This window comes from Mycetohabitans sp. B3 (assembly GCF_021498065.1).
In the GTDB taxonomy this organism is placed as follows: Bacteria; Pseudomonadota; Gammaproteobacteria; order Burkholderiales; family Burkholderiaceae; genus Mycetohabitans.
Genome location: NZ_JAHLKN010000039.1, coordinates 1 through 112837, shown reverse-complemented (window position 1 = coordinate 112837; position 112837 = coordinate 1). Strand labels below are relative to the sequence as shown.

Genomic DNA, 112837 nt, shown 5'->3' with positions numbered 1-112837 from the left:
CCCGGACGCGCAGATCTGGGCGAAAGTGGCGAAGGTGGCGGCGAAGAACGGCTTGAAGATTAAAGTCATCGAATTCAATGACTACGTGCAGCCGAATGCCGCGCTTGATGCCGGCGACCTGGACGCGAACGGCTTCCAGCACCAGCCGTTCTTGGACAGCCAGATCAAGCAGCGCGGCTACAAGATTGTGAATGTGGGCCTAACCTATGTGTCGCCGATGGGCTTCTACTCGAAAAAGTTCAAGTCGTTGAAAGACCTGCCGGAAGGCGCCAAAGTCGGTATCCAGAACGATCCGTCCAACGGCAACCGCGCGCTGTTGCTGCTGCAGAAATACGGGATCATCAAGCTGAAGGCCGGTGCGGGCGTGGGCGGCGTGAACGCGACGCCGCTGGATGTGATTGAGAATCCAAAGAAGATCAAGCTGGTCGAGTTAGATGCCGCGCAGATGCCGCGCTCGCTCGATGATCTGGCTGCCGCAGCAATCAATAACAACTACGCGGTGGGCGCTGGCTTCTCGCCGATCAAGGATGCAATCGCGATCGAAGACCTGAAGGGGCCGTATGCGAACCTGATTGCCGTGCGCGTGCAGGACAAGAACAAGCCGTGGGTGAAGAAGCTGGTGGCCGCGTACGAGTCCGACGATATTCGCAAGTTCCTTGAGACGCAATTTAAGGGTGCGATCTTGCCCGCCTTCTAAGGCGTGACGCCCGTGGCCGGCTGCCGGGCAGGGGGGTCCGGCTACAGGGCCTACCTCCACACGGGGTCGCTCGCCGTATGGGTGGCTTACCGCGCCCGGCCATGTCGGCCGCGCATGAAGGCGCTGAGCCCGCATAAGCGCCGCGCCGACGAGCTCGCCCTTGGGGCGCGCGATAAGCGCATGTTCACGGCCGTGTCCTGCGACGACGCGCTCGCTATCACGGTGCATACGTTATCCACTAACCATAGATCCCGGTTTTTGCCTTTCCCTCCTTTCTCGCACGTACAGAACGCGTGCGGCTGGCCGACGGCACACTGGCGGGCAGCACCCTGACGATGGACCAAGCGCTGCGCAATCTCGCCTCGATTGGTTTGCCGATCGCCGACGTGGTAGTGAGCGATCGTGAACTGACGCTCGTTACCACGTACGTCGAAGGAGAAGCCGTTGTCGACGATGCTTAACGAGGCGTTGGCCTTGTCCGAAGTCGTGGCCGCGCAACTAGCCCCGGCAGTGTGACTTGCGCAGCGCTGCAGGCGCTGGCCGGCTAACTCGCGGGTTGCCGATACGTTCCACATCGTGTGCGGCCATGCCGGCCGAGCGCTACGCGAAGACGATGGTGACGCGGCTGCTAGTCGCCGGGCGTTCGACCGTGCTTGTGTCGATGGTCCCGTTAGGGGGCGGCATTCGAAACTGACCGCCCTCCTAAGGCGCGAGTTAGCGCCGCGCGTACGGCCGAAGTACGCTGCCCGGAATGGGGCGTCGCGCGGCCTTTCTCCCGCTAATGCCCGGCCGACAGTCCGCATGCCGACGCTTCATGCGGCGTAGGCGAGGTGCGCGGGAGCGGTGAAAACCGTCAGCCGGCACCGGCCGTTTCAGCGCGTTACTTCTTCGCGTTAGGCTCTGTCAGTCTTTGTGCGTCGCGATGCGACTCGAGCCACATCGCGTTGATGACGCCGAACGCGAGTGCGACGCCAATACCCAATATCCAGCTGAAATACCACATGCTCTGCTCCGTCAGATCGGTCGATTGAAGTAAGGCGGCTCAGTACATCGAGTGCGTGTTGCTTTGCACCCCTTGCTCGGTGACCTTGCCGCGCATCACGCGATAGACCCAGCTGGTGTACAGCATAATCAGCGGCACGAACACGATCACCACGATCAGCATGATGCCCAGCGTGCGGTGGCTCGACGTCGAGTCCCACAGCGTCAGGCTGCTGGCCGGGTCCAGCGACGATGGCATGATGAATGGGAACATCGAGAAGCCAGCGGTCAGGATCACACCGGTCACCAGCAGCCCCGTCATGATGAAGCCCACCACGGTGAAGCGCGATGAGGCAAGCGCCAGTGCGAGCACGCCGGCCACGATGCCCAGCGCCGGTGCGAGCATCATCCATGGGTAGGCGATGTAGTTGGCCATCCACAGGCCGGGCGCGGCGGCCACGCGCTTGAGCAGCGGGTTGGCCAGCGCGTCCAGCGGCGCCGCGCGGGTGATCTCGAAGCCGGTGATGCGGGTGGCCACAAGAATGCCGGCCATGATGAACAGCACGACTGTGATCAGCGACGCGATGCGCAGCACGTGCGACGCGCGGCGCGCTACTGCCCCTTCGGTCTTGATGCGCAGGAACGCGGCGCCGTGCGCGACCAGCATGCCGACGCTGACCGCACCGCACAGCACCGCGAACGGGTTCAGCAGCGCGAAGAAGCCGCCATGGTAGCTCACGCGCAGATCGTCGTCGAAGCAAAATGGCACGCCTTGCAGCAGGTTGCCAAACGCGACACCGAACACCAGCGCCGGAATCGCGCTGCCGGCGAACAACGCCCAATCCCAGCTCGTGCGCCACCGCGGATCGTCGCGCTTGGCGCGGTACTCGAAGCCGACCGGTCGCATGAACAGCGCGAACAACACCAGCAGCATCGCGAAATAGAAGCCGGAAAAGGAAGCGGCGTAGACCAGCGGCCACGCGGCGAACATTGCACCGCCGGCCGTGATCAGCCACACCTGGTTGCCCTCCCAGGTGGGGCCAATCGCGTTGATGATCACGCGGCGTTCGGTGTCGGTTTTGCCGATGAACGGCAGCAGTGTACCGACACCCATGTCGAAGCCGTCGGTGAGCGCGAAGCCGAGCAGCAAGACGCCGATTAGCACCCACCAAATGACCTTCAAAGTCGGATAGTCAAACATAGTGATTTTGTCCAGTAACAAAGGCTTCGATCCACGGCATCAGGCTTGCCCTGCGTGAGACAGCTGTCGGGTTTCGTAAGCTGTTGCGTCGTCATGCGGCTGCGGCTGCTCGTGGTGGTAGCGGCCGGTATGCAGCGACGACGGCCCGAGTCTTGCATACTTGAACATCAGCGTGATCTCGACGATAAATAGCACCGTGTAGAACAAAACAAACCCGCCGATGCTCCAGTAAAGGTCTGAAGGCGCCAGGCTGGAGGCTGACGAGAACGTCGGCAGTACACCGGCGATCGTCCACGGCTGGCGGCCCATTTCGGCGACGATCCAGCCAAACTCGGCGGCGAGCCACGGCAACGGGATCGCCCAGACGCACCAGCGCAGGAACCAGCGCCGGCTCTCATGCGCCACGCTGCGCGTGGCGCAGAACCAGAAGGCGAGCACAAATGTCACGAGGAACAGGATGCCCAGACCGACCATCAGCCGGAATGACCAGAACACCGGTGCCACGGGAGGAATCGAGTGCTTGGCTGCCTCGGCGATTTGCGCGTCAGTCGCATTCAGCACCTCCGGTGCATAGCGCTTGACGAGCAGCCCGTAGCCGAGGTTGTTCTTGTGGGTGTCAAACACCGCGCGCGTTGCATCGGACATGTCGCCCTGCTTCATCTTTTGCAGCGCTCCGTACGCGACGATACCGTTACGGATGCGCTGCTCGTTCTGAGAGATCAGATCGCGCAGCCCGATCACGGGCTCATCGATCGAGCGCGTGGCGATTAGTCCCAGTGCGTAGGGTATGCGCAGCGCGTAGTCGGTGCGCTGCTCGTCCTGGTTCGGCAATCCGAATACGGTGAATGCAGCCGGTGCCGGCTCGGTGGTCCATTCCGATTCGATCGCGGCGAGCTTGGCTTGCTGAACTTCGCCGGTCGTGTAACCCGACTCGTCGCCGAGTACGATCACGCACAGCGTTGAGGCCAGCCCAAAACCGGCCGCGACGGCAAACGAGCGCAATGCGAAGTCAACATCGCGCTTCTTCAACAGGTACCACGAGGATACACCGAGCACGAACATCGCTGCCGTCACGTAGCCTGCCGACACAGTATGGACGAACTTGACCTGCGCGACCGGATTGAACACCACCTCAGCTAAGCTGGTCAGTTCCATGCGCATCGTTTCGTAATTGAACTCAGCGCCGACCGGATTGTTCATCCAGCCGTTGGCGATCAGGATCCACAACGCCGACAGGTTCGAGCCAAGTGCGACGAGGAACGTGACGATCAGATGCCCGACGCGCGACAGCCGGTTCCAGCCAAAGAACATGAGTCCAACGAACGTCGATTCGAGGAAGAATGCCATCAGACCTTCTACCGCGAGCGGCACGCCGAAAATATCGCCGACGTAGTGCGAGTAGTACGACCAGTTCGTGCCGAACTGGAACTCCAGCGTGATGCCGGTCACCACGCCCATCGCAAAGTTGATGCCAAACAACTTGGCCCAGAACTGGGTCATGTCCTTGTAGATCTGCTTGCGGGTCATCACATAGACGGCTTCCATGATGACCAACAGCCAGGACAGACCCAGCGTCAGTGGGACGAAAAGAAAGTGGTACAGCGCAGTAATGGCGAACTGCAGCCGCGAAAGGTCGACGACTTCGCTACTTATCATGATGATCACCTGAAGCGGGCGGATGTGTTGCGGGCACCGACAACAGCGCTTGCGCGACCTGGGCCGGCGGCAGTTCCATGTGCGGTGCCTGGGGATGACTGAACAACGTGTACTTGAAGACGAGCAGGATCGCGACCTTGGCCATCACAACCAGTGTCAACTCGCGAACCAGTCCAGGGCGGTGCAGGATCGCGGCTAGCAGACCGGAGCGCTGCGCAGGGTCGGCACGGTCGATATCGGTGCTATGGCGAACGTCATGGCTAAACATAGTGTTTCGTGGGCTGCGCGGCAGGCGCGACTTCAACGAAACTTATTTTATAGATGGGGGGAAATGAGGGGCAGTTATTGCAGCGCGTCAAACCGCCGCATTTTCACCACGCTGCGGCCTCGCGCATCAGTATTGTGTCGATTTGTCGCGGTGCAAATAAAAACCCGGCCGAAGCCGGGTCCGGTGAGTGCACGCGGCAAACGCTCACGCGTATTGCTGCAGCGCGCCGCGCATTTTCTTCATCGCACTCGCCTCGATTTGGCGGATGCGCTCAGCGGACACGCCGAACTCGTCGGCCAGTTCATGCAGCGTCGCGCCGCCCGAGCCGTCGTCCTGCACCTGCAGCCAGCGCGCTTCGATGATACGACGGCTACGCGCATCGAGGGATTCAAGCGCATCAGCCAGGCCTTCAGTCTGCAGCAGGTCGCGCTGGCGTGACGCGAGCACCGCGGTCGGCTCGGTACGCGAGTCGGCCAGGTAGGCGATCGGCGCGAATGATTCCTCGCCGTCCTCGAACTGTCCTTCGAGCGCGATATCGCCGCCGGCCAGCCGCGTCTCCATCTCGGTCACTTCTTCACGCTTGACGTTCAGTTCCTTCGCGAGCCCTGCGATCTCGTCTGGCGTGAAAGGTTGCATGCCCTGCTTGTGGCTGCGCAGGTTGAAGAACAGCTTGCGCTGCGCCTTTGTCGTTGCGACTTTCACCATGCGCCAGTTGCGCAGGATGTATTCGTGGATCTCGGCCTTGATCCAATGAATCGCATACGACACCAACCGTACGTTCTGACGCGGATCGAAGCGCTTGACGGCCTTCATCAGGCCGATGTTGCCTTCCTGGATGAGATCCGCGTGAGGTAGGCCGTAACCCAGGTAGTTGCGCGCGATCGACACGACCAGCCGCAGGTGCGACAGCACCAGCTGGCGCGCGGCATCCAAGTTGTTCTGCTCGCGGTATTCGGTCGCAAGGCGCGTTTCGTCGGTCTGCGACAACAGCGGGATGCGGTTGACTGCCTGAATGTAAGCGTCCAGATTGCCCAGCGTACCCGGCAGCATCGAATTCGAGGCGAGCGCCAGCGCGCCTGCGCCAGCCGGCGTCAAGCTTGCAGAGCTCGGTAGGCTCATTGCGTTGCTCACTCGTGTTACTCCTTGTATCGGCAGCTTCATGCGCTACTGCGCAAACGGCGTTCCGCTACATCTTAGCACTCAATGCCACAGAGTGCTAAACCGTTAGGCTGACAGTGGCGCAGCCGGTTCTGTTTAACTATTGATATGGATATTCTAATAGTTTTTTTGACCCGCGGACGCGGATAGAAGTTTCCTCCGGCGTGCGGGCTGAATATAAGGGGCAGAAGGCGGCAAAGAGTACGCGGTGAGCAGCGATCCGCGCGGCAACCTAAAATGGCGGGCGAACCACGTTGTCAGTGCTTGCTTAATATTTGGAGAACAATGAGTACGTTCACGACGAAGCACGGCCCGGCGGCGCCAGCGCAGCGCGTGCTGCGCGCAGCGTTGGCGGCACTGGCGCTGGCTGCCAGCGCGGCAGCCCATGCGGACCGGTTTGGCGTCCAACTCGGCGGTGGGATCGGCGACCGCCACATCAAGAAGGGCGACCTGGCGCTGGTATGGGATCCGGACATGACGTGGTGGGATACGGGATCCTGGCACTTTGCGCTGGTCGGCGAAATGCATGTGTCGTATTGGCATACGGACGAAGGCGATGGGCATTCGAACATCGGCGAGTTTGGTATGACGCCGGTGGTGCGTTTCATCAAGAACAGCGGCCAGGTCCGTCCGTATGTCGAGGCCGGCGTGGGCGTACGGTGGTTGACGCACCCGCGCATCTCAGCGCGTTTCACCGTCTCGTCGGCGTTCCAGTTCGCGGACATGGTTGGCGTGGGCGCGCAGTTCGGCGAGCGCCAGCAGTACCAGGCGGGATTTCGTTTCCAACATGTGTCCAATGGCGGTATCAAGCAGCCGAATCCTGGTATAAATTTCACCCAGCTTTATCTGCAATACAACTTCTGAAGCGGGCGTCACGCTCGGCCCGTTTCGCGTTCGAAGCGAGGCACAGATGGCGGCCAAGGTTATTGAGACGATCCGGGGATTGGAGCGCAAGCGCTTTCAAGCGATGGTTGACGGCAACAGCGAGTTGTTGGACACGTTAATTGCCGACCACGCCAGCTATGTGCATACGAATGGCAAGCGCGAAAGCAAACAGCAAGTGATCGATTCGATCGTCGGCGGCCGGCGGCGCTATCGGCAGATCGAGGTGCAGAGCCAGGAGATCGTGCCGCTGTCCCACGATATTTGCATGGTGAACGGGCGCGTGCTGATCGAGATGGAAGCCAACAGCGGCGCACTTGTGTACCCGATTGCCTACACGGCGGTTCAGGCAAACGACAACGGGCACTGGCGTCTGGTCGTCTGGCATGCGACGCGCTGCGCGGTGGAGTGAGCCGGCGCCACCGGGCGTCGTGTCCGCAAGCCGGAAGGCGGCTGCGGCAGCGGGTTGCCGCGTGCCAGTCGTCGCTGCAGTGGCGAGCGTCATCCGCTTGCCGCCATGGGCTGGGTTTTCAACAGTAGCGTGCGACCCAGATCGGTGCTCACACCGGCGCGTCGGCTATGGACCGAGTAGGCCATCGGCACGAGCGCAGGCGCATGTCCAGCGTTGCATCGCAGGCGTAGCCGGCGGCCTGGGTTCATCGTTGAGCGCGGGCTGCGTTGTTGTCGCCCTTGCGGTCCGGTCAAAGCCGAACGGCCGATGAGGCGATAGCATGGTCGCTGTCAAACGACCGGCGAGGGCTTGCTCAACGGCGGGTTGATGCGGTTTCTGCCGGACGCAGGTCGGTCCGAATGTCAGCGCGAAGAAAGGATTTTGCGGCCCGATGCGAAACACTGTGCCGTTGTGCGAATGCGCGTGAGCGACTCGCGCATGAGGTAATTTGGCCACGATGCCAAAATGCTATATTGATGTCGCGTACAAAAAGTACGCTATCCGAAGCAATATGGAGATTAATATGGGATACAAAGTAATGAAGGTAGTGATGGCGGTTGCGTTGACCGTATCGGCCGTGACGGGTATTGCTGTGGCAACGAGCCAAAGCAGCTATGCGTGTGGCACCATGGCCCGTTATTGCAACTAACCTTGCGGTGCTATAGGAGTATTTGCAGCAGGTAGCAACGTGTGTCGCTGCGGCTATCCGACGCTGTCGCAGCGATACGCCAGCACAACGTAGCGAGCGAATCACAAACATGTCGCCACGCGTTGAGCCGTTGCATGGAACATAGCGTGTGCAGGCAACACAGGTGGACAGCGTTGCTGATCGGCCGCAACGGTCGATGCGCTTACGCGCACGGTGCCTGTCCCGATTCCCTCCATCGGGCAACGCGCTCGATGAGTTCGACTTGCTTCACGATGGCCTCGGGTGCCCTCGCGTGACCATCCAGTACGTCCGTTATCCATCGCGCGGTCGTTGCCGCATCCAAAGCGTCGGGCAGTTCGACCACGGGTGCTTGCGTCGATGCACGTTCAGCATCGACCAGCGTCTCGCATACCTGATCATGCAGCCAATCGACCTGCACCCGGCGCCGGGTATCGGCCGCGGCTTCTCCTTCGGTTCCACGCGCCAGCAACACACCACCGGCTGCTGCCTGCGGGAAATCGCGGAACAGCGCTGACAGGCTGTCACGGTAAGCCGGATGGGTATAGTTGACCAGCCGCAGTCCCGGTTCGGCGAACGGTTGTAGCAGCTTGACCAGCGTATGGGTCGTAGTGCGCACGCCGAGTGTCGCGCGTAGCCCGAGCAAGCGGGACATCTTGGGCGCGAGCACGTCGATCGGCGCAAATGCGACCCGCGCGTGAGCGAGTGCCGGGTCGATTTCGTCGATCGAGCGCGCAGCCGGCAGGTCCAATTCGGCAAAGATTTCGGCGCTGGTCACCCGTCCCGGGTCCACTGTCACGCCATGCACGAGTACCGGCACGCCGCGACGCGCAAGCAACAAGGCGAGCAGCGGTGTGAGGTTTGGTTGCTTGCGCGCGCCGTTGTAGCTCGGTATCGACACAGGGCGGTAGTGATCGCCGCGCGTGGCGAGTGGTCTGAGCGACGCTTGCGCCGCAGCAAGCATCGCCGCAAGCTCCTGCGGCGTCTCGCCCTTGACTCTGTAAGCGAGCACCACTGCGCCCAGCTCGACATCGGAGACGCGCCCGTCGAGCATCGCGGTATAGAGCGCATAGGCATCGTCATGCGAAAGCGCGCGGGCGCCGCGCGCTCCTCGCCCGATCTCCTTAATCAACGGCGCACAACGAAAACTTGCGCCGCCGGGCGTGCTGTCGGATAACGGGTTCGATTCAGTCATGGCATCGGGCGACCAATGCACCGGCTATGTAAGCGCATGTGCCGATGCGATCAGCCGCTTCACTTCGGGAATGCAGGAGCCACACTGAGTATCGCATTCGAGGCTTTCTGGCAAGCGCGCAAGGCATGCCGCGCCGGACTGGCGATCGCCACCGGTTTAAACTTGGGTGTTTCGTCTAAGGCGTACGCCTCGCCGGTTGTTCCGCGGGCGGATACCGATGTAGTGCTCACACTCGTCAGGGGAGCATGTGATGGCTTATTTATTCGAGGTGCCCAACCCCGCGGTGCCGGTGGTGCAGTCGTCCGATGTGTTTCCGGTGCACCGTATCTATTGTGTCGGCCGCAATTACGAAGCGCACGCGCGCGAGATGGGCCACGACCCGCAACGCGAGCCTCCCTTTTTCTTTAGCAAGCCCGCCGACGCAGTGCTGTATGTGGCGCCCGGGACCGTGGGCGAATTTCCGTATCCGCCTGAGTCGGGCGAGGTCCATCACGAGATGGAACTGGTCGTGGCGATCGGGCGTGGGGGGCGCGACATCCCGGTGGAGCACGCACTGGAGCATGTGTACGGCTATGCGCTCGGGCTTGACATGACACGCCGCGATTTGCAGGCGCAGGCTAAGAAGTTGGGCCGTCCCTGGGACATGGCCAAGGGTTTTGACCTGTCTGCGCCAATTGGGCCGATCCATCCGGTATCGCAGGTCGGGCACGTCGATGCCGGCCAATTGTGGCTGACGGTCAATGGCGTGCCGCGACAGCACGCGGACGTGTCGACGATGCTCTGGCCAGTGCCGGAAACGATCGCCTACTTATCGCGGTTCATTGCTCTGGCGGCGGGCGACCTGGTCTATACCGGAACGCCGGAAGGGGTGGGGGCGGTGGCGAAGGGCGATGTGCTCGAAGGCGGCCTGGACGGATTCGACATACTGACATTGCGTGTAGTCTGACACGCGCGCTGTAGGAGCAAGTTCATGAGGCACAAAAAGACGCGTGGTGCCGCCACTGGATCGAGACGGGCTTCAGCGCGTTTAACGCGCAGTTGGCGAACGATTCGCGCATCGGCAAGTTTGCGATCGGCGACACGCCGACCCTCGCTGACCTGTGCATCGTGTTGCAAGTTTTCAACGCGCAGCGCTTCAACATCGACCTGGCGCCCTTTGCCGCGATTCAGCGCCTCTTCGACAACGCGATGCAATTAGACGCATTCCGCCATGCTGTGCCCGCCGCTCAGCCGGATGTCAAATGAGCTGGGCTGAATCATTGCCGGTGTTCGGATCAACCTATGCGTCGGGCTTCGGATTGTGCGCGAGCCTGATCGTTGCGATCGGCGCGCAGAATGCGTATGTGCTGCGACAGGGTCTCAAACGCGTGCACGTTGGGATGGTCGTCGCGATCTGCGCATCGATCGATATCGTGCTCATCGCGGCGGGCGTCGCCGGCATGGGCGCGTTGATGACTCGGATGCCGGCGTTGCTCGTGGTGGTCAAATACGTCGGCGCGCTGTTCGTATTCCTGTATGGCCTGCGCGCGCTGTACAGCGCGTGGAAAGGGCCGGGACACCTCGATGCATCGGATCGAGACGGTGCGCAGTCGGCGGTTGGCATGGCCGGCACGATCGTCGCATTATCGTTGCTTAATCCGCATGTTTATCTCGATACCGTCGTGCTGCTCGGCGCGGTCGGCGGCCGCCATCCATGGCCGGCCAACCTGTGGTTCGCGCTCGGTGCAATGAGCGCGTCACTCGTATGGTTCTGCGCGCTCGGCTACGGCGCGCGGCTGTTACGGCCGGTGTTCGAGAAAGACGTCGCGTGGCGCGTGCTCGATGTGCTGATCGCCTGCGTGATGGGTTGGATCGCGCTGATGCTGGTGTCAGGCGGTTAACCGGGAGGGGCACGCGTTGCGCCGCGTGCTTACCCGAGCAGCGCGTCGGCAAATTCGGCGGCGACGAACGGTTGCAGGTCTTCGACCTTCTCGCCAACGCCGATGAAATACACCGGCACTGGGCGTTGGCGCGCGATGGCGGCCAGGATGCCACCCTTGGCGGTACCGTCTAGCTTCGTGACGATGAGTCCAGTCAACCCCAGCGCCTCGTCGAACGCCTTGACCTGGGCCAACGCGTTCTGGCCGGTATTCGCATCAAGCACCAGCAGTATTTCGTGCGGGGCCCCGTCCATCGCCTTGCCGATTACCCGCTTGACCTTGCGTAGCTCCTCCATCAGATGCAACTGGGTCGGTAAGCGTCCGGCGGTGTCCGCCATCAGCACGTCGATGCCGCGCGCGCGCGCGGCGCCGACCGCGTCGAAGATCACCGCGGCCGGGTCACCGCTTTCCTGCTGGATCACAGCGACGTTGTTGCGCTGGCCCCAGATCACCAACTGCTCACGCGCGGCGGCGCGGAACGTGTCGCCGGCGGCCAGCATCACCGACTGGTTAAACGACTGCAGGTGCTTGGCGAGCTTGCCGATGCTTGTAGTCTTGCCGGCTCCGTTGACGCCGGCAATCATCATCACCAGCGGTTGTGTGCGGCCGAGCACCATCGATTGCTCAAGCGGCGTGAGCAATTCGATCAACAACGTGCGCAACGCCGCCTTGACCTGTTGTGCGTCAGTCAGTCTCTCGCTGCGGACCTTCTGACGTAGCGCATCGAGCAGGTAAGTAGTGGCATCCACACCGGCATCAGCCATCAATAATGCGGTCTCGAGCTCCTCGAACAGCGCCTCGTCGACCTTCACGCCGATGAAAATGCCGGTCAGGTTCGAGCTGGTTTTGGTCAGCCCCGATTTCAACCGGCTGAGCCACGAGCGCTTGGCGGTCGGCTCGGGAGCAGGGGGCGGCACGATCTCAACGATCTCTTCGTCCGCGCCGCCGACGAGCTGCTGCGTGGCGGTTCCAGCGGGCTTGGCGGGCGCCGGTTGCGGTGCCACGCCGGACGCGGATCGGGCCGAGACTTCCGCAAGCGGCGCCGCAGAGGCTGGCGAGAGTGCCGGCGCCGGCGAAGCCGCGGGTGAGGATGACGTCCCGGATGCTGATGAGGGTGCCGGCTGGACTGATCCTGCCGGCTGCGCTGATTCGAGGGAGGAGGGCTCGGGCCCTGGCGCGCCGATCGCGCCCAGCGTGCCGCTTGGCGCTGCCTCAGGGGCCGACGCCGGTGCTGGTGGTGTGACAGGTGCTGTGGTTGCAGCAGGTGCAGTGGTCGTAGCAGGCGCAGCTGGCGCACCACGCGCTTCAGACGTGTCCGGGGCGGCCGGCGTGCCGGACGTGGTGGTTTGCGAGGCGGAATCCGCTACGGGCGCGTCTTGCTTCTGGCTGGACGCATCGCTCTTCCTGAATCGTTTGAAAAAGCTGAACATGGTTCGCAATGTGGCGGTACGCGCGCCGCGGGCGGGCGACGTCGGGGCCGGCAACGGAGCGCCGGTGGCAGACCGGACATTCTAGCAGAGCGCCGCATGGGCTTCTGAGTTTGTGCTCCGGCTATGGTAAGGTTGCCTCTCCCCACCCCGGCGCGGGAGGATGGCTGGTTGCGCGCGGCGACGGCGTCCGTTCCCGCGTCACGACAGCCTAATGGAATGAATCGATGAACCACTCGTCCCGCACGCGCGCCCGTGCGCCTTTTGCCGCCCCCGACGGTGCGCAAACGCGTGCCGCCGGTGCCGCAGCATCGCGCCGCGTTGCCGCGACGCGTCACGCGCCGCACCAGGTCCGCCTCATCGGCGGCATCTGGAAGCGTACGCTGCTGCCGGTGCTCGATCTGGCGGGGCTCAGGCCGACGCCGGACCGTGTGCGCGAAACCTTGTTCAACTGGTTGGGCCAGCAACTGGATGGCCTGGTGTGCCTGGACCTATTCGCCGGCACCGGGGCGCTCGGCTTCGAAGCTGCATCGCGCGGCGCGCAACGTGTGGTAATGGTCGAGCGCGATGGGCGCGCGGTTGCACAACTAAACGCGATCCGGCAAAAATTGGATGCGCAGACGATCGAAATTGTGCAGGCCGATGCGTTGCGGCTGGCGGCCGGCCTCGCGCCGGCGGGGTTCGACATCGTGTTCCTCGACCCGCCGTTCAATGCCGAACTGCTTGGGCGCGCGCTGACGCTTGCGTTGCCGCTGGTGGCGCCTGGCGGTGCAGTTTATGTCGAATCCGATGCGCCATTGGCTGCGGTGCGGGACGCTCAAGCGCAGCAGGGCGTCGCTGCCACGCCCGGCTGGCCGTCGCTGCAGGAATGGCGCATCGTACGCCACGCGCGCGCCGGCGCGGTGCATTATCATTTGCTGCGGTGCGAAAATGGTGAATAATGCGCTTTCCAAAAACGAGCTGGCGGCGTTTTACCGCGACGTCACGCCGGCCACCGCTGTACCGGTCCCGCTTGCCGCCGGGCATTGGCGGCGAGTGCCAGCGCGACCGCGCATCGTGCCACCGGCTTGTTAAGCGAGAGGAGAATATTGATGGTAGTTGCGGTCTATCCCGGTACGTTCGATCCGCTCACTCGCGGTCATGAAGATCTTGTGCGCCGTGCTTCGAGCATTTTCGACACGCTGGTGGTCGGAGTCGCCGACAGTCGCAACAAGAAGCCTTTTTTCTCGTTGCAGGAGCGTTTGGACATCGCGCAGGAGGTGCTGGGTCACTATCCGAACGTGAAGGTGATGAGTTTCGCGGGGTTGCTCAAGGACTTTGTCCGCGCCAATAATGCCCGGGTGATCGTGCGCGGCCTGCGTGCGGTGTCGGACTTCGAATATGAGTTTCAGATGGCGGGAATGAACCGCTATCTGCTGCCGGACGTCGAAACGATGTTCATGACGCCGTCTGATCAATATCAATTCATTTCGGGCACGATCGTGCGGGAAATCGCGCAGTTAGGCGGTGACGTCAGCAAATTCGTGTTTCCTTCGGTGGAGAGGTGGCTCAAGGACAAGGTCGCCGGGGCCTCTCGGGCCGCGGCCGGCGGTTGAATTACCGCTTGCACTACTGACGCAGCGGCAGCGGTATTGTCGAAGCGGCGCGGTCTATCGCACCTGACTCGGAGGCCACCGAGCGGACGTTCTTACTTTGCACGGACCGGACATTCTCACGTTACGCTGACATGCAATGTTGCGCAGCCGAGAAGCAGGCCAGAAAAGTTATAATGTGTTGTTTTTTCTCGGAAAGTTGGTGGCCGTATGGCTTTGATGATTACCGACGAGTGCATCAATTGTGACGTTTGCGAGCCCGAGTGCCCGAACGGCGCGATTTCGATGGGGCCGGAAATCTATCTGATCGATCCGGATAAATGCACCGAGTGCATCGGTCATTTCGACGAGCCGCAATGTGTTCAGGTGTGTCCCGTCGAATGTATCCCGGTGAATCCCGAGCGGGTTGAGACCCGCGAGCAGCTAATGGACAAGTATCGCGCGCTGATGACGGTCGATGAGCGCGCCGACGGTGAGCGCTGAGCCACCCCGCGCCAATCTAATTGTCCTGTGCCGCCGTTGCGGCTTCTCTAGCGTACTTAAGCGCGGTGAAGTTGCATCATTGCGCGTTCCATTTCCCCGCTGACAATCAGCGGCATCACCGCGAGACTTTTGTCGGTGGCTGCGTCGATAAGTTGCTGTTCTTCCTTGCGCGGCGGTTTCAGCACGAAATTGACCACGTCAGGTTTGGCGCCCGCGCGCGCGCCCTCCGGAATCAGCTCCCGCGGATGGCCAATGCCGATACGCAGACGCCAATATTGCTGCGTTGACAGATGAGCGGAAATATCCTTCAAGCCGTTGTGTCCGCCACTGCCGCCGCCTAACTTCAGTTTCGCGACGCCCGGCGGCAAATCCAACTCGTCATGAACGACGAGGATGGATTGGGGCAGAATCTTGAAGAACTGTGCCACTGCCACCACGGACAACCCAGACCGGTTCATAAACGTTTGGGGTTGCAGCAAGTGGATTTCCTCGCCGTGCAGGCGCACCTTCACATAGGCGCCGTGAAAGCGCCGCTCGTCGCGCAGCGTGGCGCCTGCTTTGTGTGCGAGCTGGTCGATGAACCAGAATCCCGCGTTATGCCGCGTGGCCGCATATTCAGCGCCCGGATTGCCGAGTCCGACGATCAACTTGATCATGATGGTCGTGCCACTCGTGAATTCAGTTAAAAAAACCCGCCGGGCATGGCCTCGGCGGGTCACTTCGTCCCGCTGATCCGACTTCGTTGCATCGTACCGGCGGATCGAGAGGATCGATTCTACTATGTGACGGGCACGCAGCATTGCGTCCCCGTATGCAGTGTCCGTACTGCGTTATGCAGCCGGCGTGCCGCCTTCTGACGATTCACCTGCTTCATCTGATACCGCGCCAGCAGGTAGCGTCGCCGACACGATCACCGGGTTTTCCTGCTCGACGTGCGGCGTCAGTTCAACCCCGGCCGGCAGCTTGACATCCTTCGCGTGCAACGACTGGTTCAACCCGAAGTTGGCCAGGTCGACTTCGATGAACTCGGGCAGGTTGCCCGGCAGGCACGATACTTCGATTTCGTTCAGCACGTGCGTAATCACGCCGCCACCGAGTTTCACCGCCGGCGAGCCTTCCTGGTTCATGTAGTGCAGCGGGACCTTCACCGTGATTTTCGTCTTTGCGTCGACACGCTGGAAGTCCACGTGCAGCACCATTCGACGGAACGGATGATATTGGACGTCGCGCAGCAGTACTTGTTCGGTCGCACCGGCGATCTCGAGATCGAGAATCGACGAATGAAATGCTTCTTTGTTCAGCGCGTGGTACAGCGCATTATGGTCCAACTCGATCAACTTCGGTTCGGTGCCAGCGCCGTACACGATTCCCGGCGTCTTGCCGGCATTGCGCAGGCGGCGGCTCGCACCCGTTCCCTGCTGGCTACGCTCGAAAGCGACTACTTTCATGTTGTCTCTCCAATGACTGCCCGCGACCAGGCAGTGGGTCCGGGCAAATTGCCCGGGTCATCAAAACGGGACCATCGAATCCGACACGGATCCCGTCGGTCCCGAAATACGCGGCGCGCGTTCGTAACTGCGCACCACGGGCTGGCAGTGCCACTCGAGGGCGGCCTTGCCGGAATACAGCTATTCTTAATGTTCGGCGAACAGCGACATCACCGAGTCGCCGCGGCGAATCCGCGAGAAAGTTTCAGCCAGCAGGCCGGCGCATGACAACGCGCGAATCCGCGAGCATTCCAGTGCCTCCTTGCCCAGCGGAATCGTGTCCGTCACGACCAGCTCATCGAGCGCTGAGTCCGCGATGCGCTGGATCGCGCCACCGGACAGCACCGGGTGCGTCGCATACGCGAACACTTTCTTCGCGCCGCGCTCTTTCAGCACTTGTGCGGCCTTGCACAGTGTGCCGGCAGTGTCGACCATGTCATCCATGATCACGCACGTGCGACCCTCAACTTCGCCGATGATGTTCATCACCTCGGCGACGTTCGCCTTCGGGCGGCGTTTGTCGATGATCGCCAGATCGGTGTTCAGCTGCTTTGCCAGCGCGCGCGCGCGTACCACGCCGCCGACGTCCGGCGACACGACCAGCAGCTTGTCGTACGCTTGCTTGCGCAGGTCGCCGAGCAGCACCGGCGTCGCGTAGATATTGTCAACCGGAATGTCGAAGAAACCTTGGATCTGATCGGCATGCAGATCCATCGTGATGATCCGTTCGACACCGGCGATTTCCAGCATGTTGGCGACGACCTTCGCGGAAATCGCAACGCGCGCCGAGCGCGGGCGGCGGTCCTGCCGCGCATAGCCGAAGTAGGGGATGGCTGCCGTGATCCGTCCGGCCGATGCGCGTTTGAGCGCGTCGACCATAATCATCAATTCCATCAGGTTGTCGTTCGTCGGCGCGCAGGTGGACTGCAAGACGAATACATCCTTGCCGCGGACGTTCTCTTGGATCTCGACCTGGATTTCTCCGTCCGAGAAGCGGCTGACCATCGCTTTGCCAAGAGGAATACCCAGGGTCTTGACGACTTCCTGTGCAAGCGAGGGATTCGCGTTGCCAGTAAATACCATCAGGCCGTCACTGTTCATCGTGCACCTGCTACTCGGGGGGCGTGGCATGGGATGGAGCGTGTGGCGCTAGGGCAAGATCATGCCCGCGCTATGGGTAACTGGCAGGGGAGGAAGGACTCGAACCCTCGAATGCCGGAATCAAAATCCGGTGCCTTAACCAACTTGGCGACTCCCCTACACGAACCGTCTGCCTGGTCGGGACTCGCGAACCCGACACGGCGAAACCTTTTATGACGCAAAAGTGTACAACGGATGGCGGTCCAGACTCGATGCTATCGCACTTTGCCAGCCGGCAGGGAGCTTTGCTTGCGCCAACTCCGCTTGCGCCCTGCTGGGAAATGCTGCGAATACACTCGCACCCGATCCCGTCATACGGGCGGGCGCGATTGTCGAAAACCAATCCAACACTTGCGCCACTTCTGCATATTTTCCCGCGACAACCGGCTGCATGTCGTTTCGACCAAAATGATCTGGCCAACCCGCCTCGCTTGCCTTATTGTCATCAGCGATGTTTTGCCGTGCAAGAAAGTCCACAATTGTGATGTGTTTGGTGTCTCTTGTCAATGCCTCGGAGCGGAAAATTTCAGCGGTCGGCACATGTACCGCGGGTTTAACCACCAGGAACGTGCGTGTTGGCAGCTGAACCGGTTGCAGTTGCTCGCCCACGCCTTGCGCAAAGGCATTGCGCCCGAACACGAAGAACGGCACGTCGGCGCCCAGTTCTAGTGCCAGGGCTTGCAGCGTCGCGCGCGGCAGATACAGCCGCCACAGCCGGTTCAACGCGAGCAGCGTGGTTGCCGCATCCGAGCTGCCGCCCCCGATGCCGGCTCCCATCGGCAGGCGCTTGTCGATGTCGATCTCCACACCGTAGCGACAACCGCTGCGCTGTTGCAACAGCTTTGCCGCTCGAACGCTTAGATCGGCCTGCTCGGGGACCCCGTCCAGTGGCCGCAGGTGGCGCACCGTGCCATCGTCGCGGCGCCGGAAATGCAGCACGTCGCTCCAGTCCAGCAACTGGAACACCGTCTGTAGCTCGTGATACCCGTCCTCGCGGCGGCCAGTCACATGTAGGAAAAGGTTGAGCTTCGCGGGGGCTGCGCAGTCGCGCAGTATGTCTTCGGTTTCAGTCATGGGGGTTCATCACGCCGTGGATGCCTGTGCGCGGCTTATTGGTCCAGTACGAGTTTGACCGACAGCGGTGGCGCCTGCCGCGTCAGGTTTACGCGCTTGACGCGGCTTACCGGCGCGGCGACGTACGCTAGGTATTCAATCGTCCAACCGTCCTGCTCGACGCGGCTCAGGCGGCCGGCGCCGTCGGTCGCCGTCCAGGCGCGCGAGTCTGGCGACACGGATGGCTGCAACCAGTAGCGCAGCCCTTCGACCGGCAGTGAGAAGCCCAGCGTGCCCTGCATTAGCTCGGATACGCTTGGCGCCATCTGTGGCGCTTTGTTGGGCAATTCGAGGGTGGCCAATCCTGGTGCCGACGCGACGATGGCCAGCGTCTGACCGAGCGGGCTCAGCAATTGCAGCTTGACGGTTTGGCCGGCTTCCTGCCAATCAAAATTGCCATACGCGTTGCGCGGCTGCCCATTTTGGTCCTCGTAGCTGACCGCGAAGCGTCCATGGTACGCGTGCACGGTTTGCCCGGCCTGCGCGCTGCCTGTGCCGGCAACGGGCGCAGTGGGCCGCTGTTGTGGCGTCACACAGGCGCTCAGCAGCGCAGCGAGCCCGAGCGCGCCACACCCGTGGCGCATGGCGCGCGACTGCCGCAGGCCGCCAGCAGCGCAGCGCAACACGCGGCGAACAGACGAAACACAACGAGCAGGCCGGGCGCGCACGTCGGCCAGTAGTGGAACTTGGTTCATCACAGGTCGTCGATCTGGAAGCGTTTCAGCGTCTTGACCAGCGTGTCGTTGTGCGGTTCCAGCTTCCGTGCGTCGCGCCACGCCGCGCGGGCCTGGTCACGATCGCCATTTTCCCACAGCACCTCGCCTAGATGCGCGCCAATCTCCGCGTTCGGCTGCAAGTTGTACGCGCGACGCAGCACCTTCACTGCACCAACCTTGTCGCCGAGCCGATACTTGATCCAGCCGACGCTGTCCATGATGAATGCATCGTCCGGTGCCAGCGATGATGCTTTTTCTATCAGCTGATTGGCCTCGTCCAGCCGCTGGTTGCGGTCCGCGAGCGAATAGCCGAGTGCGTTATAAGCCTGCGGGTTTTCCGGTTGCAGCCGGATTAGATCGCGCAATTGCTTTTCCATTACGTCGTAGTGACCGTTGCGCTCGGCGGCCATCGCGTAGTCGTAGGCCAGGTCCGGATCGTCCGGAAACGCCTTAGCCGCTTGCGCGAGCCGCGCCTCGGCTTGGGCATAGCGCTTGGCGTCAAACAAGATCGCGCTGTCGGTACGCGCGATCAGCGCCGCTTCGCGCGGCGTCATCGGCTTGAGTTCGGCGAGCAGGTTGCGTGCGTCGTCGACCTTGCCCTCGCGGGCGATGATCTGCGCGCGCGTGATTTGTCCCGCCAGGTGTTGCGTGCTTCCGGGCGAGATCTTGTCCAGCCATTGCGACGCAGCCTGGTCATCCTTTTGCTCGAGCGCGATCTGTGCCAGATAGAGGTACGCTTGGCCCGGATCGGCGTTTGGCTGACGCTGCGCGGCCGCGACGTACCGTTGCAGGTATTGCTTCGCGCTCGACCAGTGCCGCTGCTGGATCTCGATCAGCGCGAGCGCCATCAACGGCAGCAGGTCGTGGCTGTCGTCATTGGCCAGTCGCGTGAACTCGATTTTCGCGTCGTCCAGCTGATCGCTGGCCAGATACAACTGGGCCAGCGACATCCGCGCCTCGCGCGCCTGCGGATTCTTACGCACGTATTGCGACAGCCGCTGCGTGGCCTCCGCGCGATCCTGTGGGCCGAGCTGCGCGAGCAGTAGCACTGCGGGCAGGAAGTCGGGCTTTTCCTTCAGCGCGACTTGCAGCGACTGGCGCGCGCCATCGCGGTCCTGCGTAAGTGCCTGCTGTCGGGCGATCGCGTAGTTCGCCTCTGGCTTGTCCATGTCGTGACGCAACAAACTCTGCAGCACATGCAGGCCCGACGTGCGGTTCGGGCCGCGCGCCAGCAGCATTTGCACCCCGATTAGCGCATTGGCACGATTATCCGGCGCAACCTTCGCCAATTGCTGCTCCAGCAGCGGCTTGGCTTCCTCGGGCTTGCCAGCCAGCACCAGCAGCGAGGCATCGATTTGCGCGGCACGATCCGACTGGGGCGCGTACTGTTGCCACAGCTGTGCCGCGTTCAGCGCGTCGACCGGGCTTTGCGCAAGCAGCGCGATTTCCGTGGCGCGCTGCGCGAAGCGCGGGTCCATCGTGTCGCGGGCCAATGCCAGGTAAGTCTGGTAGGCCGGTGCGGGCTGGTTGCGCTGCAGCGCAACCTCGGCGGCCAGCACCTGGTAGACCACCTGGCTGGTCAGCGGCAGGCGCGGCAGCGCCTTCTGCTCATCGGGCGTTGGCGTGCTGATGATATCGGTCAATTCCGGCGAGTCGTTGTCCTGCGCGGCGGTGGGCCGTGTGAGCACGAGCGAGACGGCGAGCAACGCGGCAGCCGCCGCCGGGCGTGCTGGGCCTCGGTGGAGCAGCTTGGCAAGAAGCAGGTTCATGGAAATCCAGTCAATGTTTCGATGGATTGTAACGCGGTGGCTACAATAGTGGGCGTGGACCACGGTGTGTCCACCTGCCTGCCTATTAGACATGCCAGAACTGCCGGAAGTTGAAGTGACGCGACGCGGAATTGAACCGTATGTCGCTGGACGACGCGTGCAGCGCGTCGAGGTGCGTAATGTTGCGCTGCGCTGGCCGGTGCCGGCCACGCTGGCGCGCGAGCTTGAGCAACGCGTGATCCACAAAGTGGAACGGCGCGGCAAGTACCTGCTGTTCGAGCTGGACGACGGATGGCTCATCGTGCACCTGGGGATGACCGGTACGCTGCGCGTGCTGCACAACCTGCCCGCGTTGCCGCCCGCCGCCCAGCACGATCATATCGACTGGGTCTTCGATGAGTTCGTGTTGCGTTTTCGCGACCCGCGTCGCTTCGGTGCGGTGTTGTGGCATCCGCGCGCGTCGGGCGGCGTGCTCGAGCATCCTTTATTGGCCAGCCTTGGAGTCGAGCCTTTTTCGAGCGCATTTTCGGGCACGCTGCTGCATCGTCGCACGCGTGGGCGCACGGTGTCGATCAAACAGGCGCTGCTGGCCGGCGACATCGTCGTCGGCGTGGGCAACATCTATGCATCCGAGAGTCTGTTTCGCGCCGGCATTCGGCCGAGTACGCCGGCGGGACGCGTGTCGCTGCCGCGCTATGAACTGCTGGCCGACGCTATTCGCGCGACACTGGCGGCGGCAATCGACAAGGGTGGCAGTACGTTGCGCGACTTTGTCGGCAGCCACGGCGAGAGCGGTTATTTCCAACTCGACTATTTCGTCTATGATCGGGCCGGCCTGCCTTGCCATGCTTGCGGTGTACCGATCCGGCACATCGTGCAAGGACAGCGCTCGACCTATTACTGCACGCGCTGCCAGCGCTGAATCGACCCCTTGGAGGCCAACATAGAACCAGCTGACTTCGCGCCGCGCCTGATCGCGTGGCAGCATACGCATGGGCGGCACGACCTGCCGTGGCAGCGCAGCCGGGACCCATATCGAGTCTGGCTGTCGGAGATCATGCTGCAGCAAACGCAGGTCTCGACGGTGATTCCGTATTATTCGAGGTTCCTCGCACGCTTTCCTCACGTTCACGCATTGGCGGCTGCCGCGGCTGACGACGTGATGGCGCTATGGAGTGGACTGGGATACTACACTCGCGCGCGCAACCTGCACCGGTGCGCGCAGGTCGTCGTCCAGCAGTATGGCGGCGCGTTCCCGCAGACTGTTGAGCAACTCGCGGCACTGCCGGGAATCGGCCGTTCGACGGCGGCGGCGATTGCCGCCTTCTCGTTCGGCGTGCGCTCGCCGATCCTGGATGGCAATGTCAAGCGGGTGCTCGCGCGGATTTTTGGGATTGACGGCTTTCCGGGCGACAAGCGCGTAGAGACCGCGATGTGGGCGCTAGCTGAGTCGTTGCTGCCGACGGCCGGTGACGCATCCGACAAGGCGTCCGGGAAGGCGTCCAATGACGCAGCCGATAGCGTACGCCAGCGCGATGGCGCACCGGTCGAGCCCATCGTGGCGTATACGCAAGGACTGATGGACCTGGGAGCGACGCTGTGCGTACGGGGCCGGCCAGATTGCGGTCGCTGCCCGTTTGCGCACGCGTGTGTGGCCAATCTGACGGGCCGACAGCGTGAACTGCCGGCCGCTAGGCCCAAAAAGCCCGTGCCGACACGCCGCACAATGATGCTGGTGCTGCGCAGTGCCGATCAGGTGCTGCTCGAGAAACGCCCGCCGTTGGGCATTTGGGGCGGGCTCTGGAGCTTGCCCGAGGCGCCGGACGTGGACGCGCTTGCCGCGCGTGCGGCGCAACTCGGCGGTGCGCCGGTCGTGCTGGCGCCGCTTGCCCCGCTGGCGCATACGTTCACACATTTTCGCCTCGAAATCGAGCCACGGCTCGCGCAACTGGTGGACGAACCGCGGGCCGCAGTGCGCGACGCGCAGGCGGACACTGCATGGGTGCGGCTGGATGCCATCGGCGACTATGGCTTGCCCGCGCCGGTGCGCAAGCTGCTCGATGCGCTGGACGGAACGTTGTTGTAGCCCAAGTTACAGCAGTGGGTGATGCAGGTTACAGCAGTGGAGTGGGTAGAGCAGGCTACAGCAGTTGGTGCTGCAGCATGTAGTGGTGCACGACGTCGATCCGCGCGCCGGCATCGAGGACTTCCATTAGTTTTTGCCGCGCGCGCGCGGAGACCGGCAGGACCTCGGCGAGCCGGTTGGATACCCAGCTTGGATCGTCGAATGCGTACGGCTCGATGAATGGCAGATTGCCCGGGCTGCGCTCGGACAGCGTGGCAACGATTCGCTCGAGCACCTCTGCGCACGCGCCGAACTTCGCGACGCGCTCGTCGCCGTTCAGCGGGCGGTCCTCGGGCAGTAACTGCACCTGGCCGCGTAGCAAGCCGTTGGGCTCAGTCCGATGCGACAACAACCGGAAGCGGCGTGTGCCTCGGGCGCGGATATGCATCAGGCCGAAACGCTCCACGTCGCAATCGACAATCTCGGCCAGGCAGCCGATCGATTCGGGTACTGGCGGCTCGTCCTGCTGGATCACTTCACTGCCGCTCTTGAGCAAGCATACGCCGAACGGCGCATGATCGCGCAGGCAGTCACGGGTCATGTCCTGGTAGCGGGCCTCGAACACCTTCAACGGCAGCAGGCCACCAGGAAACAGCACCGTGCGCAACGGGAACAGAGGCAGCTTAGCAAGGGTATCAGATGGGACAGTTGACATACGTTCGTGCTCGGTTTGGCGCGGCTAGCCGGACGCTCGGGCCGATGTACTGGCAAACGACGCGCTGTCACCATGCGCGCCGGCGATCTCGCGATGCCGCACCAGCACGTTTGCGGCGCTTGCGAAGCGCGCGGCGAGTGCCTCGGCAATGTAGACGGAGCGATGCTGCCCGCCGGTGCAGCCGATCGCCACGGTCAGGTACGCACGATTGTCGTCGCAGAAATGCGGCAACCACTTGGACAGGTACTCGGCGATATCGTCGATCATCGTGCCGACCAGCGGCGTGGCGGCAAGAAAGTCGATCACCGGCCGATCGAGTCCCGTCAGCGGCCGCAGCTCCCGGTCATAATAGGGATTAGGCAGAGTCCGCGCGTCGAATACCAGATCGGCGTCCAGCGGAATGCCACGCTTGAAGCCGAACGACTGGAACATTAGCGCGAGACCGGTCTGATCGTGTTCGATGAACTGCTTGACCCAGGCGCGCAGCGTGTTTGCGCGCAGGCTGCTGGTGTCAATCTGGTGCCCGAATTCCGCCAGATTGGCCACCAGCTCCCGTTCGTGCTCGATTGCATCGGCCAGCGAAGCCTGTATGCCATCGAGCGCGTCGTCCACCATTGACGCGGACAGCGGGTGCTTGCGGCGCGTTTCGGAGAATCGCTGGATGAGTGATTGCGTGCTCGCATTCAAGAACAGCACGCGAACGTCGTGGGTGTGGCCAAGTGCACGGATAATTTCCGGCATTTCGTCCAGCGAGCGCGCCGAGCGCGCGTCGATCGCGACGCCGAGCCGCGCCTGTCCCTCTCGGGACAGGAACGCCACGAGTTCCGGCAGGAACCGTGGCGGTAGGTTGTCGACGCAGTAGTAGCCGGCATCCTCGAGCGCCGCGAGTGCCACCGATTTGCCAGACCCGGACATGCCGGTGATCAAGATGATTCGCATCGAGTCAGGGTTCATGCGTTTCATCATAGCAGCGCTGTAGCGCTTCGGGCCGCTCAGATTAGCTTGCCTGGAAATTGTCCGTCCGGATCCTGCATCGCAAGCCGCTGGCGCTCCATAAAATCGCGCAATGTATCGATGCCGCGCAATTGCAGAATCGTATTGCGCACGGCGGCTTCGACCAGCACGGCCAGGTTGCGGCCGGCCGCAACCTGGATCGTGACCTTGCTGATTGGCAAGCCCAGCACGTCAACCGTTTGGCTTTCTAGCGGCAGGCGTTGGAATTCGCCGTCGGGGCGGCGCACCAGCTGTACAATCAGCTTGAGCTTCATTTTTCGGCGCACCGCGGTTTCGCCGAAAATCGTCTTGATGTCGAGCAGCCCGAGTCCGCGTACCTCCAGCAAGTTCTGCAGTAGCGGCGGGCAGCGGCCTTCGACGAAATCTGGGCCGAGCCGCACGAAGTCGACCGCATCATCTGCGACCAGCCCGTGGCCGCGGCTGATCAGCTCCAGCCCCAGTTCGCTCTTGCCCAGCCCCGAGTCGCCAGTCAGCAGCACCCCCATGCCGAGGATGTCGAGGAACACGCCGTGCAGCGTTGCGCGCGGCGCCAGGATACGCGACATGTATAGCCGCAAGCTGTCGATCACGGCGGCGGCGGACATCGGCGTGGTGAACAGCGGCGTCGAGGAGCGCGTGCAGCGAAGCACCAACTCCGGCGGCGCCGCTACGCCGCCGGCCACGACCAGGAACGGCGGTTCAAGGGCGATCAGCTCGGCCATGTTACGCGAGCGATCCTCATCGCTTTGCCGCTGATAGTAGTTGACCTCGGCTTCGCCCAGCACCTGGATCCGGTTCGGATGGATCAGGTTCAAGTGGCCGACCAGATCGGCGCTGGAGGTCGCATTGGCGACGGTTTCCGTTGAGAAACCGCGGTCCCAGCCTTCATGACCCGTCAGCCAACTTAGCTTCAGCGAAGCGGCGTTGTCGTCGAAGATGCTTTGCGCGTTGATGCTGGACGTATCCATGGTGGCCTTCTCGGGTTGCGTCGCGCGGCGCTGCTCATCGCGGTGTGCGACGCATGCGCTTGAATCTATTGTGTTAGAAGCGCACGCGTCGCGGCGATTAGGGTTGCCACTGAGTCAGCAGTTGGTGCAGCGCGCCACGGTCCGGCTCGGTGGACAGACTCTTGCGCGCTTGCTGGTCCGACAACAGTTGTGCGATCTCGGACAGGATTTCGAGATGTTGCTGCGTCGCCTGTTCTGGCACAAGCAGGAAGATCAGCAATTGGACCGGCTGGCCGTCCGGCGACTCAAACGGAATGGGTTCGGCAAGCCGCACAAATGCCGCCAGCGGCTGCTTCAGCCCCTTAATGCGCCCATGCGGGATCGCCACGCCTTCGCCCAGACCGGTCGAGCCGAGCCGTTCGCGCGCAAACAGGTTATCGGTGACGACGCTACGGGCAATGCCGTTTTGATTTTCAAAGATCAGGCCGGCTTGTTCGAAAACCCGCTTCTTGCTGGTCACGGACAGACCCAGCACGACATTCTCAATGGGCAGGATTTTAGCTAGACGATTCATAGGGACAGGCGAAAAGCAATTGTATCGCGCACGGGCTGTCGGCCAGCACTGGGGGCCGCGCGACGACTCACGGCAGACGCTTTCCGGCTGATGATTTTATAGGTGGCAACTATGGTAACCAAAGCATTATAGATCAGGCGAGTTGCGTATGGTGCAACGCGCCAACGCGGGTCCGGTCTACGCGATACAACGGTGCGGGTAATGAAAAAGCCGCCCGGTGCGGGCGGCTTGCCAACGCGGACCCGATCCGCGCTCAGGGTGCCGGTTGCTCGGGAACAGGCACGTACTTGATCGCCTCATGCTGGTGGCCTTGCAGCCGGCCCTTGTAACGCAATACCTGACGGTCGAGTTTGTCGATCAGCATGTCGATCGCCGCGTACAGGTCGCCATTCGCGCTCTCGACAAAGATGTCCTTGCCCTTCAGGTGCAGGTTGACCTCCACCCTTTGCCGTTTTTCCTTTTCCTTGTGATTGTCCACGGCCAGTAGCACAGTGCCATCGATCACCTGGTCAAAATGCCTGAGCACTCGGTCGAGCTTCGCGACCACATATTCGCGCAGGGCGGGCGTGACGTCCAGGTGGTGTCCACTGATCTTCAGATTCATAGCTGCCTCTCCGTGCTCAATAGCCGCTGGCGCAAAGGCATGATCCGGCGCCGCTCGAGCCTCGTCCCGCTTGTAGCGTGCACCCCGTTGTGACGAAAAAGGTGCGGCGGGCCGATATCGGCCGGCTCCTGACCATATTCTATCTAAGCGCCGCGGCCGGTAAACGCCCACCGCAACATGCAGTAGGCTATAACGACTTACGCATGCTAACAGCCGGGATCTTCAGCGCTTCGCGATATTTCGCCACAGTTCGGCGTGCGACCACGAAGCCCTGTTCGGCCAGCAGTTCAGCGATGCGGCTGTCTGAAAGAGGGGTTTTCGGGTCTTCGGCTCCTATCAGTTGCTTGATGAGCGCGCGGATCGCGGTCGATGACGCCGCGCCCCCCGTATCGGTCGACACGTGCGAGCCAAAGAAGTACTTGAATTCGAGCGTCCCAAAGGGCGTCAGCATGTACTTCCCGGTCGTGACCCGCGATACGGTCGACTCATGCAAGCCCAGCGTATCAGCAATTTCTCGTAAAACCAAGGGGCGCATCGCGATCTCGCCATGCACGAAAAAACTACGCTGACGCTCGACGATTGCTTGTGCGACGCGCAAAATCGTTTCAAATCGTTGCTGGATGTTCTTGATCAGCCAGCGCGCTTCCTGCAGTTGCTGGCGCAACGAACCGCTGCCTGGGTCACCCCGGTTGCTGCGCAGGATGTTCGCGTATAAGTGGTTGACCCGCAGCCGCGGCACGACTTCGCGGTTCAACTCCGCCTGCCACCCCTGTGAGGTTTTCTTCACGATGATGTCCGGCACCACGTAGTCGGCCTCGGCCTTGCCGTACGCGGCGCCGGGGAACGGCTCGAGCGAGCGGATCAGCGCATGCGCGTCGCGCAGCGCGTCGTCGCTGGCCTTCAGGTGCTTGCGCAGACGCGTGAAGTCGCGCGCCGCCAGCAACTCCAGGTAGTTCGACACGATTTCCAGCGCCAGCGTGCGCGTGGCGCTTGGCTCCAGCCGCAACAATTGCAGCTTCAGGCATTCGGACGCCGAGCGCGCCCCGACCCCAGCCGGATCGAAGCTGTGCAGCAGCGCGAGCGCCGCGTTCAACTCATCGGCGTCGACCTCAAGTTCGGCCGGCAAGTCGGCGAGGATTTCGTCGCAGCTCGCGCTCAGGTAGCCATCGTCGTCCAGCGACTCGATCAGAAACGTGACCAGCGCGCGGTCGCGCGGGCTAGCCTTGGTCAGGCGCAACTGCGCGCCCAAATGCTCGCGTAGGCTGACCGTGGATTCGTGCAACTGCAGCGGCGGCATCTCGTCGTCGTCGGAGGTGCCACCGGGACGCACATAGTCGTCCAAATTCCACGACGCCGTGTCGGTGCCGCTGTCGCTGTTCATGCCGTTGTATTCGTCGACGGCGGCCGGCTCCGCGCTTTCCGCGCGCTCGCCGTTCACGCCGTTGGCGCTGCCGAGCACCGGTGCTGGTGCCTCGGCCATGCCGGTGGGCAGCGCGCTGCTTTGCGACGGCAACAGTGAGCCGTCCGCGGCGACCCGCAACGGGCTCGCGATCCAGTCGTCCTCGTTCTCCAGTAAAGGATTTTGCGCGATCGCCGTGGCGACCTCCTGCTGCAATTCGAGCGTCGACAGCTGCAGTAGCCGAATCGACTGCTGCAATTGCGGGGTCAGTGCCAGATGCTGCGATAGACGGAGTTGAAGGCTTGCTTTCATGGCAGATTGCTTTTTATTGTAGACAGTTTGCCACGTTGGCGGAACCTTGAGGGAACACGTTGGCCCATTTTGTGCATGTTTGAACGAGTCGGCGCACGCGAGCCACCCGCTGGCGCGGCAGTGTCGCCAGGTCGGCGCTGGCTGGGGCGGGAGCCAGCCCCAGTAAAGGGACTACATACGAAAATGTTCGCCCAGGTACACGCGGCGCACGCTCTCGTTCGCAATGATTTCCTTGGGCGCGCCGGCCGCGAGCACGCTGCCGTCGCTGATGATGTACGCGTGGTTGCAGATGCCGAGTGTCTCGCGCACGTTATGATCCGTGATCAACACGCCGATGCCGCGCTCCTTCAAAAAGCGCACGATCTTCTGGATTTCCAGTACGGCAATGGGGTCCACGCCGGCAAACGGCTCGTCCAGCAGGATAAAGCTGGGGCGGGTGGCGAGTGCGCGCGCGATTTCGACACGGCGCCGTTCGCCGCCGGACAGCGACATCGCCGGATTGTCGCGCAAGTGTGCGATCTGCAGCTCCTCGAGCAATGCGTCGGCACGCACCGATACCGCTTGCTTGGACAGCGGTTTGTCATGCTCGTCTAGTTGCAACTCCAGCACCGCGCGGATGTTCTCGTTGACAGACAGCTTACGGAATACCGATGCCTCCTGCGGCAGATAGGACAACCCCATCCGGGCGCGCTGGTGGATCGGCAGCACGCTGATCGGCGTGTCATCGAGCATGATCTCGCCGGCATCGAGCGGCACCAGTCCGACGATCATGTAGAACGAGGTCGTCTTGCCGGCGCCGTTCGGTCCGAGCAGCCCAACCACTTCGCCGCTTTTCACGTCAAGCGACACGTCCTTGACGACGGTGCGCGCGCCGTAACGTTTGCGCAAGTTGCGCACCGACAGCGTGCTGGCCGCAGTCCGAGCAGACACGGGGAGAACCGATGCGTTCATGGTTGCGACGTTCCTTGCAGCGTCGTGGACGGGGTCAGCGTCACGTCGCCGGCCGGTTGAGGCAGCGCGCCGCCCCCCGTGCTGGGGGTGAGCATCGCGCGCACGCGGCCGCTTGGATTGCCCGGTCCCGCGACATCCTTGCCCGACTGCGCGGTGTAAAAGTCCTTTTGACCATCGTAGGTGATCACACTGCCGCGCACCTCATCGACGAGTTTGGACAACCCATGCAAGCGCCGCACAACGGCGCGCGTGGTCAACGTTGTCAGGTCCTGCTTGCCGTCGTAGTCGATGCGCACCGCGTTGCCTTCGATGTATTCGTCCATGCCGTCGCGCTTCTGCCGGAAGTACGACAGTGTGCTGCCGTTGCTGGTGCCGATGGCGTGCTGGTAGCCTTGCGGATCCTGCTTGACTTCCACGCGGTCCGCACGGATCAGGATCGTGCCCTTGGTCGCGACGACGTGGCCGGTGAAGACCGTCAGCTGCTTCAGGTCGTCGTACGTCATGTTGTCCGCTTCGATGTTTAGCGGCTTGTCGCGATCCGCGCGCTCGGCGTGCGCAACGGACAGCGACAGCGCAAGCGGCAGCGCGACGGCCAGCGTCGACACGATCCGCCTGCCTGCCGTGCGGGCACGGCTCGCCCTGGCGCAGCGCTGCGGATGCAGCATGCGCGCAGGCACGGGGCGGTCAAACATTGGGTTCATGCGCGTCGTGCGAGAAAGAGGTGCCCGTCATTGACTGAACGGTCCGCCCGCCGCCGTGTCGGACGCGGCAATCATGCCGCGTACCTGGCCGAGCAGATGCATTTCGCGGGTCACGTTGTTGTAGATCATGCCATTGGCCGTCATCTGGGACGGGCCGCGTAGCAGTTTAACCGGCTTTTCGGTTTCGATGATATCGTCGTTGGTCAGCACGCGGAAGTGCTCGGAATCAGCTTGCATCCGCGGATCGGTCGGACCCGCGTCGCGCACGATGCGCGCGTCGTCGTACAGGTCCACGATCGAGCCGTCCGCATTAATGACAGCGTGCTTGCCGGTGGCGGTGACGACCGGCTGACCCGGCGCGAACGCGCGGATTGCTGGCAGCGTTGCGTGCGTCGCCGCATCGTCCTCATAGTGGACCATCGACGCGGCCGCGATCCGGTACTGCGTTACGCCACTTTCGTCCAGCATCGAGATCGAGAAGTGGTCGGCGAAATAGTCCGGCGTATGCGCCTTGGTCGCCGATACCCCCTGCGACGGGCGCGGCAATGTATTCTGCAGCAGCCAGTACGTGCCGGCGGCGAGTACCGCCATGATCACGAGCGGCAACCAGGCGGACAGGCGTATCTCGCGCATCGCTTAGCCTTCGCACGCCGCCGCGAGCAGACCGTCATACCGGCCCTGTGCGCGCAGCAGTGTATCGATGACCTCGCGAGCGGCGCCGTGACCGCCGCGTGCGGTGGCGATCCAGTGCGCGCGACTGCGTACCTCGGGGTGCGCGCCCGCTGGCGCGGCGGCAAAACCGACGCGCAGCATGACCGCCAGATCAGGCCAGTCGTCGCCCATGTACCCGCATTCGTTGGCGGTGACGCCGGCGGCATCCAGCAACTTGTCGAACGCGACGAGTTTGTCGCTGATCCCTTGGTACAGATATGACACGCGGATCTCGCGCGCGCGCAACTCGACGATCTTCGAATCGCGCCCGGTGATGATCGCGGTCGCGACACCGGCCTGCTCGAGCAGCTTCAACCCATGGCCGTCCATCGAGTTGAAGCCCTTCATTGCATCGCCGTCTGGCGTAAAGTACAACGTGCCGTCGGTTAGCACGCCGTCCACGTCGAATATCATCAGCTTGACGCGCGCGGCACGTTCAATTGCGGTCAGGGCCATGGTCGGATCAGATGACTTTGGCGGAGAAAAGGTCGTGCGTGTTCAGCGCGCCGATCAGCGTGCCATCGGCGTCGGCGACCAGCATCTGGTTGATGCGGAACCGCTCCATCAGTTCCACGGCCTCCACTGCGAGTTGTTCGGCGCTAATCGTGCGCGGCTTGTGTGTCATCACGTCGGTAATCGGCAGGCCCAGGATGTCGCCCTTGTGCTCCAGCACGCGGCGCAAATCACCATCGGTGAAGATGCCTTCCACGTGTGAATCCTCATTCACGATCGCGGTCATGCCTAGCCGTTTCGCAGTGATTTCAAACAATGCGTCTCGCACCGTCGCGCACAGCGTCACGCGCGGCACCTCGTCGCCGGTGCGCATCACATCGCGCACATAGGTCAGTAGGCGCCGGCCCAACGTGCCGCCCGGATGTGAGCGCGCAAAATCGTCGGCAGAAAAGCCGCGCGCGTCGAGCACCGCTACCGCCAGCGCGTCGCCAAGCGCGAGCGTGGCTGTGGTGCTGGCCGTGGGCGCGAGGTTCAGCGGGCATGCCTCTTTTTCCACGCGCGCATTCAAGTGCACGTCGGCCAGCTTGGCCAGGCTCGATTCCGGCCGTCCGGTCACCGCGATCAATTTTGCGCCGAGCCGCTTGATTAGCGGCAGGATCGCAACCAGTTCTTCCGATTCGCCGGAGTTGGACAAACCGATGAACACGTCGTTAGCGGTGACCATGCCCAGGTCGCCGTGGCTCGCCTCGGCCGGATGCACGAAGAACGCGGGTGTGCCGGTGCTCGCCAGCGTGGCCGCCAGCTTGCGCGCAATATGGCCTGACTTGCCGATGCCGGAGACTACCACGCGCCCCTTGCAGGCCAGCAACATTTCCACGGCGACGACAAACTCGCCGTTCAGGCGCGTACTCAGGCTCCGGATGGCCTCTGCCTCGATGTCGAGCACGTGCTGCGCCAGCTGCAATGCCCGGGCGCCATTGATTTTCGCTATCATGCGCGGAGTATAGCAAACGCGCATTTGGCTCGCGGCGCACCCGGCGGCGCGGCTCCCGAAGCGTTGATGGCGCTGCCGCGTGTGTACCGGCCGTTACTGCCTGGTTTTGCGCACGTCGGCTGACCACTGAAAGGACCGGCGCAAGGACCCGTATGACATCGCCGCTCGAACTCACGCTTTTTTTGTTGCTGGCCGCGGTGGTCGGGGTCGTGATCTTTCGCATGCTGAACTTGCCGCCCATGCTTGGCTACTTGAGCGTGGGCATGCTCGTCGGTCCCCATGCGCTGGGCATGGTGAGCGATTCGGAGCGGGTGCAGTATCTAGCCGAATTCGGCGTGGTGTTCCTGCTGTTCTCGATCGGGCTGGAGTTCTCGATCGCCAAGCTGCGCTCGATGCGCACGATCGTGTTCGGGCTGGGCCTGTCGCAGGTAATGGCCACGATTGCGTTGGCCGTGCTCGCCGGTATGGCCACGCGCGCCTGGCTGCACCTGAGTTGGCAGGCGAGCGTTGCGCTCGGCGGTACGCTGGCAATGTCTTCGACTGCAATTGTCAGCAAGTTGCTCGCCGAACGGCTCGAACTCGAGTCTGCGCACGGGCGCACCATCTTTGGCATCCTGTTGTTCCAGGACCTGGCCGTGGTGCCGCTGCTACTCGTGATCGGCGCGCTCGGGGCTGATCCGAAGGAATTGGCGATTGCACTCGGGTGGGCTGTGGTCAAGACCGCCGTGGTGCTCACGATCTTGCTGTTTGTCGGACAGCGGTTCATGACTCGCTGGTTCAATGTGGTGGTCCGGCGGCGCTCGCAGGAACTGTTCATGCTGAACCTGCTATTGGTGACGCTGGGCGCCGCGTTCATCACGGAGACGTTCGGATTGTCGCTGGCGCTCGGCGCGTTCATTGCTGGCATGCTGATCTCCGAGACGCCATATCGGCATCAAGTCGAAGAGGACATTAAGCCGTTTCGCGATGTGCTGTTGGGCTTGTTCTTCATCACCACCGGGATGGTGTTCGATCCGCGGGTACTATGGCAGCACCCGCTGATGGTGCTGTTGTTCCTGGTCGGTCCGTTGCTGTTCAAGGCGGCGCTAATCACCGGCCTGGCTCGTCTGTTCGGCGCGATGCCCGGCGCGGCGATGCGCACCGGGCTCGCGCTCGCGCAAGCCGGCGAGTTCGGTTTCGTGCTGCTGAATTTGGTCCGCGAGCAACGCCTGATTTCGGACGAACTGATGCAAATAATCCTGGCGGCGATGTTGCTGTCGATGCTGGCGGCGCCGTTCGTTATCGATACGATGGACTGGATCGTGCTGCGCCTGTCTTCGAGCGAATGGATGATGCACTCCCTACAGATGACGCGTATCGTGACGCAGAGCATCACGCAGCAGGGGCACGTGATCATCTGCGGCTACGGGCGCAACGGGCAGAACCTGGCTCGGATGCTCGAGCACGAGGGCCTATCGTATGTCGCGCTGGATCTGGATCCGGACCGCGTGAGCGCCGCGGCGACGGCCGGCGAGCAAGTCGTGTTTGGCGACGCGGGGCGCCGGGAATCGCTGCTGGCCGCCGGTATCCATCGGGCGGCGGCGCTCGCGATCACCTATGCGAATACGCCCTCGGCGCTGCAGGTGCTGTATAACGTACATGAGCTGAAGCTAACCCTGCCGGTGATCGTGCGCACGGTGGACGACGCCGACCTAGACACGTTGCTGGCCGCGGGCGCCACTGAGGTGATCCCGGAGATCGTAGAAGGCAGTCTGATGCTCGCATCGCATACGCTGGTGCTGGTCGGCGTGCCGATGCGCCGCGTGCTGCGGCGCATCGAAGACTTGCGCAACAAGCGCTACAGCCTGTTGCGCGGCTATTTCCACGGCGCGGACGACTTGGATGAGGATGGCATCGAGCAGGTGAGGCTACAATCGGTGCCGATTGACGAAAGCGCTGACGCAGTCGGCCAGAGCCTGGATGAGCTCGGGTTGTTCGAAATGGGCATCGAAGTCACTGCGATCCGCCGGCATGGTATACGGGGTGTCGAGCCCGATCGCGACACGAAACTGCGCGCGCATGACATCGTCGTGCTGCGCGGCTTGCCCAACGCGCTCGCGCTGGCCGAGGAGCGGCTGCTGCGCGCGCGGCGTGGTGCGGCAACGAAGCCGGCCTAGCGCGGCACGCAGTCGAATGACGTCCGAATGAACCCGGCGCGGGCTGACACCCGGCGCCCGATCCGCAATGGAGACCACCATGCAAGAGCGCGCTGCGCCGCCACCGGCGGTGCTGACCGATTCTGCCGCCTATATCCGCCAACATATCCGTACTGTGCCCGACTGGCCGCAGCCTGGCGTGCAATTTCGCGACATCACGCCGCTGCTGCAGGACGCGAAATGCCTGCGGGTGCTGGTCGACTTGTTCGTGCAGCGCTATATCGACCAGCGGCTAGACTATATCGCAGGGCTTGATGCGCGAGGATTCATCGTCGGACCGATCCTTGCCTACGAGCTGAACGTGGGTTTTATTCCGATCCGCAAGAAAGGTAAACTGCCGTTCACGACCGTATCAGCGTCCTACTCGCTCGAATATGGGGAGGCGACGGTCGAAGTCCACGCAGATGCATGCCGCCCGGGCGAGCGCCTCGTGCTCATCGATGACTTGATCGCCACGGGCGGCACAATGATGGCCGGGCACGCGCTGCTGGAGCGGCTCGGTGCACGCGTCGTCGAGTGCGCGGCGATCATCGATCTGCCCGAGCTGGGAGGCTCGACGCTGCTGCGCAATGCCGGGGCACCGCTCTATACCGTATGCACGTTTTGAGCCGCTGCGGCCATGATCTGCTGGAGCAAGGCGATGTCTGAATTGCCGCTGTTCCTCGCCACGTCCGTGGCGATCACCGTCGCGTCGGGTCCGGGCTACTTGTCAGTACTCGCGCGGGACGTCTTGCAGGGGCGCGCCGTTGACCGCGTGTGGGCGTTAGGTTGGGCGGGCTGGCGGGCGTGACCTTCATCGCCTTCGACGCTCGGGTTGCCGCGTCGCAGAGTTGAAGAGGCGTTAGAATCATTGGTTTTATGCGCAAAGGGCATCGGCGATGACTTGGGGCTGCATTGACGCCGCGCGCCGTTTCCGGCGCGACCAGCATCTGCGGTTCGTGATCGGCGGGCAGCCGGTCGGCTGGATCCGCGCGGGCGACGTGCGTTGGCTCGCGCACTGGCCGGACGTGTTCGCCATCAGTGAGCGCTGCGTCGTGATGACCGATGCATTCGATACCGTCCAGGCGCGCAGCGCCGCACTGGGCTCGGTCATGGGTGCGCTGGCCGCGCACGGCCTGATTCGCGGATGGCGCAACGAGACCTATGCGATACGCAATGCATTTGACGACCCGCCGCTCGCCTTTATCGAACGTGCGGCGTCGCGGTTCTTTGGCACGACGACATACGCTGTCCATCTGAACGGCGTGGTGGTGGGCCTCGACCGCGAGGCGCCGCCGCTGCGCGTCGGCGGTGCCGCCCCGCCGGTTGCGCCGCGCGCCGCGGACGGTGAACCGTATTTCTGGATCGCGCGCCGCAGCGACACGAAGCCGACCGATCCCGGCATGCTCGACAGCCTGGTTGGCGGCGGAATCGGCTGGGGGCTGCCGGTGTTCGACACACTGGTAAAGGAAGCGTACGAAGAGTCCGGCATCGATGCGTCGTTGCTCGTGAGCACGGCCAGCGCGGGGCGCACGATTCATGTTTTGCAGGAAATTGACGAGGGCACGCAGGCCGAGCAACTGTTCGTCTACGATCTGCTGGTGCCCGATGATTTCGCGCCGCGCAATACCGACGGGGAAGTCGCCGAGCACCGGCTGGTGTCGCGCACGCAATTGCTCGACATCGTTCGAGCTGGCCGGATGACCGTCGATGCGAGCCTGGCGACGCTTGATTGCCTGTTGCGCCGCGGCTGGCTTGATTCCGCCGAATGCGGCGCTTTCGACGTACTGCTGCAGGCGCCCGGCGATTGAACGCCGCTGCGTCGGCTGGCACCGGCAGACCTATCCAACCGTATTACCCGGTGACGAATTAAACAAGGGGTTATGGCATGGCCACCGAACACAGCTTCATTCTCAAACTCGCCTGCGCCGACCGGCCCGGCATCGTGCATGCGGTGTCCGGATTTCTGTTCGAGCGAGGCAGCAATATTCTGGATTCTGCACAGTTCGGCGATAGTCGCACCGGCGAGTTCTTCATGCGTGTGCACTTCCAGCAGGTGGGCGGCGATCCCGGCCTACACGCGCTGCGCGCCAGTTTCGCGACGCTGGCCGAGCAATTTGGCATGCGCTGGGAATTGCACGATGCGAACGTCAAGTCGCGCGTGATGATCATGGTGTCCAAGATCGGTCATTGTCTGAACGACTTGTTGTTCCGTTACCGCACCGGACAGCTTGCGATCGAGATCCCGGCGATCGTGTTGAACCACCAGGACTTCTACCAACTCGCGGCGAGCTACAACATCCCATTCCACTATCTACCGCTGGCCGACGGCACGCCGCAGGCGAAGGCGGCACAGGAATCCCGCGTCCTGGAGTTGGTCGAGCACCACGGCGTGGACCTTGTCGTGCTGGCGCGTTACATGCAAATTCTGTCGGGCGAGCTGTGTGAGAAGCTGGCCGGCCGGGCCATCAATATTCATCATTCGTTTCTGCCCAGCTTTAAGGGGGCGAAACCGTACTACCAGGCGTTTGATCGCGGTGTGAAGCTGATTGGTGCCACTGCGCACTATGTGACCACGGATCTGGATGAAGGTCCGATCATCGAGCAGGAAGTCGAACGCGTTGACCATAGCATGACGCCCGACGAACTGACGGCCGTGGGCCGGGACGTCGAATGCGTGACCCTTGCGCGGGCGGTGAAGTGGCACGTTGAGCACCGCATCGTGCTCAACGACACGAAAACCGTGGTATTTCGCTGACTCAGTGCACCGCCCACGGACAAGTGCACCGCCCACGGACACGCTCAGCACATCGGTGTTGGCGGGGCATGGGCGTTGACCAACGCGTCGTGCACTGCGAGCGGGCTAGGTGCGGCAGCGTGCGCCGCCCGCGCGCTCAGATCAGCTTGGAGAGCACCAATTCACGCTTGATATAGGCATAGAAGATGGGCGCCGCGATGACGCCGAGCAGCCCAAACGCCGCTTCCATCACCAGCATCGCAATCAGGAGTTCCCACGCCTTGGCCTCGATCTCGCCGCCGACGATACGCGCGTTCAGGAAGTACTCGAGCTTGTGGATCACCACCAGGAACGCGAGTGACGAAATCGCGACGCCGATCCCGGAAGCCAGCGAGATCAGCACGATCACGGTGTTCGAGATCAGGTTGCCGACCACCGGCAACAGGCCAACCACAAACGTGAAGATCACCAGCGTCTTGGACAGCGGCAGCCGCGAATGGAACAGCGGCAGGGCGACAAGCAGGTAGAGGCCGGTGAAGAACGCATTGACCGCTGAAATTTTGACTTGTGCGAACACGATCCGCCGAAACGCGTCGGCCAAGCGTGACACCCGCGTGACTAGCGCCGCGGACAGCGGCGCGCGAGTCGCATGATGCTGCGCGTCGACGGCCACGATTGCGCCGAGAATCATGCCGAGCAGCACGTGCGTGATGCCGCGCATCGCCGTTTTGCCGCCCTCCTGCAACTGCGTCGCGTGCGAGTGCAACAAGACAGTAATCTTCGATTCGATCTCGGCGGCGTTACTTGGCAGATACGTCAACGCCCAAGCCGGAAGCCGCGCACGCGCTTGATCGAAGAACCGCATCACCTGCTCGAACAGCGCTTGTACGCTGGTGACGTGCTTTTCTAGATGCTGTGCGATGCCCAACGAGATGCCGGTGAAGGCGGCGACCACCGCACAGGCGACGAACACGACCGCGAACCACCGCGCGCGCTGGCTGGACAAATGACGTTCCAGGCGCGGCGAGATTTGGTGCACGACCTGATAAACAAGTAGCCCCGCCAGCAGCGCGCCGAGCAACTTCAGCTCGATGACCAGCACCATCGCGGCGATCATGAATAGGTAGCTGGCGATATCCACCGGCGCGAGCCGGGACAACGACGCAGGGCCCGGTCGATTCACGTTGTGCGTCGGAAGCGGCTGCCCCGGACGCGACCCCTGCGCCGAGCCGCGTCCGTCATTGCCATCGCTCGGACGCGCCGCTTCATATTCTGTTGCCATCCCCAATCCTCGTTACGACTATTTGTCCGCACGGACGTTGGCGCAGCGTAGCACATGCGTTAGGCCTGCGTCTGGCGTGCGCCGAGCAGGGGCGCCAGGTACTTGCCGGTAAAGCTTGCCTTGGATTGTGCCACGTGTTCCGGCGTGCCCTGCGCGATGATTTGACCACCGCCGGCGCCCCCCTCCGGTCCGAGGTCGATGACCCAATCCGCCGTCTTGATCACGTCAAGATTATGCTCGATGATGACAACCGTATTGCCATGATCGCGCAATCGGTGAATGACTTCCAGCAGCAGTGCGATATCGTGGAAGTGTAATCCCGTCGTCGGCTCGTCCAGGATATAAAGCGTGCGACCAGTGTCGCGCTTACTCAGTTCCAGCGAAAGCTTGATTCGCTGTGCTTCGCCGCCGGACAATGTGGTCGCGGACTGGCCCAGCCGGATATAGCCGAGCCCCACGTCGAGCAGCGTCTTGAGCTTGCGCGCCACCACTGGCACCGCGCGGAAGAATTCATACGCGTGTTCGACCGTCATGTCGAGCACTTCGCTGATGCTGCAGCCCTTGTACTGGATTTCGAGCGTCTCCCGGTTGTATCGCTTACCGTGACACACGTCACATGGCACGTAGACATCGGGCAAAAAGTGCATCTCTACTTTCAGCACGCCGTCGCCCTGGCACGACTCGCAGCGTCCACCCTTGACGTTGAACGAAAATCGTCCCGGATCATAGCCGCGCTCCTTGGCCGACGGCACGCCGGCGAACAATTCCCGGATCGGCGTGAATAGGCCGGTGTAGGTGGCCGGGTTCGAGCGCGGTGTACGGCCGATCGGCGACTGATCGACGTTGATTACCTTGTCGAAATGCTCTAATCCGTCGATGGCCTCGTGCGGGGCGGGCTCGGCCGCCGAGCCGTACAGATGGTGTGCGACCGCGTGGTACAGCGTGTCGTTGATTAGCGTGGACTTGCCTGAGCCCGATACGCCGGTCACGCAGGTGAGCAGACCCACCGGCAGGTCCAGCGTTACATGCTTCAGGTTGTTGCCGTAGGCCCGCATGATCCGCAGCCGGCGCTCATCCGGTGCGCGCCGCTGCTGCGGCACTGTGATTCGCCGCGCGCCGCAAAGATATTGGCCGGTGACCGAGGCGGCGTCGTTCTCAATTTGCTGCGGTGTGCCGTGCGCGACCACCATGCCGCCGTGCTCGCCGGCGCCCGGGCCCATGTCTACCACGTAATCGGCCATCCGGATCATGTCCTCGTCGTGCTCCACGACGATGACCGAGTTGCCTAGATCGCGCAGGTGCTTCAATGTCGCGATCAATCGGTCGTTGTCGCGCTGATGCAGCCCAATCGAAGGCTCGTCGAGCACATACATCACGCCGGTCAGGCCCGAGCCGATCTGCGACGCGAGGCGGATGCGCTGCGCCTCGCCGCCGGACAGCGTGTCCGCGCTGCGCTCCAGCGACAGGTAATCGAGCCCGACGTTGTTTAGGAACATCAGGCGCGCGACGATTTCTTTGACCACCTTGTCAGCGATTTCACGCTTGGCGCCGTCCAGCTTCAGCGTCTGGAAGTAACCTAGTGCGTCGCGCAGCGGCCAGCTACTCACCTCTAAGATTGCCCGCGCGTTGTCGTCGGAGCCGATCTTCACATGGCGCGCCTCACGCCGCAGCCGGGTGCCCTCGCATGCGGGGCACGCCTGGTTGTTTTGGTATTTGGCCAGTTCCTCGCGCACCGCCGCCGAATCGGTTTCTCGGTAGCGGCGCTCAAAATTGCGAATAATGCCTTCGAACGGATGCTCGCGCACCGACGCGCGGCCGCGCTCGTTCATGTACGAGAAGGGGATGGCCTGTTCGCCGGAACCGTACAGCACGGACTGGCGCACTGCCTCGGGTAGGTCCTCGAATGCTGTTTCGATGTCGAACTCGTAGAATGCCGCCAGGCTTTGCAGCATTTGGAAATAGAACTGGTTGCGCCGGTCCCAGCCCTTCACTGCGCCGGCGGCCAGCGACAGCGACGGATGCGCGACTACCCGCTTCGGGTCAAAGAAGGTGATTTGTCCCAGGCCGTCGCATTCCGGGCATGCACCCATCGGGTTGTTGAATGAGAACAGCCGCGGCTCAAGTTCTTGCAGTGAGTAAGAGCAGACCGGGCACGCGAACTTTGCGCTAAACAGATGCTCGGTGTTGCTGTCCATCTCCAGCGCGATCGCGCGACCGTCGGCGAGCCGCAGCGCGGTCTCAAACGACTCCGCAAGCCGCTGCTTCATGTCTGGGCGCACTTTGAGCCGGTCCACGACGACGTCGATCGTATGCTTGTCGTTCTTTTTTAGCTTGGGCAGCGCGTCGACGTCATAGATTTGCGCGGTCCCTTCGTGCGCGGTGCCGCCGCCGGAGCGCACCCGGAAGCGGATGAAGCCCTGCGCCTGCATCTGCTCGAATAGCTCGGCATGCTCGCCCTTGCGGTTGACCACGACCGGCGCGAGAATCATCAGCCTCGTATCCTCGGGCAGAAACAGCGCGGCGTCGACCATCTGCGATACGCTTTGTGCCTGCAGGGCGATGCTGTGATCCGGGCAGTACGGCGTGCCCACCCGTGCGTACAAGAGTCGCAGGTAATCATGGATCTCGGTGACGGTGCCGACCGTGGAGCGCGGGTTGTGCGACGTCGCCTTCTGCTCAATCGAGATGGCCGGCGACAGACCCTCGATCAGGTCGACATCCGGCTTTTCCATCAACTGCAGGAACTGCCGCGCATACGCGGACAGGCTCTCGACGTAGCGTCGCTGCCCCTCCGCGTACAGCGTGTCGAAGGCGAGCGATGACTTGCCGGAACCCGACAACCCTGTGACCACGATCAGCTTGTGGCGCGGCAGATCAAGGTTGACGTTTTTCAGGTTGTGGGTGCGGGCCCCACGGATGCGAATCTCTTCCATTGAGCGATGGTGCCGGCTTCGCGGGCGTTGCTGCCAAACCTGCTACTATAACGACTTTTCCTCACCGCCGTACCAGCGCCCAACGGGCAGAGCTGACACCCGGTCAGGGTGCATGAATGGACGGAAATTCATCTCGATGCCCACGTCGTCCGCTTCTTCTTCTCGAATGAGCGCGCCGGAGTTGCGCGCGACCGTCTCACTTGCGTCGGTTTTCGCGTTGCGCATGCTCGGTTTGTTCATGATCATGCCGGTGTTCTCCGTCTATGCCCACACGATCCCGGGCGGCGACGACACGGTGCTCGTTGGTATCGCGCTGGGCGTCTACGGCGTGACGCAGGCGGCGTTGTATATTTTCTACGGATGGTTGTCCGACCGCATCGGGCGCAAGCCGGTGATCGTCGCCGGGTTGGTGATCTTCGCGCTTGGGGCCGCGGTGGCCGCGCTCGCGGACACTATCCACTGGATCATCGTCGGCCGCGCGCTGCAAGGTGCGGGTGCGATTTCGTCGGCCGTGCTCGCGCTGATCGCCGACCTGACCAGCGAGCATCACCGTACGAAGGCGATGGCGATGGTCGGCGGCAGCATTGGCGTCTCGTTTGCAGTAGCCATTGTCGGCGCGCCGGTGCTGTATGCGGTGATCGGCATGAGTGGGCTGTTCGCGGCAATCGGCGTACTATCGGTATTAGCGATCGCAGTGGTGCTGTGGATTGTGCCCGATCCAGCGTCACCGCCGGTCCATGTCAAGGCGCCGTTCGCTGAGGTGCTGCGTCACCGCGAACTGCTACGGATGAACTTCGGCGTGTTCGCGCTACACGCGACGCAGACCGCGCTGTTCGTCGTCGTGCCGCGGATCCTGGTCGGCGCCGGGCTGCCGGTCGCGTCGCACTGGAAGGTCTATCTGCCGGTCATGGCACTGGCGTTCGTGCTGATGGTGCCGGCGATTATCGCGGCAGAAAAGCGGGGCCAGATGAAGGCCGTGATGCTCTCAGGCATCATCGCTATCCTGATTGGCCAGCTTGCGCTGTCCCAGGTCGGCCATGCGATGATGGCGGTAGCGGTTATCCTGCTCGTGTACTTTACTGGATTTAACGTGCTGGAGGCGTCGCAGCCGTCGATGGTATCGAAGCTCGCGCCGGGCACGCGCAAGGGCGCCGCGATGGGCGTCTATAACACGACGCAGGCGCTTGGGCTCGCGCTGGGTGGTGTGATGGGCGGCTGGCTGCTCAAGCTGCATGGCGATGCGTCGGTATTCCTGGCCTGTTCCGTGCTGGTGTTCGTTTGGCTTATCATTGCGGCCCCGATGAAGGTGCCGCCGCCAGCGGGCAGCCGCGGCGCGCATTGACCGCGCATCCGACGCCTCGTGTAACGCGTATCGAATCAAACTGGAGAAAGGCATATGGCATCCGTTAACAAAGTGATTCTTGTCGGCAATCTCGGCGCCGACCCGGAAACGCGCTACTTGCCAAGCGGCGATGCGGTGACCAACATTCGTCTGGCCACGACGGACCGGTACAAGGACAAGGCATCGGGTGAATTTAAGGAACTGACCGAGTGGCACCGCGTGGTGTTCTTCGGCCGCTTGGCGGAGATCGCCGCTGAATACTTGAAGAAGGGCTCGCCGGTGTACGTCGAAGGGCGTATCCGCACCCGCAAATGGCAGGATCAGAGCGGCCAGGACCGTTACTCGACCGAAATCGTCGCGGACAGCATGCAGTTGTTGGGTGGCCGTGGCGGCTCAGGCGGTGGTGGCTCAGGCGGTGGCGATGACTTCGGCGGCGGCACGTCAGGCGGATCGCGGGGCGAAGGCGGTGGCGCCGGTGGAGGGCGCGCGTCGGGTGGCGCACGCCAGGGTGCGGGCGGCGGTGCGAGCCGGCCCAGCGCGCCTGCCGGCGGCGGATTCGATGAGATGGACGACGATATTCCGTTCTAGCGAGTACTTTTAGGATGATGTAACTAGGAGGCCCGTACGCCTTATGCATACGGGCTTTTTCTTATTGCGGTTTCACTCTTATCAAATCGAGCCAAGGCAAGGGACAGTCTTTCCAAAGTCGATGGTGATTCCGTTGGTGTCCGGATACGCTATGTTCGGCAGTTCATCGTACGTCGTCGGGCGGCCCGTTGAGTCATTGTGTGGGCATGGCACCAAGCGTTGCCGCGCACGTGTGTTGTCAGACGCCGCCAGACTTGGCAATTAGGTGGGGCAGCTGTCGCAGAGCGACCGGCTTGATGGTTCTGCATGGCATAACCGCCACTTGGCGCCGTGGGCGGCAGAGTTCGAATCAAAGTCCATCGGCAACATGGTTAGTTGTGTTTCTAATAGACGTGGAAGTAACTGCCGGTGTCATTGGCGCACCCGCCCGCGCAGTGTCATCACCATCACACATCGTATTGATAGCTCCTTGGCAAACCGTGCAGGCGATTTGTCCCCTTCATGCGCGGCGCCGAGCGCTTGGCGCGCTGATGCAGCAGCGCCATCGGGTTGCCGCGCAGGGCCAAGGAGAAACTCATCCTCCATTAACCTTTTCTTCTTTATCAGCCCGACTACCTGCCAGCTCAAGTTCCGGCTAATACAAGTTAGCCGACAAGAGGCCTGCTCCATCGCAGTGATATGAGACGTACTGAGTGAGGCACGCGTAGCTAAACAGCACACGACAAAAACGCTTGGGGTTGCTGCGGATTGTGGCAACCACGCATGCGTCGTTTCCATTTCCGCGTGGAGGGCTATGTTCGGTTGAGTAGGTCACCCGTGTGCGGCCGCCTTCACAAACACGCGCTGCCTCTCGGTAAGCGCTGTTAACGGGGACTTTGTTGCCCGATAGCGGCGCAGCTGGCCGGTGACAATGGTGCATGCCACGGCACCCGAGCGCAGCGCACGCTTGGCATTGTCAGCACGCGAAGTAGGGGCCTAAGCCCTGAATTGCCCGGATGATTAGTGGCAGATTTGCTTCATGTCGGCTTCGGACAAGCCCGTCATACGTTTGACCGTCTCGCGCTCCAATCCGCTTTCTAGCATCGTGCGCGCGATCTTCAGTGCGGCTTCCTTGTGGCCTTCTTCGCGCCCTTCTTCACGTCCTTCTTCACGTCCCAACATCCGGCCGCGCTCCAGACCTTTTTGCTCGCCTTTTTGCTCGAGCTTTTGTGCAATCGTCATCAAGACCTCCTCGTGTTGCGGGGAACGGATCGCCAACTCTCGCATAAATCGCTCCGGATCCGTCGTGTCGCCCCACTGCAGCATATAATGCATCAGCGACACCAATTGCTCGTGCGTAGTGTACCCCGCGATCAACAGGCTTGCCAGTTGCTCCAGCAGCGTCGCCAAATCACGTTGCCGGATATGCTTTTGCAGCAACTCTAGCATCGCCATGCGCCGATGCGTGAGGATTTCATCATCCGGAATCACCGTGACATCCACTAACGGAAAGCCTCCCGCATACAGCTGCGACGCCAACTCAGGCGCCTCGAAGCTGTCCAACCACCGCATTGAGTACGGATACGGACTGACTTGCCCGTGATAAAACAGCATCGGAATCACCAGCGGCAACTGGTCATGTCCGGCTTCTAGATGGCGCTGCATGGCGGCTATCGCGTAACGCATTAGCCGAAACGCCATGTGACGTTCCGGCCGGCTTTGATGCTCAATCAGCGCATAGACATACCCCTCGCCCTGCCGGGTCTGCAGCGACCACAGTACATCCGAATAGTAAGCGCGCAGATCTTCTTCCACAAAGCTGCCCGACTCCAGACGCAATGTGTTCAGGTCGCACTGCGCCAACCACTGCGTGGGCAAATGCAGGCTTAAGAAATCCCGCGCGGTGTCCGGATGCGTGAGAAACTGCTTAAAGAGCGCGTCGTGCGGCGTCATCGTCGATGAGCGTTTCATGCCGAACGTGAATGAGGGGAACCGCTTATTTTACCATCGCCTGCTCTCGATGCCCGCACGCTGCTGTGCATCGCTGCCTATGGATTTCTTGTTGCACCATGCCTCATTCGACAATAATAGAACGCCGACATCCGCCGCCGGCCTGCCTTACCTGCGCACTACATGCCGCGCGGCCGCACAGCGCGTACAGCGACACATGCCTGATTCGATCGCGACGCTGCGCTGGTGCATCGCTAGGTCAGCTCATAATCCCAGTTCGGTGGCGATGATGTTGCGTTGAATATCAGAGGTTCCCGAATAGAGGAGGGATGCGATGGCGTCGCGCAGTCCTCTTTCAGTCGGGGTTTGAGCGAGATAACCTTGCGCACCGTAAATGCGCAGTGCGTCTATCGAAAACTTCGTGTACGTCTCCGAGACGAACAGCTTCGCACAGGCTGCTTCCAGCGTGGCATCTTTGCCCGCATCCTTGAGCCGCCCTACCCGGTAGACGAGTTCGCACGCGGCATCGAGGTTGACTTTCATGTCGGCGAGGCGATGGGAGGTGGCCTGGTTCTTCCCAATGGGTTGGCCGAACTGGCGGCAGGTACGCGCGTGGGTAATGCATGCTTCAAGGCGGCGCATGGCTCCCAACGTGATGGCAAGAATGCGTCCACGTTCATATTCGATGGCACTTCCAAAGACCTTGACGCCTCGTCCCTCCCGCCCCGGTACGCCTGACTTTTCCCCAACTGCCAGCCTTCGCGGCGTAATAGCATGGGGACACGCCGATAGCCGTAGCGCACGCATGTGTAGGCAATTTCGCGCATGCGTGCGTGAACTCAGCACGAGGGTCCTGGCGCTGCGGTAGTACTGAGCGCTGCGCGGTTGCTTTACGAGCCGGCAGGCCTGCCCCATCGTCAATCCGTAGCGGCTTACCACGTAACCCACTACCTCTGTCCTCAGCGCGGGCCGGGTCACTTTTTTGAGGCAACATCTTGCAACATAGTCTTGTCCAGGCTCAGTTCAGCAACTAGCTTCTTGGGCCGTGCATTCTCGTCCTGCAATTGCTTGAACTCACGCACTGGGTCCGACTGCATCCCAGCGTATTGCTTCTTCCTCCGCTAGAACGTCTGCTCGCAAATGCCGATCTGGCGAATCAAGTCTGCCACCGGCATCCCTAGTTCCGTTTGTTTGAGCACAGCCACAATTTGTTCGATCGCAAACGCTTGCGTTTTATGACAAACCACCTCGTTCAGGGCCAAGTTTGCCGCAAAATTCGCTTTCGAGTCAGCCCAGGATTCCTAAAGCAGATCAGTATTCCATCCACGCTAAATCTAACACCAGGCTGTAGGCTTTCACGCTGTATTATCGCGTCTCGTGCATCGCACCAACGTCGCCGTCCATTGATGGTCGTGAGCGTCATCATTTAACCCGTCAACGTACCGTACTTCCTTATGAACCCGGCTCTTGGCATCATTTTGATGATCGTTACACTCGCCGCCATCGGCGGCGGCATTGTCATTCCTGTGTTGCCCAGCCTGCTGCACGAGTTGAGCGCCACTGAGTCAGTCGCCAGCCAGTACGGCATGCTGCTGGCCATCTACGCGCTGGCACAGTGCCTGTGTTCATCCATGCTCGGCGCGCTCAGTGATCGTTTCGGTCGCCGTCCGATGCTGCTGGCCTCGCTAATCGGTGCCACGATTGACTATGCCGTGATGGCCATCGTCCCCTCGCTGTGGGTGTTGATAATCGGCCGCTTGGTGGCCGGCATGACGAGCGCTAACTTGGTGGTGGCGACCGCCTATCTTGCCGATATCGCACCTAGTGGGCAACGCGCCAGTCACTATGGTTACCTGCACGCCTGCTTTGGCCTAGGTCTGGTGGCCGGACCCGCGCTGGGAGGCTTGCTAAGCCAGGCTTCGTTACGGTATCCGTTTATGTTTGCTGCGCTATTGAGCGCACTGACTTTTGTGCTGGCCTGGCGGTCGCTGCCCGAATCCCATCACCCGCACCGTCGCGCGCTGGCCTGGAAAGAGATTCACCCTTTTGCCGCGTTGCAGGGTGTCATTCGGCACACTGGTGTGCTGCCGCTGCTGGCCGTATTTTTCATCATAGCGTTAGCAGGCCGTATACCGCATTCATTGTGGCCGATCTATAACGAAAACCGTTTTGGCTGGGACCCGCGCATGATCGGGATGTCACTGGCGGTGTTTGGCTTACTGCGCGCACTCACGCAGAGCTTGATGGTCAAGCCGGCCTCAGCGCGACTGGGCGAACGGCGAGCCATCCTACTGGGTCTGGGCATCGAGGGATTGGCGTATGTCATCATGGCTTTTGCGTCCCGCGGCTGGGTCGTATTTGCCGTGATGCCGATGCTGGTCACCGGTGGAATCGTATTGCCCACGCTGCAAGCGCTACTATCGCGGCGCGTGGCACAAGATAAGCAAGGGGAATTACAAGGCGCATTGGCCAGTGTGCTGAGCCTGGTAGGGGGGATTGGGCCGCTGGTGGCCACTACACTCTACGCATTGTCCTACGCATCATGGACTGGCTGGGTGTGGCTTGTCGGCGCACTCCTGTTGCTGGGCGGCATGCTTAGATTGAACCGATTGTTGCGACAGTGGACTGCGCCTGATCTAAACGCTAACCAGCCATCGAGGCAATTGTCGGGCACGTGAAACAGAATCACGGCATGCACTGCTATGAGCGCTATAGTCTAGCAGGCTGTTGAAATAGTTCACCTCGTCGTCATCGAAGCGGGAGGGGTAAACGTTGAAACAAGGGAGCGGCCAGCATAGAGGCCGAAACGATGCGCAGAGCGCACGGCTACACCGAGGCTATGTTCACCATGGTGAAGCTCAATGACTTCGTGCCGGCCAGCCACCTCTTGCGCCCAATTCGTATCTGGCTAAACGACGCGCTCAAGCGTATGGAGCCGGTGTTCGTACGCGTGGACGAGAGTGACGCGAAGGGCGGCCACCCGAGCATCGCCCTGCAGAAGCTGATTCGCGCGTTGCTGTTGCAGGTGCTGTATTCGATTCGAAGCGAGTGCATGCTGATAAAGCAAATTTCCTACAACATGCTGTTTCGCTGGTTTGCCGGCCTGGCGATGGACGATACGGTGTGGGACCACTCTTTATGGGAGCGTGCTAGAGCCGTTTGCCCACGCGCTGATGCTGCAACGCCGTTATGATGAGGCCGGCATGTAATGGGAGGCCGCGGTGAGTTGGCAACGCGTCGTCGTGTCGTGGGGACTGCGCCGGTATTTCCGGCCGTATACCGAACTGCCGGATATCAGCGTGAGCCGCGTGCGCGCGCAGGTCAACAAGCGTCTGTGGACGCCCAGGGTACCGGCCGGATTCCGGCTGCGCGAGCGCTATGGCAGTGAGTGTGCGCCGCTCGTCGGCGAATGGCTCGAGCCTGAGCCGCCGGTGCCGGACCGCAAGCGCCCGATGGTCCTCTATCTGCATGGCGGCGGCTATTACTTCTGTTCACCACGTACGCATCGCACGATCACGTTCGAGTTGACGGCGCGGGCACGGGCCGCGTTGTTCGCGCTGGACTACCGGCTTGCACCCGAGCATCCGTTTCCAGCCGCGCTGCACGACGCGCTCGCGGCGTACCGCGCGTTGCTTGCGTGGCACGCGCCCAGTTCCATTGTGATTGCTGGCGATTCAGCGGGGGGCGGCCTCGCGCTGGCAACGCTGGTCGCGCTGCGCAATGCGGGTGAGCCGCTGCCGGCCGGGGCCGTGCTGTTCTCGCCATGGACCGATCTGGCCGCATCCGGCGCGTCGATCGTCTCCAATCATGGACAGGACCCGATGTTTGCTGGGTCGGTGATTGGCCGCGCGGCGAAGCTGTACCTTGGCGACGCGTCGCCGGACCATCCGCTGGTTTCCCCCGTCTACGCAGATTTGCACGGGTTGCCGCCGCTGTTCATCCAGGTGGGCAGCACCGAGGTGCTGCTCGATGACTCGGTGCGCGTCGCGCACAATGCGCGCATGGCCGGCGTGACGACGCAGTTTCGGATATGGCCGGACATGCCGCATGTGTGGCAGATCTATGCGCCGTTTCTCCCGGAGGGGCGACGTGCACTGCGGGAGGCGGCACAGTTCGTGACGTGCGTTGCGGCGTGACGCGGCGCGCGTCGTCCCCCATCATGGCGCGTGCTGCGCGATCGCATCATACGCGGCCCGCACCGCCGGCTCGCCATAGCGTCGTTCCAGCCGGCGCACCGTGAAGTGCGCGTGGGCCATATTCTGGAAATGCTCGATGAATGCGGCGTTAACCAGCGCGCCAAGCACCGCGCCGAGCGCTGGCACGGATTTGGCGGCGAGTTGCTCGCTGACCTGGACCGAAAAGCGCGCAGCGACGGCATGGATTAACCGGGCCAATGCAGTGGATGCCTGGGCAGCCATGCCATGCGCGAAACCTTTGGCCGCGACGTCGGAGGAGGCCTTCGATACCGCTTGCGCGAGCGCGCCTCGCACGAAGAAGTAGCCCATCTCCGCGCGGCCTGGCCCAATTGCGGTGTGACCCATGGCAAGCACCGACAAGCATTCGAGTTGCACGTCGAGTGTGGACAGATCCTCGCCCTCGCTCCGCGCGATGTCGCAGATCGAGCGGAACATCAAGGTCGTCGTGACGGGCAACTCGATCGGCAGTGCGACGAGCCCGAATGCGCCGCCGGCCGCACCCGTGGTTGCCACCGCGACCTTATGTAGCCAGTTGCGCGGCCGCGGGGCCGCAATCGCCCCGAGCGTGGTGGGTCGTGCCTCTGCATCGGCCATCGCCGGATCGTATTCGGTGGACAACGGCAACGCGCTGTCGCGGTGGCCAAGGCTGTGCAGCGCAGCGCGCAGGCATCGGCGCAGCGCGATATGAGTCGCATCGAGCACTTTATCGTTGGCGCCGGCCGGCAGGCGCGACAGCAATGCCTCGAACGGCGCGCCGATCAAGCTGGTCAGCTTGATCGCTAGGCCGGGGCGCTCCAACAGTTGCCTGGCGCTGCGCAACGCCTTCAGGTCGGCATCGCGCATGGTCGCATTCGATGGGGCAATGAGCGCATTTGACATCGCATTGAACTCCGGAACAAAAAAGACGATTCGAGGACGGCCGTGACCGTCCATCTGAATTCGTTAGAGCGGCTTTTCTTGCTATAATTTCAATCAATTGATAAGGCAATTATTGTATACGCAAATATGCCATTCGACTCTTCCGCTCAACATTCGAGCGGGCAGGTACTGCCGTTTCGCGAATCGCTGCTTGCGATGCTGGGCCTCTCGTTTGTGACGATGCTTGTCGCGCTCGACCAGACCGTGGTGGGTACCGCGCTGCCCACCATCGTGGCAGACCTCAAAGGCTTTGACCTGTACGCGTGGGTCGCTACCGTGTACTTGTTGGCGTCGGTGATTACCGTGCCGATTTTTGGGCGGCTGGGTGACTACTACGGCCGCAAGCCGTTTGTCATGGCATCTATCATTTTGTTCACGGCGGCTTCGGCGCTGTGCGGGCTCGCGCACGACATGCTATTTCTCGTGCTCGCGCGCGCCTTGCAGGGTGTGGCCGGTGGCATGCTGGTTGGCACGGCGTTCGCCTGTATTCCGGATTTGTTTCCCGATGCTCACGTCCGGCTGCGCTGGCAAGTGATGATGAGTTCGGCGTACGGCATCGCGAATGCGGTCGGCCCGTCGCTCGGCGGATTCCTAACGCAGTATGGCGGATGGCGCTCGGTGTTCTACGTGAATCTGCCAGTCGGATTATTGTCGCTGTTCTTTGTCTGGCGTTGCTTGCCGCATTTGCGGCAGGCGCAGCACCAGGGTCGGATGCGGGTGGATTGGCTTGGCGCGGTGTTGATCGCGGCGTCGCTATGTGGCTTGCAACTATTCGTTGAGTTGTTGCCCAGGCACGGGTTGACGTGCGGCACTGGCGCGCTGCTTGTGGTCAGCGCGCTGTGCGCGGTGGGACTATGGAAGTGGGAGCGGCACGTCGCGCAGCCGATGCTGCCCATCGACATGTTCGGGCATCAAAGCTTGTCTGTGCTATTTGCATTGTCGCTGTTGGTGGGCTTCTCGATGTTCTCGCTGCTGTTCTATGCACCGTTGCTGCTCCAGGGCGGTTTCGGTCTGTCGCCCCGCGATGCGGGCATCGTCGTCACACCGCTGGTGGTCTGCATCACGCTAGGCAGCATCCTGAACGGGCGCATTGTGACGCGGATCCGTCATCCCAATGCGCTGCTGCACGTTGGCTTTGCGCTGCTCGCATTGTCGTGTGTGGGCGTGGCGGTGTCCACGCGGGCGATGCCGCAGGCGTGGCTGATGGTGTGCATGGCGCTCGGCGGACTCGGGCTGGGCCTCGTGACGCCGAACTTGACGGTATTCGCGCAGCAAAGCGCCAGTCGCGAGCATCTGGGCATTGTCACGGCGTTGCTGCAGTCATTGCGCATGATCGGCGGCATGCTCGGCACCGCAGTGACCGGAACATTGGTGTCTCATTGGTATGCGAGCGGAGTGCGCGATACGCTTGCGCGCAGCCATGCCGGTGCCTGGTTCGACGCGTTCGGCGATCCACAAGTGCTGATCAACCAGCAAGCTCAGCACAGGCTGGTTCAGCAGGTCGACGCGGCCGGGCACGATGGTGTCGCGCTCCTGGAGGGCGCGCGCGAGGCATTGGTAGGGGCGATCCACCTGGGCGTCGCGCTTGCTGCGCTCGTCGCAGTATGGGCGGTGTGGCACGCCCGGCGCGTGCCACGCATCCAGCTGGCGCGCTCCGCCAAGCATGAGCCGACAATGACGGAGTAGGCCGTGGAACTGCAAGAGCGAATCGCGATATTTCAACAATTTGGCCGGACCTACCGTGCATTCATGACCGCGTTCGAGTCGCGTGTCGGTTTGCCGTTGCCCCGCTGGCGGATTCTGCTGGCACTCTACGACCACGCACGGCTTGTCGAGCAGGGGGCGGGGGCGGTGAGCGGCGACGATACGCCGCACGGCGGACCAAGCCTGTCGCAAAAGCGGCTCGTGGAACGGCTCAGCATCGACCCGGGCGCATTGACCCGGCAGTTAAAGCAGCTTGAAAGCCTCGGGTGGATCGCCCGCAGTACGGACGAGCGGGACAACCGGTTAACCAATGTCGTGCTAACGGACGCAGGGCGTCAGGCAGTCGAGCACGGATTACCGCGCCGCAACGCGTTTCTTGCAAGTGCGCTCGGGGCACTGTCCGAAGATGCACTGCATGCGCTCGAGGAAGCACTCAAGAACATCGAGTGTTGCGTGACGCATGGCGAGCCGTCGGTCCTGGCCGAGCACGGCGACGCGTCAGCCATTGAATGACAGCTTGACCCGCGACAGCTTGACCCGCCGATAGGCATGCGGGTCCATCATCCGGGTGACTTCTCCGCAGGCAAAGCCTCGCCACGGGGCCTGGTATCCGGCGCGGCGCACGCAACGATGCCACGCGGCCCGGCTCAGTGCCGCGCCGCTCGCCCCACATTACAGGTTCCATGTCCTAGGCGGGCAGCCAGCGTGCCATCTCGACCTGCACCGGCTGATGGACAGCGCTGCCCAGCCATACGTCGCCGTCCTGGACCGTGCATTGCAGCCGCATCGTGCGTTCGGCCAGCGTCGCGAGCGCCGGCGCGACGCCTTCAGCGAGGTTCAATACGGTGACATTGCGCAGTCGCGCGACCTTGCCCTGGATCGCGTCCCACCAGATCCGGGATGTGCGTCCAGCGTATGCCAGCACGACCACGTCGTCTGCCCGCGCGCTCGCTTTAGCGATGCGCCGCTCGTCCGGCTGGCCGACTTCAATCCATCGTTGCACTGCGCCAGTCAAGTCCTTTTGCCACAGGTCCGGCTCGTCGGTATCGGACAGCCCTTTGCAGAACTCGAGCCGCTCGTGTGCATACAGCGCGAATGCCAACAGGCGCACCATCATCCGTTCATCGGTTTCGGACGGATGCCGGGCCAGCGTCAGCGAATGGTCTGCATAGTAATGACGATCCATGTCGGCGATCTGCAGCTCGGCTTTGTAAATTGTTGATTTCAGCGCCATCGGTTAAACAGTATTCGTTGCGAGTGCCGCGCCGGGACTTGCACGACCCGCATGGTCTGTGCAATCCGCGTGACCGCCGTCGCTTCTGTGGCGTACCGGCTCGCGTGATCGGCACCGCTTCGATGCTGAACACTTTTTACGCAGCATGCACAGCCTGTGTGGACGTGCATAGCTTGCGCGGACTGCACAGCCCGCGTAAGCGTGTATGCGATGCATCAAGATGGGGCACGGTCGCACGACTTATTGGCGCGCGGTTCGCGCGTTGTCCGGCAACGGCAGGTTGAAATTGGTGCGCAGTGGGTTGATGTCCAGCCCGCCGCGTCGCGTATAGCGTGCGTAGACTGCCAGCTTGATCGGCTTGCACACGCGTTGGATGTCGATGAAGATGCGCTCCACGCATTGCTCGTGAAACCCAGTGTGGTCGCGGTATGATACGATGTAGCGTAACAGGCCGGCGTGGTCGATCGGTGGGCCGACGTACCGGATCTGGATGCTGCCCCAGTCCGGTTGCCCGGTCACCGGGCAATTGGACTTAAGTAGATTCGAAAACACCGTTTCATCGACAGGCGCCTGGTGGGTGTCCGCGCTCAGCAGTGACGGGTCAGGCGTGTAAATATCGGTGTCCAGATCCAACCGGTCTAGCGACGTTCCCGCAAGTTCATCTAGCGCCAGCGTCGCGAATTCGGCCGGCGGCGTGAGCCGTACCGACACGTTCGCGCCCGCGCATGCGCAGACGTCGCGGTGGATAGTCTCGCGCAGCGTGTCGATCGACGCAATACGTGTCTGCGCGAACGACCCTAGATACAGCTTGAACGATTTGGATTCGATAATATTGGGCGATTCGGCTGGCACGTGGAACGTAGCCAGCGCGATCTGCGGCTTGCCGCGCTCGTTCAGCCAAGATAGCTCGTACGCGTTCCAAATATCGGTGCCGAAGAACGGCAGTACTGCCGGTACGCCGATTGCGTCGCGGCCTTGCCTGCGCTCGATCGGGAACAACAGCGTCGGGTCATACTGCTGAGCATAGCCTACCGGCTTGCCCAAAGGGGATTGGTCGGGTGTCATGTTGCGGCTCGAACTTAAGCGAGGAACAATTTGTACGCTGGGTTGGCTGTTTCGTCCCAATGGGGATACCCCAGCGCCGCCAGGAACTGCTGGAACTGGGCGTCTTCGTCCATCGGCACTTGCAGGCCCACCAGGATCGAGCTGTAGTCCGCGCCGCCATTGCGGTAATGGAACAGGCTGATATTCCAGTCGGGCGCCATCGATGATAGGAACTTCATCAGCGCGCCCGGGCGTTCCGGGAACGCGAATCGGTACAGGCGCTCATCGCGGGCCAGCGGTGAGTGGCCGCCGACCATGTACCGCACGTGCTGTTTGGATAGCTCGTCGTTGGTCAGATTGACGATCGCAAAGCCATGTTTCTCGAAGGTCTGGGCAATCAGCTGCGACTCGTCGCGACGCTGGATCTGCAGGCCGACGAAAATGTGCGCTTGCTCAGCGTCGGCGATCCGATAGTTGAATTCGGTGACGTTGCGTGCGCCGATCAATTCGCACAAGCGCTTGAAGCTGCCGCGCTCCTCAGGGATCGTCGCTGCGAACACCGCTTCGCGTGCTTCGCCCACCTCGGCGCGTTCCGCAACGAAACGCATCCGATCGAAGTTCATGTTCGAGCCCGAGGTGATCGCAACAAACGTGCGGCCCTCCGACTTTTCGCGTTCGGCATAGGCCTTGGCGCCGGCGACGGCCAGCGCGCCGGCCGGTTCCAACACGCTGCGTGTATCCTGAAAAACGTCCTTGATCGCCGCGCATAGCGCGTCGGTGTCCACGGTCACGAAACCGTCGACGTATTGCTGCACGAGCCGAAATGTCTCTTCGCCGACGAGCTTGACCGCCGTGCCATCGCTGAACAGGCCGACTTCGCTGAGCGCGACGCGCTCACCTTTTGCGATCGAGCGCGCCATCGCGCATGAATCGTCGGTTTGTACGCCGATGACCTTGATCTCCGGGCGAAGCGCCTTGACGTATGCCGCGACGCCGGCGATTAGGCCACCGCCACCGATCGGCACGAAGATCGCGTCAATCGGACTCTGGTGCTGGCGCAGGATTTCCATTGCGACGGTGCCCTGGCCCGCGATCACGTCCGGATCGTCGAACGGATGCACAAACGTCAACCCGTACTGCTGCTGGATCTGCAGCGCATGCGTGTAGGTATCGGAATACGATTCGCCGTGCAACACGACCTCCACCGTCGGGCCACCGTGCGCGCGCACCGCATCGATCTTGACCTGCGGTGCGGTGATCGGCATCGCGATGACAGCCTTGCAGCCGAGTCGGGCCGCCGAATAGGCGACCCCTTGTGCATGGTTGCCGGCCGACGCGGTCACCACGCCGCGCGCCAGCGCGTCGCGCGGCAATTGCGCCATCCTATTGTATGCGCCGCGCAACTTAAACGAGAAGACCGGCTGATTGTCCTCGCGCTTCAGATAAATCGCATTCCGAATTCGAGCCGACAGGTTGCGTGCGTGTTCGAGTTCGGTTTCCCGCGCCACGTCGTAGACGCGGGCGGTCAGGATTTTCTTCAGATAATCGGGCGAGGACATGGCAGTCTGCAAAGGTATGGATCTGAAACGGCGGGAAAAGGATCAATCATAGCGCTATCCGGCGCCGCGTTCGTATGTAGGCGTGCATTCGATGCCGCAACGGCCGATTAGAGACCCGTGAAGTGGCCTGGATCAGCTGAGATATTGTTCAAACGGACAATGTCGAACGCATGGCCGCAATAAGCTGACATGGCGTGCTCCGGATGGAATACAAGATGCGGGTGGCGCGGCGAGCCGCATCCGGCGGCGTGGCTGCCCCGGATGCACCAATTCATAGGGTCGAATGGTTTTCTCCTCAAAAGGACGGCATCGGAAAGCCGGCACTCAGGTTGCTAGCCCAGCCAGCCGCGTCGATCGCAGGCGCCGTTCCGTTGTGCAGCTCGGCGCGCTGGCCGCGTCGGTGGGCGTGGGTGTGGCCACGACCGCGTTGGTCGGTGGCAACACGCGCATCGGCGGCTCGGGCGGTGGCGGCTCGGACAACGGTGAGAGCGCCCGCTTGCCGGTGTCCATCAAGGACGCGTCGCACGACACGGGCACTGGGTCGATGACCACGGTGCTGCTGGTGTTTCCTGACCATTTTTCGTTTCGTCCCGACGAGATATTCGTTGCCGTGCTGGGCCGCGCGCCATGGGCGCCAGACGTATTCGGTTATGTTGACCCGGTGCGCGGCACGTTTCATCCGACGGGAAGCGCAGCCGATTTCCGGCTCGACAGCGCGACGATGACGTTCAGCGTGTCGACATTGCGGCGCGACGGCGGCCAGTCACTGACGCTGACCATCCCGCCGTTGGCCAGCGGCCGCGTGTATTTCGCGTTCGGACGCGGGTTCGACGCAATGCCGCCATTCGGCGCGGGTGGGCCATCTAATGGCGCGGACAATCCGGTGCTGTACGACAAGTTCGAATTGCATACGGCTGACCACCCGAACTTCAAACTGACCAATGCCGATTTCTGGTCCGTGCCCTTCACGATTTCGGCAATCGACGCGAACACTGGGACACGGCGCGTGGTGGGTTATCCGCACCGGCGCGCCGACATGATCGCCGCATTTGATTCGATCCCTGTGCCCGACGCGGCGGAGCCGTTCGGCAATCCTAGCATCTTCAAGGCGCTGCGGGTGAGCGCGAACGATGGCCGGCTCACGCGGATACTGTCGCCCAAGCAGGCCCGTTTCACCGATTGGGGGAGGGACGATGCCACCCGGCTGGCCTTGGCGCAGCGCTTCACGCACTTCTGGGATCGCTACGTGAACGAGTTGTGCTGGCGGCCGAATCGCCTCTTTTCCTTCTACGGCAAGGATTTGACCGACAAGCGGGTATTCTACGGCCGCGTCGCGCCCGACGGCATGACGCTGTCACTGTTCACCGATGCGGCGTACACGGTGCCGTACCGCGTCCCGACGCTGCCGCGGCCTAGCGCGCGCTGGGGGCAGCCTGACTATTCCCCGGCCGATGGCAATCCGTCGCTGTTTCATAATACGGATTCGTCCGTAGGTCCGATCGACTGGGGATTTCTGCTGGCTGGTAACGCTGGCGCGCAGGCCGGCGACGGTGCGCATTGGGCCAGCGATCCGGCGGCGATCGCCATCGCGATGTCGATCTGTCGCGGCGTCATGCACCTGGACGACGGCTGCGTGTCATGGATTGATCCGGCGCGGTTCTACAACGGCGCGGGCGATGGCGTGGATACGCCGCGCATGCCGATCTTCTGGTACGCGAAGTTGCTACACGCGTTCGGCATCGACGCACGGGCGTACGCGTTTTCCTATGACGACGTGTACGGGACCGATCCGGCCGTGTATTTTGGCAGCCATTCCGAGTTGATCGTGCAGTTCGGCCAGATGTGAAGTACCCGGCGTGGCCGTGCGCACTGACAACGCGCCGCCTGCGGTTGCAGTACAATCGGGGTCTGGAATCAGGATCGAACGATGCATTGGCAGACCCGAACCGCTTTTTCGACCGTTGAGCCGCGCTGCAACTGGCCGGCGCCGTCGGCTATCGAGCGGCTCGCGCGTAGCTCGCGATCGTGCCGCTGCCGGTGACACCGGCGAAGCCTCACACCGTCAATGCTGGTCCACAAGACCTCGTGGCGACAGAACAGGCGCCCGTCAGGCTTTCCGCCTCCAGACCTTGCAGACCACAGCGCGTTACCGCGCCGTCGGCGCTCAAGTCCCGCGACTGCCTGGACGCGCTGGCCAACTGAATTGCAAAACATGAACGCACCTCAAGCCTTCGATCCTCATGGCGCGGCTGCCGCCGTTGCGCTGGATACTGAGCCGCGCTTGCGCGAGATTCCCTACAATTACACGTCGTTTTCCGACCGTGAGATCGTCATTCGCCTGCTTGGCGACGATGCGTGGCGCACGCTGGACGAGTTGCGTGCCGAGCGGCGCACTGGACGTTCGGCACGGATGCTGTACGAAGTACTCGGCGACATCTGGGTCGTGCGCCGCAATCCGTACCTGCAGGACGATCTGTTGGACAACCCAAAGCGCCGCGCGATGTTGATCGACGCGCTGAGCCATCGGCTCAACGAGATCGACAAGCGCCGGCATGCCGATCTGCGTGAGCACGGCGACGAGGCTGGTCACGGCCGCGCGGCCCGCGTCGGCTCGCTGGTCACGGCCGCACGCGGTGCGGTAGACGCGTTCGCGGCGCAATTCGAGCAAATTGCCGCGCTGCGACGCCGTGCGACGCGCGAACTGCGACGCTGGACCGAAAAGGACAATATCCGCTTCGACGGACTCTCGCGCGTGTCGCACGTGACCGATGCAACCGATTGGCGCGTCGAGTATCCGTTCGTCGTGCTGACGCCGGACACTGAAGCGGAAATGGCTGGCCTGGTGAAGGCTTGCTTCGAGTTGGGCTTGACGGTGATCCCGCGCGGCGGCGGCACAGGCTATACCGGCGGAGCGGTGCCGCTGACACCGTTTTCCGCAGTCATCAACACCGAGAAGCTTGAGCAACTCGGCCCGGTCGAGTTGACTGAGCTGCCGGGTGTGTCAGGCAAGGTCGCAACGATCTTCTCTGGGGCCGGCGTCGTGACGCGGCGCGTCACGCAGGCCGCCGAGCAGGCCGGGTATGTGTTCGCCGTGGATCCGACCTCGCTCGACGCATCGTGCATCGGCGGTAATATCGCGATGAACGCCGGCGGCAAAAAGGCCGTGCTGTGGGGGACCGCGCTGGACAATCTTGCGTGGTGGCGGATGGTCGACCCGGATGGCAACTGGCTCGAGGTCACGCGCGTCGGCCATAACCTGGGCAAGATCCACGACGTGCCGAGCGCCACTTTCGAGCTGCGCTGGTATGACGGCAGCGCGGCGCCCGGCGAAAAATTGTTGCGCAGCGAGACGCTGACCATCGAGGGCTGGCGCTTTCGCAAGGCGGGGCTGGGCAAGGATGTGACCGACAAGTTCCTCGCGGGTCTGCCCGGCGTGCAGAAAGAAGGCTGCGACGGACTGATCACATCGGCGCGTTGGGTGCTGCACAAGATGCCGGCCCATACGCGCACCGTCTGCTTGGAGTTCTTCGGCCAGGCGCGCGATGCGATCCCGAGCATCGTCGAGATCAAGGCGCACCTGTTCGCGACCGCGAAGGCGGGCGGCGCAATCCTGGCCGGGCTGGAGCACCTGGATGAGCGCTATCTGCGCGCCGTTGGCTACGCGACCAAGTCCAAGCGCAACGCATTGCCGAAAATGGTGCTGATTGGCGACATCGTCGGTGACGATGCGGACCGGGTCGCCGAGGCGGCATCGGAAGTCGTGCGCATGGCCAACGGCAAAAGCGGCGAGGGGTTTGTCGCGGTCTCGGCCGAGGCGCGCAAGCGCTTCTGGTTGGACCGTTCACGCACGGCGGCGATTGCCAAGCATACCAACGCGTTCAAGATCAACGAAGACGTTGTGATTCCGCTGAACCGGATGGGCGAGTACACCGACGGCATCGAGCGGATCAACATCGAGCTGTCGCTGAAGAACAAGCTGCAACTGGTGGATGCGCTCGAGGCGTTCTTCGTTGCAGGCAATCTGCCGCTGGGCAAGAGCGATGACGCGAACGAGATTCCCAGCGCGGAGCTGCTGGAGGACCGTGTCGCGCAGGCGCTGGCGTTGCTGCACCAGGTCCGCGCTCGTTGGCAGTATGTGCGCGACAATCTCGACGCGCCGCTCGCGCAGTCGCGTCAGCGGCTGCGCGAGCTGGGCTGCGAGGCGTTGGCCGAGAAATTTGCGGACCGGCTCGATGCGCAGCCCGACGCGAGCGTGTTTGATCTCGCGCAGGATCGCACGATCCGGATCTCGTGGAAGCGGGAGATCCGCGCCGAATTGCGGCAGATCTTCAACGGTGGGGCGTTCAAGCCGATCCTGGACGAGGCGCAGGCGGTGCACAAGCGGGTGTTGCGCGGCCGCGTGTTTGTCGCACTGCACATGCATGCTGGCGATGGCAACGTGCATACGAATATCCCGGTGAACTCGGACAACTACGAGATGCTGCAGGACGCGCACACGGCAGTGGCGCGGATCATGGCGCTGGCCCGATCACTGGACGGCGTGATCTCTGGTGAGCACGGCATCGGCATTACGAAGCTGGAGTTCTTGACCGAAGCGGAGATCGCCGAATTTCGCGCGTACAAGCAAAAGATCGATCCGCAGGGCCGCTTCAACAAGGGCAAGCTGCTGGATGGCGCGGATCTGCGCAATGCGTATACGCCGAGTTTCGGGTTGATGGGCTACGAGTCGCTGATCATGCAGCAGTCTGATATCGGCGCGATCGCCGATTCGGTCAAGGATTGCTTGCGTTGCGGCAAATGTAAGCCGGTGTGCGCGACGCACGTGCCGCGCGCGAACCTGTTGTATAGCCCGCGCAACAAGATCTTAGCGACGTCGCTGCTGGTCGAGGCGTTCCTGTATGAGGAGCAGACACGGCGTGGCGTGTCGATCAAGCATTGGGACGAGTTCAATGACGTCGCGGATCACTGCACCGTATGCCATCAGTGCGTGACGCCGTGCCCGGTCAAGATCGACTTTGGCGACGTGACGATGAACATGCGCAACCTGCTGCGCAAAATGGGCAAGAAACAATTCAATCCCGGGCAGGCTGTGGGCATGTTCTTTCTGAACGCGACCAATCCGCAGACAATTCATGCCGCGCGCGTGGTGATGATGGACATCGGCTACAAGGCGCAGCGCTTGGCCAGCGACGTGCTCAAGACGCTCGGGCGCAAGCAGACGCAGCGCCCGCCGGCGACCACCGGCCGTCCCAGGGTGGTTGAGCAGGTGATCCACTTCGTGAACAAGAAGATGCCGGGTAATCTGCCGAAGAAGACGGCGCGCGCGTTGCTCGACATCGAGGACAACAAGGTAGTGCCGATCATCCGCAATCCGAAGACCACGACAGTGGACACAGAGGCGGTGTTCTACTTTCCCGGTTGCGGTTCGGAACGTTTGTTCTCGCAGGTCGGACTGGCCACGCAGGCGATGCTGTGGGAGGCCGGCGTGCAGACTGTGCTGCCGCCGGGATACCTATGCTGTGGCTACCCGCAACGCGGCGCCGGACAGTACGATAAGGCTGGGAAGATCGTCACGGACAACCGTGTGCTGTTCCACCGGGTCGCGAATACGTTGAACTACCTGGACATCAAGACGGTCGTCGTCTCGTGCGGAACCTGCTACGACCAACTCGCCGGCTATGAATTCGACAAGATATTCCCCGGCTGCCGCATCATTGACATCCATGAATTCTTATTGGAGAAGGGCCTTAAGCTGGACGGCGTGTCCGGTGTGCGCTACATGTATCACGACCCGTGCCATACGCCGATCAAGACCGTGGACCCGGTGAAGCTGGTCAACGAGCTGGTCGGCAGCCAGAAGCAGAGCTACCGGATCGAGAAGAACGATCGCTGCTGCGGCGAATCGGGCACGCTCGCGGTCACGCGTCCTGACGTGTCCACGCAAGTGCGCTTTCGCAAGGAGGAGGAAGTCCGCAAGGGGGCGGCCAAATTGCGCGGCATGCCGATTGCAGCAGCGCCGCTCGGCGCCGGCGCGCCGGCCGATGTGCCCGGCGGGCCCGTGACCAGCTCCGGCGTGGACGCGCCGCGCGCCGCGTTCGACGGCGACGTGAAAATCCTGACCAGCTGCCCGTCATGCCTGCAGGGATTGTCGCGCTATAACGAGGACGCGGGCATCGAGGCGGACTACATTGTCGTGGAGATGGCTCGCCATATGCTCGGTGAGAACTGGATGGCCGATTACGTGCAACGGGCGAACAGCGGCGGCATTGAACGGGTGCTTGTATGAACGCTGGTACGCCTGCTGGGTCGGCCGAGGTTGCGTCGCGCGACGCGGCATCGTGCGTGTTCTGTGCGCAGGAGGGGGGCACCGTGTGGTGGCGCGACGCGTGGCTGCGGGTGATCGAGGCGGACGAGCCGGACTATCCGGGATTTTGTCGGCTCGTGTGGAACGCGCATGTCACCGAGTTTAGCGACCTGTCGGCTGAAGAGCGTGAGCATCTGATACGTGCGCTGGCTGCGCTCGAGCGCGCCTTGCGCGCGACGTTGAATCCGGACAAGATCAATATCGCGAGCCTGGGCAACATGGTCGCTCACCAGCACTGGCACGTGATCCCGCGCTTTGCCGACGATCCGCATTTTCCGGCACCCGTGTGGGCCGCCCGGTGCCGCGAGCCGTCTGCGCGGCAGCATGCCGCACGCGTTGCGGCGGCGGCCGGCTTGGGCGCCGCGGTGCGCGACGCGTTGCAGCGCGAATTTGGCTGAACTGAGAATGGAGTCGTCGATGGCAGGTTTGTCTCCCGATACGCCGGTGCCGACTGGCATCGTCGTGCATTCGGCATCGCGCGTGCTGGAACTGCGCTATGCGGACGGTGCATGCTACAGGCTGCCTTTCGAGTACCTACGAGTGTGGTCCCCGTCGGCCGAGGTGCGCGGGCACGGCCCGGGCCAGGAAACGCTGCAGACTGGTAAGCGCGACGTGACGATCGTGTCAATTGAGCCAGTCGGCCACTATGCATTGCAGCCGACGTTTTCCGACGGACACAATTCCGGCATCTATTCATGGGATCTGCTGTACGATCTCGCGACCCGGCAAGCCGAATACTGGCAAGCCTATCTCGACAAGCTGGCGGACGCCGGCGTGGACCGTGACGCGCCGATGGGCGAGGCGGCGCGCACGCGCGACGGCCACCGCCACTGACATCCCTACACGCATTACCGCGGCGCATGCCGCGCTCTTTCACGCAAGGAACCGCCGCCATGACGAAGACCCATTTCGGTTATCAGACCGTCGATGAGAGCGAGAAGGCGCATAAGGTCGCTGGAGTGTTCCATTCCGTGGCCTCACGCTATGACGTGATGAATGACCTGATGTCGGGCGGACTGCACCGCATGTGGAAGGCCTTCGCCATCGCCCAGGCCGGGGTGCGTCTCGGCTACAGCGTGCTGGATCTGGCTGGTGGCACGGGCGACTTAGCCAAGGCGTTTGCCCGGCAAGCCGGACCGTCCGGACAGGTATGGCATACCGACATTAACGAGTCGATGCTGCGCGTGGGGCGCGACCGCCTGCTCGACCAGGGCATCGTCACGCCGACGCTATTGTGCGATGCGGAAAAAATTCCGTTTCCCGACCATTACTTCAATGTGGTGAGTGTCGCGTTCGGTCTGCGCAACATGACTCATAAGGAGGTCGCGCTCGCCGAGATGCGCCGCGTGCTCAAGCCTGGCGGCCGGCTGTTGGTGCTGGAGTTCTCCAAAGTGTGGCAACCGCTGAAGAAGTTCTACGATGTGTATTCATTCAAGGTGTTGCCGTGGCTCGGCGAGAAAGTGGCGCGCGATCCCGACAGCTATCGGTACTTGGCCGAGTCGATTCGGCTGCACCCGGATCAGGACACGCTAAAAACAATGATGGAACAAGCTGGACTAGACGCCGTCAAATATTACAATCTGTCAGGTGGCGTTGTTGCACTGCATGTCGCCACCAAATACTAGCGACCGTCCAGGAGATCAGATGTCGGCTCAGTCCCGTTTTTCCAGTCATTCCTCCCATTTGCCCGCTACCGGCGCACCGCGCCTGAGCACACGCATCAGCCGCCGGTTCGGCGCGATTGCAGCAGCCGGTTTGTTGGCTATCGGCTCGTTCAGCGCATTCGATGCCGACGCAAAGCGCATGGGCGGCGGCCGCTCGATCGGCAAGCAGTCACAGATCACGCGGCAGGCGACGCCGCCCGCACAACCGAACGCGCCGCGGCAGGGCACACCGTCCCAGCCCGCACAGGGCGCGCAGGCGGCCCGCGGGCAAACCCCGCCGCCCGCGGCGGCCCAGCCCAAGCGTAATTGGATGGGGCCACTCGCGGGATTGGCCGCCGGCTTTGGGTTGGCGGCGTTGTTGTCGCATTTTGGACTCGGCGGCGCGTTGGCCAGCGTACTAAGCAACGTGATCCTGATTGCCCTGGTTGCGCTCGTCGGGTTGTGGCTGTTCCGCAAGTTCGCTAATCGCAACGCACGGCCTGCTGCCGCTTATGCGCATGGTGGCTTCGAGCCGCCTTCCAGTGCGTCACTGCGGCAATATGACGCACCGGTGGCCGCGCCGTCGCAAGTACCCGCAGCGGACGGCTTGGGCCAAACGGGCGTCGTGCCCGAGGGCCAGGCCCGCGTCACCGCGGATCCTAGCGTGCTTGACGTTCCCGTGGTGCCAGCCGGCTTCGACGTCGACGCATTCATGCGCCAGGCAAAGGTGGCGTTCGTGCGGCTACAGGCGGCCTGGGATGCCGGCAATCTCGACGACATCCGCGAGTTCACGACGCCCGAAATGTTTGCCGAGATTAAGCTGGATCTCGATTCGCGCCACGGTGAAAACCGCACCGACGTGGTGCAGTTGAACGCCGATCTGGTCGGCGTCGAGGACCGGGGTGGCAACGAGTACGTGGCGTCGGTGCGCTTCCATGGTCTGCTGCGCGAGGCCCAGGGTGCCGCGGCCGAGCCATTCGCCGAAATGTGGAACTTAAGCCGCAACGCGCGCAGCGGTGAAGGCTGGGTGCTGGCCGGCATCCAGCAACTGTCCTGACGATCCGGCTACACGGAATCGGGCGGCGCAGGCAAGCGCCGCCACGGACGTTACAATAACAGCCCGCGCGAGCGCCGCTTGCGCGGGCTTTCTTTCTGCCCCGATGACCATTGCCGCCAAGCCTTTCGTTGCCGTCGTCAACCATTTACTGATCCGCGAAGCGTGGGCGCGCGAGCGCCTGCTGCCGTACGCGGGGAAAACCGCGCGGCTGGTGTTGTCTCCGGCCGTGCTAGAGTTGGCCGTGCAGGGCGATGGCACGGTCGCTGTGTGGCAGCGTCCGCCTGCCGGCGCCACTGCGCTGGCACCGGCCGCATCCGGCGGGGCGTGCGACGTGCGGGCCAAGGCACCGCACGCGGCGCGGGACGGCGCGTCGGCGTCGCACGCGCCTATGCCCCCAACGGTCGACGTAACGATCACGGTGCCGCCGTCGGCGTTGTCTGCGTTCACTGCCGGTGGGCAGGCGGCGATCCTCAAGCACGTGCGGATCGAGGGCGACGCGGAATTCGCGGCGACGATCGCGAAGCTCGCGGAGCATTTGCGCTGGGAGGCCGAGGAGGATCTCGCACGTCTGATCGGTGACGTGCCAGCCCACCGCATTGCGTCGGTGGCGCGGGCCGTCTCGGCCTACGCGCGCCGCGCCGCAGGGGGCTTAGTCGGTTCGCTGACCGAATACCTGCTGGACGAGAATCCGCAACTGGTCCGCCGCGCACGATTCGAGCAATTCGGCGATGAGCTCGCGCGCGCGCGCGACACGCTTGCTCGGATCGAGAAGCGCATCGAGCGCGCCGAATGCGGCGTCGCGACGCGCCCGGGCGGCGCCGCGTCATCCACGGGAGCACGCTCCCGCTCGGCTGACGACCTGCACTGATCCGGCCGCCCATGAGAATCCTACGCTTTTTCAAAATACTATTTACAGTCTATCGCTTCGGACTCGACGAGGTGATGCTGGGGCACATTGCCGACTGGCGCGTGAAGCTGCTGGTGCGCGTGATGACGTTCGGCCGTCCGATCCGGATTCCGCGCGCGCAGCGGTTGCGCCTGGCGTTGGAAAGTCTCGGGCCGATCTTCGTGAAGTTCGGTCAGGTCCTGTCCACCCGGCGCGACCTGTTGCCGGTGGATATCGCGACCGAGCTGGCGAAGCTGCAGGATCAGGTCCCGCCATTCGATTCTGCGGTGGCGACCGCGTTGATCGAGAAGTCGCTGGGCAAGCCGGTCGATGTGCTGTTCGATGAGTTCGAACGGGTGCCGGTGGCCAGCGCTTCGATCGCGCAGGTGCACTTCGCGCGCCTGAAGAGCGGCACGCACGCCGGCAAGCCCGTGGCAATCAAGGTGCTGCGCCCCGGCATGCTGCCGGTGATCGACTCCGATCTCGCGCTATTGCGCGACATCGCGCGCTGGACCGAGCGGCTGTGGGCTGACGGCAAGCGGCTGCGGCCCCGCGAGGTGGTGGCGGAGTTCGATAAGTACCTGCACGACGAATTGGATCTGATGCGCGAGGCGGCGAACGCGAGCCAACTGCGCCGCAACTTTGCTGCACTGGATCTGCTGCTGGTGCCGGAGATGTACTGGGAGTATTGCACGTCGACGGTGATCGTGATGGAGCGGATGATTGGCGTGCCGATCAGCCAGGTAGACACGCTGCGCTCGGCCGGCGTCGACATCCCGAAGCTTGCGCGGCAAGGCGTGGAGATCTTCTTCACACAGGTGTTTCGCGACGGGTTCTTCCATGCGGACATGCACCCCGGCAACATCCAGGTGAGCTTAGACCCGGACCATTTCGGCCGTTATATCGCGCTGGACTTCGGGATCATCGGCGCGCTGTCGGATTTCGACAAGAACTATCTGGCGCAGAATTTCCTTGCGTTTTTCAAACGCGACTACCACCGGGTCGCGACGTTGCACCTGGAATCCGGGTGGGTGCCCCCGCACACGCGGGTCGAGGAACTGGAGAGCGCGATCCGCGCGGTGTGCGAGCCGTATTTCGACCGCGCGCTGAAGGACATTTCGCTCGGCCAGGTGCTGATGCGACTGTTCTCGACGTCGCGGCGCTTCAACGTCGAGATCCAGCCGCAATTGGTCCTGCTGCAAAAGACGATGCTCAACGTCGAGGGCCTGGGCCGCGCGCTTGACCCGGAACTCGATCTGTGGAAAACGGCCAAGCCGTATCTCGAGCGCTGGATGAACGATCAGATTGGCTGGCGCGGTTGGATGGAAAGGCTGAAAATCGAATCGCCGCAATGGAGCAAGACGCTGCCACAAGTGCCGCGCCTGATCCATCATGCGTTGTCCCGGCATCACGATCAGCCGCCGCGTGCGACCGAGGCTTTGATGCGGCGGATACTGATTGAGCAGCAACGGACCAACCGTTTGCTACAAGGACTGCTGGTATTCGGGGTGGCGGTCGGCGCCGGCGCGCTGCTGGCCCACTTCGGGCTGGCGTCCCTGGTTGGTATCGAGTCGTGTATCGGAGGTCCCCGATGAACTCAGCGAGCGGCGGCTCGTGCCGCGATGGCGGATTTGGCCTGCAACAGGACGTGCCGCAATGGGTAGACAAACGCGCGTTCCTGTGCTCGATGCCGCCGCGATGCTGGCTCGGGTATGCTGTCCGAATAACGGCGCTGGCGCCGCCGGGCGCATTGCTCGCCGGGTTTTTCTTTGTCGGTGCGACGCCGAAAGGCCCGCCGTTTGGCATCGAGCGCGACACGCTGCTGAACTCGTCGTTCGAACGGGTGGACGAGCGTCCGGTCAACGGCTCACTGTCGGTGTTCGGTCAACATGAGCGCTGGATAAGCTGGCGTCGGCGTGCGTAAGACGCCACCATTTCCGGCTATAATTCAAGGCTTTGCGAGATCCTTGAGGGGTGATAGGGCGATGCCGATCTATGCATATCGTTGCGAGTCCTGCGGCTTTAAGAAAGACGCGTTGCAAAAACTTAGCGATGCACCGCTGAGCCAGTGTCCCGAGTGCGGCCGCGACACGTTCCGCAAGCAGGTCACTGCAGCGGGATTCCAGTTGAAAGGCTCCGGCTGGTACGTGACCGATTTCCGCGGCGGTAACTCGGGCGGCAATAACCAATCCGAGGGCGGGGAAGGCGGCGCGAGCAAGGCGCCCGCCGCGAAGGAGGCGGGCAGCGGCAGCGCGGACGGCGCGACCAGCGCCGGTGCGTCCACCGCACCGGCTGCGGCAGGCAGCGCGACACCGTCGTCCAACGCGGGCACGTCTGCCTGAGCATCGATCCATGAAAATCAAGACGACCAAGAAGACGCTGAAGAACGTATTTCTGACCGGGCTGCTGGTGCTCGTGCCACTGGCAATCACGCTGTGGGTGCTGGGGCTGATCATCGGCACGATGGACCAGACGCTGCTGTTGCTGCCCGAAGCGTGGCAGCCGGAGCGCGTGTTCGGCTTTCGCCTGCCCGGCCTGGGGGCGGTGCTGACGCTGGCGTTCGTTTTCGTGGTCGGCCTCTTGACTCAGAACCTGATCGGGCAGACGCTCGTCAACTGGTGGGAAAAGCTACTGGCTCATATTCCCGTCGTCGGTCCGTTGTACACGAGTGTCAAGCAGGTATCTGACACGCTGCTGTCGTCCAGCGGCAATGCGTTCCGCAAGGCGTTGCTGATCGAATATCCGCGCAAGGGCTCGTACACAATTGGCTTTCTGACCGGGATTCCAGGCGGTGACGTCGCTAACCACTTGAATGGCGATCATGTCAGCGTCTATGTACCGACCACGCCGAACCCTACGTCGGGCTTCTTCCTCATGGTGCCAAAAAACGAGGTGGTGGAGTTAGACATGACGGTGGATGCCGCGCTGAAGTACATCGTGTCAATGGGCGTGGTGGCCCCGGTTGCATCGCCGGTGCCGGCCGTTGCGCCGCCGCGCCGTCCCGTCGAGCCGCTGCTCTGATTATTGCGGGCGTCGCCCGCGCGCCGGCATGATGCCGATCGCGCCGTCGCCTATCTTTACGAATGAAAGACGAACATCATGTCGATGAGATCTGAATATTGTGGTCGGGTGACTGAAAAACTGCTGGGCCAATCGGTGTCGCTCTGCGGCTGGGTGCATCGGCGCCGCGACCATGGCGGTGTCATTTTCATCGACTTGCGCGACTGCGAGGGATTGGTGCAAGTGGTGTGCGACCCCGACCGGCCGGACATGTTTAAGACCGCCGAAGGGGTGCGCCATGAGTTCTGTGTGCGTGTGGTCGGCATCGTGCGGGCACGCCCGGAAGGCACCCTCAACGCGAATTTGACCAGTGGTCAGATCGAGGTGTTATGCCACGAGCTGACGGTACTCAATGCATCAGTGACGCCGCCGTTCCAGCTGGACGACGAGAACCTGTCAGAGACCACACGTCTGACGCATCGCGTACTGGACCTGCGCCGGCCGCAGATGCAGCACAACCTGCGCCTGCGCTACCGTGTCGCAATGGAGTCGCGCAAGTACCTGGACGAGCAGGGGTTCATCGACATCGAGACGCCGATGCTCACGAAGAGCACGCCGGAAGGCGCACGCGACTACCTGGTGCCGTCGCGCGTGAACGCAGGGATGTTCTTCGCGTTGCCGCAGTCGCCGCAGCTGTTCAAGCAGCTGCTGATGGTGGCGAACTTTGACCGGTATTATCAAATCACGAAATGCTTTCGCGACGAGGACCTGCGCGCGGACCGGCAGCCGGAGTTCACGCAGATCGACTGCGAGACGTCGTTCTTGAACGAGCAGGAGATCCGCGACCTATTCGAGGCGATGATTCGCCATGTGTTCAAGGCGACGATCAACGTCGAGCTTGCCGATCCATTCCCGGTCATGCAGCATGCGGAAGCGATGCGCCGCTTCGGCTCGGACAAGCCCGACCTGCGCGTGAAGCTAGAATTCACCGAGTTGACCGACGTGATGAAAGACGTCGATTTCAAGGTGTTCAGCACGCCGGCGAACACGAAGGACGGCCGGGTGGCCGCGCTGCGCGTGCCCAACGGAGCGGAGCTGACGCGTGGCGATATCGACGGCTATACGGACTTCGTGCGCATCTATGGTGCAAAGGGTCTTGCGTGGATCAAGGTCAACGAGGTGGCCAAGGGGCGCGACGGCTTGCAAAGCCCGATCGTGAAGAACCTGCATGATGCGTGCATTGCGGCAATCCTCGAGCGCACCGGCGCGCAGGACGGCGACATCCTTTTCTTCGGCGCGGACCGCGCCAAGGTGGTCAACGACAGTCTCAGTGCGCTGCGGTTAAAAATTGGCCACTCGGCGTTCGGCCGCAGTGCCGGACTGGTCGAGCAGGGCTGGAAACCGCTGTGGGTCATCGATTTTCCAATGTTCGATTACGACGACGAGGATAATCGCTGGGTTGCCGCGCATCACCCGTTCACCAGCCCAAAGGACGAACACCTCGAATATCTCGAGGTTGATCCGGGTCGTTGCCTTGCAAAAGCGTACGACATGGTGCTCAACGGCTGGGAAATTGGCGGCGGTTCGGTGCGGATCCATCGCGAAGACGTGCAAAGCAAGGTGTTCCGCGCGCTGAAGATCGGCCCGGAGGAAGCGCGTGCGAAATTTGGCTTCTTGCTCGACGCGTTGCAATACGGCGCGCCGCCGCACGGTGGCATTGCATTCGGCCTGGACCGGATCGTCACGATGATGGCCGGCGCGGATTCGATTCGCGACGTGATCGCGTTCCCGAAGACTCAGCGTGCGCAGTGCCTGCTCACGCAAGCGCCGAGCGAGGTGGATGAGCGTCAATTGCGCGACCTGCATATCCGGCTGCGCAACGCCGAGCCGGTGAACGCGTAGTACGGCGCGCGGCGCAAGTTGCCGATGTCCCGGCCGTTTAAGATCCCGGAGTCGGTGCTGGTGGTGATTCACACCGCCAAGCCGGACGTGCTGGTCCTCGAACGCGCCGATCGCTCCGGTTTCTGGCAATCGGTGACCGGTTCGAAGGACACGCCCGACGAGCCGCTTGCGCTGACCGCGGCACGCGAAGTGTTCGAGGAGACCGGCATCGCGGTTGGCACGGCGCAGGTGCCGGCCGACGCGCTGCTCGATTGGTGCCATGCGATCGAGTACGAGATCTACCCGCAATGGCGCTATCGCTATGCGCCCGGCGTGAAGCGTAATATCGAGCACTGGTTTAGCCTCTGCGTGCCGCAATCCATTGAGATCACGCTGGCACCGCGTGAGCACGTCGCGTATGCGTGGCTGCCTTACCGGGACGCCGCGGCGCGTTGTTTTTCGGCATCGAATCGCGACGCGATCCTGCAGTTGCCGGGGCGACTCGCTGCCAGTTAAGCGGAGCGCGGCAATGGTGGCCACCATCAGGCGTCTGGTTCGGCTTCGACAGACGATGCTGGATGGCCATCGTAAGCCTCGGTTGCGCTTTACCGCCGGCAATGACGTGCGGATCTTTGGATCCGGCACCGCGCTGTTCGATGCGTTGATTGAGCGAATTGACGCGGCCGAACACGAGGTCGCGCTCGAGACGTATATTTTCCGCGACGATCCATGCGGCGCGCGCGTCAGCGCGGCGCTGGCGCGTGCCGCCGCGAGGGGCGTGCACGTGCGGGTGATCACCGACGGCATCGGCACTCCGCGCAGTGAATTGCTACGTGCATGGCACGATGCCGGCATCGAGCACCGTATCTACAATCCGGGCGTCTTCAGTATCCGCTTCGGATTTTCCCGCACCCATCGCAAGCTGGCTGCCGTCGATCGACGCTATGGTTTTTGCGGCGGACACAACGTCATAGACGACCGGCTGGAAGCGGGCCAACCGTTGCCGTTTGCCCGATGGGACTATTCGGCTGAGGTGATCGGTCCCGCCGTCGTGGATCTGGTCGAGGCGTTCGACCTGCAATGGCGACGTATCGACCAAGCTCGGATTCCGCCGCCGCCAGCAGTGCCGCACGAACGTCTGGCGCACGGACCGGGCGGCGCCCCGGCAACCGATGCCGCGGCAGCCCGCTGCTTAACTGCCGCTGGCCGGGACCCTCCCGGCGAGGCCACGCCGCGTCCCGCTCGGGCGCGCCGCCGTGCGCTCGGGACGCTTGACACGCCGGCAGACGTACCGCAGGTCGCGTTTGTCGCACGCGATAACGTCAATAATCGACGCGCGATTGAGCGTGCCTATCGGCTGGCGATTCGGCAGGCGCGGGACGAGATCCTAGTGGCTAACCCGTACTTCGTGCCCGGCCGCCGGATGCGCCGCGAGTTGGTCCGCGCAGCACGCCGTGGCGTGCGGGTGTCATTGGTGATCGGACGCAACGAATTTGTCGCGCTGGACTACGCGGTGCCGTTTCTCTATCAGTCGTTGCTGCGCGTGGGTATCCGGATTGCCGAATATGACCGTACGATGTTGCATGGCAAAATCGCGGTGGTGGATGGCGTTTGGGGCACGATCGGATCATCCAACCTCGATGCGTTATCGCTGGTGCTCAACCATGAAGCCAATCTAGTGTTGTTCCGGCATCCCGAGGTGGCCGGCATACGCGCGGCCATCCTCGAGGCTGTGGAACAATCGCGCGCCATCGACCCGCAGCGTTACGCATCGCGGCCGTGGCTGGTGCGAGTGGCGAACTGGATTGCGTACAACGGATATTGGCTCGCCATGAAGCTGCTCACCATCGGCAGCTACGATTGACGATGCAATCCATTCTTGATCCGGTGCGCAAAATCACTTGAAATGGCGCACATGCGGGTTCGACGGTGCGCCACGCAGCACCCAAAACGCGCGGGACCGGAGCACGAGCATCGAATCACATCATCACGTTGATGACCGATCATCGCGCTATACAGCACGGTCGTGCTTGTTAGAAACTCATTTCTAATAAATAGCTTGTTTCCGCGGGCGGCCGCCCATAATAATAGTACGGCCGTTCTATTTTGCGGTGCAATGAATGGACGGTAAAAATGGCGATACGAAAAGGCGAACAAACCCGTGCGGCGATTCTGGATGCTGCGTTGGCCCTGGCGAGCCGGGATGGGCTCGAGGGGTTGACGATCGGTCTGCTGGCCGAGCGCATGCAGATGAGTAAGAGCGGTGTGTTCGCGCACTTCGGTTCGCGCGAGGATTTGCAAGTTGAGGTGATCCGGGAATACCACCAGCGCTTCGAACAGGAAGTGTTCTTCCCGGCGATCCGGGAGCCGCGCGGGTTGCCGCGCCTTAGGGCGCTGGTTGGCCGATGGATGGAGAAGCGGATCCAAGAGGTCACCACGGGTTGCATCTACATCAGTGGTGCCGTCGAGTACGATGATCGAGCCGCCAGCGCCGTGCGCGAGGAACTCGCACGCAGCGTCAGTACTTGGCGCGGCACGCTGATCCGTGCCATCTTGCAAGCCAAGGATGAAGGGCATCTGCGTGCAGACACCGACCCGCGGCTAATGCTGTTCGAGTTGTACAGCGTGACGCTCGGGCTGCACCACGATGCGCGTTTCCTGCGCTTGCCGGATGCGGTCGAGGTCGCGTGGCGGGTGCTCGACAAAGTTTTTGTATCGTATCAAAGCGACGCTGGTCGCTGACGCGGGCAGAGCACTCCGCGCATCGCCGGTGCCTTAGTCAAAACGGAGAGAGTCATGGGACAGTACGCCGCACCGTTGCGCGACATGCAATTCGTGTTGCACGAATTGCTGAACGTCGAAGCCGAACTGAAGCAACTGCCTAAGCACGCGGATCTGGATGCCGATACGATTAATGCGGTGCTGCAGGAGGCGGGCAAGTTCTGCTCCGAGGTCCTGTTTCCGTTGAACCAGGTTGGCGACCAGCAGGGTTGCACGTACGTCGGCGACGGCGTGGTGACCACGCCCGAGGGCTTCAAGCAAGCGTACCAGCAGTATGTCGAGGCCGGATGGCCGGCGCTAGGCTGCGATCGGGCCTATGGCGGCCAGGGCTTGCCCGCGTTCGTGAACAACGCGCTGTACGAGATGCTCAATTCGGCGAACCAAGCATGGACCATGTATCCTGGCCTGTCGCACGGCGCGTATGAATGCCTGCACGCGCACGGCACGCCCGAGCTTCAGCAGCAGTACCTGCCAAAGCTGGTATCCGGTCAATGGACCGGCACGATGTGCCTGACCGAGCCGCATTGCGGCACCGACCTCGGGATCCTACGCACGCGGGCCGAGCCCAACGGCGACGGTTCGTACTCGATCACCGGCACGAAAATCTTCATTTCGAGTGGCGAGCACGACCTCGCCGACAACATCGTCCACCTGGTGCTCGCGCGGTTGCCGGACGCGCCGGCGGGGACCAAGGGCATTTCATTGTTCATCGTGCCCAAGTTCATCCCGGACGACAACGGCGAGCCTGGGCAGCGCAACGGCGTCAAGTGTGGCTCGATCGAGCACAAGATGGGTATCCATGGCAATGCGACGTGTGTAATTAACCTGGATGATGCCAAGGGCTGGATGGTCGGCGAGCCGAACAAGGGCTTGAATGCGATGTTCGTGATGATGAATGCGGCGCGGCTTGGCGTGGGCATGCAAGGCCTGGGGCTGACCGAGGTCGCGTACCAGAACTCGCTCGCCTACGCGAGGCAGCGGCTGCAGATGCGCTCGCTCAGCGGTCCGAAAGCGCCGGACAAAGCGGCCGATCCGATCATCGTACACCCAGATGTGCGGCGCATGTTGTTGACGCAGAAGGCCTATGTCGAGGCGGGTCGCGCGTTCACTTACTGGGCGGCTTTGCAGATCGACAAAGAGCTGTCGCACGAGGACGAGGCGGTGCGTCGGGATGCGGCCGACCTGGTGGCGTTGCTCACACCGGTCATCAAGGCGTTCCTGACCGACAACGCGTTCGAGGCAACCAACAACGCCATGCAGGTGTTTGGCGGCCATGGCTATATCGCTGAATGGGGCATGGAGCAATATGTGCGCGATGCGCGTATCAACATGATCTACGAAGGCACCAACACGATTCAGTCGCTGGACCTGTTGGGGCGCAAGGTGCTCGGCGACATGGGCGCGAAGCTGAAGAAGTTTGGCAAGCTCGTGCAGGATTTTGTCGAGGCCGAGGGCATCAACCCCGACATGCAGGAGTTCGTCAATCCGCTGGCGGATATCGGCGAGAAGGTACAGAAGCTGACGATGGAAATCGGCATGAAGGCGATGCAGAGCCCGGACGAAGTCGGCGCCGCGGCGGTACCGTACCTGCGCACGGTCGGGCATTTCGTGTTCTCGTACTTCTGGGCGCGCATGGCCCGTCTGGCGCTGGACAAGCAGGGTAGCGGTGACCCATTCTACCGGTCCAAGCTCGCGACCGCGCGGTTCTACTTCGCGAAGCTGTTGCCCGAGACGGCTTTCACGATCCGCGCTGCGCGTGCCGGCGCCAAGCCGCTGACCGAGATCGACGAAGCGCTGTTTTAATGGGTGGGAGCAGGCTCTAATTGGAGAGACACGTGAGCAATCTGATCATTCGCAAGGTGGCGGTGCTGGGCGCCGGCGTGATGGGCGCGCAAATCGCGGCGCACCTGATCAACGCGAAGGTGCCGGTGCTGCTGTTCGACCTGCCCGCGAAGGAGGGGCCCAAGAACGGCATCGCGCTCAACGCGATTGAGCACCTGAAAAAGCTGTCGCCGGCGCCGCTCGGCGTGAAGGGCGATGCCGCGCATATCGTTGCCGCCAACTACGAGGACGATCTGGACAAGCTGCGCGAGTGCGACCTGGTGATCGAGGCGATCGCCGAGCGCATGGACTGGAAGCACGATTTATACAAGAAGGTGTCCCCGTATATCGGCGAGAAGGCGATCTTCGCGACCAATACGTCGGGGCTGTCGATTATCCGGCTCTCGGAAGGCTTGTCCGATGACCTGAAAGCGCGCTTTTGCGGCGTGCACTTTTTCAATCCACCGCGGTACATGCATCTGGTCGAATTGATTCCGACCGAGCATACGCGCCCGGAGGTACTTGATCAACTCGAGACCGTGCTCACCAGCGTGGTCGGCAAGGGCGTGGTGCGTGCCAAGGACACACCAAACTTCATTGCGAACCGTGTTGGCATCTTCTCGATCCTCGCGGTGATCGCCGAGGCAGCCAAGTTCGGACTGCGCTTTGACGAAGTCGATGACCTGACCGGCTCACGGCTAGGCCGCGCAAAGTCGGCCACGTTCCGTACCGCCGACGTGGTTGGCCTGGATACGATGGCGCACGTCATTAAGACGATGCAGGACAACCTGGCCGACGATCCATTCTTCCCGGTTTACCAGACACCGCCGGTGCTCGCCGCGCTGGTGGCCAAGGGAGCGCTCGGACAAAAGAGCGGCGCAGGGTTCTATAAGAAGGAAGGCAAGGCCATCAAGGTGCTGGACGCGAAGACCGGCGAGTACGTGGACAGTGGCGCCAAGGCCGACGAGCTGGTCGCCCGCATCTTAAAGCGTGCGCCCGCTGAGCGGCTGAAGCTGTTGCGCGAGTCCACGCATCCGCAGGCGCAATTCCTGTGGTCGATCTTCCGTGATGTGTACCACTATATTGCCGTGCACCTTGAATCGATCGCCGATAACGCGCGCGACGTCGACTTGGCGATCCGCTGGGGCTTTGGTTGGAACGAGGGGCCGTTCGAAGGGTGGCAGGCCGCCGGCTGGAAGCAGGTTGCCCAATGGGTCCAGGAAGACATCCGCGCCGGCAAGGCATTGGCCGACGTGGTGCTGCCGGCATGGGTGCTGGACGGCCCTGTTGGGGAGCAGGGCGGCGTGCATACCGCGCAGGGCTCGTGGTCGCCGGCGCGGCGCACGTTCGTGCCGCGTAGCACGCTGCCGGTCTACCGCAAGCAGGTGTTCCGTGCATCGCTGGTTGGCGAGGCCAGCAACGATCCGCGCACGTATGGCAAGACGGTGTTCGAGACCGACGTGGTGCGCGCATGGGTCGACGAGCGGGCCGGCGAGGACGACGTGCTGATTCTGTCGTTCAAGTCGAAGATGAATACGATCGGGCCGAGTGTGATCGACGGAATCACGCAGGCGATCGACGTTGCTGAACAGCAATACAAGGCGCTGGTGATCTGGCAGCCGACGTCGCTGAAGCTCGGCGCGCCGGGCGGCCCGTTCTCCGCTGGCGCAAATCTTGAGGAAGCGATGCCCGCGTTCATGATGGGCGGCGCCCAGGGCATTGAGCCATTCGTGCAAAAATTCCAGCAGGGCATGCTGCGTGTGAAGTACGCGAATGTGCCGGTGATATCGGCCGCGTCGGGCGTTGCGCTGGGAGGCGGTTGTGAACTGCTGCTGCATAGCGCCAAGCGCGTCGCCCACGTGGAGACCTATATCGGGCTGGTCGAGGTTGGCGTGGGGCTGGTGCCAGCCGGCGGCGGGCTCAAGGAGGCGGCACTGCGCGCGGCTCAGGCCGCAACTGATGCGGGAGCGACGGGCAATCTGCTGCAGTTCCTGCAAAAGCCTTTCGAGGCCGCGGCGATGGCGAAAGTGTCGTCGTCCGCGCACGAGGCGCGTACGCTGGGTTATCTGAAGCCGTCTGACACGATTGTCTTTAATGTGCACGAATTGCTCGACACCGCAAAGAACGAAGCGCGCGCGCTGGCAGCGGCCGGCTATCGCCCGCCGCTGCCGGCCAATGCGATTCCGGTGGCGGGACGTTCGGCAATTTCAACCATCAAGGCGTCGTTGGTCAACATGCGCGATGGACGCTTTATCAGCGAACATGATTTCCTGATCGCCTGCCGCATCGCCGAGGTAATCTGCGGTGGGGACGTTGAAGCAGGCAGTACTGTTGATGAGGCGTGGCTGCTCGCGCTCGAGCGCCGTGCGTTCGTTGCGCTGCTCGGCACGCAGAAGACGCAGGAACGGATCATGGGCATGCTGCAGACCGGCAAGCCGGTGCGCAATTAACGCGGCCCGACAAGGAGTCTTGAGATGAGCAAACAAGTGCAAGATGCCTACATCGTCGCGGCTAGCCGCACGCCGATTGGCAAGGCGCCGCGCGGTGCTTTGCGCCATACGCGCCCTGACGAGTTGCTGACTCACGCGATCCGCTCGGCCCTCGCGCAGGTGCCAGCACTCGATACGAAGCTGATCGAGGATGCCATCGTCGGCTGTGCGATCCCGGAGGCGGAGCAGGGCCTGAACGTCGCGCGCATCGGCGCGCTGCTGGCAGGCCTACCGCCCAGCGTCGGCGGCGTTACGGTGAATCGCTTTTGCGCGTCCGGCATGACCGCGTTGGCGATGGCGGCCGATCGCATCCGTGTCGGCGAAGCGGAGGTGATGCTCGCCGGCGGCTGCGAGTCGATGAGCATGGTGCCGATAATGGGCAACAAGCCTTCGTTGCCGCCACCTATCTTCGATGCCGACGAGAATATAGGCATTGCCTATGGAATGGGGCTGACCGCCGAGCGTGTGGCACAGCGCTGGGAAGTGTCACGCGAGGCGCAGGACGAGTTCTCGCTGCGTTCGCACCAAAAGGCGTTGGCCGCTCAGCAGGCGGGCGAATTTGCCGACGAAATTGCGCCGTACACGGTGACGGACCGCATGCCGGATCTGGCGAGTGGCCGGATCGTCGTGAACCCACGTGAGATCGCGCTGGACGAAGGGCCTCGTGCCGACACGACGCTGGAAGGGCTCGGCAAGCTCAAAGCCGTGTTCGCGAACAAGGGCACGGTGACGGCCGGCAACAGCTCGCAGACCTCGGATGGCGCCGGTGCGCTGGTCGTGGTGTCGGAGAAGATCCTCAAGCAATTCAACCTCACACCGCTGGCGCGCTTCGTGAGCTTTGCGGTGCGCGGCGTGCCGCCGGAGATCATGGGCATCGGCCCAAAGGAAGCCATTCCGGCCGCGCTGAAGGCCGCCGGCCTGGCACTGCAGGACATTGACTGGATCGAACTGAACGAGGCGTTTGCCGCGCAGGCGCTGGCGGTGATTGGTGATCTGGGGCTTGACCCGGCCAAGGTGAACCCGCTGGGTGGCGCGATCGCGTTGGGTCACCCGTTGGGCGCCACGGGGGCGATCCGCGCCGCCACGGTCGTGCACGGGCTGCGTCGGCGCAAGCAAAAGTACGGCATGGTGACGATGTGCGTTGGTACTGGCATGGGGGCTGCCGGTATCCTCGAACGGGTATAACGCACGCCGATGCGTCGGGATGTATACCTGGCGCGACGCCTCAACGGCTCGACTGCTCGTGAGCAGCGTTGTTGCGCGAGCCATTTATTCGCCACTCACGTGCCGGGTTGCCCTACCCCCGTGCCGCGTGCGATCGGTCCACCGAGGAGACATCGGACGATGGATATCGTAATTAAACGTGAGCGCGGCGTGCTGACTCTCCAGTTGAATCGGCCGGATAAGAAAAATGCGATGACTGCCGTGATGTACCAGTCGATGGCCGACGCGCTCGCCCAGGCTCGCGACGATGCATCGGTGCGTGCGATCCTGATTCGCGGCCATGACGGGGTGTTTTGCGCAGGCAACGACCTGGAGGACTTCATGCAGCGGCCGCCGTCCGGGCCGGATGCCCCGGTGCTCCAGTTCCTGCAGCAGATCAGTACGGCGGCCAAGCCGATCGTCGCCGCCGTGTCGGGCCCGGCGGTTGGCATCGGCACGACGCTGCTGCTGCATTGCGATCTTGTTTATGCGGCCGACGATGCGCGCTTCTCGCTGCCGTTCACGCAGCTCGGGCTGTGTCCCGAGGCGGCGTCGAGCCTATTGCTGCCGCGCTTGGCCGGCTACCAGCGCGCCGCGCAGAAGCTGCTGCTTGGTGAGCCGTTCGATGCGCATGAAGCTCAAGCGATCGGTATCGTGAGTCAGGTCCTGCCGCTCGCACAGTTGCACGACTTCGTGCTGGCGCAGGCGACCAAGCTAGTAGCGTTGCCCGCGTCGTCGCTGCGTGTGACCAAGATGTTGCTCAAGCGCGACGCGCAGGCGCAGGTCGTGCAACGCATTGCCGAGGAGGCGGAGCAATTCGGCCGGATGCTGCGTTCACCCGAGGCGCGCGAAGCAATGAGCGCGTTCCTGCAAAAGCGTAAGCCGGACTTCTCGCCATTCGAGTGACTGCCACGCCGCACGAACGCCGGACAACGGGCTGCGATGTCGCGCGGCGCCGCCACGGTTCCTCGCCGGCCGTGCTCATCTAGCGGGGCGGTGCCGGCGCGCTGTACTCGACGTAGCCGGATTCGCGACAAAAACTGACCAGTCGGATGCCGGCTTTGGCCGCGATTGACACGGCGAGCGCGGTCGGCGCGGAGATCGTCGCCACCATCGGCACGCTCACGCGCGCGCATTTGCGCACCAGTTCATAGCTGGCTCGACTCGACAGGAACACAAAGCCGTCGCGCATGTCCTCGCGCGCGAGCACGAGTTGTCCGATCAGCTTGTCCAGCGCATTGTGCCTGCCGACATCCTCGAACGCATAGCGGATCGTGCCGTGGGCATCGCACCACGAGGCCGCGTGCACGCCGCCGCATGCCTGCATTAGCGGCTGGTGTGCTGGTAATTCCCGCACCGCGCACGCGAGCGCATCCGTGGCCAGACGCTGCAGGAAACCGGTATGCTCGACGCGCTCCGGCTCTAGGTCGAGCAATTGCACGCTCTCGATGCCGCACACGCCGCAACCGGTCCGCCCGGCCAGGGCACGGCGTCTGTCCTTCAGTGACGCGAACGCGTGCTGCACCAGCGTGAGCTGCACCTGCGCGTAGCCCTCATCGTACATCAGTACCTCAATGTCATGGATTTCGCTGCCTGACGATACGATTCCCTCAGTCAGCGCAAAGCCGACTGCGAACAAATCCAAGTCCCGCGGCGTGCACATCATCACAGCGTGCGAAATCCCGTTAAATACCAGCGCCACCGGTACTTCGTCGGCGACGACATCGTGCTCTACCCGCCGCCCGCCCGCTGCCGTGCGCAGTACGGGGCGCTCCAGCAAGCCGGATTTTCCGGTATCAGCGTCGATGTCGACCCCGTTGCGGGAAATCGGGCCTGTATTGGTGTTGGCGTCGGGGTTGGTGCTGTCGGGGCTAGAGCTAGTGTCAGTGCCAGTAGTATTGGCAGTGCCAGCGATATTGGTACTGGCACCAGGGTCGGCGTCTGGGCCGTGCGGGTGGGCGGCGCGAGGCTCGGTATGCAAAGGCATGGGGAGCAATGAAGGGATGACGATTCGATCGTCCTACAATACCTGAAAAACGCACGATGCTGGCTGCATGCGATGCATCTGCGGTCGGCCTGCCGATGTTCCGTGCTATTCACCACCTTTTTTGGGCGCTCACGACCATGCCGTTGCTCGATACTCCGTTGCTGCTCGACTTTGAGGTTTCATCGTGTGAAAACCTTACGTACATCCCGCTGGCGGTCCGCTACAACCTGGACCGCTTCGGCGTGCGTATCTCGCTGACGCAATGGCAGACATTGCCGCATGCGGATCGCGTGCTATTGGCGTGTTTTCCGCTGGACGATGATCCGCAGATTGAGCGCCGCTTTGACCAGGCGCTTGCCGAGATGCTGCGTACCCACCTAAACGCCGAGCCGTCCGTGCAGGCGCCAGACGTGTCGCCCGCATGGCAGCGTACCGACGCGGTGCCCGACGAGTTGCGCAGGCAATGCTCACTGGCTGGGGTGACCCCAGTCAGTGTCGCCCGCTGGGCCACACTGCCGCGGTTTCACCGATATGTGCTGACCAAGCTGTCACGAAGGCCGGTGGCGAACCACGATTTCGTGCCTGCGATGAAGTCCTTCGGCCTGATCTGACTGATCATGTCGGGCAACCTGGGGATGCCGTTTAACGCAAAGCGGGGCAACGCCGGCTAGCGCAGGCTTAGGCCACACGGGTTAGCGCAACTCGGCCAATGCCGTCCTGCGTAACCCGGGCAAGGCTGCTGAGCCGCATAAGGCGCTTCACTTTAAATCGGCGTACTAATAGGGTGATGTGTCAACATGGTCGCATGCCTACTGCCCAAAAGACCCCATTGATACGACTCAAGCTAATATCGCCAGAGGCCGCGGTGTCAGAGCTGGTCTGAATGCAACATCGGCCTGTCATTGCTGCCCAGGCAGGTCAATGCCTTCTCTATCCGCCAAAAATTTTGCCATTTTTGTTCATCACTGCGCTGATCCGCCCGCTTTTAGCTAGCCTGCTACGCAGCATCGCTTTGCGTTGCGTCTTTCTCACTTCTTGCTGAGCTTGCCGATGGACTTCGATTTAAACGCCGCTTTGAACAACACGCAGAGCGCCATTTATGCGATGGACGAACAAGCCCGCCCGCAGGCCACGGCTGCACCGCCTACGAGTGTGAAACGATTGGCAAGTCCCGTATCCGATACACCGCTAAAAAAGCCAAAAACGCACACTGCGCTGCCGGATGAAGTGATGTTGAATATTGCGGATCATCTGTCGTTTGCCGATCTTGCCGCGTTTTCACAAGTGAACAAACGCACTTATCATCTGATGGAGGAGAGGCGATGGGCCGCACGCTGCGGCGAGCAAACGTCCAAGGTCTCCAACCTCGCGTCGTGGCAACAGTTGATTGATGACATCGAGCGTATTCAGGCTGAACCGGGCCTGCGGGCCGAACCCTTCATCACACTGTCAAACCGATTACCGTGTTTACCCTACGAGCAGCAAAGCGAGGCTTTTGAACGGCTGTTCGCAGCAGCCGACCGCCTGCCAGAGCAAAGTCTTCAAATACAAAAAAAGATGCTTACCGGGCCTACCATGCGTCGCATTCACCCCCGCCAGCGGGCCAGGATATTTGATTTTGCCTATGCGATGGCCGAGAGACGGCGACCCGATCAAGACAATTTTTGGCCTGAACTGGCCCATGCGCTTTGGAGTATAAAGCTAGACCTATCAATCGCATCAAGGCAATCAAGCGAATATCAGGGGTACGTCGCAAGGTATCAGGCACTGCTCAACCAGCTCGCACACCTGGACTCGTTTCAGAAAGCCGAACTCGTTTCACGGTTGACTAATCAACTGAACGCTAGAATTTTTTTTCGTGGTGGAGGCAGTGTTTCCTCAGCCTATGCGATATTGCAGTAGCAGACATTATCGTTGCCTGCATCCGTTCAAGGCGCACCGGTCGGCACGTTGGCCGCCGCTGTAGAAACGCTGCCCGAGGCGGAGCGTGCAGCACGCTATGCAGAAATGCGACACTTGGCACTCTCGCTTCCGGATGAGCAACTGGGCATTGCGTTGCCCGGTTTTGCAGCCGGGTTGAGTAGCGTGCCACTCGAGCGACGCACGCCCGAATTTCAACGACTGGCGTTTGCGCTGCCGCGTGTGCCGCCTACCCAGCGCGTCCAAGTCGCAACTGATCTGCTGAAGCACACACCAGAGTTGGACGATGCGCTGTCAAAGCAGGTGTGGCGGCATGCGCTGCAATTGCTCGATGGCAGCAGCGACACGGCATTATCAGAGGTTCTTAGCAAGTCGCATATTTTGTTGTACGGTACGAAATTGCAATGGGAATATGTTATTGACGAACTTCAAGCTTTTATGGATCGGAACCACTACACTGAGCAAGCTCGTGCCACACAACTCGAGAGTATTCATTCTATTCTCTCGATTACTTCTCGATGGCGGGGAGTTTGTGGTCAGAACATTTGACTCCATCAGCGGTTTCGGCGTTAGACAGCCGGTTTAACTTTCTTTTCAGCTTGCGTCACTAATCTCAATGTAGCCGACTTTGCATGTCGGCTTTGCCTCGATAGACAAGCTGTACGCGCTTCAAGGTTACCGGCGCAGCGGATCAATTGGCTCGCGTCATCTTCGTCTTGCTTGGACTAAATTGTTGATACGGCACGCCTGCGCTGTTCGCAAGCGGCAGGCCTCAGCCGAGCGGCGGCAATACGCGCGGACGGCGTTGCGAATCGGTCGCGACGTAGGTCAGCGTCGCTTCGGTAACCTTAACGGTCTCGCCGGCCAGGCCCATACGTTGTGCATAGACCGACACGTCAACAGTGATCGATGTGCGGCCGGTGCGGATGATATCTGTATAGAAGCTGAGCAGGTCGCCGACGAACACCGGCTGCTTGAAGACAAACGAATTGACCGCGACCGTGACGACGCGGCCGTTCGCCCGCCGCGATGCCGGGATTGAACCGGCGATGTCAACCTGAGCCATGATCCAGCCGCCGAACACGTCGCCATGCACATTTGCATCGTGAGGCTGCGGCACGACGCGTAGCGCCACCGGTTTGTCATGAGGCAATTCAGTCAGGAAAGTGTTCATGAGCGGTTCCTGTGTATTGGTGGGCCGGCCGACGAGCCAGTCAGTGGTGGATGTCGATGCCAGGCCGGCGCATCGTGCGGCCTTCTGCGAGAATAGGAGCCCATTATTTTACCGGCAATCGATCCGCGATGCGCTGCTATGCCGCCGCTGAGCCGCCGCCGGCCGATCCCGTATTCGCTGTACAGCATCCTGCCGACACTAGTCGAGGTCGGTCTGGTGCTGGGGTGTTTCATTGTCAAGTATGAGGTGGGCTACTATTCGGCTTCTCAGGCGCACGGGGTCTGGCGTGCTGGTTCGGCGGGCCAGGCCCAGCGCATTGAGTTCGGCATGCTGAGCCCTAGCACTAAGTCCGGCTTGCGATTAGGCGCGCATGGCCGCATGCGACCGGCTATTGCGTCGCGTGCAGCACCTCGCCGCGTTGCGAGCCCGTGTGCGCACGATTGCCCGGCACCGCCTAAGCGATCCACTCGCCGCGCAGCGTGAGCACCAGCGTGAAGGCGCAGGCCGCCAACATACCGAAGGCGGCAAAACCCATCTGATAGCTGCCAGTGCTTTCCTTGGCCATGCCCATGACGACTGGCAGGTAGAACCCGCCGATGCCTCCGGCCGCGCCGACAATGCCTGACAGTAGCCCAGTGCGTCCGGCCCAGCGACGCGGCACCAATTGGAAGGTTGCGCCGTTGCCTAACCCGAATGCGACATATAGACATAGCAGCAGCGCGATGCCGCTAGCCAACGGCGGCATCGTCGCGGCAAACAGCAGATCGGTGCAGCCGATGACCGCGAGCAGGACGAGCAATGTTCGCACGCCGCTCACGCGGTCGGCAACCAAACCGCCGATTGGGCGCACGATGGCACCGACCGCCGCCAGCAGCGACATGAATAAGCCGGCCTCGAGCTTGGGCAGTGCGTACAGGTCCGTGAGTAGCAGCGTCAAGTAGGATGACATGCCGACAAAGCCACCAAAGGTGATGCTGTAGACCAGCATGATCACCCAGGTGTCGCGCTCGGCCAGCACGGCGCGGTAGCGTTGCGGCAGCACCGCGATCGCAAGCAGTGCGCCGGCCAGCGGCAACAGCAATGTGCCGGTTGTGCCGGAGCCGAGCATGCCAGCATGCACCAGTTGCACCAGCGCGATGAGTCCCACCAGCGTGATGGCGAAGCTGCTCGCTGCGCGAGCTGTGCTGCCTGACTTGATGCTGCTGTCCTTGGCCCAGAAGAACAGTGCCAGGCCGGCCAGCGCCAGCAGTGGCAACGCGCCGAGCGTGGCAGCCTGCCAGCCCGCGTGCGTGGCCAATTGCGGGAGCAAGAACCCGTCGAGCACCGCACCGATATTGCCGGCGGCAGCCAGCCCGAGCACGAGCCCCTGCACGCGCGGCGGATAGTTGCTGCCAGCCATTGGCAGCGCGACCGCTAAGCTCGCTCCGCCTACGCCCAGGAATACGCCTAGCACCAGCAGCAACGTGTACGAAGGCACGCCCGGATAGGCCGGCAGCACGATGGTCGGGATTGCTGATAAGGCCACTGCGGCCAGCGCAATTACTCGGCCATTTGTGCACTGGTACAGGTTACCCAATGTCACGCGCAGGATGGCGGCCGACAACACCGGCACGGCGACCAGGAAGCTTTGTTCCGCGGGTGTCATGGTCAGGCTTTTGTTGATGAACGGTGCGAGCGGGCCGAACAGTACCCAAACGGTGAAGCCAGTATCAAGATAAAGAAAGCAGGCCACCAGCGCGCGCCAGTCGCCGCTTCGGAGCAAGCCGAGCAGGTTTTTCATCGAGATATGCCTCGCTGAGCAGATGGTGGGGAGTAACGGCATCGCGTCGTGTTGTTCGCTGAGCGGCGCAACGTGCGATGTGCCCCGGTTTTCCCCTCGACCGACGCGTTACCGCAACGACCGTGCCATTACTTTACGGTGCGGCATGCCGGCATCGTGCGCTGGCCGGCACGCTTTCGCAGCGCCGCCGCGCCGGTGATGTGTGCCGTCGAACATGACAGCAGCCGTGGAACAATTTGTGCGTAAAATGCATTAATTGGGGAATTGTCGTGTCGGCACTGTACGGTACGTTGTCGGTTGCTGCGTAGTCGCTGGCGGCATGACGGGCGCTAAACGCTACCATGGAGGCTGCGCGCTGCGCCGTGGCTGTTATCTGGTGCGGCGCAGCGCGGTGCCGTACGGTCCGACGCGTGGGTGCAGCGCGGTGCGGGGATGGCCAATGGAGTCGTTGCATGGAATTGAAATGGCTGGAAGACTTTGTGTCGCTGGCCGAGACGCGAAGTTTCAGCCGCTCAGCCGAACTGCGGCATGTGACGCAGCCTGCGTTTTCGCGGCGCATTCAGGCGTTGGAGGCTTGGCTTGGCACCGAGCTGATCGATCGTTCAGTGTACCCGACGCGGCTCACGCAAGCCGGACAGGTATTTTACGAGCAGGCGCTGACGATGCTGTCCCAGTTTCACGAAGCCCGTACCGTATTGCGCGGCCACGGGCGCGCGCCGGCTGCGACGATTGAGTTTGCCGTGCCGCATACGTTGTCGTTGACCTTCTTTCCGCGCTGGTTGGACAGGATCGAGAAGCATACCGGGCGGGTCAATGTGCGGCTGCGTGCGTTGAACGTGCACGATGCGGTACTGTCGCTGGTGGAGGGCGGTTGCGACTTGGTGATGGGCTATCATCATCCAAGTCATCCTGTTGCGCTGGACCCCGCGCGCTACGACATGCTCGTGCTGGGAATTGAGCCGATTAGCCCGTTCGCCGCGACCACGCGTAGCGGCCGTGCGCGTTTTACGCTGCCAGGCACGAAGGATGCACCGGTTCCCTACTTGTCGTATACGCCGAGTGCCTATCTAGGGCGGATGACGGAGACGATTATCGGCACTGCGCCGGTTCCGTTGTACCTGGATAAAGTGTACGAGACCGACATGGCCGAGGGGCTCAAGGCGATGACGCTGGCGGGTCACGGCGTCGCCTTCCTGCCGCACAGCGCGGTGGAGGACGCGGTGGCGGCCGAGCGCCTCGTGCGGCTCGACCGGCCGGCGCGGGGCGTGACGGCTGACCGGTTTACGCTCGCGATGGAGATCCGGTTGTATCGCGACAAGCTAGCGTCGCACAGGGACGAAGCGCGCGGCGAGCTGGTGGATACGGTGTGGCGCCTGGCGGCTGGGCTGGCTGTCGGCGCGTAACCAGCTGCGGGCTTCGGGCGCTGGTTTCTGGCTCTGGGCGCTAGCTTCAGCCGCTGTCGCCGGCCGCCGAGCGTCGACGGTGCGGCCGATTCCGAAGACAGCGATGCCACGGCGAGTTACTGGCGCGCTGCGTGCGCCGCCGCACGTTATGCAAGGAAAGCATAGAGCATGATAATTCGGCATTGGATTTAGTCGTGCCGCTTTTTCACAATGGCGGCCATCTTGACCGAAGAGGACCATTCATGTCCGCGCAGCAAACTGTTTCGAACGATTCACCGATGCCTTCCAAGCACGCCTTGCCTTCCTATTTACATGCCGATTCGCTCGGTCCGTGGGGCTCCTACCTGCAGCAAATCGATCGTGTTGCGCCGCACCTGGGCTCGCTTTCACGCTGGATTGAGACGCTCAAGCGTCCCAAGCGCATCCTGGTCGTCGATGTGCCGATCGAGATGGACGACGGTACGATCGCGCATTTTGAAGGCTACCGGGTTCAGCACAACACATCGCGCGGGCCCGGCAAGGGCGGCGTGCGGTATCACCAGGACGTGACGCTGTCCGAGGTGATGGCGCTGTCCGCGTGGATGTCGATCAAGAATGCGGCGGTCAACGTGCCGTATGGCGGCGCGAAGGGCGGTATCCGCGTTGACCCGCGCAAGCTCTCGCGCGGCGAACTCGAGCGAGTCACGCGCCGGTATACGAGCGAAATCGGCATTATCATCGGGCCGAACACCGACATTCCGGCGCCCGACGTCAACACCAATGAGCAGGTGATGGCGTGGATGATGGACACGTACTCGATGAACGTTGGTCAGACGGCGACGGGCGTGGTGACGGGCAAGCCGATCTCGCTGGGTGGATCGCTGGGCCGGCGCGAAGCGACCGGGCGCGGGGTGTTCACCGTCGGTTGCGAGGCAGCACGGCGCATCGGATTGGATATCGCATCGGCGCGCGTCGCGGTGCAGGGATTTGGCAATGTCGGCGGGATCGCCGCGAAGCTGTTCGTCGAGGCGGGCGCGAAAGTGGTTGCGGTCCAGGACCACACCGGCACGCTCTACAAGCCGTCCGGCATCGACGCGCATGCGTTGCTCGAGCATGTTGCGGCGCAAGGCGGCGTAGCCGGCTTCGCCGGCGCAGAGCCGCTCGGCGACGAGGATTTCTGGGGTATCGAGAGCGACATTCTGATTCCCGCTGCGCTCGAAGGCCAGATCAACGAGAAGAACGCATCGCGGATCCGCACGAAGATCGTGGTCGAAGGGGCGAATGGCCCAACTACGCCGCTCGCCGACGATATCCTGCGCGAGAACAACGTGCTGGTGATCCCCGATGTGGTCGCCAACGCTGGCGGCGTCACGGTGTCCTACTTCGAATGGGTGCAGGACTTCTCCAGCTTCTTCTGGACTGAGGACGAGATCAACCATCGGCTGGAGCGCGTGATGCGTGAAGCGTTTGCCAGCGTCTGGCAGGTCGCGCAGGAAAATGACGTGTCCGTGCGCACCGCGGCTTATATCATTGCGTGCAAGCGCATCCTGATGGCGCGCGAGATGCGCGGCCTGTATCCGTGATCCATTGCTAAGTCTCTAAGTCCTATTGCTGCAATTCAGACAGACCGCGTGGCGCGAGCCCGCGGTCTGTCTTTGCATTGGCCGCGCGCGGCGCGATCACCGGCAACGCGGTGGCGGCCTATACGCGAGCCGGCGCGAAGCGATTCACGGAACAACGAACGCAAAAGCTCGTAGATTAGTACTTCAACTCATTACTTTCATAATAATTACTTTGCTAAACTGACACGACTTTTCGCGAAGGAGATCGTGGATGAACATCAAGAAAGCCGCATTCACACTGGCTGCACTGGCCGCCCTTATCGGGGCTGCCCAGGCGCAAGAGACGGGGACGCTGAAGAAAATCAAGGATTCGGGCGTCATGGTGTTGGGGCACCGCGAGTCGTCGATTCCGTTCTCGTACTATGACGAGAAGCAGAACGTCGTGGGTTATTCGCAGGAGTTTGCGCTGAAGATCGTCGAGGCAGTCAAGCATGAACTGAAGACGCCCGATCTGAAGGTTAAGTTGATTCCGATCACGTCGCAAAACCGCATCCCGCTTGTACAGAACGGTACAATCGATATCGAGTGCGGCTCGACCACTAACAACCTGGAGCGGCAGAAGCAGGCGGTGTTCTCGAACACGATTTTCGTGGTCGGCACGCGGCTGATGACTAAGAGGAATTCGGGCATCAAGGACTTCGCTGACCTGAAGGGCAAGACGGTCGTGACCACGGCTGGCACAACGTCCGAACGGTTGCTGCGCAAGATGAACCAGGACCACAACATGGGCATGAACATCGTCAGTGCGAAGGACCATGGCGAGTCATTCTTGACGCTGTCGACCGGCCGTGCCGCCGCGTTCATGATGGATGATGCGCTGCTTGCCGGCGAACGTGCGAAGTCGAGTAATCCGGGCGACTTTGTGATCGTTGGCACCCCGCAAACGCACGAAGCGTACGGCTGCATGATGCGCAAGGACGACCCGGCGTTCAAGAAGGTCGTCGATGCGGCGATCGCGAAGGTCGAGACATCTGGTGAGGCGGCGCAGATCTACAAGAAGTGGTTTGAGTCCCCGATTCCGCCGAAAGGGCTGAACCTAAACTTTCCGCTGTCCGACGGCATGAAGGCGCTATTCAAGAATCCGAACGACAAGGCGATGGACTGATCCGCTCGGCCGCATCGTTCACTGACAGGCGTGACTGAAACGGAAGGGATGCTTGCGGGCGCGCCTTCCGTTTCTTTTTGGAGTTGAGTCATGGGTTATCACTGGAATTGGGGCATTTTCATGACCCCGGTTTCGACCGGCGAGCCGACGACCTATCTGGGCTGGCTGGTCTCGGGGTTGTGGAATACGGTCGCGGTGTCGTTATGCGCGTGGGTGATCGCGCTGCTCGTCGGCGCGCTGATGGGCGTGTTGCGCACCGTGCCGAACAAATGGCTGTCCGGCATTGGCACGGTCTACGTCGCGGTGTTCCGCAACATCCCGCTGATCGTACAGTTTTTTATCTGGTACTTCGTGCTGCCGGAGATCCTGCCGCCGTCGATCGGCACGTGGTTCAAGCAGTTGCCGCCGGATGCGCAATTCTTCTCGGCATCGATTCTGTGTCTGGGGCTGTTCACGGCGGCCCGAGTCTGCGAGCAGGTGCGCTCGGGCATCAATGCGTTGCCGCGCGGGCAACGCGCCGCAGGCCTGGCGTTGGGCTTCACGTTGCCGCAGACTTATCGCTATGTGATGCTGCCGGTCGCGTTCCGAATCATCGTGCCGCCGCTGACCTCTGAGTTTCTCAATATTTTTAAGAACTCTGCCGTGGCGTCAACCATCGGTCTGCTGGACCTGTCCGCGCAAGCACGGCAACTGGTTGACTACACTGCGCAGGCGTATGAGTCTTTCATTGCGGTGACGCTCGCTTACGTATTGATCAACCTGGTCGTGATGGGCTGCATGCGCTGGGTCGAGAAAAAGACTCGGCTGCCGGGCTACATTGGAGGCAAATGATGCGTCAGTTCAACTGGTCCGGCATCCCGGATGCGCTGCCGACGCTGTGGACTGGCGCGGTGATGACATTGCAGGTCACCGTGCTGGCGATCGTTGTGGGCATCGTGTGGGGCACGCTGCTCGCGCTCATGCGGCTGTCGGGACTCAAGCCACTCGAATGGTTCGCGCGCGGCTATGTGACCCTGTTCCGCTCGATTCCGCTGGTGATGGTGCTGTTGTGGTTCTTCCTGCTGGTGCCCCAGCTGCTACAGCGGTTGCTGGACGTGTCGCCTGATGTCGATATCCGGCTCGTGTCGGCGATGGTCGCGTTCTCGTTGTTCGAGGCCGCGTATTACTCGGAGATCATCCGGGCCGGGATCCAGGCCGTGCCGCGCGGACAGCTCAGCGCTGCCTCCGCGCTCGGCATGACCTACGGCCAGGGCATGCGGCTGATCGTGTTGCCACAGGCGCTGCGCGCGATGGTGCCGCTGTTGCTGACGCAAGCCATCGTGCTGTTTCAGGACACGTCGCTCGTCTATGTGATCAGCGTCGCGGATTTCTTCCGGACCGCGGCAAACGTCGGTGACCGGGACGGTACGATCGTCGAGATGGTACTGTTCGCGGGCGCCGTGTATTTCGTGATTTGCGTGGTGGCGTCAAGCCTCGTCAAGGGTCTTCAGAAAAAGGTCGCAAGATGATTTCGATCAAGAATGTTTCAAAATGGTATGGGTCCTTCCAGGTGCTGACGGACTGCTCGACCGAGGTCAAGAAAGGCGAGGTGGTAGTCGTGTGCGGCCCGTCGGGCTCAGGCAAGTCGACGTTGATCAAGACGGTCAACGGACTAGAGCCGTTTCAAAAAGGCGAGATCATGATCAATGGGCAATCGGTCAGCAATCCTAAGACAAACTTGTCAAAGCTGCGTGCGAAAGTTGGGATGGTGTTCCAGCATTTCGAGCTGTTTCCGCACCTGTCGATCACCGAGAACCTGACGCTTGCGCAAATCAAGGTACTTGGTCGCTCGAAGGACGAGGCGAACGCCAAGGGATTAAAGTTGCTTGATCGTGTCGGCCTGAAGGCGCATGCCGACAAGTATCCTGGGCAGTTGTCCGGCGGTCAGCAGCAGCGCGTGGCGATTGCACGCGCCCTGTCGATGGACCCGATCGCGATGCTGTTCGACGAGCCGACCTCGGCGCTCGATCCGGAGATGATCAATGAAGTGCTGGACGTGATGGTCGAGCTAGCGCAGGAAGGCATGACGATGATGTGCGTGACGCACGAAATGGGTTTTGCAAAGAAGGTTGCGCACCGGGTCATCTTCATGGACCGGGGGGTGATCGTTGAGGATGACCGCAAGGAAGACTTCTTTGTGAATCCGAAATCGGATCGCGCGAAGGATTTCCTGGCCAAGATCCTGCATTGACCGTTGCGTCCCCGGCGGTATCTACTGTCCGGGGAGCGGCCTGTTGCCACCGGCGGGTCGCATGCTACGGGTTCGTCACGTCGTATGGCGTCAGCTTGACCGTTGCGTCTTCAGTCTGTTTTGGCGGGTTCGATAATGCGAGCGCGACGAAATTAACGGCTGACGATTCGTTGAGCAGTCCTTGGACGCTAAGCAGCGATTTGCCCTTACCGTCGATGACGCCCATTGTTGTCGACGATCCGCCATCGCATGCGATGGCATAACCCGGGTCGCGGTTAAATGTCCCAAGCCGAGTGACCGTGATGGCTATCTCGGTCATCTGCATGCCTGTCGACTTGACGCCGCGTACGCCGCTATCATCTCCGGCGATGACTGTCCTGTACCGATTCGTTTTCAGTGCGGTGGGCGAGGCCGCGGGCCGAGACGACGATGGAAAATCAATTGCGCTGCGTGCATTCGGGTGCGACGCGTGGCCGAGTTCTCCAGGGCGGTTCAGTGGTGTATTCTCGAACGCATATTTCGGATTGGCCGCCTTTTCCGCGGGAAACTTGTTTTCGTATTGACCCGTGGTTTCGTTGATCTGCGCCAGCAATGGCGCGAGGGTCACGTAGGATCCATTCGGAAAAGTCACCTTATGATAGTCGTCCTCATAGGCGTCTTGGGGCCGCACACCTTCGATTTGTTTGATTCCTTTGACTTTGGCGCCGCCGATCGGGGCGTTGGCTGCGTACGATTTGATATCGATCTCGTCTTCCCGGATGCCGGTGTGTCCGTAGAATCCCCCATTGATGTACGCGATAGGGCCGAGCGGGTCGCGAGACAGCAGCTTGCTTTTCAAAGACTGATTTGGGGACATTAATCGCCGCGTTTCTTTATCTGACATGGCGCTGACGACGTACGGTTGTTTGCCGCCGCCCGCCAGATGTGGCACATATCTGTCTGCGGGGATTGACAGGTACTCAAGCCGTTTTGGGCCGTTCGATGTATCGATCCCTTTCATGCCGACACTGTCGAATACTTTGGAGTCGCCCTGGATCTTCACGTGGACGATGCCCGTGCCCGGTATGGCGCGCACACTGACCGGCCGATTGTCTCGACTCACCTTACGGACCGCTTCGCGGAACTTTGCAAGTGGCGAATCGGCAGGCACCGGTAAGCCCGTCGATCGCTGATCTGTTGCTGTACGATTGCCGATGCAGTCCGGTTTGAAACCATCGGCTTGGGTGGGGTCGCTCGTCGATGAAGTGGACGGCGCCGAACCGCGTCCGAGGACAGGGAAGCATTTCAGCATGGTGCGGGATATCCTTCGTGGCGTACATGGAAAGCATAGACGCAAAGCCGGCTCTGCTGGCGCGATAGTATCGGCGACGTCGATAACCGATGAAGGGTATCTCGCAGGTGAGGCGCGGCACCGCTAAGCGCGAAACGGGCAATGTCGTACCGAACCGGTTAATTCAGTTCAAATAGGGTTACCGGCGGCGGGCGGAATGGGCAACTTTACGATGGCACTGCTGCGGCGTTGTACGCGGATTCGATGGTGAACTCGCCGTCCTCGTTGGTGCTCAACACTGACTCGACGGTGGCCTTGCACAGCGGCTCTCGCGCCTTGGCCGCCACGTCGGCAGGCACCGGCACGTTGACACTGCACAACAATTGGCCCGCCTGGAACATCGCCAGATCCCCCGGGGCAAAGCGCGTCCACGTTTCATTATCGGTGAGCGGCTGCGTCGCAATCACCGCAACGCGATCCTCTGGCGTCGTGTATTGCGCAAAGTCGATTGTGACGTCCGTGTCGATCAAGTGCGCGGTCGAGAACGGCCAGCTGCGCACAAGGTAATACAAATGGGTCGAGCAGTGGACGAATAATGCCTGTCCGTTGGACATCAAAAAGTTGAACACACCGTGCCGAGTGATCTCGCGTGTGGCCTGTGCCAATGCGTCGAATAGCTCGTTTAGCGGTGGGTGGGTGCTAGGGAAGCACTCGCGCAGGTGCTGCATGATCGCGCAAAACGCAAGCTCGCTGTCCGTCGTGCCGACCGGCAGGTACACGCCGCCGAGTGCTGGCGCATAGTCGCGCAGATCGCCGTTGTGCGCAAAGATCCAATGCCGGCCCCATAGCTCGCGCTGGAACGGATGACAGTTCTCCAGCACGATGCGACCCTGCGTGGCCTTGCGAATGTGTGCGATCGTGTTTTTCGACTTGATCGGGTATTGCTTGACCAGCTCGGCGATCGGCGAGGTCGCCGACGCCTGGTGGTCAATGAACAGCCGGCAGGCTTTGTCTTCGAAGAACGCGATGCCGAAGCCATCGGCATGATGGTCAGTGACGCCGCCGCGCGCCGCGAAACCCGTGAACGAAAAGGTTACGTCCGTGGGCGCCGCGCAATTCATTCCAAGCAGTTGGCACATGATGCGAGCACGCAATGCTTCGCGAGCGCGCTTAGCGCCCGCTACAATGATGTTTTTGAAGCATATCACCGAGCCCTGGGCCACCCACGCCGAAACAGCGACGTATGCGTCGCCGCTTCGCATTCAATGCGTGGCCACGGGCGAGCCTTCGCATGCGTGATGCGCATGCTTAACTGCCGATCGACATGAACTCGTCCCAGTCCCATTCCACCGCAGCCGGCGTCGGCTCGTCGGGCGCCACTGCGCTGACTCTCGCCCGTCCCGATGATTGGCATTTGCACGTGCGTGACGGCGCGCTGCTCGAAGCGGTGCTGCCGCATACTGCCCGGCAGTTTGGCCGCGCGATCATCATGCCGAATCTGAAGCCGCCGGTCACCACGACCGCGCAGGCCGGCGCTTATCGGCAGCGAATCCTTGCCGCGCGTCCCGCGCACGGCCCTGGTGCAGCGTTTGAGCCGCTGATGACGCTGTATCTGACCGACAACACGTCGCCGGACGAAGTCCGGCGGGCTCGCGAAAGCGGCTTCGTGCATGGCGTGAAGCTGTATCCAGCCGGTGCGACGACCAACTCGGACGCCGGTGTCACGGATCTGCGCCACTGCACGGCTACGCTGGAGGCGATGCAGCAGACCGGCCTGCCGCTGCTGGTGCACGGCGAAGTGACAGAACCATCGATCGACGTGTTCGATCGCGAAAAGGTGTTTATCGACCGAGTGCTCGAGCCGTTGCGGCGCAATTTCCCTGCGCTCAAGGTGGTGTTCGAGCACATCACGACGCGCGACGCCGCGCAGTATGTGCGCGACGCGGATGCAGCGTCGGGCACGCTGGGCGCAACGATCACCGCCCACCACTTGCTGCTGAATCGCAACGCGATGCTGGTCGGTGGCATCCGCCCGCATTATTACTGCCTGCCGGTGCTTAAGCGCGAGGCGCACCGCGTGGCGCTCGTCGAGGCGGCCACCTCGGGTCATCCGCGCTTTTTCCTCGGCACCGACAGCGCGCCGCATCCGAAGGGCCTGAAGGAGCACGCGTGCGGCTGTGCCGGTTGCTACACGGCGCTGCATGCGTTGGAGTTATACGCGCAGGCCTTTGACGAGGCCGGCGCCCTGGATCGGTTGGAAGGCTTTGCGAGCTTTTATGGCGCCGACTTCTATGGATTACCGCGTGCCACCGACACGGTGACGCTCGAGCGCGCGAGTTGGACGTTGCCGGAGGCCATCGACGCAGGCGGCATCAGCGTGGTGCCGCTCAAGGCCGGCGAAGCGCTCGGCTGGAAGCTGCGCTGACACGCATGGCGGACATGTCACCGCTGCGCGAGGCCGTGGCGCGGATCGACTGGTCGCGACCGTGGTTCGAGCCGTTCCGGGCCCATGGGATGCGTTGGCAACGGGTGCTCGATACTCATGGGGCCGGCGCGTGGCTCAGCACGATGACGCAGGATGCCCAAGCGGCGTCGCTGTGCATCGGCGCTGGCCTGCCGCTGACCTTCGTGGCGCAGTCTCTGTTGCCGCCCGGCACGCGTTACGAAGCGCACATTGCTGCGACAGGTTGCGTGCCCACGCGCGATAATCTGCACGATTTCTTCAACGCGGCGAGTTGGTTTGCCTTTCCGCGGACCAAACTCGCCACGATTGGCTGCAGCATGGCCGAGGCGCGGCGGCAGGCAGGTGCGCCCGCGCCCGGCAACGGCAGGGGGCCGGTACGCGATGCGCTGACTCACTTTGACGAAAACGGCGCAATCTTTGTGACTTCCGATGGTTCGTTAGCTGAAGCGCTGCACGCTTTTGACTGGCGCCGTCTGTTTGTCGAGCATCGCCAGGCGTGGCCTGCGCGTTGTGCTGTATACGTGTACGGCCATGCGCTGCTGGAGAAGCTGCTCGCGCCGTATCGCGCATGCACTGCGCATGCATGGGTCTGCCAAGTCGAGCCGGACTGGTTCGATGCGCCCGCGGCGCAGCGTCAGGCCGACGTGGATGTCCGTGTCGCCGCGGCACTGGTCGATGATAACGTCGTCGAGTGCCCGCCACGGCAGGCGTCGCGCGAGCTTGCCCAAAAGGGCGGGGCGCTGACGATCGCGCGGTTTTCGCCGTTGCCTGTGCTGGGCGTGCCGGGCTGGTGGGCGGCCAACGCCAATCCGCGGTTCTACGCGGACACGTCGGTGTTCCGCAGCGGCCGGCGCGGGCCGCGCCACCCATGCTAAGATGATGGCTTGCAAAGTAGGCCAGACAGCCGCGGCTGCCGCGCATCGCGCGGGAGGCGAGGAAAGTCCGGACTCCACAGGGCAGGGTGATGGCTAACGGCCATCCGTGGCGACACGCGGAATAGGGCAACAGAAAGCAAACCGCCGATGGCCTGGCGCAAGCCGGGATCAGGTAAGGGTGAAATGGTGCGGTAAGAGCGCACCGCGGCTGCGGCGACGCAGTCCGGCACGGTAACCTCCACCCGGAGCAATTCCAAGTAGGCAGGCGCGCGCCGGCAGCAAGGCGCAAGGACGGGCCCCGTCTTGACCTGCGGGTAGGAAGCTTGAGCGCGTCAGCAATGGCGCGCCTAGAGGAATGGCTGTCACGCGTGCCGGGTAACCGGCGCACGCACAGAATCCGGCTTACCGGCCTGCTTTGTTCCCTCCTTTCGCGACACGCGCTATGCGTCGACGATCTCGAACGAGTGCGTGAGTTCCGCGCTCTTGGCCAACATGATCGAGGCGGAGCAATACTTGTCGTGTGACAGGTTGATCGCGCGCTCCACGGTCGCCGGGTTCAAGTTCCGGCCGCTCACCGTGAAATGGAAATGGATCTTCGTGAATACCTTCGGATCCTGGCTTGCCCGCTCGGCCTTCAGCGTGACGTTGCAGTCGACAATGTCCTGACGGCTTTTCTTCAAAATCATCACGACATCGTACGCTGTGCAGCCCCCGGTGCCCAGCAGCACTATTTCCATCGGTCGCGGGGCTAGGTTGCGGCCACCGCCTTCCGGGGCGCCATCCATTGCCACCATGTGGCCACTGCCCGTCTCGGCTACAAAAGCCATTCCGTCCTTGCCCAACCAGCTGACCTTGCATTCCATCGTGCGTTTCCAGACTTGAGTTTTTGTACATTGTAACGAACGCGCACGAGCGCTGTCGCGCGTCGCTGCCGCGTGAGCGTCGCATCGGCCGACGCCAAGCAACGGGAACCCGCCGCTGTGGACCGAGCCGGTTGCGGACGGCGGCGAAATCGTCCTGGTTGTCCGGCGTCGTTAGGTGAAGCGCTCGTTTAGGCCGCAGTGTTGGCGAGAGATCATTAACCTATTGATTGAAAAGAAATATTGGCTATTTATGGTGTGATTCCAATATTTTGTATGATGGCGGTGTGTTTAGCCCCGTAGTTTTTCTTGCGGCTTATCAGCGTAAGTTTCATAACGTCGTCTATTGGTCGATGCACGCTTGCTCGACCTCTGCTTGTCTCCTCCACCTCCTCCTTTGGTGGATTGAACCCGAACATTGGTTCGTTTTTTTTCACCATTATGTGGGCTAGGTTAGGGCTAGGGTAGCACCTGGCCTGAAAACCCTTTATAATTTAAAACTTTTCCGAAAATGCCCGCGGAAGAAGAATCAGGGAGAGCCTGCACCGCGCCATGATGCGCATCCACAAGCAGGACCACAGAAGGGCAGAGTATCTCATTTGGATCGATCATGAAGACGTTTTCCGCCAAAGCCCACGAGGTGAAGCGCGAATGGTACGTGATTGACGCGACGGACAAGGTCCTCGGCCGTGTCGCCAGCGAAGTGGCACGCCGCCTTCGCGGCAAGCACAAGCCGGAGTTCACGCCGCACGTCGATACCGGCGATTTCATCATCGTCGTCAATGTTGGCAAGCTGAAGGTCACTGGCAACAAGACGACCGATAAGAAGTATTACCGTCACTCGGGCTATCCGGGCGGCATTTATGAAACGACTTTTGGCAAGATGCAGGAGCGTTTCCCGGGCCGTGCACTTGAGAAGGCCGTCAAGGGCATGCTGCCGAAGGGCCCGCTCGGCTACGCGATGATCAAGAAGCTGAAGGTCTACGCGGACGCGACGCACCCGCACACCGCACAACAACCGAAGGCGCTCGAGATCTAAGGAGCCAGTCAGATGATCGGAAATTGGAACTACGGTACCGGCCGCCGCAAGAGCGCAGTGGCTCGCGTGTTTATCAAGGCTGGCAAGGGCGACATCGTCGTCAACGGCAAGCCCATCGCCGACTACTTCTCGCGCGAGACGTCGCTGATGATCGTGCGTCAGCCACTGGATCTAGTGAACCACGCGAACACGTTCGACATCAAGGTCAACGTGGTCGGTGGCGGCGAAACTGGCCAAGCTGGCGCCGTGCGTCACGGTATCACTCGTGCGCTGATCGACTACGATGCGACGCTGAAGCCGACGTTGTCGAACGCTGGCTTCGTGACGCGCGATGCACGTGAAGTCGAGCGTAAGAAGGTAGGTTTGCACAAGGCACGTCGTCGCAAGCAGTTCTCCAAGCGCTAAGCGAGCGCGTGCGCCGCGATGGACCGGCGCGCAGGTTCACCTGCAGGCGTCGGCATCGTGCAAAAAACCGCGGATCAGCCGATCCGCGGTTTTTTTCTTGGTACGCCCAGCATGGGCGCACTTCTGTGGATGCAAGTCCCTGTTCTGCGGATGCAAGTCCCTGTTGATTTCAGGGCCTTCGGCACGATGTTCAGAACAGTCCTAGAATAGCGTTAAAGGCATTTTTGGAGAACTCGATGGACGCTGTGACCGATACCCCTGTGACCGAAATGCCGGCCCCGCTCGTCTTCACGGATGCAGCCGCCGACAAGGTCAAACAGCTGATCGATGAAGAAGGCAACCCAGAACTGAAGCTGCGCGTGTTCGTGCAAGGCGGCGGCTGCTCGGGATTTCAATACGGCTTTACGTTCGACGAGGAAGTCAACGAGGATGACACCGTGATGGACAAGAACGGCGTCCGGCTGTTGATCGACTCGATGAGCTACCAGTACCTGTTGGGCGCGGAAATCGACTACAAGGACGATTTGACCGGCGCGCAATTCGTGATCAAGAACCCGAACGCGACCACCACCTGCGGCTGCGGCTCGTCATTCTCGGTGTAAGCGTTCACTACCGAAATATAAGCGCATACTTGCCGAAATAAGTTGGCCGGCCCATCACGAGTCGGTTCACTACGAGGGCGGATCAGCTCCCGTTGTCGTTTGCACACCGCCGCTGACGCATGCCGCCGAGAACTACGCAAGCGACACAGCCTAGCGCGGATACAATGCGCCGAGCACGCGGTCGCCAGCGGCACCGGTGACGCTTGGCAGGTTGCCAGGCAGGCGTGCGACGTGGCGCATCGCCAGCCAAGCGAATGCTAGCGCTTCGACTTGGTGTGGGGCCATGCCGAGGTCATCCGTGGTTTCGACGCGAACGCCCGCCGTATCAAAACGCTGCAGCGCGGTTTGCAACGCCGCCAGCAGGACGGTATTGCGCGCGCCGCCACCGCACACGTAGACGGCCTGGCAGCCGCCTGCATGATGTCCGATGTCACGCGCGACGGTCTGAGCTGTCAACGCGACCAGCGTCGCTTGCACGTCGTGCGGCGCCACGTCGGCAAACGACGAAAGCCGGCTCTGCACAACCATGACTCGTTGAACAAGTCCCGGCCGGTGCTTTTCGGGGGCGGCGCGCTGAAAAACGGTTCGTTGAGCAACGCGCGCAACAACGCATCGTTGACCTGCCCACGGGCGACGAACCGACCATTCTCGTCGAATGGTCTGTCCAAATGGCGTTGTGCCCACAGATCGAGCAACGCGTTCGCCGGGCCGCAGTCGAAGCCGCGGACCGGTTTGTGCGGATCCAAAATCGTAATGTTGCTGACGCCTCCGAGATTGCACACTACGCGGGTCTCGTGCTCGTGCGCGAACATCGCCGCATGAAACGCCGGCGCGAGCGGGGCGCCATGGCCGCCCGCCGCCACGTCGCGCGCGCGGAAATCGGCGACGACGTCGATACCGGTCAACTCCGCCAGCAACGCCGGATTGTTGATCTGCCGCGTATAGCCGAGTTCGGGGCGGTGTCTGATCATCTGTCCGTGCACGCCAATGGCGCGGACGTGCTCGGCTGATACCTGTGCGCTGGTCTGCAGCGCGTGGCGGCACGCCGCATAGCACGTCGCCAGCGCGTTGGCGGCACGGGCCTCGCGGTGCACTTCGTCATCCGCTGCAGCTTGCAACGCGAACAAGGTGTCGCGCAACTCGGGCGGCAAGCTAATGAAGGCCTCGGCACGGACCTGGGGCCGTCCTTGCGTAAAGTCGACGATCACGCCGTCGACACCATCCATGCTCGTGCCTGACATCAGGCCGATATACAGCCCGTCGGCATCATGCGTCTGTCGTGAACGAGGGGGGCTGTCGTCGTATTCGGCGCTGGGTTGTCTCACCTAAAGCCCCCAGTGGCGTTGAGCGGTGCGTCGGCCCAATGGTCAGCGTGCACGATCGATGTGGCACGCCGCGGCGGCGTTGCTGCCAGGCTGTATTGCTGTCATTGTGATGCGACGCGCGGTGGCAGGACGTCGTTGTCGATCAACAAATTAGCCGAGTATCGCTCGAACGCGTGTAGCGTGGCGCCACGCAATGACGCGGGTTGACCGACCGATGCCGCGAGCGGATTGACATGGCGGCCTTGGTGCCGCACCTCATAGTGCAAATGGGGGCCGGTCGCCCAGCCGGTGCTGCCAACGTAGCCGATCACATCGCCGCGTGCGATTTTCGCACCGGTTTTCAGTTTCGGTGGGATTCGCGACAGGTGGGCATACACAGTCTCATAGTGCTGAGCATGGCGTACCACGATCGTCTTGCCATACCCGTGCCGCCACCCCGCGAATGCGACAGTTCCGGCCCCGCTTGCCCGCACCGGTGTGCCGCGTGGCGCGGCCCAATCCACGCCGCTGTGGAACGCGCGGCGTTTGGAAATCGGATGCACGCGCTCGCCGAAGCGCGACGACAGTCGGGCGCTGGCAACGGGACGCGGATCGAGCCCGCGCTGCAGCGAGTGCCCGTTGGCGGCATAGAAGTGGCCGCCGCGCTTGCTCGGCGGACGGTACCAGATGGCACGCACGGGCGCGGTGCCGACGGCATGGACCTCGAGGACGAGGATGCGTCGAGTGCGGGATGACTCGCCGGCCGCTGCGCCCAGTAGCACGCGGTAGCGCTGTCCGCGCAACGGGCCGGCCAGCGTGCGCATGGTCGGCAGCGCATCGAGCGCTGCGTCGATCGAGCTGCTCAATACGCCGGCTTGTCGCATCGCGCTGGCGAACTGGCTGTCGAGCGCGCCCGAGAACACGCGCTCGGATGGGGTGGTAGCGCGGTGTGGCTCGTCCAGCCGTAGGGGGCTGGCACTTGACAGCGCGCCGGCCGCTTGTGGCGGATGTTCCGCGGCGAATGTCTCGGTAGCGGCGCTGGCTGGGGGCGCAGAAGCGGCCAGCGCGGCGGCCACGTAATCGCCATACGGGCCCAGCGCCGTGCTGCGCCAACTGATGGCGCGCAACATGCTGCTGTTGACCTGGGCTTGCGTGGCCGCTGAGCGCGCCGACGTGTATGCCGAATGCGCCGGTATCGCGAGCGCGGATATCACAGCGGGAGCGTACGGGATCGTGCGTGCGATCGTTACGCTCAAGCTCACGGACGTGGCGGCGATCGGGTGAATGATCGCTTGATGGCGCCGCGCGGCGAAGTGACGCAGCGATACGGTGCCGCTGCGCGCGAGTGCAAAAACCTGCCGGAAGCAGTACCACATCACGTAAAATCCAGTTCTTGCACGAGAAAAGCGACGGCCTTGAGGGTTGTTTGAGGCAGGGTTGCGAGGTGCGGCGCGTGACGAGCGCCGCCGTGCCGCTCGTGATTCGATGACAGTTTCGTGAAAAGTTCCCGCCTAATGAGTACCGAGTCCAGCGTTGCCGGGTCGTCCCTGACCATTACCGATGAAGTCCGTGCCGCACTGGCGATAGCGCGTCGTGGTTGCGACGAGTTGCTGATCGAGGACGAGTTTGCGCAGAAACTGGCAAGGAGCGCGCAAACTGGCAAGCCATTGCGCATCAAGCTCGGGCTCGACCCGACCGCGCCGGACATCCACATCGGACACACCGTGGTGCTCAATAAGATGCGCCAGTTGCAGGACCTGGGTCATACCGTTATTTTCCTGATTGGCGACTTCACGTCGTTGATCGGCGATCCGTCTGGACGCAATCAGACGCGCCCGCCGCTCACCCGCGAGCAAATCGAGGCCAATGCGAAGACTTATTTCGAACAGGCCGCGCTGGTGCTCGATCGCGAAAAGACCGAGATCCGCTACAACAGCGAATGGTCAATGCCGCTGGGCGCCGACGGCATGATCAAGCTTGCGTCACGCTACACCGTGGCGCGGATGCTCGAGCGTGACGACTTCACCAAGCGGTTCCAGAGCGGCGTGCCGATCTCGATCCATGAATTCCTGTATCCCCTGATGCAAGGGTATGACTCGGTCGCGCTGCAATCGGATCTCGAGTTGGGTGGCACCGATCAGAAGTTCAATCTGCTGGTGGGCCGCGAGTTGCAGAAGCAGTATGGTCAGGAGCCGCAGTGCATCCTGACGATGCCGCTGCTCGAAGGGCTGGACGGGGTCGATAAGATGTCCAAGTCCAAGAACAACTACGTCGGTATCAGCGAGAAGCCGTCCGACATGTTCGGCAAGCTAATGAGCATCTCGGACACGCTGATGTGGCGTTACTTTGAGCTGCTTTCGTTCCGTAGCCTCGAGGAGATTGCAGACTTCAAGCGGCAGGTGCAGGCCGGCCGCAACCCACGTGAGCTGAAGGTGCTGCTTGCGCAGGAAATCGTCGCTCGTTTTCACTCGCAGGCCGATGCGCAGCGCGCGCTAGAGGATTTCAATCATCGTGCGAAGGGCGGGGTGCCTGACGATATTCCGGAAATGGCGTTGAGTGGCGCGCCGCTGCCAATCGGGCAATTGCTGAAGCAAGCTGGCCTGGTGCCGTCCACTAGCGAGGCATTGCGCAACATCGAACAGTCCGGCGTGAAGATCGACGGCACGACGATTACCGACAAAGGGCTGAAGCTTGAGGCAGGCGTGTATGTCGTGCAGGTCGGCAAACGGCGTTTTGCGCGCGTGACACTGCGCGCTTAGAGCAACGGACAACCCGACGACAGCCGAACCATAGCGAGGACTTGCATTGATCGCATTGATCCAACGGGTTGCGCGAGCCAGCGTGCAAGTCGATGCGCAGGTGATCGGCGCGATCGGCCCCGGGCTGCTCGCGCTGGTCTGCGCGGAACGCGGCGACTGCGAGGCTACAGCGGACAAGCTGCTCAACAAGCTGCTGGGTTATCGCATATTCAGCGATACACAGGGCCGGATGAACCTGTCCGTGCGGAACATCGACGGTGCCGGCGGCGCAGGCGGGCTGTTGATCGTGTCGCAGTTCACGCTGGCGGCTGATACGAATAGCGGCTTGCGCCCCAGCTTTACCCCCGCCGCACCACCGGACGAAGGCAGGCGGTTGTACAACTATTTCGTCGCCCGTGCGCGGCAGCAGCATCCCATCGTCCAGACCGGTGAATTTGGCGCCGCGATGCAGGTATCGTCGGTCAACGATGGTCCGGTAACCTTTTGGCTGCGCGTGCCGGCCGCATGACTTGAGTGATCAAGCACGCCGGCGAGTGCCCGCGGATGCCATGCCTGTAGCAATCATGCGCTGGATGCCGCTAATCATCATTGACGTGAAGTCGGCATGCCCTGTCCAGTACACTGCCTGCGGACCGAACAGCCTCGGATTGTCCGGCGGTGATGAATAGTCGATCGCGGGGCCTTTGCCGCTCGTGAGTTCAGTGACGCCGGCCGCTACGCGCCGGCGCAGTCAGTTCAGTATGCCGTTGGCCAGCCCACAAATGCGCATCACGCAGATCGGCTATTCGCCGCTGGTGCTCCACAGGTCGCGGATCGGTCCCGCATCCGGCGCTGCAAGGCCGAAGTGGCGATAGGCGAGCAGCGTCGCGACGCGTCCGCGCGGCGTGCGTTGCAGATAGCCTTGCTGGATTAAATAAGGCTCGATCACGTCTTCGATCGTGTCGCGTTCCTCGCCGATCGCGGCGGCCAAGTTGTCCAGGCCCACCGGGCCGCCATCGAACTTGTGCAGGATCGCCTCCAGCAGCTTGCGATCCATCAAGTCGAAGCCGACCGGGTCGACATCGAGCATCGCCAGTGCCGCATCGGCCGTCGTCGCCGTGATGCGGCCGTCGGACTTGACCTCGGCATAGTCTCGCACGCGCCGCAGCAGCCGGTTCGCAATCCGTGGCGTGCCGCGCGAACGCCGCGCGATCTCCAGCGCGCCTTCGGGCTGGATTTGCGCGCCGAGCAGGTGGGCCGAGCGTTCGACGATCCGCGCCAGTTCGCTTGCGGTATAGAATTCTAGCCGGGCGACGATGCCGAAGCGGTCCCGCAACGGATTGGTCAGCATGCCAGCGCGCGTCGTGGCCCCCACCAGCGTGAACGGATGCAGATCCAGCTTGACGCTGCGTGCGGCCGGTCCCTCGCCGATCATGATGTCGATCTGATAGTCTTCGAGCGCTGGGTACAGGATTTCCTCGACGACCGGCGACAACCGGTGGATCTCGTCGATGAACAGCACGTCGTTCGCCTCGAGATGGGTCAGCAGCGCAGCCAGGTCGCCGGCCCGTTCGAGCACCGGTCCGGACGTCTGGCGCAGGTTGACGCCCATTTCCCGCGCGACGATATGCGCAAGCGTGGTCTTGCCCAGCCCCGGGGGGCCGAATAGCAGCACATGGTCGAGCGCTTCCGAGCGGCGCTTTGCCGCTTCAATAAAGATCTCGAGCTGCCCGCGAACCTTTTCCTGCCCGACATATTCGTCCAGCAGCCGCGGGCGCAACGCCCGCTCGAACGCCTCCTCATGGGGCGATGCGGGGGTCGTTGCAATGACGCGCTCCGAGCCGAGTTTGTCCGTTTCGATCATATGCTGATTGTACCGCGATGTAGCCGGCATGCCAGTTGCCATGCCGTGCTGCGCCGCGTGGAGCTCATGCCTTCGACAAGGCCTTCAGAGCGAGTTTGATGCCGTCCGACACACCGGTGCCGGCCGGCACGTTCTTGATCGCGGCAAGCGCTTCCTTCTCGGAATAACCGAGCGAGAGTAGAGCGTGCAGGATGTCCGGCGCGTGGTCGGACGATGAGGCGGCGGAGGCGGCCGCGCCTATGTCGGCGCCCAATTTGCCTTTCAACTCGAGTAACAGTCGCTCGGCGGTTTTCTTGCCGATGCCCGGCACCCGCGTCAGGCGGGTGGCATCCTGCAACGTCACTGTCTGCGCAAGATCGCTCACGCTCATCCCGGAGAGCACCGCGAGCGCCATGCGCGCCCCGATCCCGCTGATCTTCAGCAGTTCGCGAAACGTTTGTCGCTCCTGCTGCGTGAGAAAACCATACAGCAGATGCGCGTCCTCGCGCACGATCAGTTGGGTCAGCAACGTGACTTTGTCGCCAGTGCCCGGCAGGTTGTAGAACGTGCTCATTGGCACATCGACCTCGTAGCCGACGCCGTTGCAGTCGACTAGCAGATGAGGCGGGTTCTTCTCGAGCAGGATGCCCGCAATGCGACCGATCATGACGAATCAATATAGAGTGGATGCGCGAGTGTAGCGTATCGCGGCATAAACACTGCGCCGGGTTAACCGATCAGCCGGCCGCGTCGCACACGATAGCCTTTCTTCGTCAATGCCGGCGCGAGCGTGCCGAGCGCGTTGATCGCCGCGCCGCTGTTCGCGTGGCAGATCGCCATGCCGAGCGCGTCGGCGGCGTCGGTGCCGGGCAAGCCGCTCAAGTTCAGCAACCGGACCACCATCTGCTGCATCTGGTCCTTGGTCGCGCGCCCGTAGCCGACCACTGCTTGCTTGAGTTGCAGCGCGGTGTATTCGGCCACCGGTACGTGGCCCGATACGAGTGAGCAAATCGCCGCGCCGCGCGCCTGCCCCAGCAGCAGCGTCGATTGCGGATTGACGTTGACGAATACTTTCTCAATCGCGGCCTGATCCGGGCGGTGCTCGCGGATCAGCGTCGCCACGCCGTCGAAGATCGTACCCAGGCGGCTCGGCAAATCGGCGTCCGCGGTACGGATCACCCCGCTGGTCACGTAGGTGAGCGCGTGTCCGTGCTTGTCGATGACGCCAAAGCCGGTGACGCGCAAGCCCGGATCAATGCCAAGTATTCTCATCGCGCCACTATAACCGACTGGTGTTGTCCCGACGCGGACGGCGCGGCGGCGCTCACCGCGTCAGTGACGGAAATGCCGCGTGCCGGTAACGACCATCGCGACATTGTGCTCGTCGGCCGCTGCGATTACCTCGTCGTCGCGCATCGAGCCGCCGGGCTGGATCACGCAGGTCGCACCAGCCGCGACGACCACATCGAGCCCGTCACGGAACGGGAAGAATGCGTCGGAGGCGACCGCCGAGCCGGTCAACGACAGCTTTGCGTTTTGCGCCTTGATGCCGGCGATGCGAGCCGAATCGACGCGGCTCATCTGACCCGCCCCGACACCCAGCGTCATGCCGTTCGCGCAAAACACGATCGCATTGGACTTGACGAACTTCGCGACGCGCCACGCGAACAACAGGTCGTCCATTTCTTTGGGCGTCGGATGCCGTTTCGTGACCACGCGCAACTCGTGCGGCTGCACGTTCTTCGTGTCCGGCGACTGCACCAGCAAGCCGCCGCCGACGCGCTTCAGGTCGTACGCGTTGGCTGCATTGCCCAGCGGCACTTGCAGCACGCGCACGTTTTGCTTCGCGGCGAAGACTTGTCGCGCCGCATCGGTCAACGACGGCGCGAGCAGCACTTCGACAAACTGCTTGGCGACCGCTTGCGCCGCCGCTTCGTCGACTTCGCGATTGAACGCGATGATGCCGCCGAATGCGGAAGTCGGGTCGGTCTGCAACGCCTTGGTGTACGCATCGGCCGGCGTTGTCGCCACGGCGACGCCGCACGGGTTTGCATGCTTGATGATCACACATGCCGGCGCATCGAACGTCTTCACGCATTCCCATGCCGCGTCGGCATCAGCGATGTTGTTGTACGACAGCGCCTTGCCCTGCAGTTGCCGGTAGTTGGCTAGCGAGCCTTCGGCAGATTGCAGGTCGCGATAGAACGCTGCGCCCTGGTGCGGGTTCTCGCCGTAGCGCAGGTCCTGCACCTTCGTGAAGGCCAGATTCAGCATGGCTGGGTACGCGCTGCGTGTCGCATGCTGCAGGTCCTCGCCGAGGCTAGTCAGGTAGTTCGTGATCGCGCCGTCATATTGCGCGGTGTGCGCAAACACCTTGGCCGCGAGCCGGAAGTTGGTTGCGTAGCTGACCGTGTTGCTGTTCGCGCGCATTTCGTCGAGCACCGCCGCATAGTCGGCCGGATCGACGATCACCGTCACGTCGCGGTGGTTCTTCGCGGCCGAGCGCAGCATCGTTGGGCCGCCGATGTCGATGTTCTCAATGGCTTCGTCGAGCGGGCATTTCTCCTTCGCGACAGTTTGCACGAACGGATAGAGATTGACGACGAGCATGTCGATCGTCGGGATCCCATGCTGCTCGAGTGCAGCCATGTGCGCGGGCAGGTCGCGCCGCGCGAGAATGCCGCCATGGACCTTCGGGTGCAGCGTCTTTACGCGGCCGTCGAGCATTTCCGGAAAGCCAGTGTAGTCAGCCACCTCGGTGACCGGCAGGCCCGCGTCGGCGAGCAGCTTTGCAGTGCCGCCCGTGGACAGCAGGGTGACGCCAAGCTCATGCAGGCTGTTGGCGAAGTCGACAATGCCTGCCTTGTCGGAAACAGAAATGAGCGCTTGCTTGATCATGATGAAAAAAAGAACCCGAAGCCGCGCTTGCGCGCGAATGACAAATGTGCGCCAGGCACGGGCGCCGCGCTACAGCAGACCATGCTCCTGCAGTTTCTTGCGCAGCGTGTTGCGGTTGATGCCGAGATATTCGGCTGCCAGAGACTGGTTGCCCCGCGCCTGTTCGAGGACGATTTCCAGCATCGGCTTCTCGACGCAGGACATCACCATTTCATAGACGTCGTGTGGGCGGGATCCGTCCAGATCGCGGAAATACATGCCGAGACTGTCGCGGACGCATTGTTCGATGTTGTGCTTGCTCATGCTGCTAATTAGTCGGTGTCGGGTAGCGTGTCGTGCGTGCCGGATGGGTCGTCGACGTAGACGAGGCGCTCCGATCGCGCCTTTTGAGCGTCGAAGAACGCGTTGACTGCCGCCAGTTGTTCCCGGGTGGAATCCAGCGTATTCATTCGATGCCGGAATGCGTTGGCGCCGGAAAGGCCGCGAGTGTACCAGCCGATGTGCTTGCGTGCGGTGCGCACACCGGTAAATTCGCCATAAAAGGCGTAATGGTCTTGCAGGTGCTCGTTCATCCACTGCTGGATCTCGTCGATCCGTGGCGGTGGCAGCACCTCACCGGTCACCAGGAAGTGCTCGATTTCGCGAAACAGCCAGGGTCGGCCTTGCGCCGCGCGTCCGATCATGATTGCGTCCGCGCCGGTGATCGACAGCACTTCGCGCGCCTTGTGCGGTGTCGTGATATCGCCGTTGGCGACTACTGGGATGCGCACTGATGCCTTGACCGCGGCGATCGTGTCATATTCGGCCTGACCATGATACAAGTCCGCGCGTGTGCGCCCGTGCACGGTGAGCATCGAGATGCCGGCCTGCTCGGCGAGCCGCGCGATCGTTAGCGCATTGCGGTGTTCGCGATCCCAGCCGGTGCGGATCTTCAATGTGACGGGAACGGCATCCGGCCCGGTGCCGACCGCACGCACGACTGCCTCGAGAATGCGTGCCACCAGCGCCTCGTTCTGCAGCAGCGCGGAGCCTGCCGCGACGTTGCAAACCTTCTTGGCCGGGCAGCCCATGTTGATGTCGATGATCTGTGCGCCATGCGCGACGTTGTATTGTGCGGCCTGCGCCAGCATCGCTGGGTCGGCGCCGGCGATCTGCACGGCGATCGGCTCGACCTCGCCGTCGTGATTGGCACGGCGCATCGTCTTTTCGCTTTTCCACAGTTGCGCGTTGGACGCGACCATCTCTGACACCGCGTAACCGGCCCCCATTCGCTTGCACAACTGGCGGAACGGGCGGTCCGTCACGCCGGCCATCGGGGCGACGAACAGATTGTTGCGCAGTACATGTTTGCCGATTACAGGCATCGGAAAGGGCGACGCGCCGCTACCCGGCCGGGCGCGGCGCGATCCGAAAGACGTTGGAAAGGGGCGTATTTTAGCGTTAACCGGCGGCGAACCCCGAGCGCTTTGAAAGTTTAATGAGCGTCACGGCTGTCATAGGCTTGGCCCCGCTTAGCGCCGTTGCCCGAACATCATCTGCCGCGCGAGCGTTGTCTTGACCGGTGGCACCAGGTCTAGCGCACCGAGCGCCAGGCCGCGCAGCGCCGCCAGCGGCGCGAAGTCGACGGTGAAGGCGCGTGCCAGCGCGTCGGTCGCGGCGATGGTCACGCGCCGGTCCAGCGCGCGGCGTGCGGCGAAGGCACGCAGCGCAGCCGGCTCGGGTCCGTGGTGCGCGAGTGCATCGACCAGCGCGTGCACGTCGCGCAGGCCTAGGTTCAGTCCTTGTCCGGCGACTGGATGTAACGTTTGCGCCGCGTTGCCGATCGATGCAACGCGGCGATCGGTCAACGCGGTCAGCGCATTGAGCCCAAGTGGGAAGGCTGCGCGCGCGCCAACCTTCTCGAAGCGGCCCATTCTGTCGCCGAATGCCCATTGCAACTCGTCCAGCCACTGTGCGTCGGACAGCGGCATGCGCCGTGCGGCCTGTGCCGGATCGCAGCACCAGACCAGCGCATAGTCCGCCTGCCGTGGGCCGCCGAGCGGCAGCAGCGCAAGGGGCCCTTCGCGCGTGAAGCGCTCCCATGCGACGCGCGGTTGTGGCGCGCTCACGCTGACTACGGCCACCAGCGCCGTCTGGCGATAGTCGCGCTGGGCGTGCTGGCCGGCGGCCAACCGCGTCGCCGCGGCTTCGTGATACATCCCGCCCTCCGCGTTGACGACCAGGCGCGTACGCACGACGCGTTGCGGTGCCGCGGCGCTCGCGTCACCATCGGGAACGGAGGGGGCGCCGACCGGCTCGATCGGCAGCGAGACGCCGTGTTCGTCTTGCCGCGGCGCGCGAGCCACGCTCGAGCTGATCCAGTCGCAGCCGGTGGCACGTACCGCTGTGGCTAGCGCATGCACTAGCGCGCCATAGCGCACCACGTAGCCGAGCGCTGGCACGCCGTGCTCGTCGCGCTCGATCACGGTGCGACCGAGGTAACCGCGCTGCGACACGTGGATGCGCTCGATTGGTGTCGCGTCGACCGGCCAGCCAAGCGGCTCGAGCAGCATGCGGCTGCCGTGCGACAATGCGAGCGCCCGCGGGTCGTCCAGCGATGCATCCGGTTCGCGCGCGTCGATCAACGCAACACGTAATGCACGGGTGCCGCCGCGGCGTGCGAGCCAGCCGGCGAGTGCCAGTCCCACTGGCCCAGCGCCGACGATCGCTACGTCATAGTCGTATCGCACTGCGTCGGCGCGTGCATCCGGCGCCGTATCGTGCAGGGGTTGGGCAAGATTCGATTCGATCATGGGGCAGATGTCCGTGGGATTCTGTCGCGCGGCCGCGCGTCACGCGCGCGCCGGTGTATCGCGCATCCAGGCTTCGATATCGTCGGCGTGTACCGGCACCTCTCGGGTCATCAGTTCGCAGCCGTGCGGTGTGACGATGGCGTCATCCTCGATGCGGATTCCGGTGTTCCAGTACGCGCGCGGCACATCCGGTGCGGCACGCACGTACAAGCCGGGTTCGATCGTCAGCGTCATGTTCGCGCGCAAGCGGCGCCACGGACGCGGCACGTCGCGCTCGGCCGTATCGCGCGCCAAGCTTCCAGCGTGCTGGGTATCCAGGGATGTGGCATCCGGGCAGGCGGCGTGCGCGCAGCGGGCATTCGGGCGGGCGGTATTCGGGCAGGCAGTATTCGAGTTCTGGCTGTCCGGGTCGGGATCTGGCTCCTGATAGTCGCCGCAGTCGTGCACGTCCAGACCGATCCAGTGACCGGTGCGATGCATGTAGAAACGCGTATAGGCGCGGCTGGCAATGACATCGTCGAGCGTGCCATGCACGGCCGCATCGAGCAGTTTCAAGTCAAGCATGCCCTGCGCCAGCACACGCACCGCCGCATCGTGCGGCACGTCGAACGGCACGCCGGCGCGTGTCGCGTCGATCGCAGCCTGTTGCGCCGCCAGCACGACATCGTACAGATCACGCTGCGCTGCCGTGAAGCGACCGTTGGCCGGAAACGTGCGGGTGATATCGGACGCGTAGCCGTCCAGTTCGCAACCCGCGTCGATTAGGACCAGGTCGCCGTCTCGCACGAGCGCGTTGCCGGCAGGATAGTGCAGCACGCAAGCGTTAGCGCCTGCCGCGACAATCGAGCCGTATGCCGGCGCCTGCGCACCGTGGCGGCGAAAAGCGTACAGCAATTGCGCTTCAAGTTCGTATTCGCGCACGCCCGGCTTGCATGCCCGCATGGCCTGCAGATGCGCGCGCGCCGAGATCGAAGCGGCCCGGCGCATTGTGTACAGCTCGTGCGCGTCTTTGATCAGACGCATCTCATCGAGCAGGATCGACAGATCGACCTGATGCGCTGGCAAAATGCGGCCGCTGCCGCCTTTGCTTACCTCCCGCCATCGCTGCACGGCCTCGTCTAGCTCCAGCGAGGTGTCGCGTGCGTAATGCAGCGTGTGCGCATTGGCCAGCAGCGCTGGCATCCGAGCGTCGAGTTCATCGACCGAGTAGGCGGCGTCCACGCCGAATAGCTGCTGTGCGCGTTGCGGTCCGTACCGCACCCCGTCCCAAGTTTCGCGCTCGATATCGCGCGGCAGGCAGAACAGCGTCGTGAACGACTGCGCTGCGTCGGCACGGATGACCAGCCAGGCGTGCGGTTCAGTGAACCCGCTCAGGTAGAAGAATGCGCTGTCATGCCGATACGGATACTCGGTGTCGCGGTTGCGGATCGCGATCGGTGCGGTTCGCACGATCGCCACGCCGCCGCCATGCGCGCGCAGTGCATCGATTACCCGCTCGCGGCGGGCGCGATACAGCGCCGGGCCGGCGGGCGGCCCCGGTAGTGCGTCGTCCGCCTTGGGG

105 protein-coding genes, 1 tRNA gene, 1 other RNA gene and 6 pseudogenes (1 of these 113 cut by a window edge) are annotated in these 112837 nt (G+C 62.5%); 60 read left to right on the top strand and 53 right to left on the bottom strand.

From position 1 onward, the window contains the following. Together KQH55_RS12785 and KQH55_RS12780 are read left to right on the top strand one after the other, a co-directional pair. Positions 1-697: the 3' portion of a MetQ/NlpA family ABC transporter substrate-binding protein gene (locus KQH55_RS12785; RefSeq protein WP_076786024.1), read on the top strand. It extends 107 nt beyond the left edge of the window; the window shows 697 of its 804 coding nt (coding positions 108-804); the start codon falls outside the window, past its left edge; it ends in the stop codon at positions 695-697. A gap of 293 nt (positions 698-990) precedes the next feature. Beyond that, positions 991-1158, top strand: a pseudogene (locus KQH55_RS12780) (N-acetylglucosamine-6-phosphate deacetylase); the annotation flags it as partial. 419 nt (positions 1159-1577) lie between these two features. On the opposite strand, the gene cydX reads toward KQH55_RS12780, so the two are convergent. From cydX to rpoH, 5 genes are all read right to left on the bottom strand, one after another. After that, positions 1578-1700, bottom strand: coding sequence for a cytochrome bd-I oxidase subunit CydX (gene cydX / locus KQH55_RS12775; RefSeq protein ID WP_076786025.1), 123 nt, complete (start codon positions 1698-1700; stop codon positions 1578-1580). A 39-nt stretch (positions 1701-1739) separates the two neighbouring features. Then, positions 1740-2879, bottom strand: a complete 1140-nt coding sequence (gene cydB / locus KQH55_RS12770) for a cytochrome d ubiquinol oxidase subunit II (protein WP_076786026.1) — start codon at positions 2877-2879, stop codon at positions 1740-1742. Between the two features lie 39 nt (positions 2880-2918). Beyond that, positions 2919-4535 (bottom strand): cytochrome ubiquinol oxidase subunit I, encoded by a 1617-nt coding sequence (locus KQH55_RS12765; protein WP_076797280.1) that lies wholly within the window; start codon positions 4533-4535, stop codon positions 2919-2921. Then, complete coding sequence (gene cydP, locus KQH55_RS12760; protein ID WP_235091274.1) at positions 4525-4803, bottom strand: cytochrome oxidase putative small subunit CydP; 279 nt, start codon at positions 4801-4803, stop codon at positions 4525-4527. The genes KQH55_RS12765 and cydP overlap by 11 nt, the downstream gene beginning before the upstream one ends. Positions 4804-5007: 204 nt before the next feature. Next, complete coding sequence (gene rpoH, locus KQH55_RS12755; protein WP_076787648.1) at positions 5008-5934, bottom strand: RNA polymerase sigma factor RpoH; 927 nt, start codon at positions 5932-5934, stop codon at positions 5008-5010. A 312-nt stretch (positions 5935-6246) separates the two neighbouring features. On the opposite strand from rpoH, the gene KQH55_RS12750 reads away from it, so the two are divergent. Together KQH55_RS12750 and KQH55_RS12745 are read left to right on the top strand one after the other, a co-directional pair. Further along, a complete protein-coding gene (locus KQH55_RS12750) occupies positions 6247-6825 on the top strand; it encodes an acyloxyacyl hydrolase (protein ID WP_076796395.1) in 579 nt (192 codons plus the stop codon). A 46-nt stretch (positions 6826-6871) separates the two neighbouring features. Continuing rightward, positions 6872-7255, top strand: a complete 384-nt coding sequence (locus tag KQH55_RS12745; RefSeq protein ID WP_076786030.1) for a nuclear transport factor 2 family protein — start codon at positions 6872-6874, stop codon at positions 7253-7255. An 890-nt stretch (positions 7256-8145) separates the two neighbouring features. Here KQH55_RS12745 and ybiB read toward each other — a convergent pair. After that, positions 8146-9156: a DNA-binding protein YbiB gene (ybiB, locus tag KQH55_RS12740; RefSeq protein WP_235091272.1), complete on the bottom strand. Its 1011-nt coding sequence runs from the start codon at positions 9154-9156 to the stop codon at positions 8146-8148. A gap of 250 nt (positions 9157-9406) precedes the next feature. On the opposite strand from ybiB, the gene KQH55_RS12735 reads away from it, so the two are divergent. The 3 genes from KQH55_RS12735 (at position 9407) to KQH55_RS12725 (ending at position 11036) form a co-directional block, all read left to right on the top strand. After that, entirely contained in the window at positions 9407-10102 is a 696-nt protein-coding gene (locus tag KQH55_RS12735; RefSeq protein ID WP_235091270.1) for a fumarylacetoacetate hydrolase family protein, read from the top strand. 92 nt (positions 10103-10194) lie between these two features. Continuing rightward, entirely contained in the window at positions 10195-10401 is a 207-nt protein-coding gene (locus KQH55_RS12730) for a hypothetical protein (protein ID WP_235091268.1), read from the top strand. After that, positions 10398-11036, top strand: a complete 639-nt coding sequence (locus KQH55_RS12725; protein ID WP_076796380.1) for a LysE/ArgO family amino acid transporter — start codon at positions 10398-10400, stop codon at positions 11034-11036. The genes KQH55_RS12730 and KQH55_RS12725 overlap by 4 nt, the downstream gene beginning before the upstream one ends. A gap of 29 nt (positions 11037-11065) precedes the next feature. Here the strand turns inward: KQH55_RS12725 and ftsY are convergent, their stop codons facing one another. Beyond that, on the bottom strand, positions 11066-12505 hold the full coding sequence (gene ftsY, locus KQH55_RS12720; protein ID WP_373566394.1) for a signal recognition particle-docking protein FtsY: 1440 nt from the start codon (positions 12503-12505) through the stop codon (positions 11066-11068). A gap of 224 nt (positions 12506-12729) precedes the next feature. Here ftsY and rsmD point away from each other — a divergent pair, with 224 nt between their 5' ends. The 3 genes from rsmD to KQH55_RS12705 all read left to right on the top strand — a co-directional run bounded on the left by rsmD (position 12730) and on the right by KQH55_RS12705 (position 14577). Further along, complete coding sequence (gene rsmD, locus KQH55_RS12715; protein WP_076786034.1) at positions 12730-13443, top strand: 16S rRNA (guanine(966)-N(2))-methyltransferase RsmD; 714 nt, start codon at positions 12730-12732, stop codon at positions 13441-13443. Positions 13444-13593: 150 nt separating this feature from the next. Then, positions 13594-14097 (top strand): pantetheine-phosphate adenylyltransferase, encoded by a 504-nt coding sequence (gene coaD / locus KQH55_RS12710; RefSeq protein WP_041753866.1) that lies wholly within the window; start codon positions 13594-13596, stop codon positions 14095-14097. 207 nt (positions 14098-14304) lie between these two features. Continuing rightward, a complete protein-coding gene (locus KQH55_RS12705; RefSeq protein WP_013436365.1) occupies positions 14305-14577 on the top strand; it encodes a YfhL family 4Fe-4S dicluster ferredoxin in 273 nt (90 codons plus the stop codon). Positions 14578-14633: 56 nt separating this feature from the next. Here KQH55_RS12705 and pth read toward each other — a convergent pair whose 3' ends face one another. The 7 genes from pth to KQH55_RS12670 all read right to left on the bottom strand — a co-directional run bounded on the left by pth (position 14634) and on the right by KQH55_RS12670 (position 20802). Then, positions 14634-15233: an aminoacyl-tRNA hydrolase gene (gene pth, locus KQH55_RS12700; protein ID WP_076797279.1), complete on the bottom strand. Its 600-nt coding sequence runs from the start codon at positions 15231-15233 to the stop codon at positions 14634-14636. A 174-nt stretch (positions 15234-15407) separates the two neighbouring features. Continuing rightward, entirely contained in the window at positions 15408-16025 is a 618-nt protein-coding gene (locus KQH55_RS12695; protein WP_076786036.1) for a 50S ribosomal protein L25/general stress protein Ctc, read from the bottom strand. Positions 16026-16211: 186 nt separating this feature from the next. After that, positions 16212-17165, bottom strand: coding sequence for a ribose-phosphate pyrophosphokinase (locus tag KQH55_RS12690; protein ID WP_076786037.1), 954 nt, complete (start codon positions 17163-17165; stop codon positions 16212-16214). Between the two features lie 81 nt (positions 17166-17246). Beyond that, a tRNA-Gln gene (locus tag KQH55_RS12685) sits at positions 17247-17323 on the bottom strand. Positions 17324-17375: 52 nt separating this feature from the next. Continuing rightward, complete coding sequence (ispE, locus tag KQH55_RS12680; RefSeq protein ID WP_235091264.1) at positions 17376-18278, bottom strand: 4-(cytidine 5'-diphospho)-2-C-methyl-D-erythritol kinase; 903 nt, start codon at positions 18276-18278, stop codon at positions 17376-17378. Positions 18279-18313: 35 nt separating this feature from the next. Further along, positions 18314-18901: a lipoprotein insertase outer membrane protein LolB gene (gene lolB / locus KQH55_RS12675; protein WP_076787650.1), complete on the bottom strand. Its 588-nt coding sequence runs from the start codon at positions 18899-18901 to the stop codon at positions 18314-18316. A 110-nt stretch (positions 18902-19011) separates the two neighbouring features. Then, a complete protein-coding gene (locus tag KQH55_RS12670) occupies positions 19012-20802 on the bottom strand; it encodes a tetratricopeptide repeat protein (RefSeq protein WP_235091259.1) in 1791 nt (596 codons plus the stop codon). Positions 20803-20893: 91 nt separating this feature from the next. Between KQH55_RS12670 and mutM the strand changes: the two genes are divergently transcribed. Together mutM and KQH55_RS12660 are read left to right on the top strand one after the other, a co-directional pair. Continuing rightward, positions 20894-21724: a bifunctional DNA-formamidopyrimidine glycosylase/DNA-(apurinic or apyrimidinic site) lyase gene (mutM, locus tag KQH55_RS12665; protein WP_076786040.1), complete on the top strand. Its 831-nt coding sequence runs from the start codon at positions 20894-20896 to the stop codon at positions 21722-21724. 84 nt (positions 21725-21808) lie between these two features. Next, the gene (locus tag KQH55_RS12660; RefSeq protein WP_235091466.1) at positions 21809-22888 is read left to right on the top strand and encodes an A/G-specific adenine glycosylase; all 1080 of its coding nucleotides are present in this window, start codon (positions 21809-21811) and stop codon (positions 22886-22888) included. A 55-nt stretch (positions 22889-22943) separates the two neighbouring features. Here KQH55_RS12660 and KQH55_RS12655 read toward each other — a convergent pair whose 3' ends face one another. The 11 genes from KQH55_RS12655 to KQH55_RS12605 all read right to left on the bottom strand — a co-directional run bounded on the left by KQH55_RS12655 (position 22944) and on the right by KQH55_RS12605 (position 32221). After that, a complete protein-coding gene (locus tag KQH55_RS12655) occupies positions 22944-23582 on the bottom strand; it encodes an LON peptidase substrate-binding domain-containing protein (RefSeq protein ID WP_076786042.1) in 639 nt (212 codons plus the stop codon). A 24-nt stretch (positions 23583-23606) separates the two neighbouring features. Continuing rightward, positions 23607-24521, bottom strand: coding sequence for an RNase adapter RapZ (rapZ, locus tag KQH55_RS12650; RefSeq protein ID WP_076797278.1), 915 nt, complete (start codon positions 24519-24521; stop codon positions 23607-23609). A gap of 53 nt (positions 24522-24574) precedes the next feature. Beyond that, on the bottom strand, positions 24575-25543 hold the full coding sequence (hprK, locus tag KQH55_RS12645; protein ID WP_041754506.1) for an HPr(Ser) kinase/phosphatase: 969 nt from the start codon (positions 25541-25543) through the stop codon (positions 24575-24577). A gap of 97 nt (positions 25544-25640) precedes the next feature. Beyond that, positions 25641-26096 carry a PTS IIA-like nitrogen regulatory protein PtsN gene (ptsN, locus tag KQH55_RS12640; protein ID WP_076796362.1) on the bottom strand — a complete coding sequence of 152 codons (456 nt, stop codon included), beginning with the start codon at positions 26094-26096 and terminating at the stop codon, positions 25641-25643. A 253-nt stretch (positions 26097-26349) separates the two neighbouring features. After that, positions 26350-26700 (bottom strand): ribosome hibernation-promoting factor, HPF/YfiA family, encoded by a 351-nt coding sequence (gene hpf / locus KQH55_RS12635; protein WP_076786045.1) that lies wholly within the window; start codon positions 26698-26700, stop codon positions 26350-26352. Between the two features lie 187 nt (positions 26701-26887). Beyond that, positions 26888-28411, bottom strand: coding sequence for an RNA polymerase factor sigma-54 (locus tag KQH55_RS12630; protein WP_235091258.1), 1524 nt, complete (start codon positions 28409-28411; stop codon positions 26888-26890). A gap of 171 nt (positions 28412-28582) precedes the next feature. Continuing rightward, on the bottom strand, positions 28583-29362 hold the full coding sequence (gene lptB, locus KQH55_RS12625) for an LPS export ABC transporter ATP-binding protein (protein WP_235091256.1): 780 nt from the start codon (positions 29360-29362) through the stop codon (positions 28583-28585). Next, on the bottom strand, positions 29359-30027 hold the full coding sequence (gene lptA, locus KQH55_RS12620; protein WP_076787652.1) for a lipopolysaccharide transport periplasmic protein LptA: 669 nt from the start codon (positions 30025-30027) through the stop codon (positions 29359-29361). The genes lptB and lptA overlap by 4 nt, the downstream gene beginning before the upstream one ends. 63 nt (positions 30028-30090) lie before the next feature. After that, positions 30091-30696, bottom strand: coding sequence for an LPS export ABC transporter periplasmic protein LptC (gene lptC / locus KQH55_RS12615; RefSeq protein ID WP_076786048.1), 606 nt, complete (start codon positions 30694-30696; stop codon positions 30091-30093). 3 nt (positions 30697-30699) lie between these two features. Continuing rightward, the gene (locus KQH55_RS12610) at positions 30700-31230 is read right to left on the bottom strand and encodes an HAD family hydrolase (protein ID WP_076786049.1); all 531 of its coding nucleotides are present in this window, start codon (positions 31228-31230) and stop codon (positions 30700-30702) included. Between the two features lie 7 nt (positions 31231-31237). Beyond that, positions 31238-32221: an SIS domain-containing protein gene (locus KQH55_RS12605; protein ID WP_076786050.1), complete on the bottom strand. Its 984-nt coding sequence runs from the start codon at positions 32219-32221 to the stop codon at positions 31238-31240. Between the two features lie 152 nt (positions 32222-32373). Between KQH55_RS12605 and KQH55_RS12600 the strand changes: the two genes are divergently transcribed. The 5 genes and pseudogenes from KQH55_RS12600 to purU all read left to right on the top strand — a co-directional run bounded on the left by KQH55_RS12600 (position 32374) and on the right by purU (position 37153). Then, the gene (locus KQH55_RS12600; RefSeq protein WP_076786051.1) at positions 32374-34377 is read left to right on the top strand and encodes a monovalent cation:proton antiporter family protein; all 2004 of its coding nucleotides are present in this window, start codon (positions 32374-32376) and stop codon (positions 34375-34377) included. Positions 34378-34456: 79 nt separating this feature from the next. Continuing rightward, positions 34457-35023, top strand: a complete 567-nt coding sequence (locus KQH55_RS12595) for an adenine phosphoribosyltransferase (protein WP_139337056.1) — start codon at positions 34457-34459, stop codon at positions 35021-35023. Between the two features lie 33 nt (positions 35024-35056). Then, positions 35057-35191: pseudogene (locus KQH55_RS12590) on the top strand (LysE family translocator); the annotation flags it as partial. Between the two features lie 103 nt (positions 35192-35294). Continuing rightward, complete coding sequence (locus KQH55_RS12585; RefSeq protein WP_235091249.1) at positions 35295-36206, top strand: DUF4743 domain-containing protein; 912 nt, start codon at positions 35295-35297, stop codon at positions 36204-36206. Between the two features lie 77 nt (positions 36207-36283). Next, the gene (gene purU / locus KQH55_RS12580; RefSeq protein WP_235091246.1) at positions 36284-37153 is read left to right on the top strand and encodes a formyltetrahydrofolate deformylase; all 870 of its coding nucleotides are present in this window, start codon (positions 36284-36286) and stop codon (positions 37151-37153) included. A 136-nt stretch (positions 37154-37289) separates the two neighbouring features. Here purU and KQH55_RS12575 read toward each other — a convergent pair whose 3' ends face one another. From KQH55_RS12575 to KQH55_RS12565, 3 genes are read right to left on the bottom strand one after another with little or no spacing between them, the layout of a single operon-like run. Further along, on the bottom strand, positions 37290-38414 hold the full coding sequence (locus KQH55_RS12575) for an AI-2E family transporter (protein ID WP_370643236.1): 1125 nt from the start codon (positions 38412-38414) through the stop codon (positions 37290-37292). A gap of 59 nt (positions 38415-38473) precedes the next feature. After that, positions 38474-41347, bottom strand: a complete 2874-nt coding sequence (uvrA, locus tag KQH55_RS12570; RefSeq protein ID WP_235091244.1) for an excinuclease ABC subunit UvrA — start codon at positions 41345-41347, stop codon at positions 38474-38476. A 45-nt stretch (positions 41348-41392) separates the two neighbouring features. Further along, positions 41393-41593, bottom strand: a complete 201-nt coding sequence (locus tag KQH55_RS12565) for a hypothetical protein (RefSeq protein ID WP_235091483.1) — start codon at positions 41591-41593, stop codon at positions 41393-41395. Between KQH55_RS12565 and KQH55_RS12560 the strand changes: the two genes are divergently transcribed. Together KQH55_RS12560 and KQH55_RS12555 are read left to right on the top strand one after the other, a co-directional pair. Then, positions 41514-42689, top strand: a complete 1176-nt coding sequence (locus tag KQH55_RS12560) for an MFS transporter (RefSeq protein WP_235091464.1) — start codon at positions 41514-41516, stop codon at positions 42687-42689. The two genes, KQH55_RS12565 and KQH55_RS12560, sit on opposite strands and share 80 nt — an antisense overlap. A gap of 54 nt (positions 42690-42743) precedes the next feature. Continuing rightward, on the top strand, positions 42744-43277 hold the full coding sequence (locus KQH55_RS12555) for a single-stranded DNA-binding protein (protein ID WP_076796345.1): 534 nt from the start codon (positions 42744-42746) through the stop codon (positions 43275-43277). A gap of 446 nt (positions 43278-43723) precedes the next feature. Here KQH55_RS12555 and KQH55_RS16555 read toward each other — a convergent pair whose 3' ends face one another. From KQH55_RS16555 to KQH55_RS12540, 4 genes and pseudogenes are all read right to left on the bottom strand, one after another. After that, complete coding sequence (locus KQH55_RS16555; protein ID WP_255763147.1) at positions 43724-43855, bottom strand: hypothetical protein; 132 nt, start codon at positions 43853-43855, stop codon at positions 43724-43726. Positions 43856-44276: 421 nt separating this feature from the next. Then, complete coding sequence (locus tag KQH55_RS12550; RefSeq protein WP_076786059.1) at positions 44277-45227, bottom strand: Rpn family recombination-promoting nuclease/putative transposase; 951 nt, start codon at positions 45225-45227, stop codon at positions 44277-44279. 243 nt (positions 45228-45470) lie between these two features. Then, complete coding sequence (locus KQH55_RS12545) at positions 45471-46013, bottom strand: acyl-CoA dehydrogenase family protein (RefSeq protein WP_235091242.1); 543 nt, start codon at positions 46011-46013, stop codon at positions 45471-45473. Further along, a pseudogene (locus tag KQH55_RS12540) lies at positions 45932-46453 on the bottom strand (transposase); the annotation flags it as partial. The gene KQH55_RS12545 and the pseudogene KQH55_RS12540, both read right to left, overlap by 82 nt. Positions 46454-46660: 207 nt before the next feature. Between KQH55_RS12540 and KQH55_RS12535 the strand changes: the two are divergent. From KQH55_RS12535 to KQH55_RS12525, 3 genes and pseudogenes are all read left to right on the top strand, one after another. After that, a complete protein-coding gene (locus KQH55_RS12535) occupies positions 46661-47884 on the top strand; it encodes a TCR/Tet family MFS transporter (RefSeq protein WP_235091240.1) in 1224 nt (407 codons plus the stop codon). A gap of 131 nt (positions 47885-48015) precedes the next feature. Continuing rightward, positions 48016-48360: pseudogene (locus tag KQH55_RS12530) on the top strand (transposase); the annotation flags it as partial. A 67-nt stretch (positions 48361-48427) separates the two neighbouring features. Further along, positions 48428-49342: an alpha/beta hydrolase gene (locus KQH55_RS12525; protein WP_076786060.1), complete on the top strand. Its 915-nt coding sequence runs from the start codon at positions 48428-48430 to the stop codon at positions 49340-49342. Positions 49343-49363: 21 nt separating this feature from the next. On the opposite strand, the gene KQH55_RS12520 is transcribed toward KQH55_RS12525, so the two are convergent. Continuing rightward, entirely contained in the window at positions 49364-50281 is a 918-nt protein-coding gene (locus tag KQH55_RS12520; protein ID WP_170872426.1) for an EcsC family protein, read from the bottom strand. Positions 50282-50407: 126 nt separating this feature from the next. On the opposite strand from KQH55_RS12520, the gene KQH55_RS12515 reads away from it, so the two are divergent. Together KQH55_RS12515 and KQH55_RS12510 are read left to right on the top strand one after the other, a co-directional pair. Further along, complete coding sequence (locus KQH55_RS12515; RefSeq protein ID WP_235091238.1) at positions 50408-52006, top strand: MFS transporter; 1599 nt, start codon at positions 50408-50410, stop codon at positions 52004-52006. 3 nt (positions 52007-52009) lie between these two features. Beyond that, positions 52010-52537: a MarR family transcriptional regulator gene (locus KQH55_RS12510; protein WP_235091236.1), complete on the top strand. Its 528-nt coding sequence runs from the start codon at positions 52010-52012 to the stop codon at positions 52535-52537. A gap of 175 nt (positions 52538-52712) precedes the next feature. Here the strand turns inward: KQH55_RS12510 and KQH55_RS12505 are convergent, their stop codons facing one another. The 3 genes from KQH55_RS12505 to ilvA all read right to left on the bottom strand — a co-directional run bounded on the left by KQH55_RS12505 (position 52713) and on the right by ilvA (position 55861). Continuing rightward, positions 52713-53258 (bottom strand): YaeQ family protein, encoded by a 546-nt coding sequence (locus tag KQH55_RS12505; protein ID WP_076796334.1) that lies wholly within the window; start codon positions 53256-53258, stop codon positions 52713-52715. Positions 53259-53498: 240 nt separating this feature from the next. Then, positions 53499-54323 (bottom strand): NADPH-dependent 7-cyano-7-deazaguanine reductase QueF, encoded by an 825-nt coding sequence (queF, locus tag KQH55_RS12500; RefSeq protein WP_076786064.1) that lies wholly within the window; start codon positions 54321-54323, stop codon positions 53499-53501. 14 nt (positions 54324-54337) lie between these two features. Continuing rightward, entirely contained in the window at positions 54338-55861 is a 1524-nt protein-coding gene (gene ilvA / locus KQH55_RS12495; protein ID WP_076786065.1) for a threonine ammonia-lyase, biosynthetic, read from the bottom strand. A 373-nt stretch (positions 55862-56234) separates the two neighbouring features. Between ilvA and KQH55_RS12490 the strand changes: the two genes are divergently transcribed. The 19 genes from KQH55_RS12490 to KQH55_RS12400 all read left to right on the top strand — a co-directional run bounded on the left by KQH55_RS12490 (position 56235) and on the right by KQH55_RS12400 (position 79892). Beyond that, positions 56235-57707: a beta-1,3-glucanase family protein gene (locus KQH55_RS12490; protein WP_076786066.1), complete on the top strand. Its 1473-nt coding sequence runs from the start codon at positions 56235-56237 to the stop codon at positions 57705-57707. 366 nt (positions 57708-58073) lie between these two features. Continuing rightward, a complete protein-coding gene (locus tag KQH55_RS12485) occupies positions 58074-62147 on the top strand; it encodes a DUF3683 domain-containing protein (protein WP_235091233.1) in 4074 nt (1357 codons plus the stop codon). Further along, positions 62144-62623, top strand: coding sequence for an HIT family protein (locus tag KQH55_RS12480; RefSeq protein WP_076786068.1), 480 nt, complete (start codon positions 62144-62146; stop codon positions 62621-62623). The genes KQH55_RS12485 and KQH55_RS12480 overlap by 4 nt, the downstream gene beginning before the upstream one ends. 19 nt (positions 62624-62642) lie before the next feature. Continuing rightward, positions 62643-63059 (top strand): gamma-butyrobetaine hydroxylase-like domain-containing protein, encoded by a 417-nt coding sequence (locus KQH55_RS12475; protein ID WP_076787662.1) that lies wholly within the window; start codon positions 62643-62645, stop codon positions 63057-63059. Between the two features lie 59 nt (positions 63060-63118). After that, complete coding sequence (gene ubiE / locus KQH55_RS12470; protein ID WP_076797276.1) at positions 63119-63850, top strand: bifunctional demethylmenaquinone methyltransferase/2-methoxy-6-polyprenyl-1,4-benzoquinol methylase UbiE; 732 nt, start codon at positions 63119-63121, stop codon at positions 63848-63850. 19 nt (positions 63851-63869) lie between these two features. Further along, on the top strand, positions 63870-64925 hold the full coding sequence (locus KQH55_RS12465) for a Tim44 domain-containing protein (protein WP_083703710.1): 1056 nt from the start codon (positions 63870-63872) through the stop codon (positions 64923-64925). Positions 64926-65028: 103 nt separating this feature from the next. Then, entirely contained in the window at positions 65029-65793 is a 765-nt protein-coding gene (locus tag KQH55_RS12460) for an SCP2 domain-containing protein (protein WP_235091231.1), read from the top strand. Positions 65794-65804: 11 nt separating this feature from the next. Further along, a complete protein-coding gene (ubiB, locus tag KQH55_RS12455) occupies positions 65805-67406 on the top strand; it encodes a ubiquinone biosynthesis regulatory protein kinase UbiB (RefSeq protein ID WP_076796321.1) in 1602 nt (533 codons plus the stop codon). Beyond that, positions 67403-67735 carry a TPMT family class I SAM-dependent methyltransferase gene (locus KQH55_RS12450; protein ID WP_235091230.1) on the top strand — a complete coding sequence of 111 codons (333 nt, stop codon included), beginning with the start codon at positions 67403-67405 and terminating at the stop codon, positions 67733-67735. Before ubiB ends, KQH55_RS12450 begins: the two co-directional genes overlap by 4 nt. Before the next feature lie 61 nt (positions 67736-67796). Beyond that, complete coding sequence (locus KQH55_RS12445; RefSeq protein ID WP_076786070.1) at positions 67797-68153, top strand: FmdB family zinc ribbon protein; 357 nt, start codon at positions 67797-67799, stop codon at positions 68151-68153. Between the two features lie 10 nt (positions 68154-68163). Then, entirely contained in the window at positions 68164-68832 is a 669-nt protein-coding gene (locus KQH55_RS12440) for a DUF502 domain-containing protein (protein WP_139337059.1), read from the top strand. A 78-nt stretch (positions 68833-68910) separates the two neighbouring features. Further along, positions 68911-70713, top strand: coding sequence for an aspartate--tRNA ligase (gene aspS / locus KQH55_RS12435; RefSeq protein WP_076786071.1), 1803 nt, complete (start codon positions 68911-68913; stop codon positions 70711-70713). A gap of 24 nt (positions 70714-70737) precedes the next feature. After that, on the top strand, positions 70738-71208 hold the full coding sequence (gene nudB, locus KQH55_RS12430) for a dihydroneopterin triphosphate diphosphatase (protein WP_235091228.1): 471 nt from the start codon (positions 70738-70740) through the stop codon (positions 71206-71208). A 13-nt stretch (positions 71209-71221) separates the two neighbouring features. Beyond that, the gene (locus KQH55_RS12425; protein WP_235091219.1) at positions 71222-72556 is read left to right on the top strand and encodes a phosphatidylserine/phosphatidylglycerophosphate/cardiolipin synthase family protein; all 1335 of its coding nucleotides are present in this window, start codon (positions 71222-71224) and stop codon (positions 72554-72556) included. A gap of 275 nt (positions 72557-72831) precedes the next feature. After that, a complete protein-coding gene (locus KQH55_RS12420; protein ID WP_076787672.1) occupies positions 72832-73434 on the top strand; it encodes a TetR/AcrR family transcriptional regulator in 603 nt (200 codons plus the stop codon). Between the two features lie 54 nt (positions 73435-73488). Continuing rightward, positions 73489-75276, top strand: a complete 1788-nt coding sequence (locus KQH55_RS12415) for an acyl-CoA dehydrogenase C-terminal domain-containing protein (protein WP_076796316.1) — start codon at positions 73489-73491, stop codon at positions 75274-75276. A gap of 32 nt (positions 75277-75308) precedes the next feature. Next, entirely contained in the window at positions 75309-77744 is a 2436-nt protein-coding gene (locus KQH55_RS12410) for a 3-hydroxyacyl-CoA dehydrogenase/enoyl-CoA hydratase family protein (RefSeq protein ID WP_076796313.1), read from the top strand. A gap of 24 nt (positions 77745-77768) precedes the next feature. Continuing rightward, complete coding sequence (locus tag KQH55_RS12405; protein ID WP_076786076.1) at positions 77769-78968, top strand: acetyl-CoA C-acyltransferase; 1200 nt, start codon at positions 77769-77771, stop codon at positions 78966-78968. A 159-nt stretch (positions 78969-79127) separates the two neighbouring features. After that, on the top strand, positions 79128-79892 hold the full coding sequence (locus KQH55_RS12400) for an enoyl-CoA hydratase (RefSeq protein WP_076796311.1): 765 nt from the start codon (positions 79128-79130) through the stop codon (positions 79890-79892). A 79-nt stretch (positions 79893-79971) separates the two neighbouring features. Here KQH55_RS12400 and fdhD read toward each other — a convergent pair whose 3' ends face one another. Then, the gene (gene fdhD / locus KQH55_RS12395) at positions 79972-80982 is read right to left on the bottom strand and encodes a formate dehydrogenase accessory sulfurtransferase FdhD (RefSeq protein WP_235091217.1); all 1011 of its coding nucleotides are present in this window, start codon (positions 80980-80982) and stop codon (positions 79972-79974) included. Between the two features lie 128 nt (positions 80983-81110). Between fdhD and KQH55_RS12390 the strand changes: the two genes are divergently transcribed. The 3 genes from KQH55_RS12390 to KQH55_RS12380 all read left to right on the top strand — a co-directional run bounded on the left by KQH55_RS12390 (position 81111) and on the right by KQH55_RS12380 (position 83442). Beyond that, positions 81111-81584, top strand: coding sequence for a nitrate reductase associated protein (locus tag KQH55_RS12390; RefSeq protein WP_076787676.1), 474 nt, complete (start codon positions 81111-81113; stop codon positions 81582-81584). Between the two features lie 439 nt (positions 81585-82023). Then, the gene (locus KQH55_RS12385; protein ID WP_076796308.1) at positions 82024-82875 is read left to right on the top strand and encodes an F-box protein; all 852 of its coding nucleotides are present in this window, start codon (positions 82024-82026) and stop codon (positions 82873-82875) included. Between the two features lie 12 nt (positions 82876-82887). Continuing rightward, a complete protein-coding gene (locus tag KQH55_RS12380; protein ID WP_235091215.1) occupies positions 82888-83442 on the top strand; it encodes a hypothetical protein in 555 nt (184 codons plus the stop codon). 223 nt (positions 83443-83665) lie between these two features. On the opposite strand, the gene KQH55_RS12375 is transcribed toward KQH55_RS12380, so the two are convergent. Both KQH55_RS12375 and KQH55_RS12370 read right to left on the bottom strand, forming a co-directional pair. Then, positions 83666-84067 (bottom strand): acyl-CoA thioesterase, encoded by a 402-nt coding sequence (locus KQH55_RS12375; protein WP_076796304.1) that lies wholly within the window; start codon positions 84065-84067, stop codon positions 83666-83668. Positions 84068-84521: 454 nt separating this feature from the next. After that, a complete protein-coding gene (locus KQH55_RS12370; protein ID WP_076796302.1) occupies positions 84522-85847 on the bottom strand; it encodes an MFS transporter in 1326 nt (441 codons plus the stop codon). A gap of 452 nt (positions 85848-86299) precedes the next feature. Between KQH55_RS12370 and KQH55_RS12365 the strand changes: the two genes are divergently transcribed. The 6 genes from KQH55_RS12365 to KQH55_RS12340 all read left to right on the top strand — a co-directional run bounded on the left by KQH55_RS12365 (position 86300) and on the right by KQH55_RS12340 (position 92186). Continuing rightward, positions 86300-87250: a LysR family transcriptional regulator gene (locus KQH55_RS12365; protein WP_076786082.1), complete on the top strand. Its 951-nt coding sequence runs from the start codon at positions 86300-86302 to the stop codon at positions 87248-87250. Between the two features lie 242 nt (positions 87251-87492). Beyond that, entirely contained in the window at positions 87493-88812 is a 1320-nt protein-coding gene (locus tag KQH55_RS12360) for a Glu/Leu/Phe/Val dehydrogenase (RefSeq protein ID WP_139337061.1), read from the top strand. A gap of 250 nt (positions 88813-89062) precedes the next feature. Then, positions 89063-89956 carry a glutamate/aspartate ABC transporter substrate-binding protein gene (locus tag KQH55_RS12355; protein ID WP_235091213.1) on the top strand — a complete coding sequence of 298 codons (894 nt, stop codon included), beginning with the start codon at positions 89063-89065 and terminating at the stop codon, positions 89954-89956. 90 nt (positions 89957-90046) lie between these two features. Next, positions 90047-90787 (top strand): amino acid ABC transporter permease, encoded by a 741-nt coding sequence (locus KQH55_RS12350; protein WP_076796297.1) that lies wholly within the window; start codon positions 90047-90049, stop codon positions 90785-90787. Further along, on the top strand, positions 90787-91464 hold the full coding sequence (gene gltK / locus KQH55_RS12345) for a glutamate/aspartate ABC transporter permease GltK (protein WP_076797273.1): 678 nt from the start codon (positions 90787-90789) through the stop codon (positions 91462-91464). Before KQH55_RS12350 ends, gltK begins: the two co-directional genes overlap by 1 nt. Beyond that, entirely contained in the window at positions 91461-92186 is a 726-nt protein-coding gene (locus tag KQH55_RS12340) for an amino acid ABC transporter ATP-binding protein (protein ID WP_235091211.1), read from the top strand. The genes gltK and KQH55_RS12340 overlap by 4 nt, the downstream gene beginning before the upstream one ends. A 64-nt stretch (positions 92187-92250) precedes the next feature. Here the strand turns inward: KQH55_RS12340 and KQH55_RS12335 are convergent, their stop codons facing one another. Together KQH55_RS12335 and KQH55_RS12330 are read right to left on the bottom strand one after the other, a co-directional pair. Next, positions 92251-93288, bottom strand: coding sequence for a hypothetical protein (locus KQH55_RS12335; RefSeq protein WP_235091208.1), 1038 nt, complete (start codon positions 93286-93288; stop codon positions 92251-92253). 395 nt (positions 93289-93683) lie between these two features. After that, positions 93684-94595 carry a class II glutamine amidotransferase gene (locus KQH55_RS12330; RefSeq protein ID WP_076787682.1) on the bottom strand — a complete coding sequence of 304 codons (912 nt, stop codon included), beginning with the start codon at positions 94593-94595 and terminating at the stop codon, positions 93684-93686. 185 nt (positions 94596-94780) lie between these two features. Between KQH55_RS12330 and pyrC the strand changes: the two genes are divergently transcribed. The 3 genes from pyrC to rnpB all read left to right on the top strand — a co-directional run bounded on the left by pyrC (position 94781) and on the right by rnpB (position 97216). Beyond that, positions 94781-95881 carry a dihydroorotase gene (pyrC, locus tag KQH55_RS12325; RefSeq protein ID WP_076796289.1) on the top strand — a complete coding sequence of 367 codons (1101 nt, stop codon included), beginning with the start codon at positions 94781-94783 and terminating at the stop codon, positions 95879-95881. Positions 95882-95886: 5 nt separating this feature from the next. Further along, positions 95887-96795, top strand: a complete 909-nt coding sequence (locus KQH55_RS12320) for a DUF3025 domain-containing protein (protein ID WP_076796287.1) — start codon at positions 95887-95889, stop codon at positions 96793-96795. A 13-nt stretch (positions 96796-96808) separates the two neighbouring features. Continuing rightward, positions 96809-97216: RNase P RNA component class A (rnpB, locus tag KQH55_RS12315), an RNA gene on the top strand. A 19-nt stretch (positions 97217-97235) separates the two neighbouring features. On the opposite strand, the gene KQH55_RS12310 is transcribed toward rnpB, so the two are convergent. Beyond that, entirely contained in the window at positions 97236-97658 is a 423-nt protein-coding gene (locus KQH55_RS12310; protein ID WP_076786089.1) for an OsmC family protein, read from the bottom strand. Between the two features lie 607 nt (positions 97659-98265). Between KQH55_RS12310 and rplM the strand changes: the two genes are divergently transcribed. The 3 genes from rplM to erpA all read left to right on the top strand — a co-directional run bounded on the left by rplM (position 98266) and on the right by erpA (position 99701). Beyond that, complete coding sequence (rplM, locus tag KQH55_RS12305) at positions 98266-98694, top strand: 50S ribosomal protein L13 (RefSeq protein WP_076796285.1); 429 nt, start codon at positions 98266-98268, stop codon at positions 98692-98694. Between the two features lie 12 nt (positions 98695-98706). Then, complete coding sequence (gene rpsI, locus KQH55_RS12300) at positions 98707-99099, top strand: 30S ribosomal protein S9 (RefSeq protein WP_076786090.1); 393 nt, start codon at positions 98707-98709, stop codon at positions 99097-99099. 236 nt (positions 99100-99335) lie between these two features. Continuing rightward, positions 99336-99701, top strand: a complete 366-nt coding sequence (erpA, locus tag KQH55_RS12295) for an iron-sulfur cluster insertion protein ErpA (protein WP_076786092.1) — start codon at positions 99336-99338, stop codon at positions 99699-99701. Positions 99702-99851: 150 nt separating this feature from the next. On the opposite strand, the pseudogene KQH55_RS12290 reads toward erpA, so the two are convergent. Both KQH55_RS12290 and KQH55_RS12285 read right to left on the bottom strand, forming a co-directional pair. Beyond that, positions 99852-100942 (bottom strand): annotated as a pseudogene (locus KQH55_RS12290) (anhydro-N-acetylmuramic acid kinase). Between the two features lie 185 nt (positions 100943-101127). Beyond that, positions 101128-102381 carry a M23 family metallopeptidase gene (locus KQH55_RS12285; protein ID WP_235091199.1) on the bottom strand — a complete coding sequence of 418 codons (1254 nt, stop codon included), beginning with the start codon at positions 102379-102381 and terminating at the stop codon, positions 101128-101130. A gap of 138 nt (positions 102382-102519) precedes the next feature. Between KQH55_RS12285 and tyrS the strand changes: the two genes are divergently transcribed. Both tyrS and dtd read left to right on the top strand, forming a co-directional pair. Continuing rightward, positions 102520-103764 (top strand): tyrosine--tRNA ligase, encoded by a 1245-nt coding sequence (tyrS, locus tag KQH55_RS12280; protein WP_076786094.1) that lies wholly within the window; start codon positions 102520-102522, stop codon positions 103762-103764. A 46-nt stretch (positions 103765-103810) separates the two neighbouring features. Beyond that, on the top strand, positions 103811-104272 hold the full coding sequence (gene dtd / locus KQH55_RS12275; protein ID WP_235091197.1) for a D-aminoacyl-tRNA deacylase: 462 nt from the start codon (positions 103811-103813) through the stop codon (positions 104270-104272). Here the strand turns inward: dtd and KQH55_RS12270 are convergent. The 9 genes and pseudogenes from KQH55_RS12270 to KQH55_RS12230 all read right to left on the bottom strand — a co-directional run. Next, positions 104272-104494, bottom strand: a pseudogene (locus tag KQH55_RS12270) (oxygenase MpaB family protein); the annotation flags it as partial. The gene dtd and the pseudogene KQH55_RS12270 sit on opposite strands and share 1 nt — an antisense overlap. Before the next feature lie 51 nt (positions 104495-104545). After that, positions 104546-105607, bottom strand: coding sequence for a Holliday junction branch migration DNA helicase RuvB (gene ruvB, locus KQH55_RS12265; protein ID WP_235091463.1), 1062 nt, complete (start codon positions 105605-105607; stop codon positions 104546-104548). Between the two features lie 64 nt (positions 105608-105671). Then, positions 105672-106253, bottom strand: coding sequence for a Holliday junction branch migration protein RuvA (gene ruvA, locus KQH55_RS12260; RefSeq protein ID WP_076786097.1), 582 nt, complete (start codon positions 106251-106253; stop codon positions 105672-105674). A gap of 62 nt (positions 106254-106315) precedes the next feature. Further along, a complete protein-coding gene (gene ruvC, locus KQH55_RS12255) occupies positions 106316-106858 on the bottom strand; it encodes a crossover junction endodeoxyribonuclease RuvC (RefSeq protein ID WP_076796280.1) in 543 nt (180 codons plus the stop codon). A gap of 60 nt (positions 106859-106918) precedes the next feature. Next, complete coding sequence (gene purH / locus KQH55_RS12250) at positions 106919-108484, bottom strand: bifunctional phosphoribosylaminoimidazolecarboxamide formyltransferase/IMP cyclohydrolase (RefSeq protein ID WP_235091186.1); 1566 nt, start codon at positions 108482-108484, stop codon at positions 106919-106921. A gap of 69 nt (positions 108485-108553) precedes the next feature. Continuing rightward, a complete protein-coding gene (locus KQH55_RS12245) occupies positions 108554-108787 on the bottom strand; it encodes a Fis family transcriptional regulator (protein ID WP_013436270.1) in 234 nt (77 codons plus the stop codon). Positions 108788-108795: 8 nt separating this feature from the next. After that, entirely contained in the window at positions 108796-109848 is a 1053-nt protein-coding gene (gene dusB, locus KQH55_RS12240) for a tRNA dihydrouridine synthase DusB (protein WP_076796274.1), read from the bottom strand. 147 nt (positions 109849-109995) lie between these two features. Then, a complete protein-coding gene (locus tag KQH55_RS12235) occupies positions 109996-111276 on the bottom strand; it encodes a UbiH/UbiF/VisC/COQ6 family ubiquinone biosynthesis hydroxylase (protein WP_235091183.1) in 1281 nt (426 codons plus the stop codon). A 39-nt stretch (positions 111277-111315) separates the two neighbouring features. Further along, positions 111316-112791, bottom strand: coding sequence for an aminopeptidase P N-terminal domain-containing protein (locus KQH55_RS12230; protein WP_235091462.1), 1476 nt, complete (start codon positions 112789-112791; stop codon positions 111316-111318). Positions 112792-112837 lie beyond the last annotated feature (46 nt).

What these genes read in the sequence shown, in the direction of transcription:
- cydX (WP_076786025.1), bottom strand. Translation starts at nt 1,700, where the DNA reads ATGTGGTATTTCAGCTGGATATTGGGTATTGGCGTCGCACTCGCGTTC.
- cydB (WP_076786026.1), bottom strand. Translation starts at nt 2,879, where the DNA reads ATGTTTGACTATCCGACTTTGAAGGTCATTTGGTGGGTGCTAATCGGC.
- KQH55_RS12765 (WP_076797280.1), bottom strand. Translation starts at nt 4,535, where the DNA reads ATGATAAGTAGCGAAGTCGTCGACCTTTCGCGGCTGCAGTTCGCCATT.
- cydP (WP_235091274.1), bottom strand. Translation starts at nt 4,803, where the DNA reads ATGTTTAGCCATGACGTTCGCCATAGCACCGATATCGACCGTGCCGAC.
- KQH55_RS12750 (WP_076796395.1), top strand. Translation starts at nt 6,247, where the DNA reads ATGAGTACGTTCACGACGAAGCACGGCCCGGCGGCGCCAGCGCAGCGC.
- KQH55_RS12745 (WP_076786030.1), top strand. Translation starts at nt 6,872, where the DNA reads ATGGCGGCCAAGGTTATTGAGACGATCCGGGGATTGGAGCGCAAGCGC.
- ybiB (WP_235091272.1), bottom strand. Translation starts at nt 9,156, where the DNA reads ATGACTGAATCGAACCCGTTATCCGACAGCACGCCCGGCGGCGCAAGT.
- KQH55_RS12735 (WP_235091270.1), top strand. Translation starts at nt 9,407, where the DNA reads ATGGCTTATTTATTCGAGGTGCCCAACCCCGCGGTGCCGGTGGTGCAG.
- KQH55_RS12725 (WP_076796380.1), top strand. Translation starts at nt 10,398, where the DNA reads ATGAGCTGGGCTGAATCATTGCCGGTGTTCGGATCAACCTATGCGTCG.
- ftsY (WP_373566394.1), bottom strand. Translation starts at nt 12,505, where the DNA reads ATGTTCAGCTTTTTCAAACGATTCAGGAAGAGCGATGCGTCCAGCCAG.
- rsmD (WP_076786034.1), top strand. Translation starts at nt 12,730, where the DNA reads ATGAACCACTCGTCCCGCACGCGCGCCCGTGCGCCTTTTGCCGCCCCC.
- coaD (WP_041753866.1), top strand. Translation starts at nt 13,594, where the DNA reads ATGGTAGTTGCGGTCTATCCCGGTACGTTCGATCCGCTCACTCGCGGT.
- KQH55_RS12705 (WP_013436365.1), top strand. Translation starts at nt 14,305, where the DNA reads ATGGCTTTGATGATTACCGACGAGTGCATCAATTGTGACGTTTGCGAG.
- pth (WP_076797279.1), bottom strand. Translation starts at nt 15,233, where the DNA reads ATGATCAAGTTGATCGTCGGACTCGGCAATCCGGGCGCTGAATATGCG.
- KQH55_RS12695 (WP_076786036.1), bottom strand. Translation starts at nt 16,025, where the DNA reads ATGAAAGTAGTCGCTTTCGAGCGTAGCCAGCAGGGAACGGGTGCGAGC.
- KQH55_RS12690 (WP_076786037.1), bottom strand. Translation starts at nt 17,165, where the DNA reads ATGAACAGTGACGGCCTGATGGTATTTACTGGCAACGCGAATCCCTCG.
- ispE (WP_235091264.1), bottom strand. Translation starts at nt 18,278, where the DNA reads ATGACTGAAACCGAAGACATACTGCGCGACTGCGCAGCCCCCGCGAAG.
- lolB (WP_076787650.1), bottom strand. Translation starts at nt 18,901, where the DNA reads ATGCGCCACGGGTGTGGCGCGCTCGGGCTCGCTGCGCTGCTGAGCGCC.
- KQH55_RS12670 (WP_235091259.1), bottom strand. Translation starts at nt 20,802, where the DNA reads ATGAACCTGCTTCTTGCCAAGCTGCTCCACCGAGGCCCAGCACGCCCG.
- mutM (WP_076786040.1), top strand. Translation starts at nt 20,894, where the DNA reads ATGCCAGAACTGCCGGAAGTTGAAGTGACGCGACGCGGAATTGAACCG.
- KQH55_RS12655 (WP_076786042.1), bottom strand. Translation starts at nt 23,582, where the DNA reads ATGTCAACTGTCCCATCTGATACCCTTGCTAAGCTGCCTCTGTTCCCG.
- rapZ (WP_076797278.1), bottom strand. Translation starts at nt 24,521, where the DNA reads ATGCGAATCATCTTGATCACCGGCATGTCCGGGTCTGGCAAATCGGTG.
- hprK (WP_041754506.1), bottom strand. Translation starts at nt 25,543, where the DNA reads ATGGATACGTCCAGCATCAACGCGCAAAGCATCTTCGACGACAACGCC.
- ptsN (WP_076796362.1), bottom strand. Translation starts at nt 26,096, where the DNA reads ATGAATCGTCTAGCTAAAATCCTGCCCATTGAGAATGTCGTGCTGGGT.
- hpf (WP_076786045.1), bottom strand. Translation starts at nt 26,700, where the DNA reads ATGAATCTGAAGATCAGTGGACACCACCTGGACGTCACGCCCGCCCTG.
- KQH55_RS12630 (WP_235091258.1), bottom strand. Translation starts at nt 28,411, where the DNA reads ATGAAAGCAAGCCTTCAACTCCGTCTATCGCAGCATCTGGCACTGACC.
- lptB (WP_235091256.1), bottom strand. Translation starts at nt 29,362, where the DNA reads ATGAACGCATCGGTTCTCCCCGTGTCTGCTCGGACTGCGGCCAGCACG.
- lptA (WP_076787652.1), bottom strand. Translation starts at nt 30,027, where the DNA reads ATGCTGCATCCGCAGCGCTGCGCCAGGGCGAGCCGTGCCCGCACGGCA.
- lptC (WP_076786048.1), bottom strand. Translation starts at nt 30,696, where the DNA reads ATGCGCGAGATACGCCTGTCCGCCTGGTTGCCGCTCGTGATCATGGCG.
- KQH55_RS12610 (WP_076786049.1), bottom strand. Translation starts at nt 31,230, where the DNA reads ATGGCCCTGACCGCAATTGAACGTGCCGCGCGCGTCAAGCTGATGATA.
- KQH55_RS12605 (WP_076786050.1), bottom strand. Translation starts at nt 32,221, where the DNA reads ATGATAGCGAAAATCAATGGCGCCCGGGCATTGCAGCTGGCGCAGCAC.
- KQH55_RS12600 (WP_076786051.1), top strand. Translation starts at nt 32,374, where the DNA reads ATGACATCGCCGCTCGAACTCACGCTTTTTTTGTTGCTGGCCGCGGTG.
- KQH55_RS12595 (WP_139337056.1), top strand. Translation starts at nt 34,457, where the DNA reads ATGCAAGAGCGCGCTGCGCCGCCACCGGCGGTGCTGACCGATTCTGCC.
- KQH55_RS12585 (WP_235091249.1), top strand. Translation starts at nt 35,295, where the DNA reads ATGACTTGGGGCTGCATTGACGCCGCGCGCCGTTTCCGGCGCGACCAG.
- purU (WP_235091246.1), top strand. Translation starts at nt 36,284, where the DNA reads ATGGCCACCGAACACAGCTTCATTCTCAAACTCGCCTGCGCCGACCGG.
- KQH55_RS12575 (WP_370643236.1), bottom strand. Translation starts at nt 38,414, where the DNA reads ATGGCAACAGAATATGAAGCGGCGCGTCCGAGCGATGGCAATGACGGA.
- uvrA (WP_235091244.1), bottom strand. Translation starts at nt 41,347, where the DNA reads ATGGAAGAGATTCGCATCCGTGGGGCCCGCACCCACAACCTGAAAAAC.
- KQH55_RS12560 (WP_235091464.1), top strand. Translation starts at nt 41,514, where the DNA reads ATGAGCGCGCCGGAGTTGCGCGCGACCGTCTCACTTGCGTCGGTTTTC.
- KQH55_RS12565 (WP_235091483.1), bottom strand. Translation starts at nt 41,593, where the DNA reads ATGATCATGAACAAACCGAGCATGCGCAACGCGAAAACCGACGCAAGT.
- KQH55_RS12555 (WP_076796345.1), top strand. Translation starts at nt 42,744, where the DNA reads ATGGCATCCGTTAACAAAGTGATTCTTGTCGGCAATCTCGGCGCCGAC.
- KQH55_RS16555 (WP_255763147.1), bottom strand. Translation starts at nt 43,855, where the DNA reads ATGAGTTTCTCCTTGGCCCTGCGCGGCAACCCGATGGCGCTGCTGCAT.
- KQH55_RS12550 (WP_076786059.1), bottom strand. Translation starts at nt 45,227, where the DNA reads ATGAAACGCTCATCGACGATGACGCCGCACGACGCGCTCTTTAAGCAG.
- KQH55_RS12545 (WP_235091242.1), bottom strand. Translation starts at nt 46,013, where the DNA reads ATGCGTGCGCTACGGCTATCGGCGTGTCCCCATGCTATTACGCCGCGA.
- KQH55_RS12535 (WP_235091240.1), top strand. Translation starts at nt 46,661, where the DNA reads ATGAACCCGGCTCTTGGCATCATTTTGATGATCGTTACACTCGCCGCC.
- KQH55_RS12520 (WP_170872426.1), bottom strand. Translation starts at nt 50,281, where the DNA reads ATGTCAAATGCGCTCATTGCCCCATCGAATGCGACCATGCGCGATGCC.
- KQH55_RS12515 (WP_235091238.1), top strand. Translation starts at nt 50,408, where the DNA reads ATGCCATTCGACTCTTCCGCTCAACATTCGAGCGGGCAGGTACTGCCG.
- KQH55_RS12505 (WP_076796334.1), bottom strand. Translation starts at nt 53,258, where the DNA reads ATGGCGCTGAAATCAACAATTTACAAAGCCGAGCTGCAGATCGCCGAC.
- queF (WP_076786064.1), bottom strand. Translation starts at nt 54,323, where the DNA reads ATGACACCCGACCAATCCCCTTTGGGCAAGCCGGTAGGCTATGCTCAG.
- ilvA (WP_076786065.1), bottom strand. Translation starts at nt 55,861, where the DNA reads ATGTCCTCGCCCGATTATCTGAAGAAAATCCTGACCGCCCGCGTCTAC.
- KQH55_RS12485 (WP_235091233.1), top strand. Translation starts at nt 58,074, where the DNA reads ATGAACGCACCTCAAGCCTTCGATCCTCATGGCGCGGCTGCCGCCGTT.
- KQH55_RS12480 (WP_076786068.1), top strand. Translation starts at nt 62,144, where the DNA reads ATGAACGCTGGTACGCCTGCTGGGTCGGCCGAGGTTGCGTCGCGCGAC.
- KQH55_RS12475 (WP_076787662.1), top strand. Translation starts at nt 62,643, where the DNA reads ATGGCAGGTTTGTCTCCCGATACGCCGGTGCCGACTGGCATCGTCGTG.
- ubiE (WP_076797276.1), top strand. Translation starts at nt 63,119, where the DNA reads ATGACGAAGACCCATTTCGGTTATCAGACCGTCGATGAGAGCGAGAAG.
- KQH55_RS12465 (WP_083703710.1), top strand. Translation starts at nt 63,870, where the DNA reads ATGTCGGCTCAGTCCCGTTTTTCCAGTCATTCCTCCCATTTGCCCGCT.
- KQH55_RS12460 (WP_235091231.1), top strand. Translation starts at nt 65,029, where the DNA reads ATGACCATTGCCGCCAAGCCTTTCGTTGCCGTCGTCAACCATTTACTG.
- ubiB (WP_076796321.1), top strand. Translation starts at nt 65,805, where the DNA reads ATGAGAATCCTACGCTTTTTCAAAATACTATTTACAGTCTATCGCTTC.
- KQH55_RS12450 (WP_235091230.1), top strand. Translation starts at nt 67,403, where the DNA reads ATGAACTCAGCGAGCGGCGGCTCGTGCCGCGATGGCGGATTTGGCCTG.
- KQH55_RS12445 (WP_076786070.1), top strand. Translation starts at nt 67,797, where the DNA reads ATGCCGATCTATGCATATCGTTGCGAGTCCTGCGGCTTTAAGAAAGAC.
- KQH55_RS12440 (WP_139337059.1), top strand. Translation starts at nt 68,164, where the DNA reads ATGAAAATCAAGACGACCAAGAAGACGCTGAAGAACGTATTTCTGACC.
- aspS (WP_076786071.1), top strand. Translation starts at nt 68,911, where the DNA reads ATGTCGATGAGATCTGAATATTGTGGTCGGGTGACTGAAAAACTGCTG.
- nudB (WP_235091228.1), top strand. Translation starts at nt 70,738, where the DNA reads ATGTCCCGGCCGTTTAAGATCCCGGAGTCGGTGCTGGTGGTGATTCAC.
- KQH55_RS12425 (WP_235091219.1), top strand. Translation starts at nt 71,222, where the DNA reads ATGGTGGCCACCATCAGGCGTCTGGTTCGGCTTCGACAGACGATGCTG.
- KQH55_RS12415 (WP_076796316.1), top strand. Translation starts at nt 73,489, where the DNA reads ATGGGACAGTACGCCGCACCGTTGCGCGACATGCAATTCGTGTTGCAC.
- KQH55_RS12405 (WP_076786076.1), top strand. Translation starts at nt 77,769, where the DNA reads ATGAGCAAACAAGTGCAAGATGCCTACATCGTCGCGGCTAGCCGCACG.
- KQH55_RS12400 (WP_076796311.1), top strand. Translation starts at nt 79,128, where the DNA reads ATGGATATCGTAATTAAACGTGAGCGCGGCGTGCTGACTCTCCAGTTG.
- KQH55_RS12390 (WP_076787676.1), top strand. Translation starts at nt 81,111, where the DNA reads ATGCCGTTGCTCGATACTCCGTTGCTGCTCGACTTTGAGGTTTCATCG.
- KQH55_RS12385 (WP_076796308.1), top strand. Translation starts at nt 82,024, where the DNA reads ATGGACTTCGATTTAAACGCCGCTTTGAACAACACGCAGAGCGCCATT.
- KQH55_RS12375 (WP_076796304.1), bottom strand. Translation starts at nt 84,067, where the DNA reads ATGAACACTTTCCTGACTGAATTGCCTCATGACAAACCGGTGGCGCTA.
- KQH55_RS12370 (WP_076796302.1), bottom strand. Translation starts at nt 85,847, where the DNA reads ATGAAAAACCTGCTCGGCTTGCTCCGAAGCGGCGACTGGCGCGCGCTG.
- KQH55_RS12365 (WP_076786082.1), top strand. Translation starts at nt 86,300, where the DNA reads ATGGAATTGAAATGGCTGGAAGACTTTGTGTCGCTGGCCGAGACGCGA.
- KQH55_RS12360 (WP_139337061.1), top strand. Translation starts at nt 87,493, where the DNA reads ATGTCCGCGCAGCAAACTGTTTCGAACGATTCACCGATGCCTTCCAAG.
- KQH55_RS12355 (WP_235091213.1), top strand. Translation starts at nt 89,063, where the DNA reads ATGAACATCAAGAAAGCCGCATTCACACTGGCTGCACTGGCCGCCCTT.
- KQH55_RS12350 (WP_076796297.1), top strand. Translation starts at nt 90,047, where the DNA reads ATGGGTTATCACTGGAATTGGGGCATTTTCATGACCCCGGTTTCGACC.
- gltK (WP_076797273.1), top strand. Translation starts at nt 90,787, where the DNA reads ATGCGTCAGTTCAACTGGTCCGGCATCCCGGATGCGCTGCCGACGCTG.
- KQH55_RS12340 (WP_235091211.1), top strand. Translation starts at nt 91,461, where the DNA reads ATGATTTCGATCAAGAATGTTTCAAAATGGTATGGGTCCTTCCAGGTG.
- KQH55_RS12330 (WP_076787682.1), bottom strand. Translation starts at nt 94,595, where the DNA reads ATGTGCCAACTGCTTGGAATGAATTGCGCGGCGCCCACGGACGTAACC.
- pyrC (WP_076796289.1), top strand. Translation starts at nt 94,781, where the DNA reads ATGAACTCGTCCCAGTCCCATTCCACCGCAGCCGGCGTCGGCTCGTCG.
- KQH55_RS12320 (WP_076796287.1), top strand. Translation starts at nt 95,887, where the DNA reads ATGGCGGACATGTCACCGCTGCGCGAGGCCGTGGCGCGGATCGACTGG.
- KQH55_RS12310 (WP_076786089.1), bottom strand. Translation starts at nt 97,658, where the DNA reads ATGGAATGCAAGGTCAGCTGGTTGGGCAAGGACGGAATGGCTTTTGTA.
- rplM (WP_076796285.1), top strand. Translation starts at nt 98,266, where the DNA reads ATGAAGACGTTTTCCGCCAAAGCCCACGAGGTGAAGCGCGAATGGTAC.
- rpsI (WP_076786090.1), top strand. Translation starts at nt 98,707, where the DNA reads ATGATCGGAAATTGGAACTACGGTACCGGCCGCCGCAAGAGCGCAGTG.
- erpA (WP_076786092.1), top strand. Translation starts at nt 99,336, where the DNA reads ATGGACGCTGTGACCGATACCCCTGTGACCGAAATGCCGGCCCCGCTC.
- KQH55_RS12285 (WP_235091199.1), bottom strand. Translation starts at nt 102,381, where the DNA reads ATGTGGTACTGCTTCCGGCAGGTTTTTGCACTCGCGCGCAGCGGCACC.
- tyrS (WP_076786094.1), top strand. Translation starts at nt 102,520, where the DNA reads ATGAGTACCGAGTCCAGCGTTGCCGGGTCGTCCCTGACCATTACCGAT.
- ruvB (WP_235091463.1), bottom strand. Translation starts at nt 105,607, where the DNA reads ATGATCGAAACGGACAAACTCGGCTCGGAGCGCGTCATTGCAACGACC.
- ruvA (WP_076786097.1), bottom strand. Translation starts at nt 106,253, where the DNA reads ATGATCGGTCGCATTGCGGGCATCCTGCTCGAGAAGAACCCGCCTCAT.
- ruvC (WP_076796280.1), bottom strand. Translation starts at nt 106,858, where the DNA reads ATGAGAATACTTGGCATTGATCCGGGCTTGCGCGTCACCGGCTTTGGC.
- purH (WP_235091186.1), bottom strand. Translation starts at nt 108,484, where the DNA reads ATGATCAAGCAAGCGCTCATTTCTGTTTCCGACAAGGCAGGCATTGTC.
- KQH55_RS12245 (WP_013436270.1), bottom strand. Translation starts at nt 108,787, where the DNA reads ATGAGCAAGCACAACATCGAACAATGCGTCCGCGACAGTCTCGGCATG.
- dusB (WP_076796274.1), bottom strand. Translation starts at nt 109,848, where the DNA reads ATGCCTGTAATCGGCAAACATGTACTGCGCAACAATCTGTTCGTCGCC.
- KQH55_RS12235 (WP_235091183.1), bottom strand. Translation starts at nt 111,276, where the DNA reads ATGATCGAATCGAATCTTGCCCAACCCCTGCACGATACGGCGCCGGAT.